Origin of the sequence: Kitasatospora sp. NPDC001527 (genome assembly GCF_040298605.1) — a bacterium.
Taxonomy (GTDB): domain Bacteria; phylum Actinomycetota; class Actinomycetes; order Streptomycetales; family Streptomycetaceae; genus Kitasatospora.
In genome coordinates this window covers 279,440-375,779 of the sequence record NZ_JBEPAM010000002.1, presented here as the reverse complement: position 1 = coordinate 375,779, position 96,340 = coordinate 279,440, and the positions used below count along the sequence as shown (strand labels likewise).

The 96,340-nt window shown below is 73.3% G+C and carries 90 protein-coding genes, 1 tRNA gene and 2 pseudogenes (1 of these 93 only partly in view); 52 read left to right on the top strand and 41 right to left on the bottom strand.

What is annotated here, in order from left to right; all coding sequences use genetic code 11:
* Positions 1–548 precede the first annotated feature (548 nt).
* The 5 genes from ABT238_RS03540 (at position 549) to ABT238_RS03520 (ending at position 6,841) form a co-directional block, all read left to right on the top strand.
* The gene (locus ABT238_RS03540) at positions 549–752 is read left to right on the top strand and encodes a cold-shock protein (protein WP_030289665.1); all 204 of its coding nucleotides are present in this window, start codon (positions 549–551) and stop codon (positions 750–752) included.
* Between the two features lie 314 nt (positions 753–1,066).
* Positions 1,067–2,689 (top strand): chaperonin GroEL, encoded by a 1,623-nt coding sequence (gene groL / locus ABT238_RS03535; RefSeq protein WP_350564623.1) that lies wholly within the window; start codon positions 1,067–1,069, stop codon positions 2,687–2,689.
* 129 nt (positions 2,690–2,818) lie between these two features.
* Positions 2,819–3,178: a DUF8819 family protein gene (locus ABT238_RS03530; RefSeq protein WP_350564621.1), complete on the top strand. Its 360-nt coding sequence runs from the start codon at positions 2,819–2,821 to the stop codon at positions 3,176–3,178.
* Between the two features lie 154 nt (positions 3,179–3,332).
* Complete coding sequence (locus tag ABT238_RS03525; RefSeq protein ID WP_350564619.1) at positions 3,333–4,079, top strand: ABC transporter ATP-binding protein; 747 nt, start codon at positions 3,333–3,335, stop codon at positions 4,077–4,079.
* Positions 4,079–6,841 (top strand): FtsX-like permease family protein, encoded by a 2,763-nt coding sequence (locus ABT238_RS03520; RefSeq protein ID WP_350755415.1) that lies wholly within the window; start codon positions 4,079–4,081, stop codon positions 6,839–6,841. Before ABT238_RS03525 ends, ABT238_RS03520 begins: the two co-directional genes overlap by 1 nt.
* A 41-nt stretch (positions 6,842–6,882) precedes the next feature.
* Here the strand turns inward: ABT238_RS03520 and ABT238_RS03515 are convergent, their stop codons facing one another.
* The gene (locus ABT238_RS03515; protein WP_350564615.1) at positions 6,883–7,533 is read right to left on the bottom strand and encodes an HD domain-containing protein; all 651 of its coding nucleotides are present in this window, start codon (positions 7,531–7,533) and stop codon (positions 6,883–6,885) included.
* Positions 7,534–7,614: 81 nt separating this feature from the next.
* On the opposite strand from ABT238_RS03515, the gene ABT238_RS03510 reads away from it, so the two are divergent.
* From ABT238_RS03510 to ABT238_RS03500, 3 genes are all read left to right on the top strand, one after another.
* Positions 7,615–8,007 carry a PadR family transcriptional regulator gene (locus ABT238_RS03510; RefSeq protein WP_350564614.1) on the top strand — a complete coding sequence of 131 codons (393 nt, stop codon included), beginning with the start codon at positions 7,615–7,617 and terminating at the stop codon, positions 8,005–8,007.
* A complete protein-coding gene (locus ABT238_RS03505; protein WP_350564612.1) occupies positions 8,004–8,969 on the top strand; it encodes a hypothetical protein in 966 nt (321 codons plus the stop codon). The genes ABT238_RS03510 and ABT238_RS03505 overlap by 4 nt, the downstream gene beginning before the upstream one ends.
* Positions 8,970–9,133: 164 nt before the next feature.
* The gene (locus tag ABT238_RS03500) at positions 9,134–9,820 is read left to right on the top strand and encodes a copper homeostasis protein CutC (RefSeq protein ID WP_350564610.1); all 687 of its coding nucleotides are present in this window, start codon (positions 9,134–9,136) and stop codon (positions 9,818–9,820) included.
* Positions 9,821–9,885: 65 nt separating this feature from the next.
* On the opposite strand, the gene ABT238_RS03495 is transcribed toward ABT238_RS03500, so the two are convergent.
* The 3 genes from ABT238_RS03495 to ABT238_RS03485 form a co-directional block, all read right to left on the bottom strand.
* Positions 9,886–11,937, bottom strand: coding sequence for a HelD family protein (locus tag ABT238_RS03495; RefSeq protein WP_350755414.1), 2,052 nt, complete (start codon positions 11,935–11,937; stop codon positions 9,886–9,888).
* 216 nt (positions 11,938–12,153) lie between these two features.
* Positions 12,154–13,791: a DNA repair helicase XPB gene (locus ABT238_RS03490; RefSeq protein WP_350564606.1), complete on the bottom strand. Its 1,638-nt coding sequence runs from the start codon at positions 13,789–13,791 to the stop codon at positions 12,154–12,156.
* Positions 13,792–13,906: 115 nt separating this feature from the next.
* Complete coding sequence (locus tag ABT238_RS03485) at positions 13,907–14,311, bottom strand: hypothetical protein (protein ID WP_350564604.1); 405 nt, start codon at positions 14,309–14,311, stop codon at positions 13,907–13,909.
* 129 nt (positions 14,312–14,440) lie between these two features.
* On the opposite strand from ABT238_RS03485, the gene ABT238_RS03480 reads away from it, so the two are divergent.
* On the top strand, positions 14,441–14,707 hold the full coding sequence (locus ABT238_RS03480; protein WP_350564602.1) for a hypothetical protein: 267 nt from the start codon (positions 14,441–14,443) through the stop codon (positions 14,705–14,707).
* 4 nt (positions 14,708–14,711) lie between these two features.
* On the opposite strand, the gene ABT238_RS03475 is transcribed toward ABT238_RS03480, so the two are convergent.
* Positions 14,712–17,219, bottom strand: coding sequence for a helicase-associated domain-containing protein (locus tag ABT238_RS03475; RefSeq protein WP_350755413.1), 2,508 nt, complete (start codon positions 17,217–17,219; stop codon positions 14,712–14,714).
* Between the two features lie 199 nt (positions 17,220–17,418).
* On the opposite strand from ABT238_RS03475, the gene ABT238_RS03470 reads away from it, so the two are divergent.
* Complete coding sequence (locus tag ABT238_RS03470; protein WP_350755412.1) at positions 17,419–18,474, top strand: hypothetical protein; 1,056 nt, start codon at positions 17,419–17,421, stop codon at positions 18,472–18,474.
* Positions 18,475–18,647: 173 nt separating this feature from the next.
* Complete coding sequence (locus ABT238_RS03465) at positions 18,648–19,022, top strand: VOC family protein (RefSeq protein ID WP_350755411.1); 375 nt, start codon at positions 18,648–18,650, stop codon at positions 19,020–19,022.
* Here the strand turns inward: ABT238_RS03465 and ABT238_RS03460 are convergent.
* The 5 genes from ABT238_RS03460 to ABT238_RS03440 form a co-directional block, all read right to left on the bottom strand.
* Entirely contained in the window at positions 19,019–19,648 is a 630-nt protein-coding gene (locus tag ABT238_RS03460; protein ID WP_350564595.1) for a potassium channel family protein, read from the bottom strand. The genes ABT238_RS03465 and ABT238_RS03460 overlap by 4 nt on opposite strands.
* 5 nt (positions 19,649–19,653) lie before the next feature.
* The gene (locus tag ABT238_RS03455) at positions 19,654–19,794 is read right to left on the bottom strand and encodes a hypothetical protein (RefSeq protein WP_350755410.1); all 141 of its coding nucleotides are present in this window, start codon (positions 19,792–19,794) and stop codon (positions 19,654–19,656) included.
* Positions 19,795–19,947: 153 nt separating this feature from the next.
* Positions 19,948–20,253 (bottom strand): Sec-independent protein translocase subunit TatA, encoded by a 306-nt coding sequence (gene tatA, locus ABT238_RS03450; protein ID WP_350564591.1) that lies wholly within the window; start codon positions 20,251–20,253, stop codon positions 19,948–19,950.
* A 349-nt stretch (positions 20,254–20,602) separates the two neighbouring features.
* The gene (locus ABT238_RS03445) at positions 20,603–21,241 is read right to left on the bottom strand and encodes a class I SAM-dependent methyltransferase (RefSeq protein ID WP_350564589.1); all 639 of its coding nucleotides are present in this window, start codon (positions 21,239–21,241) and stop codon (positions 20,603–20,605) included.
* Between the two features lie 216 nt (positions 21,242–21,457).
* Positions 21,458–23,005 carry an MFS transporter gene (locus ABT238_RS03440; protein ID WP_350755409.1) on the bottom strand — a complete coding sequence of 516 codons (1,548 nt, stop codon included), beginning with the start codon at positions 23,003–23,005 and terminating at the stop codon, positions 21,458–21,460.
* A 109-nt stretch (positions 23,006–23,114) separates the two neighbouring features.
* Here ABT238_RS03440 and ABT238_RS03435 point away from each other — a divergent pair, with 109 nt between their 5' ends.
* A complete protein-coding gene (locus ABT238_RS03435) occupies positions 23,115–23,729 on the top strand; it encodes a TetR/AcrR family transcriptional regulator (RefSeq protein WP_350564586.1) in 615 nt (204 codons plus the stop codon).
* 30 nt (positions 23,730–23,759) lie between these two features.
* Here the strand turns inward: ABT238_RS03435 and ABT238_RS03430 are convergent, their stop codons facing one another.
* Positions 23,760–24,077, bottom strand: coding sequence for a cupin domain-containing protein (locus tag ABT238_RS03430; protein ID WP_350564584.1), 318 nt, complete (start codon positions 24,075–24,077; stop codon positions 23,760–23,762).
* Positions 24,078–24,247: 170 nt separating this feature from the next.
* Here ABT238_RS03430 and ABT238_RS03425 point away from each other — a divergent pair, with 170 nt between their 5' ends.
* On the top strand, positions 24,248–24,514 hold the full coding sequence (locus ABT238_RS03425; RefSeq protein ID WP_350755408.1) for a hypothetical protein: 267 nt from the start codon (positions 24,248–24,250) through the stop codon (positions 24,512–24,514).
* Positions 24,515–24,577: 63 nt separating this feature from the next.
* On the opposite strand, the gene ABT238_RS03420 is transcribed toward ABT238_RS03425, so the two are convergent.
* Both ABT238_RS03420 and ABT238_RS03415 read right to left on the bottom strand, forming a co-directional pair.
* Positions 24,578–25,735, bottom strand: a complete 1,158-nt coding sequence (locus ABT238_RS03420; protein WP_350755407.1) for an acyl-CoA dehydrogenase family protein — start codon at positions 25,733–25,735, stop codon at positions 24,578–24,580.
* A gap of 218 nt (positions 25,736–25,953) precedes the next feature.
* On the bottom strand, positions 25,954–26,268 hold the full coding sequence (locus ABT238_RS03415) for a hypothetical protein (RefSeq protein WP_350755406.1): 315 nt from the start codon (positions 26,266–26,268) through the stop codon (positions 25,954–25,956).
* Between the two features lie 264 nt (positions 26,269–26,532).
* Between ABT238_RS03415 and ABT238_RS03410 the strand changes: the two genes are divergently transcribed.
* The 4 genes from ABT238_RS03410 (at position 26,533) to ABT238_RS03395 (ending at position 32,059) form a co-directional block, all read left to right on the top strand.
* Positions 26,533–27,252 (top strand): DedA family protein, encoded by a 720-nt coding sequence (locus tag ABT238_RS03410; protein WP_350564576.1) that lies wholly within the window; start codon positions 26,533–26,535, stop codon positions 27,250–27,252.
* Between the two features lie 127 nt (positions 27,253–27,379).
* Positions 27,380–29,215 (top strand): threonine/serine exporter family protein, encoded by a 1,836-nt coding sequence (locus ABT238_RS03405; RefSeq protein ID WP_350564574.1) that lies wholly within the window; start codon positions 27,380–27,382, stop codon positions 29,213–29,215.
* 69 nt (positions 29,216–29,284) lie between these two features.
* Positions 29,285–30,394 carry a hypothetical protein gene (locus ABT238_RS03400; protein ID WP_350564573.1) on the top strand — a complete coding sequence of 370 codons (1,110 nt, stop codon included), beginning with the start codon at positions 29,285–29,287 and terminating at the stop codon, positions 30,392–30,394.
* A 213-nt stretch (positions 30,395–30,607) separates the two neighbouring features.
* Positions 30,608–32,059 carry a C40 family peptidase gene (locus tag ABT238_RS03395; RefSeq protein WP_350755405.1) on the top strand — a complete coding sequence of 484 codons (1,452 nt, stop codon included), beginning with the start codon at positions 30,608–30,610 and terminating at the stop codon, positions 32,057–32,059.
* 36 nt (positions 32,060–32,095) lie between these two features.
* On the opposite strand, the gene ABT238_RS03390 is transcribed toward ABT238_RS03395, so the two are convergent.
* The gene (locus tag ABT238_RS03390; RefSeq protein WP_350564569.1) at positions 32,096–32,821 is read right to left on the bottom strand and encodes a dienelactone hydrolase family protein; all 726 of its coding nucleotides are present in this window, start codon (positions 32,819–32,821) and stop codon (positions 32,096–32,098) included.
* 134 nt (positions 32,822–32,955) lie between these two features.
* Here ABT238_RS03390 and ABT238_RS03385 point away from each other — a divergent pair, with 134 nt between their 5' ends.
* On the top strand, positions 32,956–34,269 hold the full coding sequence (locus tag ABT238_RS03385) for a GNAT family N-acetyltransferase (RefSeq protein WP_350755404.1): 1,314 nt from the start codon (positions 32,956–32,958) through the stop codon (positions 34,267–34,269).
* A 37-nt stretch (positions 34,270–34,306) separates the two neighbouring features.
* On the opposite strand, the gene ABT238_RS03380 is transcribed toward ABT238_RS03385, so the two are convergent.
* Positions 34,307–35,104 carry a TetR/AcrR family transcriptional regulator gene (locus ABT238_RS03380; RefSeq protein ID WP_350564566.1) on the bottom strand — a complete coding sequence of 266 codons (798 nt, stop codon included), beginning with the start codon at positions 35,102–35,104 and terminating at the stop codon, positions 34,307–34,309.
* 180 nt (positions 35,105–35,284) lie between these two features.
* On the opposite strand from ABT238_RS03380, the gene ABT238_RS03375 reads away from it, so the two are divergent.
* Entirely contained in the window at positions 35,285–35,827 is a 543-nt protein-coding gene (locus ABT238_RS03375; protein WP_350564565.1) for a GNAT family N-acetyltransferase, read from the top strand.
* Here ABT238_RS03375 and ABT238_RS03370 read toward each other — a convergent pair.
* Together ABT238_RS03370 and ABT238_RS03365 are read right to left on the bottom strand one after the other, a co-directional pair.
* Positions 35,812–36,299, bottom strand: a pseudogene (locus ABT238_RS03370) (macro domain-containing protein). The gene ABT238_RS03375 and the pseudogene ABT238_RS03370 sit on opposite strands and share 16 nt — an antisense overlap.
* A gap of 10 nt (positions 36,300–36,309) precedes the next feature.
* Positions 36,310–37,542, bottom strand: a complete 1,233-nt coding sequence (locus tag ABT238_RS03365) for an MFS transporter (protein WP_350755403.1) — start codon at positions 37,540–37,542, stop codon at positions 36,310–36,312.
* Positions 37,543–37,694: 152 nt separating this feature from the next.
* Here ABT238_RS03365 and ABT238_RS03360 point away from each other — a divergent pair, with 152 nt between their 5' ends.
* Positions 37,695–38,660 carry a LysR family transcriptional regulator gene (locus tag ABT238_RS03360; RefSeq protein WP_350755402.1) on the top strand — a complete coding sequence of 322 codons (966 nt, stop codon included), beginning with the start codon at positions 37,695–37,697 and terminating at the stop codon, positions 38,658–38,660.
* A 229-nt stretch (positions 38,661–38,889) separates the two neighbouring features.
* Here ABT238_RS03360 and ABT238_RS03355 read toward each other — a convergent pair whose 3' ends face one another.
* Positions 38,890–39,504 (bottom strand): YceI family protein, encoded by a 615-nt coding sequence (locus ABT238_RS03355; RefSeq protein WP_350564559.1) that lies wholly within the window; start codon positions 39,502–39,504, stop codon positions 38,890–38,892.
* Between the two features lie 172 nt (positions 39,505–39,676).
* Between ABT238_RS03355 and ABT238_RS03350 the strand changes: the two genes are divergently transcribed.
* From ABT238_RS03350 to ABT238_RS03335, 4 genes are all read left to right on the top strand, one after another.
* A complete protein-coding gene (locus tag ABT238_RS03350) occupies positions 39,677–40,828 on the top strand; it encodes a DNA polymerase III subunit beta family protein (protein ID WP_350755401.1) in 1,152 nt (383 codons plus the stop codon).
* An 87-nt stretch (positions 40,829–40,915) separates the two neighbouring features.
* Complete coding sequence (locus ABT238_RS03345; protein ID WP_350755400.1) at positions 40,916–41,329, top strand: helix-turn-helix domain-containing protein; 414 nt, start codon at positions 40,916–40,918, stop codon at positions 41,327–41,329.
* A 20-nt stretch (positions 41,330–41,349) separates the two neighbouring features.
* Positions 41,350–41,847: a hypothetical protein gene (locus ABT238_RS03340; protein ID WP_350564554.1), complete on the top strand. Its 498-nt coding sequence runs from the start codon at positions 41,350–41,352 to the stop codon at positions 41,845–41,847.
* A 113-nt stretch (positions 41,848–41,960) separates the two neighbouring features.
* A complete protein-coding gene (locus ABT238_RS03335; protein ID WP_350564661.1) occupies positions 41,961–42,311 on the top strand; it encodes a DUF2516 family protein in 351 nt (116 codons plus the stop codon).
* A gap of 129 nt (positions 42,312–42,440) precedes the next feature.
* Here ABT238_RS03335 and ABT238_RS03330 read toward each other — a convergent pair whose 3' ends face one another.
* The gene (locus ABT238_RS03330) at positions 42,441–43,946 is read right to left on the bottom strand and encodes a PP2C family protein-serine/threonine phosphatase (RefSeq protein WP_350564552.1); all 1,506 of its coding nucleotides are present in this window, start codon (positions 43,944–43,946) and stop codon (positions 42,441–42,443) included.
* Positions 43,947–44,185: 239 nt separating this feature from the next.
* On the opposite strand from ABT238_RS03330, the gene ABT238_RS03325 reads away from it, so the two are divergent.
* On the top strand, positions 44,186–44,737 hold the full coding sequence (locus ABT238_RS03325) for an O-acetyl-ADP-ribose deacetylase (RefSeq protein WP_350755399.1): 552 nt from the start codon (positions 44,186–44,188) through the stop codon (positions 44,735–44,737).
* A gap of 107 nt (positions 44,738–44,844) precedes the next feature.
* Here ABT238_RS03325 and ABT238_RS03320 read toward each other — a convergent pair whose 3' ends face one another.
* A complete protein-coding gene (locus ABT238_RS03320; RefSeq protein WP_350564548.1) occupies positions 44,845–45,678 on the bottom strand; it encodes a class I SAM-dependent methyltransferase in 834 nt (277 codons plus the stop codon).
* 268 nt (positions 45,679–45,946) lie between these two features.
* Between ABT238_RS03320 and mshA the strand changes: the two genes are divergently transcribed.
* Together mshA and ABT238_RS03310 are read left to right on the top strand one after the other, a co-directional pair.
* Positions 45,947–47,338, top strand: a complete 1,392-nt coding sequence (gene mshA, locus ABT238_RS03315) for a D-inositol-3-phosphate glycosyltransferase (RefSeq protein WP_502891390.1) — start codon at positions 45,947–45,949, stop codon at positions 47,336–47,338.
* A gap of 59 nt (positions 47,339–47,397) precedes the next feature.
* Entirely contained in the window at positions 47,398–47,937 is a 540-nt protein-coding gene (locus ABT238_RS03310) for a type III secretion system chaperone family protein (protein WP_350755397.1), read from the top strand.
* A 21-nt stretch (positions 47,938–47,958) separates the two neighbouring features.
* Here the strand turns inward: ABT238_RS03310 and ABT238_RS03305 are convergent, their stop codons facing one another.
* Entirely contained in the window at positions 47,959–49,311 is a 1,353-nt protein-coding gene (locus tag ABT238_RS03305) for an MDR family MFS transporter (RefSeq protein ID WP_350755395.1), read from the bottom strand.
* Between the two features lie 148 nt (positions 49,312–49,459).
* Here ABT238_RS03305 and ABT238_RS03300 point away from each other — a divergent pair, with 148 nt between their 5' ends.
* Both ABT238_RS03300 and ABT238_RS03295 read left to right on the top strand, forming a co-directional pair.
* Positions 49,460–50,218 carry a phosphoglyceromutase gene (locus ABT238_RS03300; RefSeq protein ID WP_350564545.1) on the top strand — a complete coding sequence of 253 codons (759 nt, stop codon included), beginning with the start codon at positions 49,460–49,462 and terminating at the stop codon, positions 50,216–50,218.
* Between the two features lie 229 nt (positions 50,219–50,447).
* The gene (locus tag ABT238_RS03295) at positions 50,448–51,035 is read left to right on the top strand and encodes a lytic polysaccharide monooxygenase (RefSeq protein WP_350564530.1); all 588 of its coding nucleotides are present in this window, start codon (positions 50,448–50,450) and stop codon (positions 51,033–51,035) included.
* A 137-nt stretch (positions 51,036–51,172) separates the two neighbouring features.
* Here the strand turns inward: ABT238_RS03295 and ABT238_RS03290 are convergent, their stop codons facing one another.
* Together ABT238_RS03290 and phoU are read right to left on the bottom strand one after the other, a co-directional pair.
* Positions 51,173–51,349, bottom strand: a complete 177-nt coding sequence (locus tag ABT238_RS03290) for a hypothetical protein (RefSeq protein WP_350564528.1) — start codon at positions 51,347–51,349, stop codon at positions 51,173–51,175.
* Positions 51,350–51,542: 193 nt separating this feature from the next.
* Entirely contained in the window at positions 51,543–52,226 is a 684-nt protein-coding gene (gene phoU / locus ABT238_RS03285; protein ID WP_350564527.1) for a phosphate signaling complex protein PhoU, read from the bottom strand.
* A 307-nt stretch (positions 52,227–52,533) separates the two neighbouring features.
* Between phoU and phoR the strand changes: the two genes are divergently transcribed.
* Both phoR and phoP read left to right on the top strand, forming a co-directional pair.
* Positions 52,534–53,814: a two-component system sensor histidine kinase PhoR gene (phoR, locus tag ABT238_RS03280; RefSeq protein ID WP_350564525.1), complete on the top strand. Its 1,281-nt coding sequence runs from the start codon at positions 52,534–52,536 to the stop codon at positions 53,812–53,814.
* A gap of 2 nt (positions 53,815–53,816) precedes the next feature.
* Positions 53,817–54,509 (top strand): two-component system response regulator PhoP, encoded by a 693-nt coding sequence (phoP, locus tag ABT238_RS03275; protein ID WP_030305055.1) that lies wholly within the window; start codon positions 53,817–53,819, stop codon positions 54,507–54,509.
* 89 nt (positions 54,510–54,598) lie between these two features.
* Here the strand turns inward: phoP and ABT238_RS03270 are convergent, their stop codons facing one another.
* Positions 54,599–55,237 carry a DUF461 domain-containing protein gene (locus ABT238_RS03270; protein WP_350755393.1) on the bottom strand — a complete coding sequence of 213 codons (639 nt, stop codon included), beginning with the start codon at positions 55,235–55,237 and terminating at the stop codon, positions 54,599–54,601.
* 417 nt (positions 55,238–55,654) lie between these two features.
* Here ABT238_RS03270 and ABT238_RS03265 point away from each other — a divergent pair, with 417 nt between their 5' ends.
* The 7 genes from ABT238_RS03265 to ABT238_RS03235 all read left to right on the top strand — a co-directional run bounded on the left by ABT238_RS03265 (position 55,655) and on the right by ABT238_RS03235 (position 62,836).
* Positions 55,655–56,137 (top strand): CarD family transcriptional regulator, encoded by a 483-nt coding sequence (locus ABT238_RS03265; protein WP_030244332.1) that lies wholly within the window; start codon positions 55,655–55,657, stop codon positions 56,135–56,137.
* A gap of 259 nt (positions 56,138–56,396) precedes the next feature.
* Entirely contained in the window at positions 56,397–57,155 is a 759-nt protein-coding gene (gene ispD / locus ABT238_RS03260) for a 2-C-methyl-D-erythritol 4-phosphate cytidylyltransferase (protein WP_350755424.1), read from the top strand.
* Complete coding sequence (gene ispF, locus ABT238_RS03255; protein WP_350564520.1) at positions 57,145–57,645, top strand: 2-C-methyl-D-erythritol 2,4-cyclodiphosphate synthase; 501 nt, start codon at positions 57,145–57,147, stop codon at positions 57,643–57,645. Before ispD ends, ispF begins: the two co-directional genes overlap by 11 nt.
* 144 nt (positions 57,646–57,789) lie before the next feature.
* The gene (locus ABT238_RS03250; RefSeq protein WP_350564519.1) at positions 57,790–58,185 is read left to right on the top strand and encodes a PPOX class F420-dependent oxidoreductase; all 396 of its coding nucleotides are present in this window, start codon (positions 57,790–57,792) and stop codon (positions 58,183–58,185) included.
* 117 nt (positions 58,186–58,302) lie between these two features.
* Positions 58,303–59,697 (top strand): cysteine--tRNA ligase, encoded by a 1,395-nt coding sequence (gene cysS, locus ABT238_RS03245; protein ID WP_350564517.1) that lies wholly within the window; start codon positions 58,303–58,305, stop codon positions 59,695–59,697.
* A 139-nt stretch (positions 59,698–59,836) separates the two neighbouring features.
* On the top strand, positions 59,837–60,832 hold the full coding sequence (gene rlmB, locus ABT238_RS03240; RefSeq protein ID WP_350564515.1) for a 23S rRNA (guanosine(2251)-2'-O)-methyltransferase RlmB: 996 nt from the start codon (positions 59,837–59,839) through the stop codon (positions 60,830–60,832).
* Positions 60,833–61,096: 264 nt separating this feature from the next.
* Positions 61,097–62,836, top strand: coding sequence for a DoxX family protein (locus ABT238_RS03235; RefSeq protein ID WP_350755391.1), 1,740 nt, complete (start codon positions 61,097–61,099; stop codon positions 62,834–62,836).
* A 109-nt stretch (positions 62,837–62,945) separates the two neighbouring features.
* On the opposite strand, the gene ABT238_RS03230 is transcribed toward ABT238_RS03235, so the two are convergent.
* From ABT238_RS03230 to ABT238_RS03220, 3 genes are all read right to left on the bottom strand, one after another.
* Positions 62,946–63,743 (bottom strand): nucleotidyltransferase family protein, encoded by a 798-nt coding sequence (locus ABT238_RS03230; protein WP_350564511.1) that lies wholly within the window; start codon positions 63,741–63,743, stop codon positions 62,946–62,948.
* Between the two features lie 84 nt (positions 63,744–63,827).
* Positions 63,828–64,271 (bottom strand): hypothetical protein, encoded by a 444-nt coding sequence (locus tag ABT238_RS03225; RefSeq protein WP_350755389.1) that lies wholly within the window; start codon positions 64,269–64,271, stop codon positions 63,828–63,830.
* Between the two features lie 183 nt (positions 64,272–64,454).
* Entirely contained in the window at positions 64,455–65,546 is a 1,092-nt protein-coding gene (locus ABT238_RS03220; RefSeq protein WP_350564507.1) for an ABC transporter ATP-binding protein, read from the bottom strand.
* A 287-nt stretch (positions 65,547–65,833) separates the two neighbouring features.
* On the opposite strand from ABT238_RS03220, the gene ABT238_RS03215 reads away from it, so the two are divergent.
* Positions 65,834–65,907: transfer RNA gene (locus tag ABT238_RS03215), tRNA-Thr, on the top strand.
* Positions 65,908–66,066: 159 nt separating this feature from the next.
* Here ABT238_RS03215 and ABT238_RS03210 read toward each other — a convergent pair.
* Together ABT238_RS03210 and ABT238_RS03205 are read right to left on the bottom strand one after the other, a co-directional pair.
* Positions 66,067–67,557, bottom strand: a pseudogene (locus ABT238_RS03210) (site-specific integrase); the annotation flags it as partial.
* The gene (locus ABT238_RS03205) at positions 67,554–68,177 is read right to left on the bottom strand and encodes a helix-turn-helix domain-containing protein (protein WP_350755387.1); all 624 of its coding nucleotides are present in this window, start codon (positions 68,175–68,177) and stop codon (positions 67,554–67,556) included. The gene ABT238_RS03205 and the pseudogene ABT238_RS03210, both read right to left, overlap by 4 nt.
* A 120-nt stretch (positions 68,178–68,297) precedes the next feature.
* Here ABT238_RS03205 and ABT238_RS03200 point away from each other — a divergent pair, with 120 nt between their 5' ends.
* Positions 68,298–68,519, top strand: a complete 222-nt coding sequence (locus tag ABT238_RS03200) for a hypothetical protein (protein WP_350755423.1) — start codon at positions 68,298–68,300, stop codon at positions 68,517–68,519.
* Positions 68,520–68,810: 291 nt separating this feature from the next.
* Positions 68,811–70,112, top strand: a complete 1,302-nt coding sequence (locus ABT238_RS03195; RefSeq protein ID WP_502891389.1) for a DUF3631 domain-containing protein — start codon at positions 68,811–68,813, stop codon at positions 70,110–70,112.
* Between the two features lie 407 nt (positions 70,113–70,519).
* On the opposite strand, the gene ABT238_RS03190 is transcribed toward ABT238_RS03195, so the two are convergent.
* Positions 70,520–70,729, bottom strand: a complete 210-nt coding sequence (locus ABT238_RS03190; RefSeq protein WP_350755385.1) for a hypothetical protein — start codon at positions 70,727–70,729, stop codon at positions 70,520–70,522.
* A 313-nt stretch (positions 70,730–71,042) separates the two neighbouring features.
* On the opposite strand from ABT238_RS03190, the gene ABT238_RS03185 reads away from it, so the two are divergent.
* Positions 71,043–73,670, top strand: coding sequence for a tetratricopeptide repeat protein (locus ABT238_RS03185; RefSeq protein WP_350755383.1), 2,628 nt, complete (start codon positions 71,043–71,045; stop codon positions 73,668–73,670).
* Between the two features lie 8 nt (positions 73,671–73,678).
* Here the strand turns inward: ABT238_RS03185 and ABT238_RS03180 are convergent, their stop codons facing one another.
* From ABT238_RS03180 to ABT238_RS03160, 5 genes are all read right to left on the bottom strand, one after another.
* Positions 73,679–74,473 (bottom strand): hypothetical protein, encoded by a 795-nt coding sequence (locus ABT238_RS03180; RefSeq protein WP_350755381.1) that lies wholly within the window; start codon positions 74,471–74,473, stop codon positions 73,679–73,681.
* A 28-nt stretch (positions 74,474–74,501) separates the two neighbouring features.
* Positions 74,502–75,398 (bottom strand): aldo/keto reductase, encoded by an 897-nt coding sequence (locus ABT238_RS03175; RefSeq protein ID WP_350755379.1) that lies wholly within the window; start codon positions 75,396–75,398, stop codon positions 74,502–74,504.
* Positions 75,395–76,582, bottom strand: a complete 1,188-nt coding sequence (locus ABT238_RS03170) for a cupin domain-containing protein (protein ID WP_350755377.1) — start codon at positions 76,580–76,582, stop codon at positions 75,395–75,397. Before ABT238_RS03170 ends, ABT238_RS03175 begins: the two co-directional genes overlap by 4 nt.
* A gap of 13 nt (positions 76,583–76,595) precedes the next feature.
* Positions 76,596–76,736: a hypothetical protein gene (locus ABT238_RS03165; RefSeq protein ID WP_199807964.1), complete on the bottom strand. Its 141-nt coding sequence runs from the start codon at positions 76,734–76,736 to the stop codon at positions 76,596–76,598.
* Positions 76,737–76,916: 180 nt separating this feature from the next.
* Entirely contained in the window at positions 76,917–77,411 is a 495-nt protein-coding gene (locus ABT238_RS03160; protein ID WP_350755374.1) for an ATP-binding protein, read from the bottom strand.
* A 203-nt stretch (positions 77,412–77,614) separates the two neighbouring features.
* On the opposite strand from ABT238_RS03160, the gene ABT238_RS03155 reads away from it, so the two are divergent.
* Positions 77,615–78,928, top strand: a complete 1,314-nt coding sequence (locus ABT238_RS03155; protein WP_350755372.1) for a helix-turn-helix transcriptional regulator — start codon at positions 77,615–77,617, stop codon at positions 78,926–78,928.
* Entirely contained in the window at positions 78,925–79,743 is an 819-nt protein-coding gene (locus ABT238_RS03150) for a class I SAM-dependent methyltransferase (RefSeq protein ID WP_350755370.1), read from the top strand. The genes ABT238_RS03155 and ABT238_RS03150 overlap by 4 nt, the downstream gene beginning before the upstream one ends.
* Before the next feature lie 232 nt (positions 79,744–79,975).
* On the opposite strand, the gene ABT238_RS03145 is transcribed toward ABT238_RS03150, so the two are convergent.
* From ABT238_RS03145 to ABT238_RS03135, 3 genes are all read right to left on the bottom strand, one after another.
* Positions 79,976–80,872 (bottom strand): hypothetical protein, encoded by an 897-nt coding sequence (locus ABT238_RS03145; protein ID WP_350755368.1) that lies wholly within the window; start codon positions 80,870–80,872, stop codon positions 79,976–79,978.
* A gap of 38 nt (positions 80,873–80,910) precedes the next feature.
* The gene (locus ABT238_RS03140; protein WP_350755366.1) at positions 80,911–82,131 is read right to left on the bottom strand and encodes an AAA family ATPase; all 1,221 of its coding nucleotides are present in this window, start codon (positions 82,129–82,131) and stop codon (positions 80,911–80,913) included.
* Positions 82,132–82,560: 429 nt separating this feature from the next.
* On the bottom strand, positions 82,561–83,349 hold the full coding sequence (locus ABT238_RS03135; RefSeq protein WP_350564505.1) for a site-specific integrase: 789 nt from the start codon (positions 83,347–83,349) through the stop codon (positions 82,561–82,563).
* A gap of 204 nt (positions 83,350–83,553) precedes the next feature.
* On the opposite strand from ABT238_RS03135, the gene ABT238_RS03130 reads away from it, so the two are divergent.
* The 3 genes from ABT238_RS03130 (at position 83,554) to ABT238_RS03120 (ending at position 85,816) form a co-directional block, all read left to right on the top strand.
* A complete protein-coding gene (locus tag ABT238_RS03130; protein ID WP_350755364.1) occupies positions 83,554–84,885 on the top strand; it encodes an MFS transporter in 1,332 nt (443 codons plus the stop codon).
* Between the two features lie 50 nt (positions 84,886–84,935).
* A complete protein-coding gene (locus tag ABT238_RS03125) occupies positions 84,936–85,172 on the top strand; it encodes a hypothetical protein (protein ID WP_350564502.1) in 237 nt (78 codons plus the stop codon).
* 92 nt (positions 85,173–85,264) lie between these two features.
* Entirely contained in the window at positions 85,265–85,816 is a 552-nt protein-coding gene (locus ABT238_RS03120; RefSeq protein ID WP_350564500.1) for a methylated-DNA--[protein]-cysteine S-methyltransferase, read from the top strand.
* Between the two features lie 19 nt (positions 85,817–85,835).
* Here the strand turns inward: ABT238_RS03120 and ABT238_RS03115 are convergent, their stop codons facing one another.
* A complete protein-coding gene (locus ABT238_RS03115) occupies positions 85,836–86,912 on the bottom strand; it encodes an ATP-grasp domain-containing protein (RefSeq protein ID WP_350564498.1) in 1,077 nt (358 codons plus the stop codon).
* A gap of 349 nt (positions 86,913–87,261) precedes the next feature.
* On the opposite strand from ABT238_RS03115, the gene ABT238_RS03110 reads away from it, so the two are divergent.
* Together ABT238_RS03110 and ABT238_RS03105 are read left to right on the top strand one after the other, a co-directional pair.
* Entirely contained in the window at positions 87,262–88,689 is a 1,428-nt protein-coding gene (locus tag ABT238_RS03110; protein WP_350755362.1) for a family 2B encapsulin nanocompartment shell protein, read from the top strand.
* A 59-nt stretch (positions 88,690–88,748) separates the two neighbouring features.
* Positions 88,749–89,798, top strand: coding sequence for a family 2 encapsulin nanocompartment cargo protein polyprenyl transferase (locus ABT238_RS03105; protein ID WP_350564494.1), 1,050 nt, complete (start codon positions 88,749–88,751; stop codon positions 89,796–89,798).
* 80 nt (positions 89,799–89,878) lie between these two features.
* On the opposite strand, the gene ABT238_RS03100 is transcribed toward ABT238_RS03105, so the two are convergent.
* Positions 89,879–90,919, bottom strand: coding sequence for an NAD-dependent epimerase/dehydratase family protein (locus ABT238_RS03100; protein ID WP_350755360.1), 1,041 nt, complete (start codon positions 90,917–90,919; stop codon positions 89,879–89,881).
* Between the two features lie 158 nt (positions 90,920–91,077).
* On the opposite strand from ABT238_RS03100, the gene ABT238_RS03095 reads away from it, so the two are divergent.
* The 3 genes from ABT238_RS03095 (at position 91,078) to ABT238_RS03085 (ending at position 94,658) form a co-directional block, all read left to right on the top strand.
* Entirely contained in the window at positions 91,078–92,472 is a 1,395-nt protein-coding gene (locus ABT238_RS03095; RefSeq protein ID WP_350564490.1) for a DUF1254 domain-containing protein, read from the top strand.
* Between the two features lie 53 nt (positions 92,473–92,525).
* Complete coding sequence (locus tag ABT238_RS03090) at positions 92,526–93,866, top strand: DUF1254 domain-containing protein (RefSeq protein WP_350755358.1); 1,341 nt, start codon at positions 92,526–92,528, stop codon at positions 93,864–93,866.
* 120 nt (positions 93,867–93,986) lie between these two features.
* The gene (locus ABT238_RS03085) at positions 93,987–94,658 is read left to right on the top strand and encodes a GAP family protein (protein WP_350564487.1); all 672 of its coding nucleotides are present in this window, start codon (positions 93,987–93,989) and stop codon (positions 94,656–94,658) included.
* 13 nt (positions 94,659–94,671) lie between these two features.
* On the opposite strand, the gene ABT238_RS03080 is transcribed toward ABT238_RS03085, so the two are convergent.
* Positions 94,672–96,340, bottom strand: the 3' portion of a protein-coding gene (locus ABT238_RS03080; RefSeq protein ID WP_350755356.1) for a sigma-70 family RNA polymerase sigma factor. 269 nt of this gene lie beyond the right edge of the window; the window shows 1,669 of its 1,938 coding nt (coding positions 270–1,938); its start codon lies beyond the right edge, outside the window; the stop codon is at positions 94,672–94,674.

Here is a 96,340-nt window from a genome sequence, read left to right as displayed (position 1 = left end):
GTCCGCGGCACGGAATTCCGTGCCGCGGACGACCGCCGTATTTTGGCGGGAATATTTTCGGTCCCGGTCGGAGTAAAGTGTCGCTCGGCCGGGAACAGGGGCCGCCCCTCCCTCTTGTCCGGTAACGAATCCACCGCACCGCCACCACCGGCCCGGCCGTCGCCGCCGTCCGCCCCGCGAGAGCGGGAGCGGGCCCGGGTCCGGGAAACATGTCAGGCCGGTGTCAGAATTCCGGCGCGGATTTTGGGTAATACGTCCGCTATGTCCGGTGGGAATTGCGGCTTTCCTGTCGATTGCGCCCGGCCTGTCCCCTGGAGAGCCGGGTGAATTCCCCGACATTGGCTCTGTTGCAGAGGGCGTCGATCCGGATACATTCAGCCGCGGTCGACGCAATCGCCCGTTCGCCGGATGCCGTTCGGTGACATCGGGAGGATTGCGGCGTGCACGGCCGCGCCCAGGGGGGGTTCCCCGGGCCGGCAGCCAACCAGACCCGCGCCCGCAGACCTGCGGGGGCGTGAAGGGCCAGCACAGCACTAGGGGAGTTCGGAATGGCTCAGGGCACCGTCAAGTGGTTCAACGCGGAGAAGGGCTACGGCTTCATCGCGGTCGACGGTGGTGCGGACGTCTTCGTCCACTACAGCGCGATCCAGATGGACGGCTACCGCACCCTTGAGGAGGGCCAGCGGGTCGAGTTCGAGATCTCTCAGGGGCAGAAGGGCCCGCAGGCGGACATGGTCCGCGCGGCGGTCTGACCTTTCCGACACCCAGGAGTTCGGCTCGGCCCATCGGCTGGTGCGCCTCTTGCTTCACGGCGGGCCCGTGCGACACCACGTCGCACGGGCCCGCCGTCGTGCCGCCGCGGCTCGCGGATCACCGATTGGGCTTGCACTCGCCCACCCAGAGTGCTAATCATTGGCGTTAGCACTCACAGCTTGAGAGTGACAAGCGGACCGGGTCGGTGAGGCCCCCGGGAGCGGTAGGGGAATGGACCCCCGCACACCAGGGCCGTCCGTCGCGGGCACCCCTTGGTCCGAGCAGTCGACCGTGTCCCGGAGGACCACTTCAGATGGCCAAGATCATCGCCTTTGATGAGGAAGCTCGCCGCGGCCTTGAGCGTGGCATGAACCAGCTCGCCGACGCAGTGAAGGTCACGCTCGGCCCCAAGGGTCGCAACGTCGTGCTGGAGAAGAAGTGGGGCGCCCCCACCATCACCAACGACGGTGTCTCCATCGCCAAGGAGATCGAGCTCGAGGACCCGTACGAGAAGATCGGCGCGGAGCTCGTCAAGGAGGTCGCCAAGAAGACCGACGACGTCGCGGGTGACGGCACCACCACCGCCACCGTGCTGGCCCAGGCGCTCGTCCGCGAGGGTCTGCGCAACGTCGCCGCCGGCGCCAACCCGATGGCCCTGAAGCGCGGCATCGAGAAGGCCGTCGCCGCCGTCTCGGACCAGCTGCTGGCCCAGGCCAAGGACGTGGAGACCAAGGAGCAGATCGCCTCCACCGCCTCCATCTCCGCCGCCGACACCCAGATCGGCGAGCTCATCGCCGAGGCCATGGACAAGGTCGGCAAGGAAGGCGTCATCACCGTCGAGGAGAGCAACACCTTCGGTCTGGAGCTCGAGCTCACCGAGGGCATGCGCTTCGACAAGGGCTACATCTCGGCCTACTTCGCCACCGACCTGGAGCGTATGGAGACCTCCTTCGAGGACCCGTACATCCTGATCGCCAACTCCAAGATCGGCTCGGTCAAGGACCTGCTGCCGCTGCTGGAGAAGGTCATGCAGAGCGGCAAGCCGCTCGTCATCATCGCCGAGGACGTCGAGGGCGAGGCCCTGTCGACCCTGGTCGTGAACAAGATCCGCGGCACCTTCAAGTCCGTCGCCGTCAAGGCCCCGGGCTTCGGTGACCGCCGCAAGGCCATGCTCCAGGACATCGCCATCCTCACCGGTGGCACCGTGATCTCCGAGGAGGTCGGCCTGAAGCTGGAGAACGCCGGCATCGACCTGCTGGGCACCGCCCGCAAGGTGGTCATCACCAAGGACGAGACCACCATCGTCGACGGCGGCGGCGACAGCGAGCAGGTCGCGGGCCGCGTGAACCAGATCCGCGCCGAGATCGAGAACAGCGACTCGGACTACGACCGCGAGAAGCTCCAGGAGCGCCTCGCCAAGCTGGCCGGCGGCGTGGCCGTCATCAAGGCCGGCGCGGCCACCGAGGTGGAGCTCAAGGAGCGCAAGCACCGCATCGAGGACGCCGTCCGCAACGCCAAGGCCGCCGTCGAGGAGGGCATCGTCGCCGGTGGTGGCGTCGCCCTGCTGCAGGCCGGTGTCGCCTTCGACAAGCTGGAGCTGGACGGCGACGAGGCCACCGGTGCCAACATCGTCAAGGTCGCGCTGGAGGCCCCGATCAAGCAGATCGCGACCAACGCCGGCCTCGAGGGCGGCGTCGTGGTGGAGAAGGTGCGCAACCTCCCCGCCGGTCACGGCCTGAACGCCGCCACCAACGAGTACGTCGACCTGGTCGCCGAGGGCATCATCGACCCGGCCAAGGTCACCCGCTCCGCGCTGCAGAACGCCGCCTCCATCGCGGCGCTGTTCCTCACCACCGAGGCCGTCATCGCCGACAAGCCGGAGAAGGCCGCCGCGGCCGCCGGCGGCGGCATGCCGGGCGGTGACATGGACTTCTGATCCTGACGGATCGGACGGTTCCTCGCTCGCACGGGCGGTTCCCCTCGGGGAGCCGCCCGTGCGGCGTTCGCGGACTTCCTCGGTTTCCGGACCTCCTCGGTTCCCGGACCTTCTTGCGAGACTGGACGGATGGCTACGACAGACGACATCGAGACGGCGCTGCACTCCGCGCGGGCGCTGATCCTGGCCGACCTGACCGCGCGGGACGCCGCCGACGCCGCCGTGGTCTCCCTGGTGGAGCGGGCCGTGACGCACCGCCGCTGGTGGCTGGAGCAGTGGCCGGACGGCACCGCGTACGTGCTGGGCCTGGTCGCCCAGGACGTCCAGGACGCGCTGCTGGAGACCCACGGGCGCTGGCCGCTGTGCGCGGACTGCGCGGCGGACGGGGATCCGCACGCGCTGGGCGTGGAGCCGGAGCTGGGGCCGGACCCGCACTGGGTGTGCGGCAAGCACGGTGCCGTGGTGGCCGCGGTGGGGGAGCTGACGTAGGCCGCCCCTCCTCCGCGGGATCCGCCGCCGTCGCGCCTCCGGGCGCGGCGGCGGCTTTTTCGCGCCAGTTGGAACCGATGGACGACATATGTAGTCTACCGACTTATACAGTCCATCTGAGCTTCGAGCTTCCACGGCAACGAGGGGGAAACCCATGTCCCAGCCAGATCCGACCCGGCCCGTCCTGGAACTGCGCGCCGTCACCCGGGTGCACGGGCAGGGCGCGGCCGAGGTGCACGCCCTGCGCGGCATCGACCTGGCCGTGCGCGCCGGCGAGTTCGTCGCCGTGATGGGGCCCTCCGGCTCCGGCAAGTCCACGCTGCTCACCCTGGCCGGCGGCCTCGACCGGCCCAGCGGCGGCCAGGTGCTGGTCGAGGGCGTCGAGCTGGGCGGGCTGAACCGCACCGCGCAGGCCGCCGTGCGCCGCCGCTCGGTCGGCTACGTCTTCCAGGACTACAACCTCGTCCCGGCGCTGACCGCCGCCGAGAACATCGCGCTGCCCCGGGAGCTGGACGGCGTCTCCGGGCGGAGGGCCCGCCGTGAGGCCCTGGCCGCGCTGACCGAACTCGGCATCGCCGACCTCGCCGACCGCTTCCCCGAGCAGCTCTCCGGCGGGCAGCAGCAGCGCGTCGCGATCGCCCGCGCCCTGGTCGGCGAGCGGCGCCTGGTCCTCGCCGACGAGCCCACCGGCGCCCTCGACTCCGCCACCGGCGAGGCCGTGCTGGGCGTGCTGCGGGCCCGCTGCGACGCGGGCGCCGCCGCCATGATGGTCACCCACGAGCCCCGGCACGCCGTCTGGGCCGACCGCGTGGTGTTCCTCAGCGACGGCCGGGTCGTCCAGGAGGCCACCGGGCAACAGGCCGCCCAGCTGCTGAGCGCCGGCCGGAACGGCGGCCGGTGATGAAGCTCTCCGCCCTGCGCGTCGCCCTGCGGATCGCCCGCCGCGACGCCCTGCGCGCCAAGGGCCGCAGTGCCCTGATCGCCGCCATGGTCGCGCTGCCGGTGCTCGGTGTCGCCGGCGCCGACGTCGTCCACCGCAGTGGACAGCTCACCCCCGGCGAGCGGGTCGAGCGGCTGATGGGCGGGTCCGACGCCCTGGTCACCGCCCACCGGCCGGGCCGCTCGGTCGACCAGGGGCCGTTCGCCGAGGACGGCGTGCAGGTGCTGCCGGAGAACCGGACCGATCCGGCCTCGGTGACGGCCGCCGCCGCGGCGGGTTCCCCCGCCGAGCTGGTCGCCGGGCTGCTGCCCAAGGGCGCGGTGCTGCTGCCGGCCACCCCCGGGCCGGCGGTCAGCACCTCCACCCGGGAGGGCCTGTTCACCGCCGCGACCGCCGAGGCCGACCTCACCGACCGGATCTGGCGGGGCCGGCTCGACCTGGTCGAGGGCCGGGCGCCGAGCGCCTCGCACGAGGCGGCCGTCACCCGGGCCTTCCTCGCCGAGGCCGGGCTGCGGATCGGTGACTCCACCACGGTCAAGGGCCTCGACACGGCGCCGTTCAAGCTGACCGGTGTGGTCGAGTACCCGGGGGACCTCGACAAGGTCGAGCTGGTGGCCCGGCCCGGCGAGCTGATCGCCCCGCTGGCCGCGGCGGCCCCGCCCACCGCGGGCGCCTCGTCCGGGCTGACCGCGGCCGGGGCGGACGAGGCCCGCCCCGAGCGCTGGCTGGTGCGGATGCCCGGCGGCGCCGCGCTGGACTGGCCCGCCGTCCGGACGCTCAACCGGTACGGCTTCACGGTGACCTCGCGCGCCGTCGCGCTCGACCCGCCGCCCGCGTCCGCCGTCACCTACGACCCCGACCTGTTCAGGCTCCCCGACGCGGACAAGCGGGTCGTCGTGCTGGCGACGGTCGTCGGGATGGCGCTGCTGGAGGTCGCCCTGCTGGCCGGTCCGGCCTTCGCGGTGGGCGCCCGGCGCTCGCGCCGCCAGCTCGCCCTGATCGGCGCCGCCGGCGGCAACCGGGGCCACGTCCGCGCGGTCGTGCTCGGTTCCGGGCTGGTGCTCGGCACCGTCGGTGCGGCCGTCGGCCTGGTGGCGGGCGTCGGCCTGGTCGCCGTGCTGCGGACCCGGGCCGAGGAGGCCGGCGGCAGCCGCTTCGGGCACTTCGCGATCGCGCCGCTCGACCTGCTGGCGATCGCCGCCGTCGGCGTGGTCACCGCGCTGCTGGCCGCCGTGGTGCCCGCGGTCCAGGCCGCCCGCCGGGACGTGGTGGCCGGGCTCACCGGCCGGGACGCCGTCGGCCCGCCGAGCCGCAGGCTCCCGCTGCTGGGCGGGCTCCTGGTCGTCGCGGGCGCGGGCCTGGCGCTCTACGGCGCCGGCGGCCCGGACGCCACCGGCCTGCCGGTGTTCAAGGGGCTCACCATGAAGGCGCTCACCGTGCTCGCCGGGGCGGTCACCGCCGAACTCGGCTTCCTGCTCTTCACCCCGCTGCTGGTCGCGCTGTTCGGCAGGCTCGCCGCCCGGCTGCCGCTCGGCCCCCGGCTGGCCCTGCGCGACTCGGCCCGCCACCGCGGCCGCACCGCGCCCGCCGTGGCCGCGGTGATGGCCGCCGTCGCCGGAGCCGTCGCCGTCGGCGTCTACACCACCGGCACCGAGGCCCAGGACCGGGTCGCCTACCGGCCGACCGCCCCGATGGGCGCCGTCGTGGTCGAGGCCCCGATGAAGCCGGACGACCCGCAGCTGCCGCGGCTGCGCGCCGCCGTCGAGCGGGGCCTGCCGGACGCGGGCACCCGCGCCGACGTCCACGGCATGCTCTACGTCTTCTGCGAGGGCTGCTCCAGCACGGTGCAGGTCGAGGGGACGGGCGGCCGGTTCCACGGGGGCGGCCCGGACAGCCGCGCGCTGGTCGGCGACGCGACGGTGCTGCGCAACCTGTTCGGGGTGAACGACCGGGCCGTCGAGGAGGCCCTGGCCGCGGGCCGGGCGATCGTCTTCGACCGCGACCGGCTGCACGACGGCCGGGCGGTGCTCACCATGCTGGGCGCGGCCGGCGGTGGTCCGGTCCGGCCCGGGGAGACCCCGCAGACGGGCACCAAGGAGATCGCGGTCGACGCGCTCCTGGTCAACAACCCGGAGGCCGCCCGGTACGGGGGGCTGCTGATGAGCCCGGACGCGGTGCGCAGGATCGGTCTCTCCACCGAGTCGATCGGCTCGGTGTGGCGGCCCGCGCACCCGCCCACCGCGAAGGCGCAGCAGCGGGTGGAGGCCGATCTGGCCCAGGTCGTCCCGCGGGCCGTGCTGCACGTGGAGCGCGGTTTCCAGCCGAAGGACGACGTGATCAGCCTCGCGCTCGCCGGGTTCGCCGTGGTGGTGGTGCTGGGCGCCGCGGCCGTGGCCACCGGTCTGGCCGCCGCCGACTCCCTGGGCGACCGGGCCACGCTGGCCGCGGTCGGCGCGCCGCCGCGGATCCACCGGGTGCAGGCCGGGCTGCAGAGCACGCTGATCGCGGGGCTCGGCGCGGCGATCGGCACGGTCAGCGGGTTCGTGCCCGCGGTGGCGCTGTTGCGCTCGCACGCCGGCGGGCAGATCGGTGCGCCGGCGGCCCCGTTCACCGCGCCGTGGGGGCTGCTGGTGACGATCACGGTGGTGCTGCCGGTGGTGGCGGGGCTGGGCGCCGCCGCGTTCACCCGGTCGCGGCTGCCGCTGGCGCGGCGGACGGGCTGACGCCGGGCGCTCCGGCCGCCGGCCGCGCGGGTCCCCCGGGCTCAGCCGGCGGCCTCCAGGCGGGCGAGTTCGGCGGCCAGGTTGGCCCGGGCGGCGGCGTCGAAGCGGGCGTGCGCGGTGGGCGTGCGGTAGAGCGCGGGGAGCGCGAGCAGCTGCCGGAGCACGGCCGCGCGCCCCGCGCGGAAGTCCGGCTCGGGTACGAAGGCGTACTCCTCCCGGACCGCCGCCGCGTATGCCGCGTAGGCCGCCGGCGGACCGCCGAGGACGGCGAGGTCGGCGTCGCACAGGACCTCGCCGTCGCGGTCCCCGGGCCCGGGGTGGTGGGTGACGGTGAGCCGGACCAGCCGGGCGACCTCCTCGACCCGGGCCGCGGGCAGCCCCGCGGCGGTGAGCGCCCGGACGGCGAGGACGGCGCTGCGTTCCTCGTTCTCCGAGCGGTCCGGGCGGTAGACGGCGTCGTGGAACCAGGCGGCCAGCCGGACGGCGTCCGGGTCGTCGGCGTGCCCGGCGAGCGCGTCGACGTGGCCCAGCACCGCGTCCAGGTGGTCGGTGGTGTGGTAGCGGCGCTGCGGCTCGGACCAGCGGCGCAGCAGCTCCCGGCCGGCCGGCGCGGGGTCGGTCCGCGTGCCGCAGCGGTGCAGCAGGGCCGTCCAGGCGGCGAGCAGTTCCTCGGAGCGCGGGGTGTCGGGCATGGGGCCATTCTGCTGGTCGGGGAGGCCCGGCCGGCCGATTCCCCTGGACTTGATATGTCGGCGACCTGTATATGTAGCTTCATGACAGAACGGGCCATGCAGGAACCGACGCTGCTCCTGCTCACCGCGCTGGCCGACGCCCCCAGGCACGGCTACGCGCTCATCCAGGAGATCGGCGAGATCTCCAACGGCCGGGTCAAGATGCGGACCGGCACGCTGTACGGCGCTCTCGACCGGCTGCTCCAGCAGGGCCTGATCGAGGTCGCCGCGGAGGAGATCGTCGACGGCCGGGCCCGGCGCACCTACGCGCTCACCGAGGGCGGGCGGGGGGCTCTGGCCACCGAGGCGGAGCGGCTGCGCGCCGTCGCCGAGGAGGCCCAGCGACGGCTGGCGGCCGTGCGTCCGGCAGCCGTCCGGCCCGCCGCGGGATCGGCCAAGCTCGCATTCATCAAGGTCAGGGGGGCCTTCGCATGACGACGCAGACTTTCCCCGGGATGGTGGCCGATCCGGTGGCGTTCCGCGCCGCGCTGCGGCTCTACCCGGCCCGCTACCGGCGCGAGCGCGGCGACGAACTGTCCGCCGTCTTCGCCGACAGCACGGACGGGGCCGGCCGGCTCGCCACCGTCCGGGAGGCCCTCGACCTCGGGACGTACGGGCTGCGGATGCGCACCGGTCTGACCTCCACCTCGCTCGCCGGGCGGCTGCTCGCGGTGGCCGCGCCGCTGATCGCCGGGGCGATCGCGGGGGCGGGTCTGGCCCGCGGCGTGTACGACGCCGTCCGCCCCGCGTGGCACTCGAACTGGGACCTGCCGGACCACCTCGTCCAGGTGCCCGCCTACCTCTGGTACGTCGGTCAGGTGATCGTGCCGCTCCTGCTGGTCGCCGCCGTCCTGGCGGGCCGGTGGCGGCTCGCCAGGACGGCGGCGCTCGCCGTGGCGGCCGTCGGCGCGCTGGGAGTGCTGCTGTCGGCCGTGGTCATGCCCAACGGCTGGCTGGCCGTCCTGCAGTCCTGCGAGGCGACTCCGCAGCTGTTCGCCGGCCTGTTGTTCGCGCTCGCGCCGCAGGACCTGCTGGAGCGGCCGGCCCGGCGCGAGCGGGTCCTGGTGGTGGCCGCGCTGGCCGGTGGCGGGCTGGTCCTGGTGGCGCAGGACTTCTACAGCTCCTTCGTGCTGATGGACGGCGTGGCGGCCGGGGCGCTGCTGTTCGTCCCGCTGGCCGTGCTGCTGTTCGCGGCGCGGGAGTGGCTGCTGCCGGCGGCGGCCGGACTCGCGGCGCTGGCGCTGACCTTCTCGTTCAACCTGTTCCGGCTCTGGCAGGCGGCCGGCGGTGTGTGGCGGCTGCTCCCGGCGGCGGCCGCGGCGCTGGCGGTGCTGCTGGCGGCCGGCTGGCTGCTGCGCCGGGGCGCCGGGGCGGGAGGTGGCCGGAGCCTCGCCTGAGGAGCGGGGACGGCCGGGGCCTCGCCGCCCCGCGAACGGCCGGACGACCGGGGTGTGGGACCCGGTCGCCCGGCCGTCGCGCGTTCCCGGGCGGGGGTGCGTTGTCCGGCCAACTGGCCGCACGGGGCTCGCCGGGGGCGGACCGATGTGGCAGGCTATCGGATATGTCTAGACCAATTTTCGAAGTCATCGCGCTGACGCCCCAGGACGCCCAGGCCGCCGAGTCGGGCGGCGCCGACCGGCTCGAACTGGTCACCGACATGGCCGCCGACGGGCTCACCCCCGCGGTCGAGGACTTCGCCAAGATCCGCGCCACCGTCGACATCCCGCTGCGCGTCATGCTCCGCATCCGGGACGGCTTCGCGCCCGGCGACCTGGACGAGCTGCGGGCCCGCGCCGCCGCGCTCCGGGCCGAGGGCGCCGACGAGTTCGTCTTCGGCTTCCTCGACGCCGAGGGCCGGGTCGACCTGGCCGCCACCGAGGCCGTCGCCGAGGCGGTGGCCGGCTGCCGCTGGACCTTCCACCGGGCGATCGACCACAGCGCCGACCGGGCCGCCGTCCGGGCCGCCGTCGGCGCGCTGCCCGGGCTGGACACCTTCCTCACCTCCGGCGCGGCCGGCGGCGTGGACGCCGGCCGGGACGTCCTGCGGGCCGAGCTGGCCCGGGCCGGCGAGCCCGGGTACACCCAGCGGATCCTGATCGGCGGCGGCCTGCGGGCCGAGCACCTGCCGCAGCTGCGGGCCGCCGGGTTCGACGCCTTCCACGTCGGCGGCGCGGTCCGGCCCGAGGGCTGGCGCTCGCCGGTGGACGCCGCCAAGGTCGCCGAGTGGCGGGCGCTGATCGACGGCTGACGCCCCGTGGTGCGGCCCGGAGCCGGGGCCGGCCCGCCGTTCGGCGACGGGCCGGCCCCGTCCGTTCAGCGCAGCTGCTCCGGCAGTGGCCGCGCGTGCAGCACCTCCAGGCCGGAGACCGCACGGGTCAGCGCCACGTACAGCCGGCGCAGGCCGGTCCGCTCGTCCGGCTCGCCCGCGACCACCGCGGCGGGCTCGTCCAGCACCACGTAGTCGTACTCCAGGCCCTTGGCCAGCGAGGCCGGGACGAGCGTCAGACGGGCCTCGGCGCTGGTCTCGGCGCCGGGGGAGAGGTGCGCCAGTCCGGCCGCCGCCAGCGCCTGCGCCAGCTGCGGGACACGCGCGTCGGCGGCGATCAGGCCGGTCGACCCCTCCCGCTCCAGTGCCCGGCGACAGGCCGCGATCACGGCCTCCGCCCACTCCTCCTCGACGATGTGACGCACCCTCAGGGATCCTGGGGCCTCGCGGACCGAACTGGCCGGGTTCAGGCCCGGGGCGATCGACGGCAGCAGCCGGGAGGCGTACGCGATGACCTCCTCCGGCACCCGGAAGCCCTTGGTCAGCTCCTCGACGTGGGCGGCCGGCTTGCCCAGGTGGTGCAGCGCCTCCGGCCAACTCGTCGTCGCCCAGGGGGTGGTGCCCTGGGCGAGGTCGCCCAGCACGGTCGCCGAGCCGGTGGTGCAGCGCCGGCCGACCGCCCGGTACTGCATCGGCGAGAGGTCCTGCGCCTCGTCCAGCACCACGTGGCCCAGCGAGGCGGTGCGCCGCACCAGGTCGGTCGCCTCGTCGACGAGGACGGCGTCGGCGGCGGTCCAGCGGGCGGTCTTCACCGAGCGGCCGCGCTTGGGCCACAGCACGGCGGCCTGCTCCTCGGCGCTCAGCACGCCGTCCGCGCAGGCGGCCAGGAACTCCGGCTCGGAGAGCAGCCGCAGCACCAGCTTGGCCGGGTCGACCGCCGGCCAGCAGGCCCTGACCACCGCCTTCACGGCGGTGTTGCGGGCCACCGCGTCCTGTACCCGGTCGTCCGGCGCCTCGCCGGCCTGCTCCATCTTCAGCAGCACGGTGTGCGCGATCCGCTGCGGCAGCGCCTCGGCGGCCGCTCCGTAGCGGATGTCGCGGCCCTTCAACTCCTCGATGATCTCCGTGAGTTCGTGGACCGGGACGCGCCAGCGGCGGGAACCGCGGATCACCACGCAGGGCTCGGTGGGCAGCGCGATGCCGGAGCGGACCGCGCGGCGCAGCACCTCGGCCATCCGGGCGTCGCCCTTCAGCCGGGCCGCCCGCGGCGAGTCCTCGCCGCGCACCTCGACGTGCCCGACCAGTTGTTGCACGGTGGCCTGCGCGACGTCCAGCTCGCCCAGCGCGGGCAGCACCTGCTCGATGTAGGAGAGGAAGGCGTTGTTCGGGCCGATCACCAGGGTGCCGGTGCGGGCCAGCCGCTCGCGGTGCGCGTACAGCAGGTACGCCACACGGTGCAGGCCGACGGCGGTCTTCCCGGTGCCGGGGGCGCCCTGCACGCAGAGGGTGCCGGAGATGTCGGCGCGGACGATCTCGTCCTGCTCCGGCTGGATGGTCGCCACGATGTCGCGCATCGGGCCGACGCGGGGCTTCTCGATCTCGGCGGCCAGCAGGGCGGAGGAGGTGTCGCCCTCGGCGGGGTCGGAGAGGTGCTCGTCCTCGTACGCGGTGAGCTCGCCGCCGGTGTAGCCGAAGCGGCGGCGGCGCTCGACGTCCAGTGGTTCGGTGCGGCTGGCCCGGTAGAACGGCTGGGAGACCGGCGCGCGCCAGTCGATCACCATCGGGTCGCCGTCGGCGTCGTGCACGTGGCGGCGGCCGATGTAGAAGCTCTCCCCGCCGGATCCCTCGCTCAACTCCTCGCTGATCGCGTGCAGGTAGTCGAGCCGGCCGAAGAACAGCGGGGTGTGCGAGAGGTCGGCCAGGGCGGCGATCCTGGCCTCGATCTGGTTCTGCAGCACCAGGGCGGTGACCCAGGTGCCGGTGACGTCACGGATGTCCAGGGACTCGACGTCCTCGCGCATCGCGCGCAGCGCGGCCCTGGACGCGGCCAGGTGGTCGCGTTCGCGCTGCAGGGGGTCGGTGAGGGGGGTGGCGGGCACAGCGAACCTTCCCGGCTGCCCCGGATGCGGGCGCAGCGGATCGTAGGAGCTCACGGTGGATACAGCCGGCCGGTTGCCGAACGGCCGACACCTCCCCCGGCTGCCTGCGCGCCTACAGCAGGTACCACGGTTCGGGAGGGGGCAGACGGACGATCCTAGTCGCGTCCGCCCCTCCGATCCACCCCTGCCACGCCCACCGCGCCCGCACCGCGCCCGCTACAGGACGTCGTCCGCGTCGATGATCCGGTAGGCGTAGCCCTGCTCGGCGAGGAAGCGCTGGCGGTGGGCGGCGAAGTCCTGGTCGACGGTGTCCCGGGCGACCACCGAGTAGAAGTGGGCGGCGTGCCCGTCCGCCTTGGGGCGCAGGACCCGGCCGAGGCGCTGGGCCTCCTCCTGCCGGGAGCCGAAGGTGCCGGAGACCTGGATGGCGACGGTCGCCTCCGGCAGGTCGATGGAGAAGTTGGCGACCTTGGAGACGACCAGGACGCTGATCTCCTTGTTGCGGAAGGCGTCGAACAGCTTCTCGCGCTGGGTGTTGCTGGTCTCGCCCTTGATCACCGGGGCGTCCAGGGCCTCGCCGAGCTCGTCCAGCTGGTCGATGTACTGGCCGATGATCAGCGTCTGGTCCTTCTCGTGCTTCCTGACCAGGGCCTCCACCACCCGGCGCTTGGTGGCCGTGGTCGCGCAGAAGCGGTACCGCTCCTCGGGCTCCGCGGTCGCGTAGGCGAGCCGCTCGGAGTCGGTGAGGGTGACCCGGACCTCGCAGCAGTCGGCGGGCGCGATGTAGCCCTGCGCCTCGATCTCCTTCCACGGCGCGTCGAAGCGCTTGGGGCCGATCAGGCTGAACACGTCGCCCTCGCGGCCGTCCTCGCGCACCAGGGTGGCGGTCAGGCCGAGCCGGCGGCGGGCCTGCAGGTCGGCGGTGAACTTGAACACCGGGGCCGGCAGCAGGTGGACCTCGTCGTAGACGACCAGGCCCCAGTTGCGGGCGTCGAAGAGCTCCAGGTGGGCGTAGACGCCCTTCCGCTTGGTGGTCATCACCTGGTAGGTGGCGATGGTGACCGGGCGGATCTCCTTCCTGGTGCCGCTGTACTCGCCGATCTCGTCCTCGGTGAGCGTGGTCCGCTTGACCAGCTCGTGCTTCCACTGGCGGGCCGAGACGGTGTTGGTGACCAGGATCAGGGTGGTCGACTTGGCGTGCGCCATCGCCGCCGCGCCGACCAGCGTCTTGCCGGCGCCGCAGGGCAGCACCACGACGCCCGAGCCGCCGTGCCAGAAGCCCTCCACCGCCTGCGCCTGGTAGGGGCGCAGGCTCCAGCCGTCCTCGGCCAGGTCGATCGGGTGCGCCTCGCCGTCCACGTAGCCGGCGAAGTCCTCGGCGGGCCAGCCGAGTTTCAGCAGCACCTGCTTGATCTGGCCGCGCTCGGAGGGGTGCACCACCACGGTGTCCGGGTCGACCCGGGCGCCCACCAGCGGCACGATCTTCCTGGACCGCAGCACCTCCTCCAGCACCGGCCGGTCGGTGGTGGTGAGCACCAGTCCGTGGGTCGGGTGCTTGAGCAGCCGCAGCCGCCCGTACCGGGCCATCGTGTCGGCCACGTCGACCAGCAGCGCGTGCGGCACCGGGTAGCGCGAGTACGTCACCAGGGCGTCCACGACCTGTTCGGCGTCGTGGCCCGCGGCCCGCGCGTTCCACAGCCCGAGCGGCGTCACCCGGTACGTGTGCACGTGCTCGGGCGCCCGCTCCAGCTCCGCGAACGGCGCGATGGCCCGGCGGCAGTCGGCGGCCTTGGGGTGGTCGATCTCCAGGAGAAGAGTTTTGTCGCTCTGGACGATGAGCGGTCCGTCGTTCACGCGGGGGTGCCCTCCACTGGCTGACAGGTCTGTCGGGTCTGCGGGTCCTTCGGGACGCCGACCCTCCAGTGTCGCCCATCCGGCCGGGTGGACGGGACCGCTCGGGGCGGCCGGGCTACTTCCACTCGTGGAAGCTGCCGGTGGACTTGCCGTCCGGGGCGACCTCGTACTCGAAGAGGCCGACGACGTGGTTGAGGCGGTCGAGCCGCGGTGAGGCGGTGTGGAAGAAGAGGGAGCCGCGCCAGCTGGTGCCGCCGCCCTCGGTGAAGTGGCCGATGCCGGTGCCGTGCCAGACGACGCTCTGGCCGTCGGCCGTCATGTCGACGCCCTGGCCCTCGCCGCGCAGGGTGCCGTCGGCCCGCAATTCGGACTCGTAGGTGCCGAAGCCGGTGACGGCGGTGCCGTAGTAGCTGCCGCTGCCCTCGAACGAGACCTCGACGACGACGTGGCCGTCCCCGGCGTCGAGGACGCGCCGGCCGGTGTCCTGGCCCTGGGTGTCGCCTATGAGATCGCCGAGCATGATGACTCCTTTCGTCACCCCCCGCATTCCGGACTACGCCGGTGTGGGCGGGTCGTCAACTGCCGGTACGCGCGGTGCGGACGGGGTGGCGGGGGGTGACCGGGGGAGGGCCGGCTCGTTGGGCAGGGCATGAACAAGTCGAAGCGCGTCCTCACCGCCCTCGCCCTCGCCGGTACGGCCTTCGCCGCGACCGCCACCACCGCCACCTCCGCGCACGCGATCGCGGGCATCGGGGAGGGACCGGGCGGGCTGCTGGCGTCGCCCGGGTTCCTGCTCGCCGACCTGGCCGGGGCCAACAGTGTGATGCCGGTCGGGCAGGGCGACCTCGCCGCCATGGCGGACAAGGCGATCAAGGAGAAGCAGGCCGAGCAGGCGGCCCAGCAGCAGGGCCACTGAGGCGTTACTCGTCCAGTTCGGCGACGCCGGTGATCCGGTGCAGCGCGAAGGTGCGCAGTTCGCCGTCGTGGTGGTCGAAGGCGGTGACGTAGCCGCCTTCGACCTTGACCGGGTCGATGATCCGCTGGCTGGCGAGGCCCTCCGCGTTGAGGTAGCCGATCCACATCCGCTCGCCGAGCAGCACCGCCGTCTGCAGCGCGGCGAGGGTCTCGGCGGCGGCGGTGCGCGGGAGTTGACGCCCGGTCGGGGCGGCCGGCTCGCGGCGGGCGGCGGTGGCGGCCCGGTCGCCGGCCCGGATCGCCTTGACGGCGGCGGCGAGCAGGGTGTCGTCCGGCGCGGGCGGGCCGTCCGGGACGGGCACCGGGGCCGCCCGCGGCGGGGTGCGGCGGCTGTCCGGGCGGGTGATCAGCACGTCGCCCTCGGCGGACTCGGCGGCCGGCGCGTAGCCCATGGCGCGCAGGCTCGCGAGCAGGACGTCGGGTGCGGCCTGGGCGGCCAGCACGGTGGGCGCGAGCAGCCGCAGCCGCAGGTCCACGGAGCGGCGGTCGGCCAGGATCTCGTTCAGCAGGGACGGGTCGTCGCAGCGCAGGTAGGACGAGGCGGCGCCGACCCGCAGCAGGCCGTGCCGGCGGGCGACGTCGTCGATCAGGTAGGCGAGCGGCTGCGGGACCGGCGTGCGGGAGTGCTGCTCCAGGAAGGCCCGCAGGTCGGCGGCGGTGCGTCCGGCGTCCAGGGCGCGGCGCACCGACCCGGGGGTGAACCGGTAGACGGTCGCGCCGCCCTTGGACTCGATGTCGGCGCAGAGCGCGAGCGCCTGGGCGAGCGGGGTGAGCAGCGGGCCGGGGGCGATCGCGGTGAGGTCCGGCTGCAGGATGACGTGGTCCAGCGGCTGCGGCAGCAGCGGGGCGAGCACGGCGGCCGGGTCGTGCTCGGCGGTGAGCAGGGCGCGGGCGGGGGCGGCGAGCGCGCCGCGGCCGGTGATGCCGAGGAGTTCGGCCTCGGCCAGGGTCCAGGCGACCAACTGGTCGCGCAGGTCGCCGGCGCCGTCGGGGGCGGCCGGTCCGCCGCGCAGCGGGCGCTGCCAGCGCAGCGTGGGTAGCAGTTCCCCGGCGGTGGCCGGCGTGCCGGGCGGGAGTTCGGCGAGCAGCGCGAGGGCGGCGCGGCGCACGGACGGGGCGAGGGTGCGGTCCAGCTCCGGGCCGAGTACGGCGCGCGGCTTGCCCTTGCCGTCGGGGGAGCCGGCGAGGGCCGGGACGCGGGTGGCGGCGAGCCAGCCGCGGGCCAGCACGGTCCACCGCTCGGCGGTGTCCAGCCGCAGCCACTCGTCGTAGCCAGGGGTCGGCGCCCAGTGTTCGTCGACCTCGCCGTCCGGGGCCAGCAGCCCGGCGGTGTAGGCGAGTTCGAGCCAGAAGGCGGCGACTGTCTCGGTGCTCTCCAGCGTCTGGGCGGTGCGCTTGAGGTCACGCACGCCGAGGCCGCCGGCGCGCAGGGTGGGCGGCGGGGTGAGGCCCCAGAGGTCGAGGAGTTCCTCGACGGTCCGCACGGCGGTGTGCGCCTGCCCGGCGGCGGCGCCGTCCACCACCTGCGGGTCGCGCGGGGCGGCGGCCGGCGCGGGCTCGGGCGGGAGCGGTTCGACGGTGCGGTGCGAGCGGCCGCCGCGCAGGTGCAGGGCGAGTTCGCGGGGCAGCACGACGCTGCCGGGGCTGCTGGGCAGCAGCAGGCCGCGGGCCAGCAGCCACTCGACCGGGCTCTGCGCGTCCTCGGCGGTGACCGGGCGGGTGGCGTCCGGGACGGTGCCGGTGGGCGGGCCCCAGACCAGTCGTTCGAGCAGCCGCAGGGCGGGTTCGGGGGCGGTGGCGAGCAGTTCCTCGCAGCGGGCGCGGTCGGAGAGCAGCGTGGTGAACGCGGCGACGGCGGTGACCGGGTCGGGCGTCGCGGGCTGTCCGGCGGAGGCGAGCAGCTGCTGCAGGCGGGCCGGGGACATGCCGGTGCTGGCCTCGGCGAAGGTCGGGCCGAGGCCGGTGCGGCCGGGGTTCGTGGCGGTCGGGGCGAGCGCCTCGCGGGCGGCGATGACCAGGCGCATCCGGTTGTCCGGGCCCCAGAGCAGGGCGCGGTCGCGCAGGGTGGCCAGGGCGCGGGGGAGCGCGGCGGCGACGGCGGAGCGGTCGGCGGCGCTCAGCGGGGTGGCGCCGGGGTGCGGCTTCACCCTGGCCGGGCCGGCCAGCAGGGTGCGGACGGCGGTGGGCGGGGAGCCGTCGGGGAGCGCGGCTAGGGCCTCGGCGGCCTGCAGGGTGAAGCGGTCCAGCCGCTCCAGCGCGCGCAGCGCCGAGGCGCGGGAGGAGAGCCGGGCGGTGAGCTGGGTGAGGTCGCCGGGCACGGGGTTGAGCAGGTCGGGGCGGGAGCGGAGCAGGGCGGCGAGGTCGTCGTCGGGCCGGGCGCGGAGTTCCTCGGCGAGGGTGCGGGGGCCGGCGGCGGACTTGGCCTGGCGTTGGGGGCCCTGCTGTGCGGTCATTCGACCTAGGTTAGTCGGGCGGCGGCGGGACGGGAGGGCCGCGGCGTCGGCGCAACGGCCGGTGCGGCGGGGCGCGCCCGGGGGCGCTCGGGCTCGCGTGGCGGGGCGGCGGGTGGGTACCGTCACGGTCGGCGGGGATGACGCCGCGTCCGGACGCGTGGCGGATCCGGTTCGGTACGGGCAAGGCGGGGTGTGCGGGATGTCGGACGGCGAGTGGTGGCGCAAGCAGGGGCCCTGGAGCGAGCCGCCGGGTGCCCAGGGGTCCGCGGGTCAGGGCGGGGGTGGCGACGGGGACAGCGTGTACGCGCAGGAGCCGGCGCCCGCCGATCCGCCGCGCCCCCCGGTGCCGCCGCGCCCCGCCGGACCGCCGTCCGCGCCGTCGTCCGCGCCTGATGGCGGGCCGGACGCCGCCCCGCCCGCCGGGTTCCTGCCGCGCCCCGCGCGCTCCGCGCCGTCCGCGCCGTCCGCGCCGTCCGGACAGGACGGCGGCTCGCCGTGGATCGCGAAGCCGGCCGAGGGCGCCCCCGTCGACCCCGAGGCGCTGCCGCCCGCGTACCGCGCCGTGAACGCGGGCGACTGGGACTACGTGAGCATCGACTTCGGGGACGGCCCGGCCGCCTCCAACCGGCCGATCCCCGAGCAGCGGACCGTCCCCGAGGACGAGACCGTGCCCGACGCGGGCGAGGAGGCCGCGAAGGGCGGCCGGGCGGGGCCCGCGACCGCCGAACCGCCCGGCGCCGCCACCCGGAAGGAGAAGCGCCGGGCTAGGAAGGTCATGGCGCGCAAGGGCCGGCCGGCCACGGACGGCGCCGCCCCGGCCGACGGCACCGCCGACGCCCCCGCGGCCCCCGGTGCCGCGGGCAAGGCCGCGAAGTCCGGGCCCGCTCCGCGCCGGCCCTCGCCGCTGCTGCTGCTCTCCGCCGCCGTGCTGATCGGCGGCGCCGTCACCGGGCAGCTGATCGCCATGCTGATCGGCTGGGCGCTCGGCTACCTCTCGCGCCACCTGTCCGACCTCACCCGCAAGGTGGCCGTCTTCGGGATCCCGCTGATGACGATCAGCGGCAGTTCGCTCTGGGTCTGGGGCCGCGCCCAGGGCCGCTGGGGCACGGCCCTGAACCCGGGCGAGCAGGCCAACCAGGTGGTGTGGGAGTCCGCGCCGGGCGTGCTGCGGGTGGCGGCCGCGGGGTCGGCCGTCTTCCTGCTGCTGATGTCGCTGCGCCGGCGCGGTGGCGGGGCGGCCGGCGCCGACGGATAACTCACCTGCGGCGCAGGGGAGAAGAGCGAAGAAGTCGCCTGCTGTTCATCGTCCGCCGTGCGGGCTCTGACGGTGCGGACCTCCGCCTCCTGGGCGGTGGTGGCCGGCGAGCCGGGCCTGGTCCCGGCGTAGTCGCCGGTGGTCCGCCGGTCCGGTCCGGCACAATCGGCGGCATGCTGAGAATCGGTTCGGTGGTGCTCGGAGTGGCGGACGTCCGCCGCGCGGCGGCGTTCTGGGGCGAGGCCCTCGGCTACGCCCCCCGCGACGGGGTGGCCGAGGAGGACTGGGTGGTGCTCGTCCCGGCGGACGGTGCGGCCGGCGTGCAGGTGGCGCTCGGCCGCAGCGTCACGCCGCCGCAGCGGCACCCACGCGTCCACCTGGACCTCTACGCGGCGGACGCGGCGGACCAGGAGGCCGAGGTGGAGCGGCTGACCGGCCTCGGCGCGCGGCGGGTCGACTGGGACCTCTATCCGCCGGACCCGGACTTCGTGGTCGTCGAGGACCCCGACGGGAACCGCTTCTGCGTGATCGACAGCAGCCGCTCCTAGCCGTCCTCGTGGTGGGGCTTGTGGCGGTGGCGGCGGCCGCGGCGGTGCTCGCGCCCGAGGTCCTCGCGGTGGGCGCGGGTCTCCATGTTGGTGCGGATGGTCCGGCTCAGGGCACCGGCGGCGGCCGCCAGGAAGACGAAGTTGTAGGTGATCTGCAGCAGCACCACCAGCCGCGGACCCTGACCGGCCGGGGTGATGTCGCCGTAGCCGATGGTCGCCATGGTGACGACCGTGAAGTACAGCGAGTCCAGCCGGGTCTCCAGCCCGACGAACTCACCCGGCCGGTCGGCCAGCACGTAGTAGGTGGCGGCGAAGACGGTCAGCGAGAGGCAGATCAGGAAGGCCAGCCAGACCACGTGGTGACGGCCCGTGCCGCGGAAGGTGTCGACGATCCGGGCCACCAGCAGCCCGGTCAGCCCGGTCAGCACCGCCCCGAACAGCACCCAGCTCAGCCCCGGGCGGTCGTCGCCCAGGGTGCGCAGCGGCAGGCTGAAGTAGCCGAGCATCAACAGGGTGAACGAGCCGATCAGCAGGCCCCAGGCCCGCAGGTCCGGTCGGCCCCCGGGCGGGACGGGCGGCGGGGGAGCCGAGGGGGGCGTCGGCGGGGACGGCTGGTGCGCGGCCACGCCGGTCAGCCCGCCCCGGCCGGGCCGGCGCCGGGCCGGTGAGGGAAGTCCGGCTGCCCGGGCGCGGCCACCACCCGGACCGCCGGCCGCAGGCAGCGCACCATCGTGTCGGACACCGCCTGCGCCGCCGTCTCGCGGGCCGCCATCCGTCACCTCCGTTCCACCCGTCGTGCACACCAGGAGACAACGGATCAAAACGGACGGCCAGTCGAGTGCGGGAGCGGGGCGGCCGAACAGCCGGACACGACGAAGCCCCCGCCGCGGGGCGGGGGCTTCGGCCGGACTCGCGCCGCCTGCTCTCAGGCGGTGGTGGTGGTCCGCGGCTGCTCGGTGGCCTTGGTCACATTGGTCGGGGTGACGGCCTGGCGGGGCTGCTCGGCGGCCGGCTGCGCCGGGGCGGCGGTGCTCTGAGCGGTACCCTGGGCGGCGGCGTCGGCGGCGGCGGGGGTGTCGTCCTCGCGCATCGCCTTCGTCTCCGCCTTGAGGATCCGCATCGACTTGCCGAGGCCGCGGGCCATCTCCGGCAGCTTCTTCGACCCGAACAGCAGGATCACGACAGCCAGCACCACGAGCACGTGCCAGGGCTCAAGACCGTTACGCAGCATCCCTGGCCACCGGTCCCTTCTCGTCTAGAGTCATACGTCACAGTCGGGCAAAGCGCCCGTCCTGGCCAGTATGCCTGCCCGTGACGGCGAACGTATACACCGGCCGGGAAACGCTGGTCAAAAACCAGATGTTGCCCGGGCGGCCGGCGCGCACGGCCGCGGGCCCCGCCCGGCACGCCCCCATCACCCGAGGTCGGACCGCCCGGCACCGCTCCGGCCCCCCGGCCGCCCCCGGTGCGAGCGGGCCCCGGAGGCCCGGGGACCGCACCTCCCACGGCCCTTTTCCGCCGCCGTTTTGGCCGGTTCCGGCCGCCGCGCGGGCCCCGGTTCCCCGGCCGTCCGGTCGCGGTCAGTCCCGGCGGGCGAGCAGGTAGCCGCGGCGGGTCTGCGCCTCCTGCGGGTACGCGTCGCGCTCCAGCCGGGCCGTCACGGTGAACCCGGCCGAGGCCAGCGGGCCGGCGACGGCCCCGGCCTCCCGGAAGTGGAAGTCCACGTCCACCCGGTGGCCCCACCACTCCTCCAGCCGCCGCACCTCGGTGCCGAGGTGGAACGCCACCAGCAGCACCCCGGACGGCCGCAGCACCCGCCGCATCTCCTCGAAGGCCGGGCGCAGTTCCTCCGGTTCGAGGTGGATCACCGAGTAGAGCGCCACCGCGGCGGCGAACTCACCGTCCGGGGCCGGCAGCTCCAGCAGGTCGCCGACCCGGAACTCCGCTCCCGGGTGGTCCTGCCGGGCGACCGCCACCATCGCGGGCGAGAGGTCCACCCCGACCGCCGCCACCCCCTGCCCGGCCAGCCATCCCGCCACGTGCCCCGGCCCGCACCCCAGGTCCGCCACCGTCCCCCCGGCCGCCTCCTCGGCCACCACCCCCAGCAGCGCCCGGTCCATCACCTTGTACGCCAACTCACCCCCCACCCGCTCCCGGTAGTCCTGCGCCACCGCGTCGTAGCTGCCCCGAACCCGCCCGTGCCGATCGTCGTTGGTCATCCGGGAAGCCTGGCACGGGCCTTCCCCCGGTGCGGCCCCGTGTACGTGGGCCGGCCGGCCGGGTCGGCCGGCGCGCCGCCGTTTGAGGTGCGAGGTGGGGGGAAGCCGCCGGGGCGGTGGGGGCCCTGACCCCTCGGCGGTAGCGGCGCGGCAGCCCCCGCCCGGGGGTGGGCGGGGGCTGCGATGACGCGCGTGCGGGGGGATCGGCGGTGGGGGTCAGGCGGCGGCCGGCTCGGGGGCGGGGGCCGGTGCGGCGGCCGGGAGGTGACGCATGAGGCGGTAGGCGAGGAGGGAGGCGCCGACCGTCAGGACGAGGCCGACGACGGCGGCGACGTGCAGGCCGTCGGTGAACGCGGTGCGGGCGGTGGCGAGGAGGTCGCCGCCGAGCCGGCCGGGCAGCTGGGCCGCGACGGTGACCGCGCCGCCGAGGGTGTCCTGCGCGGTGCGGGCGGCCTCGCCCTCCAGGCCGGCCGGGAGGGCGCCGTCCAGGTGGGAGCGGTAGACCGCGGCGCCGGCCGCGCCGAGCAGCGCGATGCCGAGGGAACTGCCGAGCTCGACGGCGGTCTCCGAGGTGGCGGAGGCGGCGCCGGCCCGCTCGACGGGGGCGGCGGAGACCACCATCTCGGCGGTGAGGGTCATGGTGCCGACGGTGCCGGCGGCCAGGACGCCCGCCGCGGTGAGGATGAACGCCAGCGGGGAGTCCGCGCCGACCCGGGTCATCATCGCGAAGCCGGCCGCGCCGACCAGGAAGCCGCCGGCCATCATCGCCGCCGGACGGACCCTGCCGGCGAGCGCCGAGCTCAGGCCGACGGCGGCGCCCACGCCGACGCTGGGGACCAGCGACCAGAGCGAGGCGGTGAGCGGGCTCATGCCCTTGACCAGCTGCAGGTACTGCGAGGTGAAGAGGGTGAAGCCCATCATCGCGAACATCGCCACGGTGTTGACGCTGATCGCCCCGCTGAAGGCGCGGATCCGGAACAGGCCGAGGTCGAGCAGCGGGTTGGCGGCGGTGCGCTGGCGCAGGTAGAACGCGCCGCCGAGCAGCAGGCCGGCCGGGACGGCGAGCGCGGCGAGCGGCTCCCAGCCGTCCACCGCGAGCGTCTTGACGCCGTAGACCAGCGGCAGGACGGCGGCCAGCGAGAGCGCGGCGCCGAGCAGGTCGAAGCTGCCGTGCTGCGGGGAGCGGTACTCGGGGAGCAGCACCGGGGCGGTGAGCAGGACCAGGGCCATCACCGGGACGGCGAGCAGGAAGGCCGAGCCCCACCAGAAGTGGTCGAGCAGCAGGCCGCCGGCGACGGGACCGAGGGTGGCGCCGGCGGTGAGGATGCCGCCCCAGGCGCCGAGCGCGACCTGGCGCTGCTTGGGGTCGTGGAACATGTTGCGGATCAGCGCGAGGGTCGAGGGCATCACGGTGGCCCCGGCGGCGCCCAGCAGGGCGCGGGCCGCGATCAGCTGGCCGGCGCTGTCCGCCGAGGCGGCGAGCAGCGAGGCACCGGCGAAGCCGGCGGCGCCGATCATCAGCAGCCGGCGGCGGCCGATCCGGTCGCCCAGCGCGCCCATGGTGATCAGCAGGCCGGCCAGCAGGAACGAGTACATGTCCATGATCCACAGCTGCTCGGTGCCGCTCGGCGCCAGCGTGGTGGAGATGTAGGGGACGGCGAAGAAGAGCACGCCCATGTCCATGGTGAGGACGAGGGTCGGGAGCAGCAGAACGGCCAGGCCGATCCATTCGCGACGGCCTGCGCGGCCGGTGGTTGCGGTCATGGGGGAGACAGTACGGACGTGTCAGACGCTTGTCTAGTACGAGCGTCTGAATCTATCGTGCAAGACATTCGTGCAAGACATCCGTCTTGATCGGACGTAGCATGCGGGCATGGGAAATCGTGAGGACCTCATGGCCGGCGCCAAGCGCTGCCTGATCGAGAAGGGCTACGGGCGCACCACTGCCCGGGACATCGCCACCGCCTCGGGCGTCAGCCTGGCGGCCATCGGCTACCACTTCGGCTCCAAGGAGGCGCTGCTCAACGCTGCGCTGATCGAGGCGACGGGGGAGTGGGGCCTCATGGTGGGGGCCGTGGTGGCGCGGGCCAACGAGGCGTCCGACGACCCGGAGGAGCGGTTCGTCGCCGTCTGGGACGGCGTGCGGCGGACCATCGCCGAGAACCGCGGCCTCTGGGCCTCGCAGTTCGAGGCGATGGTGCAGGTGGAGCGGGCACCGGAGCTGCGGGAGGCGCTGGCCGGGATCCAGAAGGACGGGCGGCTCGGGCTGGCGGCCCTGTTCCAGGGCCTCCCCGAGGTGCCGGACACCGAGGAGGAGCTGGCCCGCGGCACCTTCTACCAGGCGCTGCTGGTGGGCCTGGCCGGGCAGTGGCTGGCCACGCCCGAACTGGCGCCGGGCGGGCGGGACCTGCTGCGCGGGCTGGAGCTGGTCGGCGGCTCGGTGCTGAAGCCGAAGCCGGCGGCGGACTGGCACGGCCCGGCGGCCTGAACCCGGCCCGTACCCGTACCCGGCCGGGACTCAGGCGGTGACGGCCGTCAGCAGCACCACCGAGTCGACGTGGGCGAGCAGGCCGTGCCGCTCCTGCGGGACGGCCTGCAGCTCCCCCGCGGAGAGCTCCTCGCGCCGCCCGGCGATGGTGAGCGAGACCCGCCCGCGCAGCACCTGGACGCTGGCGGCCGCCGGGGCGTTGTGCTCGTCGAGCGAGGTGCCCGCGGTCAGCGCGATCACCGTCTGCCGCAGCACCCCGTCGTGCAGCACCAGATGGGCGCTGCGGCCGTGCGGGCTCTCGGCCGCCAGGGCCGCGTGCTCCGCGACGAGCTGTTCGAGATCGACCATCGCGCGTCCTCCTGCCGTCCGGGTGCCGTCCTGCTGCGCGGGCGCTCCTGCGGCCCAGCGTCCCGGACGCGCCCCGTGCCCGCACGCCGAGCCGCCCCGCACCCGCATGCCCGGCCGCGCGCGGATGCGCTCGGCGTGCGGCGGCGGCCGACTGCCTCCATCGTGGAGGCATGGCGACCAACGAGAGTTTTCTCAGCGGATTCCAGGTCAACCGCTCGCTGCTGGCCGGCGGCGCGTTGCTGACCGGCATCGGCGCGCTGTTCGGGACGGCGGGCGCGGTGATGGTGTGCGCGGCGCTGGCCACGGCCGGCCGCAAGTGGGTGCGCGGGCTGGACCGCCCGCCGTCCGCCATGGCCCAGCGGGCCCTGCACGAGGCCAAGGTGGCGTCGTCGGCCGGCTGGGACGCGTGGCGCGCCGAGCACCACTCGCCCAACTGACCGCGTGGGTGAACGGCGTACGGGCCGGCCCGTACGCCGCCTGCGGCAGCCCGCCGCGGCCCGTTACAGCCCGAGCGACTTGGCGACGATGCTGCGCATGACCTCGCTCGTACCACCGTAGATCCGGAACACCCGGTTGTCGGTGTAGAGCCGGGCGATCGGGTACTCCAGGATGTAGCCGTAACCGCCGTGCAGCTGCAGGCACTTGTCGATCACGCCGGACGCCGACTCGGTGCAGAACAGCTTGGCCGCGGCGGCGTCCGCCACCGTCAACCCGCCGTTCTGGTAGAGCTCCAGCGCGCGGTCGACCATCGACTGCTGCGCCACCACCTGGGCCTCGCAGTCGGCCAGCGTGAACTTGGTGTTCTGGAACTCGGCGACCGCCTTGCCGAACACCGTGCGGTCCTTCACGTACCGCACCGTGAACCGCACCGCCGCCGCGGAGGCCGCGTACGCGCCGACCGCGATCGCCAGCCGCTCCTGCACCAGGTTGTGGGTCAGGTACGCGAACGCCCGCCCCTCCTCGCCGAGCAGGTTCTCCACCGGCACCTTGACGTCCGAGAACGCCAGTTCGGCGGTGTCCGAGGTGCGCAGGCCGATCTTCTGCAGCTTGCGGCCGACGCTGTAGCCGGGGGAGGCGGTGTCCACGCAGAGGATGGAGAGCCCGGCCCGGCGGTTCTCCGGGTCGTACGGCGAGGTGCGGCAGACCACCAGGACGAGGTCGGCGAGGACGCCGCCGGTGATGAAGGTCTTGGCACCGTTGAGGACGTAGTGGGTGCCGTCCTCGGAGAGCCGCGCGGTGGTGGTGATGCCGGCGAGGTCGGAGCCGGCGCCCGGCTCGGTCATCGCGATCGCGGTCATCAGGTCGCCGGAGACGAAGCCGGGCAGCCAGCGCCGCTTCTGCTCCTCGGTCGCGTACTCCAGCAGATAGGGCAGCACCAGGCCGGTGTGCACCCCGGAGGAGCCGAAGCTGACGCCGGCCCGCGCCGTCTCCTCGGCGATCACCGCCTGGTACTTGAAACCGCTCTCGCCCGCGCCGTCGTACTCCTCGGGCACCTCGATGCCGAAGACCCCGAGCGCGCCGAGCCGGCGGTAGAAGTCCCGCGGCGGGTGGCCCTCGGCCTCCCAGCTCTCGTAGACGGGGACGACCTCGTTGGCGATGAAGTCCCGGATGGTCTCCCGGAAGGCCTCGTGGTCCTCGGTGAACACGGTGCGGCGCACGCTGGCGCCTCCCTTCGACGGTGCCTGACGTTCGGTGGAGCCCGACCGGGCGGGCCCGGGCGGCCCCGCCGATCGCCTCACCAGTCAATCCCGGGCGGCTGCGGCTGTCCAGGGTGGGGCCGGGCCGGACGCGACGCGGCCGGGTGCCGCCCCACCGGCGTGGGGCGGCACCCGGCCGGGACCGGAGGGGGTGCTCGGGGGCGGAGGGGGCGGGCCGTTCAGCCGCCGGCGGGCGGGACGATCGGGGCGGCGAGATTGCCGTTGCCCCGCAGCGCGCCGATGCCGCCCGCGTTGCCGGTCACGGCGAGGGTGTTGGTCTGGTTGCCCGCACCGGAGCCGGTGGCGGTCTGCTGGGTGCCGGTCACGTTGCCGAGGACGTTGCCGATCACGTTGCCGGAGCCGGTGCTGCTCACCACGCCGCTGCTGGAGTGATGGTCCGCGCCGGCGCCGTTGTCGGCGTGCGCGGTGCCGATGCCCGCGAGGAGGAGGGCCCCGAGGGCGGTGACGGCGGCGGCTGCGCGGATACGGGACACGGTGGTCTCCCAGGAGTGGAGTGCGAATGGTGGCGTCCGGCGGAGTGGCCGCTCCGCGGCGCCGTGGCCCGACGTCGCCCGGCCAGCATTCACCGGTGCCCCGGACGAACTCCACCGAAGGGGTGGGGATTCGCCCGATGGTGGGATCCGGATGATGGTCCGACTACTGCCTGGAGCAGGGGTGTTCGATGGCTCCTTGGTGAATGCTTTACTGTTTCATTGCCAAGAGTCGACCTTCCTACAGGCCCTCAGGAGTTCCGCCCCGTGACCAGCCTCGCCCTCGGCCCGTCCTGGCTCGATCCGACCCATCTGATCTCCACCTTCGGGCCGATCGGCATCCTGGCCATCGTCTTCGCCGAGTCCGGCCTGCTGATCGGCTTCTTCCTCCCCGGTGACTCGCTGCTCTTCACCACCGGCCTGCTGGTGGCCGGCGGCACCTACCTGCACCAGCCGCTCTGGCTGATCTGCGTGCTGATCGTGCTCGCGGCGGTGGCCGGCGACCAGGTCGGCTACCTGTTCGGACGGAAGGTCGGCCCCAGCCTGTTCCGGCGCCCCGACTCCCGGCTGTTCAAGCAGGAGAACGTGGAGAAGGCGGCGGCCTTCTTCGACCGGCACGGGCCGAAGGCGATCGTGCTGGCCCGCTTCGTGCCGATCGTCCGCACCTTCACCCCGATCGTCGCCGGGGTGAGCGGGATGAACTACCGCGTCTTCGTCCTCTTCAACGTGATCGGCGGCGTGCTGTGGGGCGCCGGTGTCACGGTGCTCGGCTACTTCCTCGGGCAGATCCCGTTCGTCCGGGACAACATCGAGGCGATCCTGGTCGGCATCGTGCTGGTCTCGGTGATCCCGGTCGCCGTCGAACTGCTCCGCGCCCGCCGCTCCGGCAGGGCCGTCCCCTCCGGTGCCGACGCCGCCGCGGGTCGGGCCGGAGACCGGCCGGCCGCCCCGGTCGCCGGAACCGGCGGCCGCCACCGCGCCGGGTAGGCGTCCGGAGGCGGCCGCGCCCGCCGCCGCGTACATGTGCGTCCGGCAGTTCGATCAGGCAAGGTGTATCCGGAGATCGAACGGCGGCCCGGGGGACCGGCACCGCCAGGGGCGGCAAGGAGCGGAAGTGCCGAAGCGGGGCCGACCGGGCGGCGGCAAGAGGGCCAGGGGCGGCCGGGGCGGCCGTCCGCAGCGGCAGGCCCGCCCGGCCGCCGGCGCGCGACCGGTCCACCCCTCCGAGGCGCCGCCCACCGAGGGGCTGCTCGGGCACCCCGCCCCGGTCTCCGAGCAGACCGTGGAGATCCCGCTCGCCCTGCCCGCCCCCGAGACCAAGGGCCTGCTGGCCCCGGAGCCCGAACCCGAGCCCGCGCCCGTGCCCGAGCCGGAACCCGCGCCCGCCGGGGAACCGCTCGCCCCGGTGTACCGCCGCCGCTCCGCGGCCGAGGACACCCTCACCCCCGAGGAGTGGCGGGCCGCCGGCTACACCCCGCCGACCGGCATCCCCCTCGGCGCCCTCAGCCCCGGCGCCCCCGGCGAGGCACCCTGGCCGGACCGGATGCGCACCCTGCTGCGCACCCCGATGTCCGAGCGCCCCGCCTTCGAGCGCAGCGCCCGCGAGCTGCATCCGGCCACCGCCTCCGCCGCCGCCCGCAACGTCCCGCGCATCCTCGACCTGACGCTGCGCATCGGCGAGCTGCTGCTGGCCAGCGGCGAGGCCGCCGAGGACGTCGAGGCGGCCATGCTCGGCATCGCGCACGCCTACCGGCTGGACCGCTGCGAACCGCAGGTCACCTTCACCCTGATCGGCATCTCGCACCAGCCCTCGCTGGTCGAACCGCCGATCACCGCCGACCGCGTGGTGCGCCGCCGCACCTCCGACTACACCCGGCTGAACGCCGTGTACGAGCTGGTCGCGGACATCACCGCGGAGAAGGTGAGCGTCAACGACGCCTACCGCCGGCTCGCGGTGATCCGCCGCAACCGGCACCCGTACGCGGCCTGGCTGCTCGCGCTGAACACCGGCCTGCTGGCCGGCGCGGCGACCTTCCTGGTCGGCGGGAAGATCGACGACAAGGCCTGGCTGGTCTTCCTCAGCGCCTTCGTCGCCGCCGTGCTCGGCGACCGGCTGGCCTCGCTGGTCGCCCGTCGCGGGCTGCCGGAGTTCTACCAGTTCGTGCTGGCCGCGATGCCGGCCGCCGCCTCCGGCATCGTGCTCTCCTTCAACGACCTGGGCCTGCGCGGCTCCGTGGTGATCACCGGTGGGCTGTTCGCGCTGCTGCCCGGACGCGCCCTGGTCGCCGCCGTGCAGGACGGCCTGACCGGCTTCTACATCACCGCCGCGGCCCGCCTGCTGGAGGTGATCTACCTGGTGGCGGGCATCGTCATCGGCGTGATGCTGATCCTCTACCTGGGCGTCGGCTTCGAGGCGAAGCTGCGCCCGGACGAGTCACTGGCCGGGATCAGCTACCCGCCGGTCCAGATGGTCGCCGCGATGGTGCTCACCCTCGCCTTCGCGATGCTGCTGCAGACCGACCGCCGCTCGCTCGCCCTGGTCACCCTGAACAGCGGCATCGGCTGGGCCAGCTACGGCGTGCTGGCCTACAACGCCGGGATCTCGCCGATCGTCGCGACCGGGGTGGCGGCCGGCCTGGTCGGCCTCTTCGGGCAGCTGATGGCGCGCTACCGCAACGGGTCCGCGCTGCCGTACGTCACCGCCGCGATCGGTCCGCTGATGCCCGGTTCGGCGCTCTACCTCGGCATGCTCTCGTTCGCCCAGGGCCACCCCAGCGGGGGCCTGGTGCAGATCACCCGGGCCGCCGCGATCGCGATGGCGCTGGCCATCGGCGTGAACCTGGGAGGCGAGATCGCCCGGCTCTTCATGAAGCTCCCGGTCGGGGTCGAGCGGCCCTCGCTCGCCCCGGTGATCCCCCGCCGGGCCGCCAAGCGCACCCGCGGCTTCTGACGCCGGGCGTTGGCCCGCGGGCCATGTCGCGGTAGGCCGCACGCAGCACCAGGAACGAAGGTAAGACCCATGACCACCTTGCTGGACGGCTACCGCGAGCACATCGTGGCCACGCACAAGCAACCGCTGTTCCTGCTGCTGGTCGGGTTCATCACCTCCTTCGTCTTCATCCGGTTCAGCGTGCGGATGATCAGGGCCCAGGTGCGCTGGTGGCCCGGCAACGTGACGCCCGGCGGGCTGCACATCCACCACATGGTCTTCGGCCTGGGGTTCCTGCTGGCCGGCGGCATCGGGGTGTTCGCGACCTACGGCGGGCACCCGTGGATCGACGTCTTCGGGCTGCTCTTCGGCATCGGCTGCGGCCTGGTGCTGGACGAGTTCGCGCTGATCCTGCACCTGGACGACGTCTACTGGAGCGAGCAGGGCCGCAAGTCGGTGGACGCGGTGATCTTCGGCATCCTCTTCACCGGCCTGCTGCTCGTCGGCTACGTCCCGCTCGGCGCCGAGCCCACCGGGGAGACCAGGTGGGGGCTGGTCACGGTGATCTCGGTGAACGCGCTGGCGATGGTCGTCACCCTGCTCAAGGGCAAGGTGTGGACCGGGCTGCTCGGCATCATGGTGCCCGGCCTCTCCTGGATCGGCGCGGTCCGGCTGGCCCGCCCGAGCAGCCCCTGGGCGCGCTGGCGGTACGCCGCGAGCCCGCGCCTGCGGGCCCGGGCGCTCCGGCGCGAGCGCCTTCTGCACCGGCGCGCGGACCGGGCCAGGACCTGGCTCTTCGACCTGATCGCCGGGGCGCCCGACAAGGTGCCGGCCCACCACCCGGCGGCCCACCGGGTGGCCGAGCGGATGGCCGCCCGGGCCACCGCCCACCTCGACGTGCACACCGCCCGGGCGCTGGCCCGGCGCTCCGCCCGGCTGGCCGACCGCCGCTCCGCGGCGGGCAGCGCGGAGCACCCGTCCGGGAGCCACCGGAGCACCGGTGGGGCCGGTGCGGCCGGGGGCGCGGCGGCGGACGGCGGGCCGGGCGACCGGGCGGGGCGGCAGGGCCGGGCCCAGCAGCGGCGCGGGGCGGTCCGGGCCGGCCGCAGCCGGACGTACGCGCTCGGCCGGGTCGGCCGCACGCCCCGGCCGGACCGGCACCGCTGGCTGCGGCCGCGCACCCGCCGGATGAGCCGCTAGACCGCCGCCGTCGGGGGCGCGGCCGGGGGCGGGCTTCGGTCGGATCATCCGATGGTCACCCGGTCGGAGGTGCGGGCTTGAGGTGTGAAGACGGCCCGGCTTGAGAACATGGCGGACAGTGACCGTCTTGTCATGGAATGGGGTGTTCCGTCGGGCCGCCGGCGGCGGGCACCGGACGCTCCCCTCCCTCGTGACCGTCCGAAGGGATGAAATATGGCGCGCAGACTCCTGCCGACCCTCCTGTTGTCCCTCACCGTCCTGCTCGGACTGCTCCCCGCCGCGGCGGCGGCCCCGGGGGAGCCGGGCCCGGCCGGCCCGCCCGCGGCCGATCCGTCCGCCGATCCCTCCGCGGATCCGTCCGCCGACCCGGCCGGGGCCGCCGGACCGGGGGAGCAGGCCTATCCGTCCACCGAGGAGATCGACCGGGCCCGGGCCGAGGCCGACCGCCGGGCCGGCACCGTCGCCGCCATCGAGGCCGGGCTCACCGCCGCCCGGGCCGAGGCCGACCGGGCCGCCCGGACCGCCGAACAGGCCGTCGAGGCCTACAACGGCGCCCAACTGGCCCTCACCCGGGCCCGCGCCGAGGAGTCCGCCGAGGCCGGCCGGGCGGCGGCGGCCGAGGCCGAGCGGTCCGCGGCCGCCGAGGACGCCGCCGCGCTGGCCGCCGAGACGTACCGGCAGGGCGCCGGCGCCGAACTCTCCGCGCTCAACGCCCTGCTCGGCGCGCACGGCCCGCGCGAGGCCGGGGACCGGGCCGCGGTGGTCGGGGTCGCCAGCGACCGCACCCGGCAGATCCTCGACGCGGCGGTCTCCACAGCCGCCCAGGCGGCCCGGGCCGCCGCCGCCGCGCGCGCCGCCACCGGGACCGCCGAACGCGCCGCCACCGAGGTCGGCGCCGCCCGGCAGCGCGCCGAGGCGCGGCTGACGGACCAGCAGAACCAGGTCACGGCCACCGGTCTGCGGCGCGAGCAGCTGCTCGCCGAGCTGGCCGCCGCCCGGAACACGACCGTCGAGCTGGAACGCCAGCGGCGCGAGGCGCTGGAGGCGATCGCCGCCCGGGAGGCCGAGGCCGCCGCCCGCGCGGCCGCCGAGAAGGCGGCGGCCGAGCGCGAGGCGGCGGAGCGGGCCGCGGCGGAACAGGCCGTCCGGGAGGCCGAGGCCAGGGCCGCCGCCGAACGGGCCGCCACCGAGGCCGCCCGGCGGGCCGGCGCAGAAGCCGCCGAAGCCGCCGTGGCCGTCCAGCGTGCGGCCGCCCCCGTCCCCGCCGCCGCACCCCCGCCGCCGGAGCGCCCCTGGTCGGCCGAGGGCGCGGCGGCGGCGATGGCCTTCGCCCGCTCCACCATCGGCCTGCCCTACGTCTGGGGCGGAGAGGGCCCGGGCGGCTACGACTGCTCGGGGCTGACCATGATGGCGTGGCGTCAGGGCGGCAAGCGGCTCAACCACTTCGCGGCCGACCAGTACGCCCAGTCCACCCCGGTCACCTACCGCCAGCTCCGCCCCGGTGACCTGGTCTTCTGGAGCACCACCGGCCGCGCCGCCGACATCCACCACGTCGGCCTCTACATCGGCGACGACCAGATGATCGAGGCGCCCCGGGCCGGCATGCCGATCAAGCAGGCCAGCCTCTGGATCATGGGCACCCCGAGCTTCTACGCCCGCCCCTGACCCCGCGTCCCCGACCCCCGCCCGGGTGGCGCCCGCTCACCGCGTCACGGGCACGCACTCGTCGAGCAGGGCGAGGACGTCGCGCCAGGCCCGCTCGGCCTGCCGCGGGTGGTGGCCGACGCCGGGGAGCACGGCGTGGTCGACCGGCGGGTGGTGGAAGGCGTGCTGCGCCCCGCCGTAGACCACCAGGCGCCAGTCGACGCCCGCGTCCTGCATCTCGGCCGCGAACGCGTCCCGGCGCTCGGGCGGCATGATCGGATCCTCCGACCCGACCCCGGCCCACACCGGGCAGCGGATCCGCGCGGCCTCGCCCGGCCGGCCCGTGGTCAGGGCGTTGACCGTCGCGATCGCCCGCAGGTCGGCCCCGTCGCGGCCGAGTTCCAGCGCGATCGCGCCCCCGGTGCCGTAGCCGACGGCGGCGATCCGGTCGGGGTCGGTCCGCGGCTCGCCGCGCAGCACGTCGAGCGCCGCGTGACCGATGTCCCGCAGCCGGTCGGGGTCGGCGAGCAGCGGCAGCGCCCGGGCCAGCATCTCCTGCGGGTCGGTGAACCAGCGCCCGCCGTGGAGGTCGAAGGCCAGGGCCACGTAGCCCAGTTCGGCGAGGGCTTCGGCCCGCCCGCGGTGGACGTCGTTGATGCCCGGCCCCTCGGGTCCGAGCAGGACCGCGGGCCGGCGGCCGGTGCCGGCGGGGAGGGCGAGGTGTCCGATCATTGTCAGTCCGTCGGCCGGGTACTCGACCGTGCGTGTGGTGACCGTCGTCATAGAGCGGACCGTAGCGCGGTCCGGGCCCGCCCGGACCGGACTTCACCGACGGCGGAACAGCCCGGGGCCGGGGCCTCCTCCGCACCCGGAATAAATCGGGTGACCGCGCCGATATCCCGCCGTACGGTGAGCGAATGGGCAATGAGACGAACGGCGGACCGCGTGATCCGGGCGGCGACCGCGTGAAGGAGCAGGGCGGCGTCGCCGGTGGGATCGAGATCCGCGCGGTCGGCGAGGACGAGGTCGAGGAGTGGGACCGGGCGCTGGCCGTCGGCTTCCTGCGCTCGCGCGTCGAGCGGGCGACGGAGTTCCGCCGCCGTCAGTGGGAGCCGGGCCGGATGATCGGGGCGTTCGACGACGGCCGGATCGTCGCCACCTTCCGCAGTTTCGACGCCGAACTGACCGTGCCCGGCGGCGCCGTGGTGAAGGCCGACGCGATCACCGCCGTCACCGTGACCGCCACCCACCGGCGGCGCGGTCTGCTCCGCCGGATGATGACCGGGGACCTCGCGGCCGCCCGGGAGCGCGGCGCCGCCGTCGCGATCCTGATCGCCGCCGAGTACAACATCTACGGCCGGTACGGCTTCGGCCCGGCCACCCGCGGCCACGGCTGGAACATCGACCTGCTCCGGGCCGGCGGCCTGCGGGCCGGCCTGCCCACCGTGCCCGGCGGGCGGATCGACCTGGTCTCCATGGAGGAGCTGCGCAAGACCGGCCCCGAGCTGTTCGACCGCTGGCGGGTCACCCAGCCCGGCGTGATCGACCGCGACGAGCTGACCTGGCAGCGCCACACCGGTGCGATCGAGGTCCCCGGCTTCGACTGGAAGGAGCCCTTCGCCGTCGTCCACCGGGACGCCGGGGGCACCCCCACCGGCCTGGCCGTTTACAAGGTCGACGACACCTGGGACGGCTCCTACCCGAACTGCACGCTCACCGTCCTCGACTTCTTCGCCCTCGACCGGCCGACGGCCACCGCGCTGTGGCGCTACCTCTGTTCGGTCGACTGGGTGCGCAAGGTCGTGGTGGACAACGTCGGCCCGGACGACCCGCTGCCGATGCTGCTGAACGAGCCGCGCGCCGCCACCCCGCACGCCGACAACGCCGACTTCATGTGGCTGCGGGTGCTGGACGTCGAGGCCGCCTTCAACGCCCGGACGTACGGCGCGCCCGGCCGCGTGGTGCTGGACGTCGAGGACCGCGACGGCTACGCCGCCGGCCGCTGGGCCATCGAGGTCGCCGCGGACGGCACCGGCCGCGCCGTGCGGACCACCGACGAGGCCGAGCTGGCGCTGGACGCCTCGGCGCTCGGCGCGCTCTACCTGGCCGGCGAGACGCTGCCCCGGCTCGCGGTGGCGGGCCTGGTCACCGAGCTGCGTCCGGGCGCGGTGGCCGCCGCGGACCTGCTGCTGCGCACGCCGCTGCTGTCCTGGAACATCGACGGCTTCTGACCGGCGCTCACCCCCCCGGCCCGCCCGGCCGGGGGCGTCACTTCACGGCGGTCTTGCCGATGGTGGGCAGGATGAAGTCCTGGATGAGGCCCTTGGCGTCGCGGACGATCGGCCGGAACACCCGGTAGCGCGACAGGTTGATCACCCGCGCCGCCATGGGGGTCGAGCGCCGGACGAACTCCCTGGTCCGCTCGGTGTCCTCGGTCCGGTCGAAGACCCAGTAGAGCACCACGACCATCAGGTGCAGCCACAGCACGTCGGGCAGCAGTTCGACCAGTTCGGCGTCCAGCTTCGGTGCCAGCTCGGAGCCCTGCAGCACCTCGCGGAACAGCTCGACCGCCGTCGCCCGGGCCGGGTGGGACTCGTTCGAGAACGGGCTCAGCGAGCTGTTCGGGTCGGCGGCGGTGCGGAAGAACTGCGCCGCGAACTCGTGGTACGGCGCCGCCGTGTCGAGCCAGGAGGTCAGCGCGATCTCCAGGCGCTCGGCGAAGTCCCGGGTGTGCGCCATCCGGGCCCTGGCGTCGGCCGCGTGGTCGTACGTCATGCGGTCGTAGAAGCCCTGGATCAGGAACTCCTTGGCCGAGAAGTAGTAGTAGGCGTTCCCGACCGAGACGCCGGCTTCGGTGGCGATGGCGCGCATGGTGGTCTTCTCGTAGCCGCGCTCCTGGAAGAGCCGCATCGCGGTCTCCAGGATCAGGGCCCGGGTCTGCTCGCTCTTGTCGGTCTTGGGCTGCGCGCGGCTGCCGCGCGCCTCGGCGGGGCCCGCGGCGCCCCCGTCCGTTCCGGTGCCGTCGTTCGCCGCGCTCGTGCCGTTCGTCGCTGCCAGGTCGTCCACGACCCCGAGCCTAGCCCGATCGGGTCAGTCCCAGGCGGTGTCGCTGCGTGCGGCACCGGATGGCCCCTGCGCATCCGGTACCGACTCGGCCCGCCCGCATTTTTCGAACACGTTCAAAGGCATGGGCTGACTCTAGGTCATGACTTGAACGCGTTCAAGTGAGGGTGGGATGCTGGACCCGTGAGCACCGTGATCCGTCCGGGCGGTACCCGGGACGCCGAGGCCGTGGCCGAACTGCATGCCGCCAGCTGGCGCACCGCGTACGCCGGGATCGTCCCCGACGACGCCCTCGGCGACGGGCTGGCCGCCGAGCGGCGCGAGATCTGGGAGCTGCGGCTGGCCGTCGACTACGGCGGCCCGGAGACCACCCCCGAGCTGCTGATCGCCGAACGGGACGGTGAGGTCGTCGGGTTCGCCTACCTCGTCCCGCACTGGGACGGCCGGGTGCTGCTCGACAACCTGCACGTCCGCCCCGGACTGACCGGCGGCGGCATCGGCCGGGACCTGCTGGCCGCCGCCCGCGCCCACACGGCCCACCGCCACCCCGGGACCGACCTCTACCTGGAGGTGCTGCAGGCCAACACCCGGGCGGTCGCCTTCTACGAGCGGGAGGGTGCCCACCGCACCGCCGTGCGCGAGGGCGTCTTCCCCGGTGGCCACACGCTGCCCGAGTACGAGTACACCTGGCCGGCTTCCGAACTCGCCCGTCAGTCGAAGTCGTAGACCGTCACCGGCACGCCCCGGCCGGTCAGCCGGGCCGTCACCAGCGGCTCGACCGACTCCCGGCGTCCGCCCGCCAGTCCGCACCCGATCCGCGGCATGTGCACGGACGCGCCCAGGCCGAGCGCGTGCCCGCCCAGCGTCGCCAGCGCGGTGTCGATCGCCTCGTAGCGCACCGGCGGTCCGGACGAGCGGGTGGTGCGGATGCCCCGCTGGCCGACCATGTTGGCCACCCAGAGGTCCTCCCCGACCCGCACCATCTGCACGGCGCCGAGCCCGAAGTCGTTCGACGCCCGCTCCCGGTGCCACCGCCGGTAGGCCGCCTCCGGCTCGGGCCGGCGCCGCGAGAGGGCCAGCACGAACCCCTTCCCCCATCCGCCGAGGTCGTTGCAGATGTGCGCGATCACCTTCACCCCCTTGCCCGGGGGGCCGTGGCATCGCCGCGGACGTAGCCGATGGTGTCCGATTCAGCCATGCACCGAACGCTAGTGCGCGACACCGACAACGCGTTCGGGCTCCTGCGCCGGCGGGCCCAGGTGGCGGCGGCCCGCGAGGGCGAGCAGCAGGGCGAGCACCGCCGCCCCCGCCGGGATCCCGTAGCCGGCGCCCGGCCCCGCGTGTTCGGCGACCGTGCCGGCCAGCGCCGAACCGCCCGAGATGCCGACCAGGATGCCGGACACCGCGATCGCCATGCCCTCGTTCAACTGCCGCTGCGGCAGCAGGTCCTGGAGCAGCGACATCCCGGTGACCATGGTGGGCGCGGTCCCCGTGCCGGCCGCGAACAGTGCCGCCCCGAGCAGCGCGAGCCCCGCGCCGCCCACCCCGGCGGCCAGTGGCATGAGCAGCAGCCCCGACATCGCCGCGACGCCCCACAGGAAGCGGGCCCGCGCCGTCCCGCGGGGCCGCAGCGCCCCGAACACCAGCCCGGCCACGCAGGATCCGGCCGCCACCAGGCCCAGCAGCGGGCCCGCGACCGGCCGGTGCCCCAGCGCCTGCGCGTAGGCGACGGTGGTCAGGTCGAGCGCGCCGAAGATCATGCCGGTGCTGAGGAAGGTCAGCGTCAGCACCCGCAGCCCCGGCACCCGCAGCGGCGAGCCGTGCCGTCCGGTGGCGGGGTGGTCGTCGAGCGGCGGCTCGGTGTGGCGCTGGGCCGCGAACAGCAGCGCGCCGGCCGCGCCGAGCCCGCCGGCGGTGAGCAGGCCGGCCTCCGGCGCGATCGTCGTGCACAGCACCATGCCGAGCACCGGTCCGGTCATGAAGCAGACCTCGTCCAGGGCCTGTTCGAAGGAGTTGGCGAGGTGCCGGTCCTCCGGCCGGTCCCGCAGCAGGTGCGCCCAGCGGGCCCGGGCCATGCCGCCGAGGTTCGGCGCCGCCGCGCAGGCCGCCCAGCAGAGGTAGAGCGTCCAGTCGGGCGCCCCGGTGCGGACGCAGAGCAGCAGGCCGATGAGCGGCACCACGTTGTAGAGCGCCGCCGGGACGGTGACCCGTGCCTGCCCGAACCGGTCGACCAGGCGCCCGATCACCGGCATGCCGACCGCCCCGGTGACCAGGCCGGCCGCCGCGACGGTGCCCGCCAGCGCGTACGAGCCGCGCCGTTCGGCGAGCAGGACCACCAGCGAGACGCCGGTCATCGACATCGAGAGCCGGCCGAGCAGCCCGGCCAGGGTGAAGGCGGTGGTGCCGGGGCGGGCGAACAGGCGGCGGTAGGGCGCGAGCATGGGACTCCGCGGGGAGGAGAAGGGGAGGAAGGCCCCCAGCCTCGGGCCGTCGGCGGTGCGCGGTCCAACACCTGTTCTGCCGCATTGACAACGGTCTGTTGTCGATCATCGCGGCAGGCCGCCCGGCCCGCGCGCGTTGCTAGCCTGCCGCCATGCCCCGTGACCTGCATCCCCGCCTGCTCCGCGGCTTCGTCGCGACCGCCGAGACGCTGCACTTCGGGCGGGCCGCCGAGCGCCTGCACGTGGCCCAGCAGGCGCTCAGCCGGGACGTCCGGACGCTGGAGCGGCTGCTCGGCGACGCGCTGTTCACCCGCACCACGCGCAGCGTCGAACTCACCGCCGCCGGCCACGGGTTGCTGCCCAGGGCACGCCGGCTGCTGGCGCTGCACGACGAGATCCTGGCCGGCGCCGCGCACCGTCCGTTGCTGCTCGACCTCAACAGCGACGTCACCGGACCGGACCTGGCGGGCGACCGGGTGTTCCGGCGGGCCCGCGCCGCCTGGCCGGAGGGTGAACTGCTGGCCCGCTTCCACGGCGGTCTGGCGGCCGCGGCTGGTGAACTGATCGCCCACCGGCTGGACGTCTCGTTCGGCCGCTTCGCCGGTCTGCCCTCCGGCGTGCGCGCCCAACTCGCGCAGCGACCCGTCCGGTTGGAGCCGGTGTCGGTGATGATGGCGGCCGGCCATCCGCTCGCCGGGCGGCCGGTCCTGCGGCTGGCCGAACTGGCCGGACATCCGGTGGACGTCTGCGCGGGCAACCCGGCCACCACCGAGTGGGCCGACCTCGGCCTGCGGCTGCTGAGGGAACACGGTCTGGCGCCGGCGCCGCCGCGCGTCCCGCCGGTGGGGGTGGACGAGACGGCCCGCTACCTCGTCCGGCACGGCGATCCGATGCTGACCACCGCCGGCGGCCCGACGCTGCCGGGCGCGGTGAACGTGCCGCTGGTCGAGCCGGTGCCGCTCAGTCTGGTGAGCCTGGTGCACCGCCCGGACCTGCGGCATCCCGGGCTGACCGCGCTGCTGTCGGCCGCTGCCGAACTCGGCGCGCGCGAGGCGTGGTTGCGGCGTCCGGCGGGCAGTTGGCTGCCGGAAGCGGACGCCGCGCTGCTGGTGCCCTGAGCGCTCCGCCGGGCGTGCCGGGCCCCGGGCGGAGGTGGTGCACGAACCTGTCCCGGATCAGGAATCCCCGGGCGCCGCACGGTTGTTGCGCCCATGGACGACCCCACCCCTGCCGCTCGGGGGTCGGCAGGGGTGGGGCGGGTGCGGGCGCGCGGTCGGTGGGGGAACCGACGGGTGCGCGCCCGCGGTCGGGGCGGGCCCGCCGGGCCCGGTTCCGTGGTCGGCCGGGTCAGGCCGCCTTCACGGCGGAGATGTCGAAGGTGAGCTTGACCTTCTCGCCGATCAGCACGCCGCCGGTCTCCAGCGCCGCGTTGTAGGTCAGGCCCCAGTCGGTGCGGTCCAGGACGGCCTTGCCCTCGAAGCCGACCCGGTCCACGCCGTAGGCGTCGACGGCGGTGCCGGTGAAGTCGAGGTCCAGGACGATCGGGCGGGTGACGTCCTTGATGGTCAGGTTGCCGGTCATCCGGTAGGAGTCGTCGCGCACGCGCTCGGCGGAGGTGCTGCGGAAGCTCATCTCGGGGAAGGTCTCCGCGGCGAAGAAGTCGCCGGTGCGCAGGTGCTCGTCGCGCTGGGCCTGGTTGGTGTCGATGCTGCCGACCTTGATCACCAGCTCGGCGCTGGAGTTGGTCGGCGTGGTGCCGTCGAGGTGCAGCTTGCCGTCGTACTCGGTGAAGCGGCCCTTGACGTTGGTGACCATCGCGTGGCGGACGGAGAAGCCGATCTCGCTGTGGGTGGCGTCGATGGTCCAGTCGCCGGAGAGGTGGCCGAGGTCCGGGCCCTCGGCGACGGCGACGGCGGTGGTGGTCGCGGCGGCGGTGTTCTTGGTGCGGTTGAAAAGGCCCATGGCTCCTCCTCGGGTTCGAAGCCATTTGTTTAGGCTTCAACTTGTTGGCTCCACTGTAGACCGGTTTCGTTCAAAGTTCAACCATGCTGGTCGGAGGCCCGCCGGTATCGTCGGAGCCGGTCCGGCCGCCCGGCTTGACCCTCGACCCGGTCGAGGCCCCAGAGTCCCCGGCATGGAGAGCGACCTGCGCAGCATCGGAGAGCTGGCCCGCGACAGCGGTCTGAGCGTGAGCGCCCTGCGCTTCTACGACGGCGCCGACGTGCTCGCCCCCGCGCGGGTCGACCCGCGCACCGGCTATCGCTGGTACGCGCCCGAACAGCTCGCCGACGCCCGGCTGCTCGCCCGGCTGCGCCGGGTGGGCCTGCCCCTGGCCGGCATCCGGGCCGTGCTCGGCGCGGCCCCCGGCAGCGGCGCCGCCCGGCGGGTGCTCGACGCGCACCAGTGCCGGCTGGAGGACGGCCTCGCCGACGCGCGCCGGGAGCTCTCCCTGATCCGACGGCTGATCGACCAGAGGGAGAACCCGATGACCACCGCCCCCGCCGAGCACCGCTTCACCGTTCCCGCCCGCGCGCTGGCCGAGGCCCTGGACGCGGTGCGGTTCGCCGTCGGCAGCGACCCCGGGATGCCGGTCCTGTCCGGCGTGCTGTTCGACCTGGACGGCGGCCTGCTGCGGCTGGTCGCCACCGACCGCTACCGGATGGCCCTCGCCGAGGTGCCCGCCGACGCCATCTCCTCCGACGCTGGCGCCTCCGACGCTGGCGCCTTCGACGCCTCCGACGCCGGTGCCTCCGCCGCCGCGATCGTGCCCACCGCGCTGGCCGACGCCCTGCGCGCGCTGCTCGGCTCCGCCGCCGGGGAGGTGGAACTGGTGCTCGGCGGCCCGGCGGTGCGCGCCGCGGTGGACGGCCACCGGATCGAGGGCGCCCCGCTCGACCACGACTACCCCGACTACCGCGCGCTCGTCCGGCTGGAGCCCGTCCAGCGGGTCGGCCTGCCCGCCGCCGACCTGCGCGCGGCACTCGCCTCCGCCCCGACCCGCAGCCTGCCGTCCGGCCCGGACGGCGCCGCCTGCGAGGTCGCCGTCCTGACCGTCGACGAGTCCGGCCGCCTCACCGTCGCCGCCCCCGGCGACGGCGCCCCGGCCCCGGATCCGGACGCCCTGCGCGTCGCGGTCAACCGCGACTTCCTGCTGGAGGCCCTCCCGGCCGGCGTGCCGGGCCAGCTCGTCCTCGAACTCGGCGGTCCCGTCGCCCCGCTCGCCGTCCGCACCCCCGGCCGGCCCGGTACCTTCACCGTCCTCATGCCGGTGCGCCTGCCGGCCTGACCCGGGCACGGCACGGCCGGCACCCGGGTGTTTGCTGCTGCTAGCGCCGCGCTTGCATCTGCAAGCGGCGTGGGGCAGGGTGGTCGCATGGCCTCACTGAACGTCGGCTCGCTCGGCGAGTACATCCGCGAACAGCGGCGCAACGCGCAGTACTCGCTGCGTCAGCTGGCGGAGGCCGCCGGCGTGTCCAACCCCTACCTCAGCCAGATCGAGCGAGGGTTGCGCAAGCCGAGCGCGGAGATCCTGCAGCAGATCGCCAAGGCGCTGCGGATCTCGGCGGAGACGCTCTACGTCCAGGCCGGGATCCTGGAGGAACGGCGCGGTGAGGGCTTGGAACTGCGGGCCTCGATCCTGGCCGATCCGCTGATCAACGAGCAGCAGAAGCAGGCGCTGCTCGCGGTCTACGACGCCTTCCTCAAGGAGAACGCCGCCGGGAAGCCGGCCGGCGCGGACGAGGGTGCGGGCGGGAGCGTGGACGCGCACGAGAGCAAGGCACCCTAGACCCCACGGGAGGACCGGCCGTGCCGATCACGGACGAGATCAAGAAGACCCTGACCGACCCGACCCCGCTGTACGCCCTCGCCGGCGCCGGGGAGCTCGCCTACGAGAAGCTGCGGGAGGTGCCGGGCCGGGTCGAGGCGCTCGCGGCCGACCGCAAGGGCACCCAGGAGAAGGCCGCCGCCCGGCTGGCCGAGGCACAGTCCAGGGTCGCCGGCACGGTCACCGCGCTGCCGGCCGACCTCAAGGTCCTGCAGGAGAAGGCCCAGACCTTCGCGCTCCAGCAGGTCGGCCGGGCCGTCGAGCTGGCGGTGAAGGCCAAGGAGACCTACGACGGGCTGGCCGAGCGCGGCAAGGTCGCGGTCGAGCGCGGGCGCGGCGCCGAGGACGGTGCCGGCGAGGCGGTCGCCGAGCGGGTCGACGCCGAGGCGGCCGAGGGCGAGCTGGTCGAGGGCGAGCTGGTCGAGGACGAGGCGCCCGCCGCCCCGAAGCGCGGCCGGTCCCGCAAGACCGCGCAGTAGCCGGGAAGGACCCCGGGGCGCATCCGGCGCCGCCGGGCCGTTGACCCCTTGGCGGACGCCCCGCCGTGCCAGGATGGGCGGACGGGGTGCCGCAGCGAGACGAGGAGGCCGTGATGGGCGGAGTGGCCCAGATCCTGTTCCTGGACTACCTGAATCCGTTCTGGTGGCTGGCCGTCGCCATCCTGGGCTACAAGCTGTTCGCGCTGATCGACGCCGCCACCAGGCCGGAGGACGCCTACCGGGCGGCCGACAAGAAGACCAAGGGCTTCTGGCTCGCGATCCTCGGCATCGCGTTCGGGCTGGACCTGCTGTTCGGCGCGAACTTCATGACCAGCTTCCTGACCCTGGCGGGCCTGGTCGCCGCGATCGTCTACGTGGTCGACGTCCGCCCGGCGATCCGGGCGCTGACCAACCGGGGCGGCGGCCGCGACCAGCGGAACATGGGGCCGTACGGGCCCTGGTGACGGCGGGACCAGCGAGCCCCGGCACCCGGCGGTTTCCACCGCACGGGCGCCGGGGCTCCGCCGTACCAGGGCGTGTCCGACCAGTCCCGCCGGGCGTGCGGCGATCCGCCGCGGACGGTCGGACGCGCCCTAGCCCAGCAGGTGCTGCGCCGGGTTGCGCTCCAGCAGCAGCACCGCGACGTCGTCCGTCAGGGCGCCGCCGTTCAGCTCCTCGACCTCGGCGATCGCGCTGTCGACCAGCCGGCCCCGGGTGAGCCCGGCGGACTGGTGGTCGCCGATGAGGTCGGCCAGGCCGTCCTGGCCGAGGCGGCGGGAGCCGGCGCCGATCCGGCCCTCGATCAGCCCGTCGGTGTAGAGCAGCAGCCGCCAGCCGGGGAGCAGCTCGAACCGGTGGGCCGGCCAGACGGCCAGGCCGTCGTCGCAGGGCAGCAGGCCGAGCGCGGGGCCGGCGTGCTCGGCGGGCAGGCCGATCGGGCTGTGGTCCTCGCCGAGCAGCAGCGGCGGCGGGTGGCCGGCCAGGTGGAGCCGGGCCCGTTCGGGGGTCTGCGGGGCGTCGGGGTCGCCCGGCTCGATGCTCAGCATGCAGAGCGTCGCGAAGATCTCGTCGCTGCGCCGTTCGTGTTCCAGCACGTGCTGCAGGGTGGTCAGCAGGGTCTCGCCGGTGAGGCCGGCGAAGACCAGGGTGCGCCACGCTATCCGCAGGGCCACGCCGAGCGCGGCCTCGTCGGGGCCGTGGCCGCAGACGTCGCCGATCACCACGTGGACGGTGCCGTCCTCGGTGCGGACCGCGTCGTAGAAGTCGCCGCCGAGCAGGGCGCGGCGCCGGCCCGGGCGGTAGCGGCGGGTGAAGGAGAGGTTGGCGCCGTCGAGCAGCGGGGTGGGCAGCAGATGGCGCTGCAGGCGGGCGTTCTCCTGGCCGCGCAGCTCGGCCTCGACCAGCCGGCGCTGCGACTCGTCGGCGCGCTTGCGCTCGACGGCGTAGCGCAGGGCGCGGGCCAGCAGCGGGCCGTCCGTCTCGTTCTTGACCAGGAAGTCCTGGGCGCCGGCGGCCACGGCGGCGGCGCCGAGTTCGGCGCCGGCGGCGTCGGTGAGGACCACGACGGCGGTGTGCGGGGCCCGGCGGAGCAGTTCGTGCAGGCCCTCCAGGCCGTCCGAGGGGTCCGAGGGGTGCGGCAGGTCGGCGGGGGCGGCGAGGTCGAGCAGGACGCAGCTGAAGTCGCCGCGGGCGGCGTCGGGGGTGCGCGGTCGGCCGCGCCGGGAGCCGGACGCGGCGGGGGCGAGCAGGGCGAAGGCCTGGTCGAGGCCGCGGGTCCAGTGGATCTCGATCGGGGCGCCGCTGTCGGCGACCGCGGCCTTGAGCAGCTGGGCGTCGGTGGCGTCGTCCTCGATCACCAGCAGCTTGAGCGGGGCGGCCGGCGCGGGGGACGGGCCCGCGGGGGCGGTGTTCGACCGGGGATGGGGTATCGGCGCGGGGGCCGTGGCCGGGCCGGCCGGGTGCCGGGCCGGTGCGGGGGAGCGGTCACGGGCGGACCGTTCGTGGCCGGACCGTTCGCGGGCCGTCCCGGAGCGGGCACCGTGCTGGGCGCCCGGCGGGTCCGCGGCAGCAGGTACCCGCCCGTCTCCCGTTGCGGGCATCGGCTGATCCTCCCTTTCCCCGCATGCGTAACGGCCGGCGTCCGTCCGCAGTGCCCGCGTGGCACCCTGCGTCGGGGAACTTCTCGCGACCATAACGTGATCTCCGGGGATTTCTCTGACCGACCGGCTCCGTTGTGGCTGGCGCCACGCCGGTGGCGGTGTGTTGGATGGGTGGGGCGGGTACGAGCGGGGGCCCGGTCCGACGCCGTCGGGGCGGGCATGGAGAGAGGTGTGCGGTGGTGACGCGGATCACTCTGGTCGAGGGTGACATCACGGCGCAGCAGGTGGACGTCGTGGTGAACGCGGCGAATTCCTCCCTGCTGGGCGGTGGTGGGGTGGACGGTGCGATCCACCGCCGGGGCGGGCCGCGGATCCTGGAGGAGTGCCGCGGGCTGCGGGCCTCGCGGTACGGGCGGGGGCTGCCCACCGGGCAGGCGGTGGCGACCACGGCCGGCGACCTGCCGGCCCACTGGGTGGTGCACACCGTGGGGCCGGTCTACCTGGCGGACGAGTACGAGGGGCGGGCGGAGCTGCTGGCCTCCTGCTATCGCGAGTCGCTCCGGGTGGCGGCGGAGCTGGGTGCGCGCACGGTGGCCTTCCCGGCCGTGTCGGCCGGGATCTTCGGGTGGCCGCCGGCGGATGCGGCCAGGATCGCGCTGGGCACCGTCGCGGCGGTGACGGCGGAGCCGGGCGGCGGACCGGAGGAGGTGCGGTTCGTGCTGTTCGGGTCGGAGATGTTCGAGGTGTTCGCGGGCGTCGGGCGGGAGCTGGGGCTGACCGGGCGGGAGTGAGTCCGCGGTCGGGTCCCATGGTGGCGTGACGAGGCGTCAACACGCCAGAGATATTCGATAACTCGTTCGAGTGAAACCAGGGACCCGGGCACGGACGCCCGGGCGGGCTACGGGGCCAGCGCCGTCCACGGCAGGGTGACCTCGCCCTGCCGCCACCGCCCCCGCGCGTCCACCAGCGGCCACGCCCCGGCCAGCGAGGTGCACGCCGCCACCCAGCGCTGCCGGGCGCCGAACGCCCCGTACGGCGCGGCCGCCGCCCAGGCGCGGTCGAAGTCGCGCAGGAACGCGTGCACCGGCCGCCCCGGCACGTTGTGGTGGATCAGCGCCTTCGGCAGCCGTTCGGCCAGGTCGGACGGCTGGCCGAGGCCGCCCAGCCGGGCCGCGAAGGTCACCGTCCGCGGCCCCTCCGGGCCGAGCGCCACCCAGACGTGCCGGCGGCCGATCTCGTCGCAGGTGCCCTCGACCAGCAGCCCGTCCGGGGCCAGCCGGTCGCACAGCCGCTCCCAGACCCCGGCCACCGCCGACTCGTCGTACTGCCGCAGCACGTTGGCGGCCCGGATCAGCTGGGCGGGCGCGCCGCCGTCCAGCGGCACCTCGAAGCCGCCGCGCCGGAAGGTCAGCAGCGGCGGCACCGCGTAGGGCAGCGCCGCGGCGACCCGGGCCGGCTCGATCTCGATCCCGACCACCCGGACGTCCGGGCGCACCGCCCGCAGCCGCCCGGACAGCTCGACGGCCGTCCACGGCGCGGCGCCGTACCCGAGGTCGACGGCGACCGGCGGGTGCCCGGCGGAGCGCAGCGCGGGCCCGAGCGTGTGGGCGATCCAGCGGTCCATCCGGCGCAGCCGGTTGGTGTTGGTGGTGCCGCGGGTGACGGTGCCCACCGGCCGCCCGGCCCGTCCGCGGGCGGGCGCGCTCGCGGTGTCGGGAGGGGAGGCGGCCATGGACCACAGGGTACGGGGCCCGGGCCGGGGGCCGGCGGCGCGGCCCATCTCATCCGGAGCCCCGGGAATGCCGGTCGGCGATCGCGTGGTTGGCAGACTGGTGGTGATGTGTGCCCGGACGGGCAGCCGGCCGGCGTGCCGCCACGGGCGCCGTGGCCGTGCGGCGTGCGGGCGAGCGGCGCACACACCGGACAGCAGGCAGAACAGCAGGCGGCAGGCAAGCAGGGCTGCCGAGGCGGGCAGTACACGAGGAGGCTCCAGCCAGGTGATCCAGCACCCCGTCCGTTCGGTACGCCGTGCCCAGCCGGCCGCGCCCGCGCGCGGCCGGCTCCAGTCGCTGGTCCAGGGCGGCCGGCGCCGCCCGCGCCGGATAGCCATGCTCAGCGTCCACACCTCCCCGCTGCACCAGCCGGGGACGGGCGACGCGGGCGGCATGAACGTCTACATCGTGGAGCTGGCCAAGCGGCTGGCCGAGCTCAACATCGAGGTCGAGGTGTTCACCCGGGCGATCTGCTCCGACGACGCGCCCACCGTGGAGCTGGCCCCGGGCGTGCTGGTCCGGCACGTCACGGCGGGCCCGTACGAGGGGCTGGTGAAGGAGGACCTGCCGGCCCAGCTGTGCGCCTTCACCCACGGCGTGCTCCGCACCGAGGCCGGCCACCGCCCCGGCCACTACGACCTGGTCCACTCGCACTACTGGCTCTCCGGCCAGGTCGGCTGGCTGGCCGCCCAGCGCTGGGGCGTGCCGCTGGTGCACACCATGCACACCATGGCCAAGGTGAAGAACGCGGCGCTGGCCGAGGGCGACACCCCCGAGCCGCCGGCCCGGGTGATCGGCGAGACCCAGGTGGTGGAGGCGGCCGACCGGCTGATCGCCAACACCACCGAGGAGGCCGCCGAGCTCGCCCGCTTCTACGCGGCGCGCCCGGAGCAGCTGGCCGTCGTCCACCCGGGCGTCAACCTGGACGTGTTCCGTCCCTCGGCGCCGGCCGGCGCGGGCACCGCGGAGGCCCGCCGGGCCGCCCGGGCCCGGCTGGGGCTGCCCGCCGACGCCGCGGTGCTGCTCTTCGCCGGCCGCATCCAGCCGCTGAAGGCCCCGGACGTGCTGCTGCGCGCCGTCGCCGAGCTGCTGGAGCGGCGCCCGGAGCTGCGCGAGCGGCTGGTGGTGCCGGTGGTCGGCGGCCCGTCCGGCACCGGGCTGGCCCGGCCGGAGAGCCTGCACAAGCTGGCCGCCCAGCTGGGCATCGGCGACGTGGTGCGGTTCCACCCGCCGGTGGGCCAGGCGCGGCTCGCCGAGTGGTACCGGGCCGCGACGGCGCTGGTGATGCCCTCGTACAGCGAGTCGTTCGGACTGGTCGCGCTGGAGGCGCAGGCCTGCGGCACCCCGGTGGTGGCGGCCGCGGTGGGCGGGCTGCCGGTCGCCGTCCGGGACGGCGAGACCGGCACCCTGGTGGGCGGCCACGACCCGGTGGCCTGGTCGCACGCGCTGGAGCCGTACGTCACCGACCCTGAGCTGGTGGCCCGGCGGGGCGCCGCGGCGGCCCGGCACGCGGCCGGGTTCGGCTGGGACACCGCCGCCGCGACCACCGCCGAGGTGTACGCCGGCAGCCTGGTCCGGTCGCTCGGCCGGCTGGCCGGGGCGCGTCAGCGGCGCGTCTGAGCCGGTCGCCGCGGATCCGCTACTGCGCGGGGGGCGTACCGCCGAGTAACGTCACCCCCATGGCAATCCGCACCAAGGACGAGGCCCTGACCCTCCTGCGCACCGCCCTGGACGAGGCCGGGGTGGCCTGGGAGCCGGCCCCCACCGATCCGTACACCCTGGTGGCGGCCCTCCCGGGCACCCGGAAGCTGAGCACCACCTGTGCCCTGCGGGTCGGCGACCACACCCTCTCGGTGAACGCCTTCGTGGTCCGCCGCCCGGACGAGAACCACGAGGCGGTCTACCGCTGGCTGCTGGAGCGCAACACCCGGCTCTACGGCGTGGCGTACGCGGTCGACGGGCTCGGGGACGTCTACCTGGCGGGCCGGCTGCCGCTGGAGGCGCTGACCCCGGACACCGTGGACCGGCTGCTGGGCACGGTGCTGGAGAACGCCGACGAGCCCTTCAACACCCTGCTGGAGCTGGGCTTCGCGACCGCGATCCGGCGGGAGTGGGAGTGGCGGACCAAGCGCGGCGAGTCGACCCGCAACCTGGCGGCCTTCGCCCACCTCGCCGCCCCGGCCCCGGACGCGGCGCCGGAGGCCCCGGCGGCCGAGTAGCCGGCCGGGGCCGCTTCCGGTTCAGCCGCCGGCCGGGGCCCGCTGCGGCTCGGCGGCCCGCGCGGTGTCCGGTGCCGCCGGCGCGGGCCGGGCGTCCGCCGGGGCCGCCGCGTCCGCCGAGGTGGCCACCGCCGCCGGCTTCGCCAGCGCCGCCCCCGGCCGCCGGCCGAGCAGGACGTACCCGCCGGCGGCGAGCGTGCCGAGCACCGCGCACGCCCCCCACATCACCCCGCTGCCGGCCCGCTCCAGCAGCACGCCGCCCGCAGCCGGGCCGAGGAACGAGGCGAGCGACCAGGACAGCGAGTAGACGCCCTGGTAGCGGCCGCGCGCCTCGGCCGGGGACAGCTCGGCGACCAGGCCCATCATGGTCGGCGCGTTCAGGATCTCGCCGAGCGTCCAGACCGCCACGGTGAACGCGTAGAACCAGGCCGAGGAGCCGGCCAGCGCGGTCAGCCCGAAGCCCCAGCCGATGAGCAGCGCGCTGGCGACCAGCAGGGCCGTCCGGTCCCGCCCCTCCATCCACCGGGTGACCGGGATCTGGAGCACCACGATGAGCAGGCCGTTGAGACCGATCACCAGGCCGTACTGGCTGGAGGTGATGCCGGCCCGGCCCATGTCCACGGCCAGCGTGGTCGAGCCCTGCTGGGCGACCAGGGCGAGCAGCAGGTTGAGCACCACCACCGCCATGAAGCGGCCGTCCCGGAACACCTCGGCCAGGCCGATCGCCGGCCGGGCCTTCGGTCCGCCCTGGGCCGCGGCGGGCGCCTGGGGCCGGGTCTCGGGGATGCGCACGAAGATGACCACCGCGCAGATCACCGTGGACAGCGCGTCCAGCAGGAAGAGCGTGAGGTAGCCGTGGGTGGCGATCAGTCCGGCGACCGCCGCGGAGAGGCCGAAGCCGATGTTGATCGCCCAGTAGTTCAGCGAGAAGGCGCGCACCCGGTCCTCGGCCGGCACGATGTCCGCGATGATCGCCGAGGTCGCGGGGCGGGTGGCGTTGTTGCAGAAGCCGACCAGGAAGGCGACCACCGCGATGGCCACCTGCCCGTCGCTGAAGCCGAGCAGCGCGGTGAACAGGGCGGTGCCGAGCTGGGCGGCGACCAGCGTCGGCCGCCGCCCGATCCGGTCCGCCAGCACGCCGGCGACGACGGAGGCGATCGCCGAGCCGAGGCCGAACAGCGAGGCGACCAGGCCCGCGTACGAGGCCGAGTAGCCCCGGTCGGTGGTCAAGTAGAGTGCGAGAAAAGTGACCACGAACGCGCCGAGCTTGTTGATCAGCGTGCTGCTCCACAGCCACCAGAACTGGCGCGGAAGCCCGCTCACCGCCTCGGCGACGGCTCTGGTGGCACGGGTGGGCAGGGGCGAGTCGGGCATGTGGGGGCTCCCGGGCAGGCGGATGTCCGCTGAGCCGTACGGGCAGGACCGCTCAGCAGGAGGGTAAGAGTCTCTGGCGCGGAGCACACCTTACCTGCCGGGCGAGGCCCCGACCAGGGGTTTTCCGGGCTCCACTAAGCTGGGGGCCATGGCTGACACGACGTACCGACTCATCCTGCTCCGCCACGGTGAGAGCGAGTGGAACCAGAAGAACCTGTTCACCGGTTGGGTCGACGTCGACCTCAACGAGAAGGGCGAGAAGGAGGCCGCGCGCGGTGGCGAGCTGCTCGCCGCCGAGGGCTTCCTCCCGGACGTGCTGCACACCTCGCTGCTGCGCCGGGCCATCCGCACCTCGCAGATCGCCCTGGACAAGGCCGACCGCCACTGGATCCCGGTCAGCCGCAGCTGGCGCCTGAACGAGCGGCACTACGGCGCGCTCCAGGGCAAGGACAAGGCCCAGACCCTGGCCGAGTTCGGCGAGGAGCAGTTCCAGCTCTGGCGCCGCTCCTACGACACCCCGCCGCCGGTGCTGGCCGACGACTCCGAGTACTCGCAGGCCGGTGACGCCCGCTACGCCGGGATCCCGAGCGAGCTGCGTCCGCGCACCGAGTGCCTCAAGGACGTCGTCGAGCGGATGCTCCCGTACTGGTACGACGCCATCGTCCCGGACCTCGCCGCCGGCCGGACCGTCCTGGTGACCGCCCACGGCAACAGCCTGCGCGCGCTGGTCAAGCACCTCGACGGCATCTCCGACGCCGAGATCGCCGGCCTCAACATCCCGACCGGCATCCCGCTGGTCTACGAGCTGGACGCCGACTTCAAGCCGACCGTCCCGGGCGGCCGCTACCTCGACCCGGAGGCCGCCGCCGCCGCGATCGAGGCGGTCAGGAACCAGGGCAAGAAGTAACCCGCACCGGCCGTCGAGGGCCCCGCTCCCCGTTCGGGGGCGGGGCCCTTCGCGTTCAACTCACCTGTGCATGGGGTGAGTTCGCCGTGTCGCAGAAATGGTTCAGACCATTGACGGCCCCGGTGGCGGCTCCTACGGTGTGAGCGCCGACCCGGCGCGGGCATGCCGGCCCCCACGCACGCGTGTCCGTGCCCGGCGCACTCTCCATCCACCCCCACGGAGGAGCATCATGCGCACACGTCATGTCGTCGGAGCCGTCGTGGCCGCCCTCGCGGTGCCGGTCGCGGTCGCCCTTCCGGCGCAGTCGCACGGCTACATCACCACCCCGCCCAGCCGGGCCGCGCTCTGCGGCGCGGGCACGGTGACCAACTGCGGCGCGATCCGCTGGGAGCCGCAGAGCGTCGAGGGGCCGAAGGGCTTCCCGGCCTCGGGACCGGCCGACGGCCTCATCTGTGCCGGAGGCAACAGCCGCTTCGCCGAGCTGGACGACCCGCGCGGCGGCGCCTGGCCGGCCACCGCCGTCTCCGCGGGCCAGCGGCTGACCTTCACCTGGCGGTTCACCGCCCGGCACGCCACCTCGGGCTTCCGGTACTACCTGACCAAGCCCGGCTACAGCGCCTCGCAGAAGGTCACCCGGGCCAACCTGGAGCTGACCCCGTTCCTGAACGTCCCCTACAACGGCACCCAGGTGCCCAGCACGCTCAGCCACACCGCGACCCTGCCCTCCGGCCGGACCGGCCACCAGGTGGTCGTCGCGGTCTGGGACGTCGCGGACACCGGCAACGCCTTCTACTCCTGCACGGACGTCACGTTCTGAGACCCGCCCCGCTGACCCCGCCGGCGCCCCGGCGGTGAGGAGACCGGGGTGCACGGCCGTCTCCCACGGCAGCCGTGCACCCCGGAGCTCCACGGTGGCACCGGGGGAGGGACGAACGGGTGGTCCCCGGCGGCCCCTCAGTGGCCGCAGCAGCCGCCGTCGACCCCGCCGCACTGGCAGGGGGCGCCGGACTGGCAGCCACAGCCGCAGCCCGGACCGCAGCCGCAGCCGGCCGCGAGGACGGGCAGCAGCTTCGGGGCGGGCGTTTCGATGGTCTCGGGAGCCGATGCCGGGCCGGTCGGGTGTGCCTTCATCGTGCTGACCCCTCCTTCTGGCGGGCACACCACGGTGCCCTACGGATTCGAGTGAAACCGCCGACCGGAGGGAGCGTCAACGGGCGCGCAGTGGTGGGGAGTACGGCTTCCCGTGCTCCTCCACCACCCCGGCCCGGGGTTTACCCACCCCCGGGAAGAAGGGCCGTCCCGGGGACGGCGGGCCGCCCGGAGGTCACTCCGCCTCGGCGGCGGCCTCGGTCGCCGCGACGAACTCCTCCACGTGCTCGCCGGTCACCAGGTACACCACGCGCTTGGCCACCGAGACCGCGTGGTCGGCGAAGCGCTCGTAGTAGCGGCCGACCAGGGTGACGTCCACCGCGGTCTCGATGCCGTGGTGCCAGCGCTCGTCGATGAGGTGCGCGAACAGCTCGCGGTGCAGCGCGTCGATCGCGTCGTCGTCCTGCTCCAGCTCCAGCGCCTTGTCGACGTCCTTGGTGGCGATCACCAGGCCGGCCTTGGCCACCAGCCGCTGGGCGAGCTGACCCATCTCCAGGACGGTCGCGTGCAGGTCGCCGGGGACGGCCGACGCCGGGTAGCGGAGCCGCGCCACCTTGGCGACGTGCCGGGCGAGGTCGCCGCAGCGCTCCAGGTCGGAGCTCATCCGCAGCGAGGTGACGACGATGCGCAGGTCGGTGGCGACCGGCTGCTGACGGGCGAGCAGGTCGATCGCCCGGTTCTCCAGCTCGTGGTGCAGGTCGTTGATCTTCTCGTCGGCGGCGATCACGCTCTCCGCCAGCGCCAGGTCCGCGTCGAGGAGTGCGGTGGTGGCCCGCCCGAGGGCCGAACCGACGAGCCGGGCCATCTCGACCAGGCTGTCGCCGATCGAGTCGAGTTCCTCGTGGTACGCGTCGCGCATGCTCTCTCCTCAGTAGCTGTGTCGGTGGCGGTGCCGACCGGTCATCCGGTACGACGGTCAGTAGGACGTACGGATGGCCGCTGCTGGTGGCGCGCATCGTACGCGCACACCCGGGGCGACGGGCGGCCGTTTGGCCGGGCCGCCCCTCCCACACGGGCTCCGGCGCCCACTGTGGGCCGTCCGGGCGACCACGCACGACCCGTTCGGTGAACCGACAGCTACCTGAAGGTGAATTCTCGGCAACGTGCGGCCGATCCCTTGATCGAGCCCGTGGGGAGCGCCCTCACCGTGCGCTTAGGCTGGCGGTATGGACGTGAACGTGGCCGCCGCCGCTGCCTGCGCCATAGCCGGGCTCGGCGTCGGCCTCACGGCCTCGATCGCCTTCCGTTGGAGCGAGCGCGAGCAGGCCAGGGGCAGGTACGGCGGAACCAACCGGAACCAGGGCCGTCACCAGGGCCTCCCGGCGCAGGAACCCCCGCTGCCCCCGGGGGTCGACACCGTTCTCTCCGTGCTGCGCTCCTGCGCGATCGTCCTCGGCGAGAGCGACGACGTGGTCAAGGCCAGCTCGGCGGCGTACGCGATGGGCCTGGTGCGCGGCGGCGCGGTCGCCGTCGACCAGCTGCTCGCGCTGGCCCGCTCCACCCGCCGGGACGGCGAGATCCGCCAGCTCGATCTGGAGCTGCCCCGCCCGGGCGCGGCGCGCGCCGCCGAACCGCTCGCGGTCTCGGCCCGGGTCGCCCCGCTGGGCTCCCGGCTGGTCCTGGTGCTGGTCGAGGACCAGACCGAGCGCCGCCGGGTGGAGGCCGTCCGCCGCGACTTCGTGGCCAACGTCAGCCACGAGCTCAAGACCCCGGTCGGCGCGCTCTCGCTGCTCTCCGAGGCGGTCGCGGACGCGGCCGACGACCCGGAGGCGGTGCAGCGCTTCGCGGGCCGGATGCAGATCGAGGCGACCAGGCTGGCCAGCCTGGTCCAGGAGATCATCGACCTCTCCCGGGTCCAGGACGACCGGCTGATGGTCGACCCGGAGCCGGTCGCGGTGGACGAGCTGATCGCCGAGGCGATCGACCGCTGCCGCCAGCAGGCCGCCGCCAAGCAGATCCTCATCGCGGCCGGCGGCATCGCCGGCCTCTACCTGCACGGCAACCGCGGCCAGCTCGCCGCCGCGCTCGGCAACCTCGTCGAGAACGCCGTCAACTACAGCCCGCCGCGGACCAGGGTCGCGATCGCCACCCGCCGGATCTCCAGCGCCGCCGCGCTGGGCGAGGCCGACGGCGAGCTCATCGAGATCTCGGTGACCGACCAGGGCATCGGCATCTCCGAGAAGGACCGCGAGCGGGTCTTCGAACGGTTCTACCGGGTCGACCCCGCACGCTCCCGGCAGACCGGCGGCACCGGCCTCGGCCTGTCCATCGTCAAGCACGTGGCCGCCTCGCACGGCGGCACCGTGTCGGTGTGGAGCGTCGAGGGCCAGGGCTCCACCTTCACCCTCCGCCTGCCCGCCGGGCAGGCCCCCGTGGACCGCCCCCGTGCGGGGGAGTCCGCGCATTCCCTGTCAGAAACAACCCCCCAGCTTGCCCCGGAGGCCTGATCGTGACCCGAGTACTGGTGGTCGAGGACGAGGAGTCGTTCAGCGACGCCCTCTCGTACATGCTCCGCAAGGAGGGCTTCGAGGTGGCCATCGCCGCCACCGGCCCCGACGCGCTGGAGCAGTTCGAACGCAACGGCGCCGACCTCGTCCTGCTCGACCTGATGCTGCCGGGGCTGCCCGGCACCGAGGTCTGCCGCCAGCTGCGGGTGCGCTCCAACGTGCCGGTGATCATGGTCACCGCCAAGGACAGCGAGATCGACAAGGTGGTCGGTCTGGAGATAGGCGCGGACGACTACGTCACCAAGCCCTACTCCACCCGTGAGCTGGTCGCCCGGATCCGCGCGGTGCTGCGCCGCCGCGGCGAGAACGAGGGCCCCGGCGACGGCGGCGGCCCCGGCGCGCTGGAGGCGGGCCCGGTCCGGATGGACGTCGACCGGCACGTGGTGACCGTGGACGGCGCCAAGGTCGACCTGCCGCTCAAGGAGTTCGACCTGCTGGAGATGCTGCTGCGCAACGCCGGCCGGGTGCTCACCCGGATGCAGCTGATCGACCGGGTCTGGGGCGCCGACTACGTCGGCGACACCAAGACGCTGGACGTCCACGTCAAGCGGCTGCGGGCGAAGATCGAGCCGGACCCGGGCGCCCCGCGCTACCTGGTCACGGTGCGCGGCCTCGGCTACAAGTTCGAGCCGTAAACCCGGGCTCCCGGCCCCACCGACGCGAACGCCCCTCCGGCACCGGCCGGAGGGGCGTTCGCGTCTCTGCGGTGCGACGGCGCCGGGCCTCAGTGGGCGGCCGGGACCGCCGGGGCCGAGGAGGTGGTGCCGGCGGCCGGGGCGTGGGCGCCCGCGGCCGGAGTGGTGGCACCCGCGGCCGGGGTGGCGGCCTTGGTCGGCGCGGCCGCCGGGGCGGTCGGGCCGAAGCCCTTGTACAGGTCCTTGTTCGGGCTGACCTGGGCCTGGGCGTCCAGCTTCTCGTGGTTCTTGAACGTGAAGGAGGTCGCCACGTAGCCGCCCACGGTCACGGTGGTGGAGGCGACCTTGGCGGTCGGGTTGCCCGGACCGCCGAGCAGCACCGCGCCGCCGGCCGGGACGGAGATGCTGGTCAGCGGGGCGCCCGTGGCGTCGGTGAAGGCGGCGGGGGCACCACCGGCGACGGTGACGGCCTGCAGCTCGAGCACCTCGGACCCGGTGTTGCTGATGTTCACCGTCACGTTGGCGGGGCCGGTGTGCTCGCCGGAGGACTCGTCCCCGGTGACCACGACGATGTTGTTCAGCAGGACGTTGGTGCCCAGGGTGGCGGACACGTTGTCCGGCTTGATCTGCAGGGTCTCCGGGGTGTTCCCGGCGGCGCAGGAGGACAACGAGGCGATGGCCAGGGCGGCGAGGGCGGCGATGCTGCCGCGTCGAAGGCTGCGGCTCACGGCGGCGGCTTCTCCTAAGTCACGTGTCGGAAGGTCAGGTCTCAGATTATCGACCTCGCTTATGCCGTCCTCACGGGGTGGTCCCTTCGTGTCGCGCGCCAGGTGCGGACGGGGCGTCCGGACGGCGGCACGTCCGCGTGTTCAGGTCAAGGGCCGACCAAGATCGGATCACGATCCGGAAACGACCCGATAAACGGTGAAAGCTCAAGATCAAATCACGGTTTCGGGAGTGTTGCCAGGGGTTTCGGCGAGCGGCGGAACCGCCTCCGACCTGCGGGAAGCCCTCCTCGAACACCGGTCGCAGCACGTCATGGGGGTCCTTGTCAAGCCCCGAGACCGGCCCTGACCTGCGAAAACGCCCTTCGGGTGCGCCGAAAAGCGTGTTATTCTGGAAAGCCACGGAAGGGGTCCTGTCACATGACGTTCAAGGTTGGCGACACGGTGGTCTACCCCCATCACGGGGCCGCGCTGATCGAGGCCATCGAAATTCGCCAGATCAAAGGTGTGGACAAGACCTACCTGGTGCTCAAGGTGCAGCAGGGAGACCTGACGCTCCGCGTGCCCGCCGAGAACGCGGAGTTCGTCGGCGTGCGCGATGTGGTCGGCCAGGAGGGTCTGGACCGGGTCTTCGAGGTGCTCCGCGCACCGTACACCGAAGAGCCGACCAACTGGTCCCGTCGCTACAAGGCGAACCTGGAGAAGCTCGCCTCGGGCGACGTCATCAAGGTCGCCGAGGTCGTGCGCGACCTGTGGCGCCGCGAGCGCGAGCGCGGTCTCTCCGCCGGCGAGAAGCGCATGCTCGCCAAGGCGCGCCAGATCCTCGTCAGCGAGCTCGCGCTGGCGGAGAACACCAACGAGGACAAGGCGGAGACGCTGCTCGACGAGGTGCTCGCCTCGTAGCGGCCGTCCGCTCCACAACGCTCACAGCGCCCGATGCCGGCGCGCCGCCCACCGGACCGACGGTCCGCGGGTGGTGCAGTGGCACTTCGGGCGCTGAGGCGTGTCCGGACGACGCCCCCGCACCCGAGCGGCCCGGTCGGCCTCGGGTCTGCATGACCGTTTCTGCTCATGTCGCGGGCGGAAGACGGTGGTGCTTCGGAAGGGGTCCGCGCCCGTCGTGCACGCCATGGCCATACCCACTTCGCCGAAGGAGTGAAACCTGAACGCCACAGCAGCAGTCGCAGCAGCAGTGGTGCCCGCCGCCGGCCGCGGTGAGCGCCTGGGGCCGGGGGCCCCCAAGGCCCTGCGTGAACTGGGCGGCGTGCCGCTCCTGGTGCACGCCGTCCGGGCGCTGACCCGCAGCCGCGCGGTCGGCCTGGTCGTGGTCGCCGCCCCCGCCGACGGGGTGGCCGGGGTGGTCGCCCTGCTCGACAGCCACGGCCTTGAGGGCAAGGACATCCGGGTGGTGGCCGGCGGGGCGACCCGCCAGGAGTCGGTCCGGCTGGGCCTGGCCGCCATCCCGGCCGAGGTCGGCATCGTGCTGGTGCACGACGCGGCCCGCCCGCTGGTCCCGGTCGAGGTGGTGGACGCGGTGGCCTCCGCCGTCCGGGCCGGGGCCGAGGCGGTGGTGCCGGCGGTGCCGCTGGCCGACACCGTCAAGCGGGTCGAGCCGGTGCCGGGCGGGCCCGAGCCGGTGCTCGACACGCCCGACCGGGCCACCCTGCGCGCGGTGCAGACCCCGCAGGGCTTCCGCCGGGAGACGCTGGCCGGGGTGCACGCCAAGGCGCTGGCCGAGGAGGGCGCGGCGGACGGGACCGGCCTGCCGCCGGTCACCGACGACGCGGGCCTGGTCGAGCGGTTCGGCGGCCGGGTGGTCGTGGTGCCCGGGCACGAGGAGGCGTTCAAGGTGACCCGTCCGCTGGACCTCGTTCTCGCCGAGGCCGTACTCGCCCGCCGGAGGGCCGCCGATGCCTACTGACCCGCACACCCCCGTCGTCCCCCGGATCGGGATCGGCACCGACGTGCACGCCTTCGAGGCCGGTCGCCCGCTGTGGGTGGCCGGGCTGGAGTGGCCGGGCGCCGAGGCCGGCCTGGCCGGGCACTCGGACGCCGACGTGGCCGCCCACGCCGCCTGCGACGCGCTGTTCTCGGCCGCCGGGATCGGCGACCTGGGCGCGCACTTCGGCACCGACCGGCCGGAGTGGGCCGGGGCGTCCGGGGTGACGCTGCTCGGCGAGGCGGCCCGGCTGGTGCGCGCGGCGGGCTTCGAGATCGGCAACGTCGCGATCCAGGTGATCGGGGTCCGGCCGAAGATCGGCAAGCGCCGGGCGGAGGCGCAGGCCGCGCTCGGCGCCGCGGTCGGCGCCCCGGTCTCGGTCTCCGGCACCACCACCGACGGGCTCGGGCTGACCGGGCGCGCCGAGGGGCTCGCGGCGATCGCCACCGCGCTGGTGTACGAGCGGCCCTGACCTCCGCGGAGGGCGGCCGGGAACAATCCCCGGCTGACGGGTGTTCACCGGGCGTTGCGCGGGCCCGAGTCGATAGTGTTCGGGTCGGGCCCGCGCGGGCTTCCCCCTCGGGCCGTACCAGCTGCCGACGAGATGAGGTTTCCGATGAGCGCCCAACTCTCCGACCAGGCCAAGGCCCTGCTCGACGCCAAGAGCTTCGCCGTGGTCTCCACGATCCAGCCCGACGGCAGCCCCCAGTCCTCCGTGGTCTGGGTGAAGCGCGACGGCGAGGACATCCTGTTCTCCACCGTCGAGGGGCGCCGCAAGCACCTCAACCTGGTGAAGGACCCGCGGGTCTCGCTGGTGGTCAACCCGCCGGAGAGCCCGTACACCTACCTGGAGGTGCGCGGCGAGGTCACCCTGACCCGCGAGGGCGGCCGGGAGCTGATCGACGAGCTGGCCCGCAAGTACCAGGACGCGGAGTCGTACGGCTACGACGGCCCGGACGACGTGCGGGTGGTCGTCCGGATCACCCCGCGGAAGGTGGTCGGCTCGATCTGAGCCACCGGCGCGGCGGGGGAGGCCCCGGGGCATCACCCGGCGGAAAAGGTTCCGTCGGGGGCCTTGACATTCCGGAATGTCGCGGGGCACCCCCTGCTGCCCACTACGCTTGACGCTGTGAGCATTCGACTGTACGACACCAGCACCCGACAGGTACGCGACTTCGTCCCGCTTGTCCCGGGTTGTGTCTCGATCTACCTGTGCGGCGCTACCGTCCAGTCGGCGCCACACATCGGGCACATCCGCTCCTATCTCAACTTCGACGTGATGCAGCGGTGGTTCGCCTACCGCGGCTACCAGGTGACCTTCGCCCGGAACGTCACCGACATCGACGACAAGATCATCGCCAAGGAGCGCGAGCTCGGCACGCCGTGGTGGCAGATCGCCTACGAGAACGAGCGCGCCTTCAACGACGGCTACAACGCGCTCGGCTGCCTGCCGCCGACCGTCGAACCGCGCGCGACCGGGCACATCCCCGAGATGGTCGAGATGATGCGCGGGCTCATCGAGAAGGGCCACGCCTACGCGGCCGACGGCAACGTCTACTTCGACGTGAAGTCGTACCCCGACTACCTCGCGCTCTCCAACCAGAAGCTGGAGAACCTCCAGCAGCCCTCCGGCGAGAACGAGACCGGCAAGCGCGACCCGCGCGACTTCGCGATGTGGAAGGCCGCCAAGCCGGGCGAGCCGAGCTGGGAGACCCCGTGGGGCCGCGGCCGTCCGGGCTGGCACCTGGAGTGCTCGGCGATGGCCCACAAGTACCTGGGCCCGGCCTTCGACGTCCACGGCGGCGGGCTCGACCTGATCTTTCCGCACCACGAGAACGAGATCGCCCAGTCCAAGGCCTACGGCGACGGCTTCGCCAACTTCTGGGTGCACAACGCCTGGGTCACCATGGCCGGCGAGAAGATGAGCAAGTCGCTGGGCAACTCGGTGCTGGTCTCCGAGATGGTCCGGCGCTGGCGGCCGATCGTGCTCCGCTACTACCTGGCGGCCCCGCACTACCGCTCGATGATCGAGTACAGCGAGGAGTCGCTGCGCGAGGCCGAGGCCGGTTTCGGCCGGATCGAGGGCTTCATCCAGCGCGCCGTGGAGCGCTGCGGGAAGGTCGACGCGGCGCCCGAGGTGCCGCCGGCCTTCGCCGAGGCGATGGACGACGACCTGGGCGTGCCGCAGGCGCTGGCCATCGTGCACACCGCCGTCCGCCAGGGCAACAGCGCCCTCACCGCGGACGACAAGGAGAGCGCGGTGGCGCGCTTGGCCGAGGTCCGTGCGATGCTCGGAGTACTGGGTCTGGACCCGCTCGACCCGCAGTGGACCGGGACGGAGCGCGGCGAGGACCTGCACGGCGTGGTCGACTCGCTGGTCCGCCTCGTCCTGGACCAGCGCCAGGCGGCACGGGCCCGCAAGGACTTCGCGACCGCGGACGCCATCCGCGACCAGCTCGGCCTGGCCGGGCTGGCGATCGAGGACACCCCGTCCGGCCCGCGCTGGACGATCAACAGCCAGTAACCCCCGGGCGACCGAGGGGTGAGGTGGGCCGTACCGGACCGGTGCGGCCCTCCCGCATGACGGAGCGCATGCCGTCGGGCGCCACCGGCACGGGCCGGTGCGGCCGGCCATGCCGCACAGACAGACAGGAAGTACAGCCATGGCCGGCAACAGCCAGCGCAGGAACCGCCGCAACCCCGGGTCGAAGAAGGGCGCGAGTGTCGGTACCGGCGGCCACAGCCGGAAGGCGCTCCAGGGCAAGGGCCCGACCCCGCCCGGCGAGGAGCGCAAGGGCCACCCGAAGCAGCGGGCCGCCAACGCCGCGCTCAAGCGCGAGCGGGACGCCAAGGCCCGGGCCGGCATGCGCCGGGCCGGTGGCGGCGGCCGGGGCGGCCGCGGCGGCGCCGGCTCCGCCGAGCTGGTCTTCGGCCGCAACTCGGTGGTCGAGGCCCTGCAGGGCGACGTGCCGGCCAACGCGCTGTACGTCCAGCAGTTCATCGACACCGACGACCGGGTCCGCGACGCCTTCCAGGCCGCCAACGACCGCGGCATCCCGCTGATGGAGGCCCCGCGCCCGCAGCTGGACCAGATGACCGGCGGGATGAACCACCAGGGCCTGGTGCTGCAGGTCCCGCCGTACGAGTACGCGCACCCCGAGGACCTGCTGGACGAGGCCGCGGACAGCGGCCGCGACGCGCTGATCGTCGCGCTGGACGGCGTCACCGACTCCCGCAACCTGGGCGCCGTGGTCCGTTCCGCCGCCGCCTTCGGCGCGCACGGCGTGGTCATCCCGGAGCGCCGGGCGGCCGGCATGACCGCCGGTGCCTGGAAGACCTCCTCGGGCGCGGCGGCCCGGCTGCCCGTCGCCCGGGCCACCAACCTGACCCGCGCCCTGGAGGCGTACCAGAAGGCCGGGCTGATGGTGATCGGCCTGGCGGCCGACGGCGAGGCCGAGATCGGCGACCTGGAGGCGCTGACCGGGCCGGTGGTGATCGTCGCGGGCAGCGAGGGCAAGGGCCTGTCCCGGCTGGTCTCGGAGACCTGCGACCTGCGGGTGCGGATCCCGATGTCGGGGCTGACCGAGTCGCTGAACGCGGGCGTCGCGGCCGGCGTCGTGCTCTACGAGGCGGCCCGGCTGCGCGCCAAGGTCGGCTGACCACCGCACCCTCCGGGGGCGGGTGAGGGCCCGAGCACAGCGCGGGTGCCCGGCGCAACGCGTTCTCCGCAACCGCCCGCCGTTCGCCCGCAAGTCAGGGGAAAGCGATCGGATCCGCCCGGATCCGATCGCTTTTCTCATGATCACTTCAAGGGGACTCCCGATATCCACTCGGGAGAGTGTCCTAACCGGGCGTCACCCGGTTAGACGGGCGTGGACACCAGAACACCTCGGCGCCCGCTCCTGGGCGGTGGCAGCCCCGGGATGGACGCGGGCCCCGGCCTCAACACCGTCAAGGTGCCGTCGGACCCGGCGCGCCTCAGCAGCACCCAGGCGAGCTTCCGGCTCAGGCTCGGCGCCCCGGTGGCGCCGTTGATCGACGCGCCGGCCGGACTGCTGTCCACCGGCGCCGCGTTCGGCGACCCCTACGGCGCCCAGGGCCTGATCCGCCGCCCGCTGGTCACCCCGCAGGTGGTCGTCCCCGCGGCCGACGTGCCCTCGCTCGTCGGCGGTCTCGCCGGGGCACCGCCGCGCCGCAAGGGGCGGGTCACCCCGGTCACCTGGACCGGCGAGGCGCGCCCGGGCGACGTCGCGGCCACCCAGCTGCTGGAGGCCGTCCGGCTGGGCGCCGTCCCGGCCGGCGTCGGCGGACGCGGCGGACGCTCCGGCGGCTCCCTGGCGGACGCGGACACCCAGCTGATCCCGCCGTACGGCGGCGCCCGGGCGGTGCCCCGCCAGCCGCGCGAGGGCGGCGGCACCGCCACCCAGGCCGGCGTCGGCCCGGTCGGCGCGCCGCAGGGCTGGACGCCCAGCGGCGAGCTGCCCGAGGTCTCGGCCGCCGGCGCCGAGGGCCGCCAGCCCTGGTACCCCGGCCGCCGGGTCGACCTCGGCCTGGTGCTGCTGCCGCTGCGCGCCGTGCTCGGCTCGCTCTCCGTCTACGCCGGGTTCAGCAAGCTCTGCGACCCGGTGTACTTCGACGGCGGCGAGCGTGGCTCGATGATGCGCTGGCTCTCCTCGCTGCACCCCTGGAAGGTCGCCGAGCCGCTGCTGTCCTTCGCCATGGCGCACCCGGTCGGCTCCGGCCTGGTGGTGTCGTTCGCCGAGATCGTGGTCGGCGTGCTGACCGTGCTCGGACTCTGGCAGCGGCTCGCGGCCGGCACGGCGATGGCGCTGTCCGCCGCGCTGCTGTTCACGGTGAGCTGGCGGGCCGTCCCGGTGTACGACACGCCCGACCTGATCTTCCTGGCGGCCTGGAGCCCGCTGCTGATCGCCGGGGCGCCGTTCGCCTCGCTGGACGGCCGGCTCGGCCTGGAGGCCTGGCGGCGCTACGGCGCCGGCGCCCCGGCCGCGCTGCGCCGCCGGGTGCTGCGGCGCGGCGCGGTGGTCGCCTCGGTGGTCATCGGCCTGACCCTGCTGCTCGGCTCGATGCTGGGCGCGGCGGTCCGCACCGGCGCCCGGCCGCAGCCGCCCGCGCCGCCCCGGCCGGCCACCGAGTACGGCACGCCGGTCTGGCCGAGCGGCGGACCGTCCGCGACCCCGAGCGCCAAGGCCCCGGCCGCCCCGGCGACCTCGCCGGCCCCGACCCGGCCGGCCGCGCCGAGCGCCGCGCCCACCACCGCGGCGCCGTCCGCCACCCCGTCCGCGTCGAAGCCGGGCACGGCCCCGGCCACCGCCACGCCGAGCGGCAGGGCGAAGGCCTCGGGCCGGCCGGAGACCGGGACGGCCCCCTCCGGGGCGCCGGCGGCCGGGCCGTCCAGCGCACCGGCCCCGGCCGGGTCGGCGCCCGCGCAGCGCGCCACCCCGGGCCCGGCGACCGGCACCGGTTCGGCGCCCAAGCCCGCGCCGAGCGCCGGGACCGGCGCCCCGAGCGGCTCCGGCAACGGCGCGGGCGGCTCCGGCTCGGGGCTGCTGGGCGGGGTGCTGGGCAGCGCTCCGCTGGCCGAGCTGTCCGGCGGCGGTGCCCGCCCGTCCGCCGCCCGCCCCGGGGCGGCGACGGCCACCTGACGGACCGGGCGATCGGCCCGGTGACGGCGATCGGCCGGGTGCTCCGTGGGGGAGCACCCGGCCGATCGCGTTGCCGCGGGGCCGGCTCGGGCCGTCGCGGGGGTGCGGGTCAGGACACCGCGGGGGCGCGGCCGGCGCCGGAGGCGAGCTCCTTGGCGGCCTCGGTGAGGTCCTTCGCGGTGTCGATGGCCCGCCAGTAGACGCCCTGCGGCAGCTGGTAGCCGGCCAGCCGCTTGCCGCGGGCCAGCTGCGGGAAGGTGGTCCGCTCGTGGTCGCCGACGTCCGGCAGCAGATCGGCGAACTCCGGGCTGAAGACGTAGAGGCCGGCGTTGATGAGGAACGGCGAGGGCGGGGCCTCGATGAAGTCCAGGACGTTGCCGAACTGGTCGGTCTCCACCGCGCCCCACGGGATCCGCGGCCGGGCCAGCGCGAGGGTGGCGACGGCGTCCCGCTCGTGGTGGAAGGCGGCCATGTCGCGCAGGCTGAACCTGGTCCAGATGTCGCCGTTGGTGGCGTACCAGGGCTCGTCGGGGCGGGGCAGCGCCTTCGCGGCGTACTTGAGCCCGCCGCCGCGGCCGAGCGGCTCGGCCTCGACCACGGTGCGGACCCGCAGCGGCAGGTCGGCCTTGTCGAGCCACTCCTCCAGCACGTCCGCGAGGTGGCCGCAGGAGATGACCACGTCGGTGACGCCCTCGGAGGCGAGCCAGGCCAGCTGGTGGCCGAGGATCGGGGTGCCCGTGCCGGGGATCTCGACCAGCGGCTTGGGGCGGTCGTCCGTGTAGGGGCGCAGCCGGGAGCCCTGGCCGCCGGCCAGGATGACGGCCTGGGTCACCGGCACCGGCACCGGGCCGAGGGCGGGTGCGGGGGTGTGCGGGGGAGTGGCCGTGGGGCCGGAGTCAGCGGTCATGGCTGAACAATAGGCGCACCCGCCCCGGCCGTTCCGCCGCCGGTCACCCGGCCGTCCGGGTGCCGGGTTCCACCCGCGTCGTCGTCAGCTCGCGGCGCCGGCGGCGAACGAGCCGTCGCAGACCGGGCGGGCGAAGGAGCGGGCCCGCTGGACGTCGCCCTGGTACTTGCGCACCGCCGCCTTGCCCAGCTCGGTGGCGAGCGAGGTGCAGTACGGGGTGAGCTCGGGCTGCTCGCGCATCGAGCGCTCCAGCAGGTCCAGCGCGCTGCCCGGGTTGTGGGCGCGCAGCTCGTCCAGGAGCGTGACGCGCAGCGCGTCCTGCGGGGCGAGGCCGTCCGGGGTCCGCCCGGTGCCCGCCGTCCGGCCGATCCCGGCGCCGTCCTCGCTGGAGGCCGCCACCACCTGCTGGTCCAGCGAGGTCGGCGGGGCCCACGGCACCCTGGTCACGGCGAGGGTGCCGGTGGTCACCAGGACGACGGGCAGGGCGAGGGCGATGGTCTGGCCGATGCGGCGAACTAGCTGCTTCACGCACAGGAGCGTAGCGGTGCGTGCGGGCATCCTTGCCCTCCGTTACCCCATCGGGTGACGCACTGTCCCGGTTCGTCCCGGTGTCGTGTTGACGGGCATCACCCGTCGGAGTGGCCGCGGACGGCGGGAGCCCCGCCGGACCGGGTGACGGTCCGACGGGGCTCCGGGGTGGAACGGGCGGCCTCAGCTGGAGAGGCGGGCGCCGGTGCTGGTGGCGAACACGTGGGTCTCGCCGGCGATCGGCACGACGTGGATGGTCTCGCCGCGGGCGGGGATCTGCCGGCCGTGCACGCGGACGACCAGTTCCTTGTCCTCGCCGTTGATCTTGGTGGTGCCGTACACGAAGCCGTCCGAGCCGAGCTCCTCGACCACGTTGACGGTGACGGCCACGCCCTCGATGCCGCCGCCCGAGACGACCTCGAAGTGCTCCGGGCGGATGCCGACGGTCACGGTCTTGTCGGTGCCGGCGCCGGCCAGGTCCTCGCGCGAGATGTTGACGACCGAGCCGCCGAACTTCACGCCGCCGTCGACCAGCGGCACCTCGACCAGGTTCATCGCGGGCGAGCCGATGAAGCCGGCCACGAAGAGGTTGGCGGGCTTGTCGTACATGTTGCGCGGGGTGTCGACCTGCTGCAGGATGCCGGCCTTGAGCACCGCGACCCGGTCGCCCATGGTGAGCGCCTCGGTCTGGTCGTGGGTGACGTAGACGGTGGTGATGCCCAGGCGGCGCTGCAGACCGGCGATCTGGGTGCGGGTCGAGACGCGGAGCTTGGCGTCCAGGTTGGACAGCGGCTCGTCCATCAGGAAGACCTGCGGCTCGCGGACGATCGCGCGGCCCATCGCGACGCGCTGGCGCTGACCGCCGGAGAGCGCCTTCGGCTTGCGGTCCAGGTACTCCGTCAGGTCGAGGATCTTGGCGGCCTCCTCGACCTTGGTGCGGATCTCGCTCTTGTTGACGCCGGCGATCTTGAGCGCGAAGCCCATGTTCTCCGCGACGGTCATGTGCGGGTAGAGCGCGTAGTTCTGGAACACCATCGCGATGTCCCGGTCCTTCGGCGGAAGGTGGGTCACGTCGCGGTCGCCGATCCGGATGGCGCCGCCGTTGACGTCCTCCAGGCCGGCCAGCATGCGGAGGCTGGTCGACTTGCCGCAGCCGGAGGGGCCGACCAGGACGAGGAACTCGCCGTCGGCGATGTCCAGGTCCAGCGCGTCGACCGAGGGCTTGGTCGCCCCGGGGTAGACACGGGTCGCCTTGTCGTACGTCACAGAAGCCATGGCTGTGCTCTCCTTCACCGGCAGGAACGTGCCGGACGATCCGAGTAAAGGTGGGTGGTACCGCTCGGGCCGGTCCCGCCGTCGTGGTCTGGACCACTGCGCGAACCGGCTCCGGGTGACGCTACCTGCGCGTCCGCCGCTTGTCAGCCCCCGGCCGTCCCGATTTAGGCATCGGTTCCATCACGCCCGCCCGGCCCCGCCGGCCCCCGGATATCCCCACACCGCCCGCGCCCCGCCCGGTAGACTGCCCCCGGTGCCGCCGTGACCTCGTCGCGGACGGTCACCATGCCTCCTTAGCTCAGCTGGCCAGAGCACCGCTCTTGTAAAGCGGGGGTCGTCGGTTCGAACCCGACAGGGGGCTCTGTGCGCCACCTCGGATGAGCTGCAGCTTTGGCCTTCTGGGGGCTTGATCACCGGCCTCGGACTTCTCGTCCGAGGCCGTTTGCGTGAGCGATGCGTGAGCGGATGGCCTGGTCCTCTTCGCGTTGGCCATGGACTGGGCATCCTTGCGCGGCCTGTTCGCCCGGGGGACAAGCTTGGCGGCTGCCTCAGCGATTGCCCTGTCGACCTGGGGGAGCAGGGTCGTGTAGGTGTCCGAGGTGATGCCGATCGAGGAGTGGCCGAGCATCTCCTTGATCGAGTGCAGGTCCGCGCCCGCCGCGTGAGCGAGCGTGGCTGCGCCGTGGCGGAGGTCGTGCAGGCGGATCGGCGGGAGGCCGGCCTCCTCGGCGAGTTCGCGGAACCGGTCGGTCACGGCGGTCGGGTGCAGCCACTCGCCGTTCTCCTTGGTGAAGACCCGGCCGGTCTCGACCCAGGCGTCGCCCCACCTCTCGCGGTCCGCTCGCTGCCGCTCGCGATGCGCCTCCAGGACGGACACCGTCTCGGAGTCGAGGGCGATGGTGCGGGCGCCCGCGTCGGTCTTGGGATCGTCCTCGTAGACCGCCCAGCCGTCCACGACGAGCTGCTTGGCCACGGTGAGGAGCTCGGCCTTCAGGTTGGTGTCGGCCCACCGCTGGCCGCACGCCTCGCCCCGCCGAAGCCCTCGGAAGGTGATCAGGTGGAACAGCGCGTAGAGGCGGTCCTCGGCGGCCTGGTCGAGGAACAGCCCCGTCTGCTCCGGGGTCCAGACCATCACTGGGGACGGCCGCTCGCCGGTGAGCTCCCAGTGCTCGATCCGCTCCTCCGTCCACACGAGCGGCTTCGGTCGCTTGGCGGCCTCCAGCTCTACGTGGGACGCCGGGTTGAAGGTGATGATCTGCCGTCGGATCGCGGAGTTAAGACCGGCCCTGAGCGTGGAGCGGATGCGCTGGCAGGTCGATGCGCTGACGGTCCGCCGGAACGGCTCCATGCCGGCGATGGCGGCCTTGAGAGCCTTGCGCTGCGCGCGGAACTCCTGGCCCTTCCAGGGGATCTGGGCGAGTTCGTCGATGGCGGCTCGCCGCTGGGCGTTCGCTTCGGCAATCTCGACGTTCGCTTCCTCGATGGCCGCGAACATCTCCTCCAGGTGCCGGACCCGAAGGCGGTCGAGCCGAATGTGGCCGATCCGCGGCTTGAGGTAGAGCCGGATGCTGCTCTCGTCCCGGCTGATCGCGGTCTGTCGGCCGCGCTTGCCCGCCAGCCACTGGTCGAGCCACTCGCCGACCGTCAGCCGGTTCTGGAGGTCCTGGCCGGAGGCGAGCCGGCGACGGGTCTCCTCGATGTCGGGCAGCGGCGCCTTCTCGTGGGCGACCTTCTCAAGCAGGTCGGCTATCTGCGCGAGGCCCTCGGGATCGTCCGCGTCCGGGATGTGCAGCAGCTCGCGAACCTGGTCGAGATCGGCCTGGGCGGTCTTCCGGGACTCATAGCCGGAGCGGTTGAAGGACCGTCGTGAGCCATCCTCGCGGTTGGGCAGCTCCTGGCGCACCGCGTAGGAACCGTGCTTGCGGCTGCTGAGCTTCGGGCAGGCCTTGCCGAGCGGCTTGCCGGTGTCGGCGTCCCGGCAGTAGCAGCGGTGGTAGGTGGAGCCCTTCACGGGGTTCCCTCCTTCATCTGGTCGTCCTTGTGGTCGGTGTCGAGGAATGCGAGGTGGCTGGGGAACGGAGGGGGAGTCAGCCCCAGCTCGCGCATGCGGTGCCGGATCGGCACGAGCTCCGAGCGAACGGCCTTCAGGAGGCGGCCGAACTTGGCTTCTGCGCCGTGTGGCCAGCCCTCCCTCGCGCCGGAAAACTGGAGCTGCCAGGCGTCGTGGTGCCCGGTCCGGATGCGGTGCTCGACGCCCGCGTACTCGCGAAACACGGCCGCGTCGCCGAAGTCCAGGTCCTCGCCGGTGAACCAGCTGAACGCCGTCCATGGGTCTCGGCTCTCGTGCGGGAGGCAGTCCACATTGGTGCTCCCGCTGAGTGGGAAGACCAGGGCGGCCGGCGGCGTGTCGACTGCCTTGGCGAGTACGAGCAACTCCGGGACGGTGAGGGTCAGCCGGCGCCCGGACTCCCAGTTCGCGATGACGTTGCGCGGGATGGGGTGGCCCAGCACGTCGCAGGCGTCGGCCAGGTCCTGCGCGGTCATGCCCAGCTCCTTCCGGCACCTACGAACCTCGGCGATCACGGTTCTCGTGATCTGCGCAGACCAAGATTCCACTTCATCGTGTGTCATATCGACACTTTATTGCGATGCAAGCTGTTCCTCGATCCCGGACTTGCCGGGCCACCGACCGGGGCTCGCCCCCTGTGAATGGAGACAGCTGTGCGAACTGAGACGGGCAACCAGGAGCTCATGGGCATGAGCCGGGCGGAGCTGCTCGCGTTGCCGGCCGCGATCGACCTGGACACCGCCAACCGCGCCATCGGCCTCGGCCGCAGCAAGGGTTACGAGCTGGCGAGGCGGGATGCCTACCCGTGCCGCGTGCTGCGGTTGGGCAAGAAGTACCGGGTGATCACTGCAGACCTCCTGCGGCTGCTGGGCATCGACGTCGCGCCGGACGGTGTGGCTGCGTGACGACAAGGCCGCAGGTCGGGCCAGGAGCTTGTCTGCCGTGAGAGGACTGCCGACGGAGCAGTGGATCTTCCGTCAGGGCGGTCGTATCGTCGCGTCGCCAGCCGGTCGCAAACCGGCGCAACGCACTCCACCCGCCTGCGAGTTGAGCCAAGTCGGCTCGGCAGGCCGGGAATGCGATGGCCCTCGGTGCTACGAACACCGAGGGCCGGGCGAAGTCCCCAGATCAGCGAATCAGTTCAACCGGTGGCAGCGCGACGGTCGAGGTCGTGCGCACCAGCGAGGAGCTTCACCGTGAACTCTACTTCCCGCCAGTCTGCGTCGGGAGACCCGGCTGAGGGCTGGCCCGCCGTTGCCATCCCCGGTCAACCCGGTCACTTCCGACCGGCGGGCGGTCAGAACGACGTACTGACCGACCGGACTGACCGGGAGCCCGGTGCCCTGACCGACCGGGTCACTACCGAGCCGGTCACTGACCCGGCCAGTCCGGTCAGCCCGCCCACCCCGGGCGCGGAACTGCTGTCCGAACTACGGTCAGCCATCGCCCGGTTCGTCATCCTGCCGTCCGCCCAGGCGCTGGACGCGGTGACCCTGTGGGTGGCCGCTACACACTTGCAACCCGCGTGGCAGCACGCCCCGCGTCTGGCGGTGATCGGCCCGGCCAAACGGTGCGGGAAGTCGCGGCTGCTCGATGTGATCACCGAGACGGTCCACGACCCGCTGATCACGGTCAACGCCACCCCGGCCGCAATCTTCCGGTCGATCACGGACAAGCCGCCGACCTTGCTGGTGGACGAGGCAGACACCCTGTTCGGCAGCATCAAGGCCGCGGAGAAGAACGAGGACCTGCGCGGCCTGCTCAACGCCGGTCACCAGCGCAACCGGCCCACCTTGCGAGTATCCGGGCCAGACCACAAGCCGATGAAGTTCCCCACCTTCGCCATGGCGGCCCTGGCCGGTATCGGAGACCTCCCGGACACGATCATGGACCGCTCGGTGGTCATCCGCATGCGCCGCCGCGCACCGGGGGAGCAGGTCGCCGCGTTCCGTTCCAAGCGCGACACCCCAGCCCTGCACAGCACCCGCAACGGCCTCCGAGCCTGGTTGGCGCCGCTGACCGACACAGCAGCCGACATGGAGCCACTGATGCCGGTCGAGGACCGTGCGGCCGACACCTGGGAGCCCCTGGTGTCGGTCGCCGACCTCGCCGGTGGCGACTGGCCCGCCCGTGCCCGAGCGGCCTGCCGTGCCATGACCGCGCACGAGTCCGGGCAAGACGAGGACGGTGGCCTGAAGACCAGGATCCTGGCCGACATCCGCCGCGTCTTCGCCGCAGGCGGCAACCCGGACGCCTTGTCCACCGAGCATCTCCTGACCGCCCTGAACGCCGACAGCGAGGCGCCCTGGGCCGAGTACGGCATCAACGGCCTGACGGCGCGCGGCCTGCAACTCCTGCTCAAGGACTACGGCATCGGCTCAGCGAACATCCGCTTCGACCGCGACACCCAGCGCAAGGGCTTCACCCGCAACAGCTTCCTCGACCCCTGGAACCGCTACTGCCCGGAACCCGTCGAGCAATCCGCCACCGGCACCTGACCCACCACCACTCGTACCACCCGTCCCCGCCCAGCTCAGGGCGGGGACGGGTCGCTTCTCTGCAACGAGTCCAACCGTCCCCAGGATGGCACCCGTACCGCTCTGACCAGCCGTGCAACGAGTGGGACGACTGCGGCGACGTCCCGCCCTCCAGGAGCGCTGCGGTGACAGGCCGCTAGGAGCGACCGGACCGATGCCGCAGGCGGAGCAAGTTGTGGGGTAAGTCATCCTTACCCCGGCCCGCCCCTCGGGACGGAGCAAGTTGTCGCGTACGACGGTCCTACGGTCCGCCGTACGCACGCGGGCTCCAGGGCGGCGGTGGCCCGTCCCTCGTCGGTGGCTGCACGAGGGCGCGCCGCCACCAGGGAGGAGATCACGAAGTGCGGTTCGGGGGTTGAGCCGGCGGATCACCGCCGCCTGGTCTTCCTCAGCACGCCGGCCAGGGTTTCGAGAGTGCGCCGTGCTGCACTTCGGCGATCGGGGCTCCGGGACCAGATCGTCGGCAGGATCACTCCGAGGTAGATCAGGACGAACACGAGAAGGCACAGGCGCGCCAGTGGATCGAGGGCGGTGGCAGCGAAGACGAGCCCTTTTGCGGTGGTGTAGGCGACTGGCATGAACAGCTCCCTTGTAGTCAGCAGCGCCGACAGTGCCGGGCTTGCTGAGCCCAAGCTCCCTGTCCAGGAGGGTGTCCAACAGCCTTCAGCGTGGAGTTGCTCGATCTGCCGTTGATCACGCTGGTGAGGCGCGTACGCTGCCGAGCGTGTCCAGACGCACGGTTTGGACACCAGGTCCGGGGGAGATGTGGCGGCAGCTGAGCGCAATGGCGCTGAATGTGACTTCCTCGATGCGGTTCGTCGGCTGAGCGATTTTTACAAGACTCACCTCGCTGAGCGTTGGCCACTGCGGTGGTTGGCCAGGGAACTCCGTGTGGCGCCAACCACGGTGTCCAACTGGTTGGAGGGGAAGTCCTTCCCGCAGCAGCGGGATCGCTTCATCAGGTTGATCGACATCTTGCGAGAGGCTGCCGACGATCGAGGTTTGAGTCGATCCGGTGGCGACTCAGGACTGCTGGACCAGGAAGTCTGGAAGAAGCTCTATGACGCGGTCGCTCGAGAACGGGCCGACGTTGTTCGAGAGAGCGTCGGGCGGGCCGCAGCGGTCGCCGGCTTGGAGGTACGGGAATCAAAGGCCAGGTACGAGGCTCTGGTTGACAAGCCGCGCCCGGTGGAGGAGTGGACGCCGAAGCAGCTCGGCGTTCATCCCGCCGTTCCCGGCTTACGGTCGGATCAAGCTGCCGGCAACTTCGTCCTGCCGGCCTACGTCGAGCGCGAGCACGACCAGGTCCTTCGGCAGCGGCTCGCCGTAGTGGCTTCCGGAGCGGAAACGGCACTCGTGGTAGTGAGAGGTGAGTCTTGTACGGGGAAGACTCGCACGGCTTTCGAAGCCGTCAGAGCCTGCCTGCCAACGTGGAATCTCGTCTTCCCCAAGACGCCGGCGAGTCTCCTCGCGATCCTGGAGGCCGGTGTGCTCACCTCGGGCACAGTGCTCTGGCTCAACGAGGCTCAGAATTACCTCACCGGCAACGCCGGGGAGGCTGTTGCTGCAGCTTTGCGTACGCAGCTGGAGCGCCCCGGGCCCGTTGCCATCGTCCTGACGCTGTGGCCCGCGTACCACCGGCAGCTGACAGCTACGCCACCACCAGGTCAGGATGCCTGTCCCCACGCGCGTGCGTTGATTGGCTCTCACCCGCCCATTCACGTCCCGGATACTTTTTCCACCCGGGCCATGCATGACCTGAGTGCTCGCTCTAAGCTGGACGCTTCTCTGGCCGCAGCCGAGATGGCGAGTCCGAGCGGGGCCATCACCCAGACCTTGGCAGCGGGCCCCGAACTGGTCGACTACTACGAGCAGGCAGGAACAGCACCGGCGTGCTTCGGCAAGGCGATCATCACGGCTGCAATGGATGCCCGCCGTCTCGGTGGTGGTCCCCTTGTCTCGGCCCGCTTCCTGGAACAGGCCGCCGTCGGATACCTCACACCGGATCAGCGCAAAGAGGCACGACCTGACTGGTTCGCAGCTGCCCTGGGCTACACCAGGTTCAAAGTCAAGGGAGTGGTAGCGGCTCTTGACAATGCACCGAATCCAAACGGCATGGGTGTGGTGCCGGACATGTTCTGTCTCGCGGACTATCTTGACCGCCACGGGCGCACGGTCCGCTACTACGACTGCCCGCCCGCCTCGTTCTGGAGCGCCGCGCAGCGCCACGCATTCACTGCGACGGAGCTACGGTCTTTCGGTACTGCTGCGCGAGCACGCGGTCGGTACCGGATAGCCGATGGCCTCTACCGGCAAGCTATCGATCGTGGTGACTCTTCCGTCCGAATGGATCTTGCGTGGCTGAGGCAAGAGATTGGGGATCGCGAGGAGGCGGAACGACTGCACCGTCAGACCGTCGGCGCCGGAAACATTGTGACGCTGGCGGACCTCGTGATGCTGCGAGAGGAGGCAGGCGACCGAGATGAAGCCGAGCAGCTGGCACTAAGGGCCGCTGCCATCGGCATGGAGGCCCCCATGCTCGAGCTCATGTGGGAACGCCTGGGGGATCCCGAGGAGGCCGAACGCTTGGCCCTGCAAGCTGCTGACCTTGGGAATCTGTCCCTGCTGGTAGACCTGGCGGGAGTCTGGGACCGGGGAGGGTATCGAGATGGTGCCGAGCGGCTTTACCGGCAGGCCGCCGCCGCAAGGCATCCCCTGGCGCTTGCCGAACTCGCACGGTTCCGGGTAGAGGCCGGGGACCTTGAAGAGGCTGAATGCCTAGCTGTTCAGGCGGCTGAGGCAGGATTCTCCGCTCCCCTACTGGAGTTTGCGCAACTGCTGGAACGGTCCGGAGACAGAGTAAAGGCGGAGCAGTTGGCCAGATACAGCGCCGACAGCGGAGATATGTACGCGCTCGTCGGCCTGGCAAGGATGCTTCGACGACTCGGGCACGAGCAGGAAGCGGAGACGCTAGCCGTGCACATCGCCGATGCGGGCCATGTTTCCGACCTGCTCGACTTCGTATGGCTCGGAGGTGAGTCTTGGGAGATAGTGGAGCAGCTGGCCAAAGAGGCTGCCGACGCTGGTGATTCCAAGGCGCTGACCAGCCTTGTGCGAACATGGGCCCGTACGGGTAACAAGGTGGGCTCGGAGCAATTGGCTAGAGAGGCTGCTGACGCTGGGAATATGGAAGCGCTCATCACACTTGCGCGGGCATGGGAGGGTGAAGGTGATGTGGAGGGCGCCCAGAAGCTGTATCGACAGGCCGCTGACGCTGGTGACTTATTTGCTCTGAAAGATCTCGCGAGGCTCCGAGAGGAGGTTGGAGATGAAGAAGGAGCAGAGCTGATTTATCGGCAAGGAGTCGACGCTGGCGATCGTAAGGCCATCGAAGGCCTCGCAAAGCTGTGGGAGAGAATCGGGGAGCGAGATCGTGCCACGCGACTTCTGCTGTCTGGAATGGAAGCAGATGGCTCGCTATCTGACCCGGCGTGGATTATGGATCACGATGTTGGCTGAGGAAAACGTCACCGCGGCTGTAGTAGGCGGTCAAGTCGGGCCCTGAGTGGCCGCTCCAGTTCTAGGTTGTCACCTCGGGTCGTGCTTTGCAGCAGCTCGGTGATGACTACGAGCTCTGCGAATCGTCCGGACGGGGTGTCGAGTATGTGCCCAAGGCGACGACGGACTTCCGCGCTGGTCTCGGGGACGAGGAGGCTGTAGCTGTGGAGGAGGGCTGCGTCGTAGCCTGCGGGCGCGACACCCCAGCCCTCCCAGTCGAGCACGGTGAACGTAGGGCTCGTGAGGTTGGCCCAGTGCAGGTCGCCGTGGGCCGTCGCCCAGGCGGGAACGGTGGTGTTGACGGGGATGCCCAGGTACTGGGGCATGGCGCGGTCCAGGTATTCCTGCCGAACTGCCACCCGGTCGCTGGGAACGGTGGCAATGGCGTCGAGGGCGGTGCTGAGGGAGTCCCACCAGGCGTCGTCCAGGTCGGGTGCTTCCCGAAGGATCGGTTCGTGGGTGGCGATGGTCGAGGCGGTGATCTTGTCGTAAAGCTCAGCCAGGTAGCCGTGGTCGCCCTCGGTCCAGGTATGCCGCTCCCGCAGGCGCGGCCTGGGTACCGCAAGAGGCATGAGTCGTTCTGCCTCCTGCGGTCCCTCCCAGAGCTTTCCGCCGGCCTTGTCAGCTGAGGCGGACACCAGTCGGAGCCAGCCCTCGCCGGATGCCGTGGCGACCGCGCGACCGAGGGTGCGTCCGCGCCAGCCCCACGCTTCGCGGGTGCCAATCGGCGTCGCGTTGAGCGCCGTTGCTGCTGTGGCGTGCATCCCGCGCATCCGCCTGGCGGTGTCCGGCTCAGGTTCCGAGTACATCAACGACCCTTTGAAGTACGTCCAGAGACAACGGCGGTCGGCCGACGGCTCCCGCGGCCCGTATCCAGTGTTCCGGGTTCCCCGTCGACAGGAGCACGCGCTTCACCCCTGGGGCTGAGGCAACGACGGCGAGGGCGGTCTCGACAGGGGGCCTGCCAGGGGTGATCAGCTCGGACAATTCCGGGGTCACCAGGCCGGGGATCTCACCGCCGTGGAGCGGGGCGGAGGCGAACACCTCCAGCCCCGCAGCCAGGGCATCGGCCAACGGGCCGTGACCACTGAGAGCCTGGGCGACGGGCGCGAGGTGGACGAGGGAGACCGGGAGCTGGATGGCCCACAGGTGATGATTCGGCCCGCCCGCCTTGGTCGCGAGTTCGAGTAGCGCGGGTACGTCGAAGAGACTGCTGCTGAAGCCGCGCCAGGTCGCTACTCCGTAGGCGCTGATGATCTGTTGGCTGCACGCCTCCTCCAGAGCCAGGAAGGCGTTGTAGAGCCTGCCGGTGATCTCGCCGTCCGGGCAGGCATGCTCGGGGTTGTGCACGAACACCAGGTCGGGTACCCGGCCGAGCATGAGCTTGGTGCGCGCGAGCTGCCAGGCGATGTAGTCCGGGGCGAGGCAGTGCCCGCGTTCGGCATCCGCTGCGGACAGGGCACCGGCTCGCACACCGATGTGCCCGGCTCTGGCCGGGACGAAGCCCACCTTCGTGGAGACGCACAGATCCGGGTAGGCAGCCAGAATCACGGCGAGAGACGCCTCCGCCCGGCCGCCTGCGTAGTTGGGCGCTGTGTCCACCCAGTCGGCACCTCGGGAGGCGGCCATCAGCGCGGCCTCGGCCACATCGAGGCAGCGGTAGGTGCCGAGGCCCAGTCGGGCAGTCATCGTGGGCCTCCGATCGCGGCGGCCTGGCCGTCGACCAGCTCCGTCACGACACCGGCCGCCTGGCCGAGATTGATGCCTGCGGCCTGAGCGAGATCGGCCAGCCGGTGAGGTTCCCCGTCGGCGAGGAGCGCGAGCATCGGCTCGGCCTTGGCGGCAAACGTCCACTCCTCGCCGCCGGCGGTCAGCCGGACGGTGTCGTCGGACACAGCCGTGAGCGCGGGCCGCGTGGTGACCAGGCGCACCTCCAGGTCGGCATCCGGCGGGGCTGCCGTGAGGTGGGGCAGCGACGGCGCGAGCCGGGCTCGCTCGGTGGCGTCGCGAGCGGAGGAGAAGCGGGCGAGCAGGTCGTCGCTCTCCAACTCGGTCGCTATGAGCTTGCCGATCGTGTCGAGGAACGCGCGCTGCTCTTCGGCTGCTCCGAAGCGCGGGACGTCCGCCCGGACGGCCTCGTGGGCGCGCAACATCTCCGACAGCCAGGTGATCAGATCGGCGCCGGTTGTGCTCTGCAGTCCGCACGTGACGTGCAGCGAGTGCCGGCCCTCGGAGGCGGCGACGGCGTGCCACCAGCCCCGAGGCAGATAGAGCACGTCGCCGGCGGTGAGAACCAGATCGGCGACGGGCTCTTCGGGCGGCGGCTCGGGTGTCTCGACGTCGCGGTGCATTGGCACCGTGCGCGTGGGGCCGTAGATGCGCCAGCGCTTGGCGCCGTCGAGCTGGACGACGACCACGTCGTGATCGTCCCAGTGGACGCCGAAGCCTTCGACGCCGGTCCAGGAGGCGTACAGGTTGACCTGCACGCCGGTGCGCAGCCAGCGCTCCAGCTGGCCGGCCAGGGACCCGATGCCGGGGTGGAGTTCGTCGACGGCATCCAGGACCAGCGTGGCACCCTCGGCGAGACGCTGGTGCAACTCGGAGGGCTGGAGCTGGTGCCAGACGGTGCTCCGCCGGGTGGTGATCGGCCGGGAGTAGGTGTGTGCGGGCACCTGCTCCCCGTTGGCGGCGAGGCGGAAGCGAGGGGGTTCGAACCGGTGATGGGTAAGGATGGCGTTGAGGTCATCCCAGCTCATCAGCCCGGCGAGCGACGCGGCTTCGCCGCGTGCGACCTTGAAGCTGCGGCCGAGCGTCTGGGTGAGGAAGTCATCCCCGCCCAGACGCTCAACCACCGAGAGGTGCTCGGCGGTCATCGTGATGCAGCCGTCAGTCGTTGGTGTCGGTTCGGCCGGTGGAGCCGCCGTCCGACGGCTGCTCGCCGCGCGAGCGAGCCGCGGCGACCTTCGTACGGGCGACAAGCAGGCCGTCGCCCTCCAGCTCAGTGCCGGTCGTCAGGTTCTCGGGCATGAAGCACTCCTTCGGTTTCATGGGGCGGGCCGACTGCCCAGCCCTGTCGTGGGTGCAGCGATGGATCCGTTGCCAGGGCAAGCCGTTGGCAAGGAACCTCAGGTGTTCTTGCCGCGTAGCTGTTGATCAGCGCGGCCACCCGCATCCCCCAAGCCCGCGTCGGGGCGGGAGGAAGTCTTGTCAGGCACTGGTCGGGACGACGTCCCGTGCCTTCGGGGCCGCGGCCCTCACCAGCGCGGTGAGTCGCTCGTCGCCCGAGACGGCGGCGGTGGTGCCGACCTCGAACCAGATCCGCTTGCCGGCGGGGTCCGGCTCGGCACCCCAGTTCGTCGCGAGCGCTGCCACCAGGAACAGCCCTCGCCCGTCGGTGGCGTCGAGATCGATCCCGCCGACAGCCGGAAGCCCGTGGCCGACGTCCGTCACCTCAACGCGCAGCCGTTCACCGTCCCAGGACACGCACACGACGCACGAGGCATGGGTGTGGGACACGGCGTTGGTGATCAGCTCGCTGGACAGCAACTCGACATCGCGGAGCGCGTCCTCCGCCAGCGGCAGGCCCCAACCGCGCACGGTCCGTATCACCCGCCGCCGGGCGTCCGGCACGGCCTCGGCACTGGGCAGCACGCGAAAGCCGAACGGGGCGGGGGCAGTGGCGTACCGGGTGGAGACGGACATGAGCGCGGACCTTTCACCGGGACGAGGTCGGCAGCGGGCCGATTCGCGCCGGGATTCACCCGGCAGGTACCTACAGAACCGCCTCCAACGCCGGCGAACCAGAGCAGAATTGAAGCGGCGATGAGGCATCCGTGCTGCGAACCCGGGCATGACCTGGCCGGTCATGGCTGCAGACGAACTGACGTACCTCTGGAGGACGCGGGATGGCATCCAGGAGGTCCCGGCTGATCCAGCGCAGGGAGGCGGTTGGCCACACCCAGGAGTCCCTGGCCGAAGCCCTCGACGTGGACCGTACGACCGTGGGGCGATGGGAGAGCGGCAGAGGAGCCCCGCAGCCCTGGATGCGACCGAAGCTCGCCCGCGTCCTGGAACTCTCGGTCGACCAGTTGGCCGACTTGCTGGCAGCACCCCCTGCAGCCGCCGAAGCAGTTCCACAGTCCAGCAGCGGCGGCGAGGCTTCGCCTCCTGTGCCTGCCCAGCGCATGGACCACGACAACGATCTCGTAGTGGCCGTGGCAGCCGACTCGGCAGAGTCCGCGCTCTTCCTCCGCTTCGCGAGCGCGTCCAACGTGGACGACACGCTGCTTGAACAGATCGACGCGGACATCGCGAGGCTGGCAGGGGACTACGTGAGCAAGCCGGTATCCGAGCTCTTCCACGACATCGGAACCCTCCGACGAGGGGTGTTCGACTTACTCCGAGGCCGCCAACACCCCCACCAGACAAGCCATCTCTACCTGCAGGCCGGGCGCCTCTGCGGCCTGGCCACCCACGTCGCCCTCGACCTCGGCCAGTACACAGCTGCGGCTACGCATTCGCGAACGGCCTGGCGCTGCGCGGAGTCAGCCGGCCACAACGGTCTCCGGGCCTGGATCCGATCCGTCCAGTCCCTGATCGCCTACTGGCAGCAGGACCACCGCCAGGCCGCCGAGCTGGCCAGAGCCGGACTGCCGTACGCGGACAGCGGGACGATCGCCGCCCGTCTGCTCAGCCTCGAAGCACGGGCCACCGCCGCGCTCGGCGACAGCGCGAGCGCGCTACGAGCCGTGGAGGCAGCTGAGGCGGCGCGAGGCACTGTGGCCGCCATGGATCTCCCCGGCGTGTTCACGTTCCCCGAGGCCAAGCAGTGGACCTATGCCGGCACCGCTCTCCTTGCCCTGGGCGGCCAGGCTCACGTGAACCGCGCCATCGAGGCGTCCTCCTGGGCCATCGCCCTGTACGAGTCCGCACCGCAGCAGGAACAGTCCTCCGGCGACCTGCTGGCCGCCCGCCTCGACCTCGCTAACGCCCACCTCGCCCACGGCGACCTCGACGGCGTGCAGGAGAAACTCTCGGCAGTGCTGGACGCCGCACCGGACCGGCGAACAGCGAGCATCTCCAGCCGCCTTCGGGCGCTGAGCACCCGTCTTGCCGAGCCCGCCTATGCAGGCTCCCCGATCGTCCTGGGTCTCCGTGAGAATGTCAGAGAAGCCTGCTCTCGACCCGCACTCACGAACCCTCCGGAGCTGCCACAGTGACGAGCAACACCGTACAGCAGGACGCCGCAGTCGCCGACAAGTCCATCCTCGCGAACAGCGCCTACGCCGACGGGCGCCACCTGGCCGCCCGCCAGTCGATCTACCAGTGGCAGCAGCCCCAATACGACTTGCCCGGGATCGTCGTCGAAGAACTGGCCGGCACAAGCGGGATCGTCCTCGATGTCGGGTGCGGCAACGGCAAGTTCGTCAGCCGCCTGCACAAGGACCGGCCGGACCTTCAGGTCGTCGGGATGGACATCTCAGCGGGCATCCTCGCTGAGGTTGAGAAGCCGGTCCTGGTGGCCGACGCCCAGGCCCTGCCCTTTGCCGACGGCAGCGCCGACGCCGTCCTGGCCCTGCACATGCTGTACCACGTCGGCGACATCGAGGCCACGATCAAGGAGCTGGCCCGTGCCCTCCGGCCTGGCGGCGTGCTCATCGCGTCGACCAACAGCGACACCGACAAGCAGGAACTGGACCGGCTCTGGGCCCGGGCCGCAGGCGACGTCCTCGGCATTCCCGAGGGGCCGGCACGGGTCTCCCTCAGCTCCCGCTTCTCCTTTGAGAAGGCCCCCGGCTACCTCGGCACGGCGTTCAAGGACATCCGGGTCCGGAACCTGCCCGGCACCATCGAACTCACCGACCCCGCACCGATCGTCGCCCACCTCGCCTCCTACGAAGCGTGGGCCGACCAATGCGGCGTCCCCTTCCAGGAAACAGTCAGACGGGTAGCCGAAATCGTTGCTGAGGCTATCAAATCCGAGGGTTCGTTCAAGATTTCTTGCTTTGGCGGCATACTGGCGTGTCGGTTGTAGGCCTGTAATCGCCAACCCTTTTTTGTCCGAAAGGACAGGTGCCGACCAGGTAGTCGGCATCTGCCTTTGCTGGTTGGACCGTCCCAGGCAGCGGACTGGGGTGCAACAGTGAGCGGATATCCCCGCTGGAACGTGCTCCTACGTCGTACGAGGCGCCAACACTGCCTACGACTGTACCGCGATCCCGAAGATCTCTGGTGTAGCCCCACCCCTCCGCTCGTTTGATTCCTAGTTAATGACCGGAGCCGAGGCCATGGGATGAGGCTAGTTTCTTGAGTCTTCCTTGAGTCGATATCGCCCAGGGGCTATCAAAATTCATGGTGGCTGCCACCTGTTTGACCAGGCTTGCGGCCAAATGCATCTTATCTACCCTATTTGGGCTTCGCGCCAAGATGTGGCTTGCCAGTATTGGACCGTACCACTTACCTTTAAATACCTCGTCCCAGCGACCTGTATCGTAGGCGGTATTTACATCATTTCGCCTCATGTGCCACGAATTGCATGATCCACCAGTCGCCTTTCTGGCGGCAGCGTGCGATTTAGCTTCAAACTGTGCAGTGATGATCTCGTCGGAGGGGCCATGTGGAACTGGATTGAGTGGTGACGGTCTTCCATAGTTGGATTCTTTGCTTACGCCGAGCATCTGGGACGCGTAGCACAGTCGAACCCAATCACACCAAAGGCGCGCAGCTAGCTCCTGCCAAGAGCCCTTATCTCCGAACTCTTCACGACACCAGTTGGGCGGCAAGCTGCAGGCAGCAGCTACCGCCCGCGCTACATCGCCTTCATGGAATACATGATTCTCAACATCATAGAAGTCCGTGTATAGGACGTGATCTGATGCAATCGACCGCCCTATTCGATCGTCCAGATCCTTATCCATGAAGAACGCTACCACAGTTTTCTTGCCCTTGAACTCATTTGCGAGTGCCGAGTTCTCCTTTAGGAACTCGAAGTATGAGGAAAGGCGAGTCTTCCCGCCGCCATCACCGGGAAGCTGATCTGCGGGCGATACTCGATAGCTTACATGCATGGCTGCAAGTGCGCGGTCGCAGTTCATCCCGTGGACAAAGCCGTCAACATTCACCCCCTCGACAAAGGCGAAGAATTCAATGCTCGACATTTGCATCTGTCGAATGTGCGCCTTGGGTGAGTATCGAAGTCTATTCAAAGTCGGAAGATCTTCTCGTCCTCGATGTTGGCCATGATCTCGGGTGAATGCGTGGCTGTGATGACTTGAGATGCCTCATCGATGGTTCGAATTGATTCGATGAGGACAAGCTGCCAGTCGATATGCATGGACAACTCTGGCTCGTCGATGATGATCGGATTCCCTGCCGCGGCCAGTGCCTCAATGAGGATGCGAATGAGCTGCTTTTCGCCAGATGATAGTCTCTCTAGGAATATGTCCTTATTGTCGGCAGAAATCGCCCTGATTCTACTATCTTGAAAGTCGATCTGCTTGGGGCCGGAGATGAGTCGACTCACGAGATCCTGAAGCTTTGTTCGGGGCTCTAGTGCGCGCTCAATCTGTTCTTCGACTTCGTTGATATCAAGAACCACGCGCTTGAATGCAGCATCTTCTTCGAACCGCTTCAGGAACTCGCCCTTGTCTCGGATGAGGCGAGCTGAACCCCTTCGTTGCATGAAGCTTGCGACTCTTGAGAATGCGCGGTCTGGGTCAAATTCCTGGGAATCTAGATGCCTAGATTCCTCAGGTGAAATGACTCCAGAAAGAATCCTGCCGAGTCCTTCTTCTTGTGCTCTCCTGACGGCGCCCAGCACCTCGGCAGAATACGTCGACCAGAGTCGCTGGATGGAGTCGGCAAAATACTCGTCGAAAGTCCTATCCCCTGACTCCATGGACGAGGCATCTCGAGAGTCGCTCAATCGAGAAGTTGGAAGATATCGATGTGAAAAGTCTAGGAGGAGGCGGAAATTCTTGCCGGAAAGCTTATCTTGCTTTACTCCTCCTTTGGATACGTCGGTAGTCCAAGAGAACGCTTCCTGCAGCATTCTCTCTGCCCTGGGTGATGGCCTAAAGGCTAGTCGCCCGCGCGATCCTACGGGCATTATTCTCCTCATTGCCTGCTCGAGCGATTCTTCCTCTGGGGCAGAGAATGAGCGCGTGAAGATCATATTTTCTTCGGGAGCCGAGATCTCGACCTTGGCGCTCGTGAAGGGGGCGCCCACCAAAGAAGAAACCTCCTCGGTCAGGGAGGCATGCAAGATCTTTAGAAGCGTTGTCTTCCCGCTTCCATTTAGGCCGAAGAAGATATTTACATCTGGATTGAGCTCCTGTCGGTAGGTTTGTGTTCTACCTCCCAGGCCCTCAACCTCGACACTCTTTACAAACCATCGTCCTGGCACTGACATCGTGAAGGTCACCTCGTCTCAAGAGGGTCATGATGCCACCTTCGCACCGGGTCTGACTGGGTTTTAGTAGAACTTGGTGCGTTCGTCTCGGTAAATCGCGAGGAACCTGCATATGGATCGACTGACAGGTGCATTGCAGATACCCAGCGACCGCTCCTGGCGGAGTGGCGTGTGCCTGCTCAAGTACCGGTGTGCTTGCTCTTGCGTGAGCGATGCGTGAGCGGACGGGGTGGTTCGAACGGTTTCATGGCGGATCACGGAACCTGCCGCGTGGCGCTGACCTGCAGGTTCAGCGCCACGCGGCATCAGACGTCACGTCCCGTCATGATCCGGGTTCGTCTTGTAAAGCGTAGGTCGTCGGTTCGAATCCGACAGGGGGCTCCGCGCAGGACCTCTTCACGGGCCCTTCCGCCGAGACGGCGGAAGGGCCTTCGTCGTTCCTCAGGGCCGCGGCGGGCGGAGCCGGCGCAGGGTGTGGGCGGGGGCGTGGGCGGTGAGGAGTTCGGCGGCGCGGCGGTAGGAGAGCCGGGCGCGGTGGGTGTGCGGGCAGCGGTCGCGGGCGGGGGTGCCGGCGGGGGCGCGGCGGGTGGTGAGGAACAGCGGGCCGGCGGTGCGGCCGGCGAGGAGGAGGGGGAGCAGGCGGGCGGTGGCGGCCTGCCAGCCGAGCGGCGGGGCCGGTGGGCGGGTGCGGCGGCGGGCGAGGTCGAGGTCGTCGACGTCCAGGGCGAGCACGGTCTCGACGGGGGCGCCGCTCTCGTGGAGGAGGCGCCAGAGCACCTGTTCGCGCAGCGGGGCGCGGAGGGCGAACAGGGTGCGGAGCTCCTCGGCGGTGAGCGGTGCGGGGCCGGTCCCGGGGGCGGGCAGGGGGCGCGGGCGCAGGCCGTCGGCGGGGTCGGTGCGGATCCAGCCCTGGGCGCGCCACCACGCGAGGGCGGCGCGCAGGGTGGAGAGCTCGCGGTTGAGGGTGCGCGGGTCGGTTCCGTGGGAGCGGTGCTCGACGGCGGCCCGCAGGCGGGCGGCGGCGTCGGGGTGGTCGAGCAGGGCGAGCGGCAGGACGGGCGGCCGGGCGCGGCGCCGCTCGGGGCCGGTGGGGGCGGGCCGGCCGGCGAGCGCCCAGGCCCAGGTGCCCAGGGCGATCCGGTAGACGCGGCGGGAGCCGTCCCCGAGCCCGGAGGCGGCCAGGTAACGCTCGACGGCGACCGCGTACTCGACCGGGGGGAGGAGGGTCATCCGGGCCTGCTTTCCGCAGTAAACGACGAGGATCGGGGACGGGGAAAGAATAGTCCGAAGCGCAGTAAAGAGCAGGTGGAGGGGGGTGATCGGGGGTATTTACTGCGACAGTGGGTGGTTCCGGGAAGATTGATGGGAAAAGGCTCAGGTTTTTCGGCGGAAAGCCTTGTCCGGGGTTTCCGTCCGTGGGCAGACTGGGCGACCGTGACAGGGGAGACGGAGCGGATTCAGGCCCGCCGTCGACGGCTGGGCAGCCGTCTGACCGTGCTGGGTGAACGCGATTTCAGGTGGTTCTTCGTCGGGTACGCGACCTCGCTGGTCGGCTCCACCATGGCGCCGGTCGCGGTGGCGTTCGCGGTGCTGGACGGCGGGGGCGGCGGGACGGAGGTCGGCTGGGTGATGGCGGCCCGGGTGCTGCCGATCGTGCTGGTGATGGTGGCCGGCGGGGTGGTCGCGGACCGGCTGGGCAGCCGACGGGTGATGCTGGCGGCGGACGTGCTGCGCTGCGCGGTGCAGGGCGTCTTCGCGGCGCTGCTGGCCACCGGGCACGCCTCGGTCCCGGTGATGGTGGCGCTGGTCTCCGTCTGGGGGCTGGGGGAGGGGGTGTTCCTGCCGTCACTGGGTGCGCTGGTGCCGTCCCTGGTGCGCCGGGAGGAACGGCTCCCGGATGCCAACACCCTGCTGGGGCTGGCGCGTTCGGTCTCCACGGTGGCCGGTCCCGCGCTCGCCGGGGTGATCACGGCGGGCTTCGGCCCGCAGGCGGTGCTGCTGATCGACGCCGTGACGTACGGGGTCGGCGCGCTCGCGCTGGCCCGGCTGTCGACGGCCGCGCCGGCCGGCCCGGGCGCGGGCGGCGGCGAGGGCTCGCTGCTGGCCGACCTCCGGGACGGCTGGGGCGAGTTCCGCTCCCGGCGGTGGCTCTGGGTGACCACCGTGCAGATGGCGCTGTTCAACTTCCTGGTCTGGGCGCCGTTCCTGGTGCTGGGGCCGCTGACCGCGCAGCGCGAGCTGGGCGGGGCGCGGGCCTGGGGGCTGCTGATGGGCGTGTACGGGGTCGGCGCGGTGCTGGGCGGGCTGCTGATGCTCGGACGCCGGCCGGCCCGTCCGCTCGCGGTGGCGACGCTGGCGGGCCTCGGCTGGGCGCTGCCCTCGGCGGCGCTCGCGGCCGGCCTGCCGCTGGGCTGGACGGTGGCGGCGGCGCTGGTGGCCGGGGCCGGGTCGGCGGTCTGCGGCTCGCTGTACGACTCGACGCTGCAGAGCTGGGTGCCGGCCGAGGTACTGGCGCGGGTGACGGCGTTCGGCGGCCTGGGCGCGTTCGCGCTGGGGCCGCTGGGCCTGGCGGCGGCCGGTCCGCTGGCCGACCGGGTCGGCGTGGCGGCCGTGCTGGGCTTCGGCGCGGGGTGGCAGCTGCTGGCCGGGGCGGCGGTGCTGGCCGTGCGCGAGGTGCGCGACCGGCGCTGGGAGCAGCCGGACGGGGGAGCGGAGCCGGGTGGCGCGGCGGCGGAGCCGGCCCCGACCGCGGCGGGTGCCGGCTGAGCGGGGCGGTCGTACGGTGGAGAGTGGGGGGCGAACGGAGGAGGCAGGACATGCCCGGTTCTCTCACCATCAGCCACCACGAGGCGGCCGCGACCCTGGACCACACGGACGCGGTGCGGCTCGCCGCCCTCCTGGACGAGCTCGCGCACCTGCTGGGGATCCCGGGGCCGAACCGGATCAACGACACCCAGCTCGCCGCCCTGTGCGAGGGGCGGGCCCCCGACCGGGCCGACCTGGCCCGCTGGTCCAGGGGACTCGCCGAGGAGCTGCGGGGTCGGCGCCCCTGACCCCGGCCGCCGCGGAGCACCCGCCGGACCCGCCGTACGATGACGCGCGGGGCGGGTGGTCCGCGTGCCCCGCGGAGGATGTGGGGGAAGACGTGGCGGAGCGTACGGCGGCGCCGATGACCTGGCTGACGGTGGACACCCCGCTGCCGAGCGGCCCGCTGCACGTCGGGGTGACCGCGCAGGGCGTGGCGGCCGTCGGCTACCTCGGCCGGGAGGGCGAACTCCCGCGCTGCGCCGACCCGTCGAAGATCGCCGCGGTCACCGGCCGGGTCGGCGAGTACCTGGCCGGCCGGCGCCGGCGGCTGGACCTGCCGATCGACTGGAGCCTGAGCACCGGCCCGCACCGGGCGGTGCTGCAGACCCTGCTGCGCGAGGTGCCGTTCGGGCGGACCATCACCTACGGCGAACTCGCCGCCCGCAGCGGGGTGTTCGGCGAGGTCGAGGAGCCCGGGCTGGCGGCCAGGACGGTCGGGCAGATGATGGCCGCCAACCCCGTCGCGCTGCTGGTGCCCTGCCACCGGGTGGTGGCGGCGGACGGGATCGGCGGCTTCGGCGGCGGCCGGGTCGGGATCGACGTCAAGCGCTGGCTGCTCACCCTGGAGGGCGTGCTGGAGCCCACGCTGGACTGGAACGGCCCCCTGTAGTCACGGAGGTGACGGCGGGTCAGTGCACCAGCTCGACCGCCGGCCGGGCGGCCGGGGGCAGTTGGCGCGGCAGCACCGGCTGGATGCCCGAGACGAGGGTGTACTCGATGCCGGCCGGGTCCCCGGTCCACTCGGTGTCCGGGCGTTCGCCGAGCGCCAGCTGCACCGCGTTCCAGGGCAGGTTGAGCCCGCACAGGCGCAGCTGGTGCAGCCCGCCGGAGGGCCGGGTGTTGACGTCGATGACCACCGGCTCGCCGTCCAGGTGCCGGAACTGCACGTTGGAGAGGTAGGCCATCCCGGTCGCCTCGACCAGGCGGCGGGCGGGTTCGAGGTAGCGGGGGGCGGTGGTGAAGCTGCGGCGGCGCCGGTGCTTGCTGCGCCCGACGGCGGCGAGCAGGGTGCCGTCCAGGTCGGCGAGGCAGTCGACGGAGATCTCGGGGCCGTCGAGGAAGGGCATGACCAGCAGCTCGGTGGCGGCGTCCGGGTCCTCGCGGGCCGCCCGGTCGAGGGCGGCGGCCACCTGGTCGACCTGGACGCGGCTGTCCCAGCCGGCCAGCCGGTGGAGCCCGAACGGCTCGCGGGTGAGCACCCGGAAGCCCTCGCCGCCGGCGCCGGCGGCGGGCTTGAGGCAGGCGGTGTGGCCGGCCGACTCGATCCGGTCGACGGCGGCGACCAGCTCCCCGGCGGTGCGCACCGGCCACCACGGCGGGGTGGGCAGTCCGGCGCCGGCCATCGCCGCGTAGCCGTCGGCCTTGCTGGCGAAGGCGGCGATCGCGGTGGCGGGCGGGCAGGCCAGCGCGGTGCCGACGGCCTCGAACTCCTGGCGGTGCAGGGAGATCGCGAGCTGGTGCAGCCGGGGCACGAAGACGTCGACGCGGTGGCGGGCGCAGTGGTCGAGGGCGTAGGCGACGTAGGCGTCGGGGGTGAGGTCGGCGGGTTCCAGGGCGGCCGTGTCGGCGGCGGCGAGGACGGGGGAGTCGGGATCGGCGTGGGTCGCGTGGACCCGGACCGGGCGCGGGGCGGCGCGCAGCTGTTCGATGAAGAACACGTTCTCGGCGTACGTGCGGTTGAGCCAGACGGTGACGGGGGCACTCACGGGGCCTCCCAGGGCAGGGGTGAACGAGGGGAAGGGCTGTCTCGCGGCCGCGCTCGTCCAGTGGCCCGTGGCCCTTTGAGGTGGCACCTTAGCGGCCCCCTGCGCGGGCGTGAACGCGGGGTGGGTCCGTCGCGCACGGGCCGGGGAAGTGAACCGGACGGTTGCATTCCGGAAAGAATTAGATCACTTGATCGAATGAATATCGATCAGACATTCCATTCGTCCTATTTTTTCGGTTATCCCGACCACTCGAAAGAGTGATTGCGGCGACCCTCTGAATGGGCCCACCATGATTGTTGCAAGTTGCAAGGCGACACTTCATCGGGTACGGGTACGCGAAGGGCTCCCTATGTCGACCGAAACCAACGTCGGTATTCCTGCACCGGGTGGTGAAGCACAGGCCCGGGACCAGCAGAGTCTTGCCACCGCCGCCGCGCGGAACCTCGCGACGACGACCAAGTCCGCGCCGCAGATGCAGGAGATCAGCCCCCGTTGGCTGCTCAGGACCCTCCCCTGGGTCCAGGTCTCGGGCGGCACCTACCGCGTCAACCGCCGGCTGCGCCACGCCGTCGGCCGGGGCCGGGTGAGCTTCGACCGCACCGGCGGCGAGGCCCGGATCCTGGCGCCGACCCTGCGCGAGGTGCCGGTGCTGCGGGGCTTCCAGGACGACGCCGTGCTGGAGGAGCTGGCCGGGCGCTTCGTCCAACGCGAGGTCTCCGCGGGTGAGGTCCTGGTCTCGGCCGGGGCACCGATCGACGAGGTCTTCATCGTCGCCTACGGCAAGCTCAGCCGGATCGGAACCGGCAAGTACGGCGAGGAGGCCGTGGTCGGCAGCCTGGCCGACGGCGACCACCTCGGCGACGAGGTGCTCCGGCAGGAGAGCGCCAACTGGCCGTACACCGTGCGGGCGGACACCGCCGGCACCGTGCTGTCCCTGCGCTGGTCCGCCTTCCAGGAGCTCGCCGACCGCTCCGAGGCGCTCCAGCTGCAGGTCATGGAGTACCTGGCCGGGTTCCAGCAGCCGCAGAACAAGCACGGCGAGGCGGCCATCGACCTCTCCGCCGGCCACCACGGCGAGTACGAGCTCCCCGGCGCCTTCGTGGACTACGAGCTCAAGCCGCGCGAGTACGAGCTGAGCGTCGCCCAGACGATCCTCAAGGTGCACACCCGGGTCGCCGACCTCTACAGCCAGCCGATGAACCAGACCGAGCACCAGCTGCGGCTGACCATCGAGGCCCTGCGCGAGCGCCAGGAGCACGAGCTGGTCAACAACGCGGACTTCGGCCTGCTCGCCAACGCCGACTACGACCAGCGCGTCCAGACCCACTCCGGCCCGCCGACCCCGGACGACATGGACGAGCTGCTGAGCCGCCGCCGCAGCACCAAGCTCTTCCTGGCCCACCCCCGGGCCATCGCCGCGTTCGGCCGGGAGTGCAACCGGCGCGGCCTCTACCCCGACACCGTCGAGGTGCAGGGCCGGCGGGTGTTCGGCTGGCGCGGGGTGCCCGTCTTCCCGTGCAACAAGATCCCGATCGTCAACGGCAGCACCACCTCGATCCTCGCCATGCGCACCGGCGAGGACAACCAGGGTGTCATCGGTCTGCACCAGACCGGAATTCCCGATGAAGTCGAGCCGAGCCTTTCGGTGCGGTTCATGGGAATCAACGAGAAGGCCGTCATTTCCTATCTGGTGAGCGCCTACTACTCCGCCGCGATCCTGGTGCCGGACGCCGTCGGCGTGCTGGAGAACGTCAACATCGCGCACCACCAGGGCTGACCACGGCAGGGCCGGCCCTGCCCCGGGCCGGCCCGTCGTACCACCAAGGGGGAGGACCCATGGGAATGTTCACGCTGGAGCGCGACCATCGCGAGGGCCACGAGGCGCAGGACGTCCTGGCGCGCGCCCGCACCCTGGTCGACCCGGTGCTCCGGGCCGCCGTGGACTCGCTGCCCGGCACCATGCGCCGGGTCGCGGGCTACCACTTCGGCTGGTGGGAGGCGGACGGGTCGCCGTCGACCGCCTCCTCCGGGAAGGCCATCCGGCCCGCCCTGGTGCTCGCCGCCACCCAGGCGCTGGGCGGCGACCCCGCCGCGGCCACCGCCGCCGCGGCCGCCGTCGAGCTGGTGCACAACTTCACCCTGCTGCACGACGACATCATCGACCGGGACGAGACCCGGCGGCACCGCCCCACCGCCTGGCTGGTGTTCGGCACCACCGAGGCCATCCTGGCCGGGGACGCCATGCACGCGCTGGCGCTGCGGCTGCTCGCCGAGGACGGCCACCCGGCCTCGGGCGGGGCCGTGCGACGGCTGGCCGACTGCGTGGTGGAGCTGTGCGAGGGCCAGCAGATCGACTGCGCCTTCGAGCAGCGCAGCGACGTCTCGCTGACCGAATGCCTGGCGATGGCCGAGGCCAAGACCGGCGCGCTGCTCGGCGCCGCCTGCGCGATGGGCGCCCAGTACGCGGGCGGCTCGGAGACGGCCGCCAAGGCGATGGACGGCTTCGGCCGGGAGATCGGCCTGGCCTTCCAGCTGATCGACGACCTGATCGGCATCTGGGGCGACCCGGCTGTCACCGGCAAGCCGGTCGGCGCGGACCTCCTGGTCCGCAAGAAGTCGCTGCCGGTGGTCGCGGCCCTGGGCTCGGCGACGCCCGACGGGGCCCGGCTGGCCGAGCTGTACGCGCTGGACCGGCCGCTCACCGGCGAGGAGCTGGCGAGCTGCGCGGCCGCCGTCGAGGGCGCCGGCGGGCGGGCCTGGGCGCAGGGCGAGTCCTGCGACCGGATGGCGGCGGCGATGACCCAGCTGGCGCTCGCGGTGCCCGAACCGTCGGCCGCCGACGAACTGCTCGCGCTCGCCGAGCTGGTCACCCGCCGCACCCACTGAGCGCGGCCACTGAGCCGGCGCCACCGGGCCGCACCCGCCGGGGCCGGAGGGCGTCCGGCCGTGGGCCGGCCCCGCGCGGGTCAGTCCACCGGGGCCGACGCGTCCAGCAGCCGTCGCTCCTTGGCCGGCTCGATGCCGTGCAGGATGCGGCCGCGCTTGCGCCCGTCGGCCTCCGTGTCCTCGGCCGGGCCGCGCTGCCGCAGCCACTCCCAGGTGTCCCGGGCGGTCTCGGCGAACGGCCGGCACCGCAGCCCGGCCGCCTCGGCCCGCCGGGTGTCGACCAGCCAGGTGCCCGCCGCCTCCGGCGCGTCGGGCATCCACAGCGGCAGCTCGCTCCAAGGCTGGACGCTGTCCGGGCCCTCGGCCGTCAGCGCCTCGTCCGCGACCCAGACCAGCTCGGCGTCCCCGCCCCCGGCCGCCGTCGCACAACCCGTCAGGAACTCCCCGTAGGTGAGCTGCCCGGGCGGTGCCGTGGTGAGGAAGCGGCCGGTGGTGCCCGCCGTCAGCAGGTCCAGCCCGAAGACCGCGAAGTCCCGGACGTCGATCAGCTGCATCGGCCGCCCCGGCTTCCCGGGCGCCAGCACCCGCCCGCCCCGGGCCGTCCGCTCCAGCCACCACGGAAGCCGGCCGCCCTGCTCGTACGGGCCGATCAGCAGTCCGCTGTTGAGGACCAGCGCGCGCTCGGCGCCGAAGTACTCCAGGACGGCGCGCTCGCAGCCGGCCTTGAGCGCGGCGCTGAACTCCTGCCCGGGCGGGGTGTCGGCCGGGCAGGGGTGCAGCGCCGAGGTCTCGTCGACCACCTGGGCGGGCCAGTCGGCGAAGGCGTGCACGGAGGAGATCAGCGTGTAGTGGCCGGCCCGGTCGCGCAGCAGCCGGGCGGAGTGCGCGGCCTGGGCGGGCTGCTGGGCCGAGGTGTCCACCACGGCGTCCCAGGACCGCCCCTCGGCCAGCCGCGCCAGGTCGTCGGCCGAGTCGCGGTCGCCGCGGACCGCCTCCACGCCGGGCAGGTCGGCGGCCGTACGACCTCGGTTGAAGGTGGTGACCCGGTGGCCGCGGGCGAGGGCCTCGGAGGCGAACGCCCGCCCCAGGAAGGACGAGCCGCCGAGCAGAAGGATCTTCATACCGGCAAGGCTGTCCCAGCCCCTTCCCCGGCATGCCGCCGTTCGCCGTGGGCGTGAGAACGGTGCCCGCCCGGGCGGCCCCGGGGCCCGCGGCGGCCGAGATGCCGACCCCCTGAGGCCCGCATAGCATCCGATTTATACCGATATGTCCATCCGACATGCCCGTCGTACAGCCGCCGGGCCCGCACCGGGGCCACGGCGCAGGGAAGAGCGGCACCATGGTCAACCCGGCACTCGTGGACCCGGACACCATCCGCGCGACCGCCGCCGAGGCGTGGATCCACGGCTACCCGATCCTGCAGAACTACCGCACCCTGTACAGCCAGGCGCTGGACGAAGCGGACCCGCGCCACGTCGGCGGCTTCGGCGTCTTCCGGCACTACCCGCGCCCCGCCACCCCGGACGACACCGACGTCGTCACCCCCAACAACGACACCCCGTACTCCTGGGCCTGGCTCGACCTGCGGGCCGAACCCTGGGTGCTCTCCGTCCCCGCCACCGACCGCTACTACGTCCTGCCGGTGCACGAACTCGACACCGCCTACGCCGGGTTCGTCGGCTCCCGGACCACCGGCCAGGAGGCCGGCGACCACCTGGTGGCCGGCCCCGACTGGCACGGCGAGCCGCCGCCCGGCATCCGGAGCGTCATCCGCACGGACTCCCGGCTGGCCGGCATCCTCGGCCGCACCCACCTCGGCGGGACGTCCCCCGAGGCGGTCGCGGAGCTCACCGCCCTCCAGCGGCAGTACCGGCTGCGCCCGCTGCACGCGTACACCGGCGCGCCGGCGCCCGAGCCCGCGCCGCAGCCGCTCTGGCCGGTCTGGCGCGACGAGGTGCTCGACACCGTCGAGTTCTTCGTCCTCCTGGACTTCCTGCTCGGCTTCCTGCCCGCCGGTGCCGCCCCGCCCGCCGAGGCCGCGCTGCGCGGCCGGCTGACCGACCTCGGCATCGACGGCCGGGGCGACTTCGAGCCGGCCGCCCTGCCCCTCGCGGTCCGCGCCGAGATGGAGCGCGGCATCGCCGACGCCAAGGCCGAACTGGCCGGGGCCGCCGCCCGCACCGAGTCCTCCGTCGGGCTCTACGGCACCCGCGAACAGCTCGGCACCCGGTACCTCGACCGCGCGGTCGGCGCGCTCACCGGCCTGTACGGGCTGCCCGTCGAGGAGGCCTGGTACGGCGGCTGGCAGGCCGACAGCGAGGGCCACCGCCCGCCCGACGCCAGCGAGCGCGACTACCTGCTGCGGTTCCCGCCGGACGCGCTGCCGCCCGCCCGGCACTTCTGGTCCGTGACCATGTACGCGCTGCCCGGGCTCCACCTCGTCGACAACACCCTGGACCGCTACTCCGTCGGCGACCGCACCCCCGGCCTGGTCCGCGACCCGGACGGCGGGCTGACCCTCCACCTGCGGCACAAGCGGCCCCCCGCCGCCGACCACTCCGCCAACTGGCTGCCCGCCCCGGACGGCCCGTTCGCCCTCGTCATCCGCCTGTACGGGCCGGACGCGTCCGTGCTCGACGGCCGCTGGACGCCGCCCCCGCTCACCCCGCGCTGAGCCCGAGCGCCGCCCGCACCAGCCCCGCCCCCGGCACCCGGGAAGGACGCCCCATGAACCAGCCCGAGCTGGAGGCCCTGGCCGCCGACGCCTACGTCTACGGCTACCCGCTCGTCGCCGGCCTCACGACGGTCGACCGCTTCGTGCACGGCGGCCTGGGCGTCCTGCCCGCCACCCCCTTCAACCGCTTCGCCCACGCCACCCGGCTGGCGGGCCCGGAGGACGACTTCGGCACCGTCAACAACGACGTCCTCTACTCGGTCGCCCAGCTCGACCTCTCCGAGGGACCGCAACTGCTGCACGTGCCCGACACCGCCGGCGCCTACCACGTGCTGCAGTTCGTCGACGCCTGGACCGACAACTTCGCCTACCTCGGCAGCCGGGCCACCGGGAGCGCGGTCCGGACCTGGCTGGTCGTCCCGCCCGACTGGCACGGCACCCCGGCCGACCCCGGGCACGTGATCGCCTCGCCGACCACCCTCGCCACCCTGGTCGGCCGCTTCGCCTGCGCCGGGCCGGACGACGTCCCGCGGGTGCGCGCCCTCCAGGAGGGGCTCGTGCTCGAACCGCTGGAGGCGGGCGGAGTCGCCGCCGGGCTCCCCGACCCGGACCCGGACGTGCCCGAGCGGCTCGCCTTCTTCGAACGGCTCCGGGTCTGGACGGCCGCCTACCCGCCCGCCCCGCCCGACCGCGCCTACCAGCAGCGGTTCGCGCCGCTCGGCCTCCTCGACACCGGCCCCTCGCCGTACCGCGCCGCCGCCCCCGACTGGACGCTCGCCCTGGCCACCGGACTCGCCGCCGGGCGCGAACGGGTCGAGGACGCCACCCGGCCGCCCGAGGACCACCCGCCCGGCGAGTGGCGCGCCGCCGTCCACCTGTTCGACCACAACACCGCCTTCCTCGGCCCCGGCACCCTGGACGACCCCGAGTGGCGGATCCCCGACCGCCGGGCCGCCTACCTCAGCCGCGCCGCCGCCGTCCGGGCCGGCCTCTGGGGCTGCCACGCCTACGAGGCCCTGCACGCCGCCACCACCGACGACGCCGACGGCCGGCCCCTCGACGGCACCCGGCCCTACACCCTGCGCTTCCCGTCGGACGGGCTGCCGCCCGCCGAGGAGTTCTGGTCGCTCACCGTGTACGGCGTGCCGGACCACCGCCTGGTCGCCAACCCGGCCGGCCGCCATGCGATCGGCAGCCGCACCCCCGGCCTGGTCCACGACCCGGACGGCGGCCTCACCCTGCGTCTGAGCCACGAGCCGCCCCCCGACCCGGCCGGGGCGGCGAACTGGCTGCCCACCCCCGCCGGCCCGTTCCGCCCGGTGATGCGCCTCTACCGCCCGGGACCCGCCGCCCTGGACGGCACCTACCGCCTCCCGCCGCTGCGCCGGGCGTAGGCCCTCGCCCTCGGCGCCCGGACCCCTTCGGCGCCCGGACCCGCTCGGTGGCCGGACCGGCCCCCGCACGCCGCAGCACCGCCCGGGCCCGCCGCCGGCCACGGCCAGGAAGGAGACGCGATGGGCGACGCCGTCGGCCGGATGCTGGCTCCCGCCGCGGGCATCGCGATCAGCCCGATGGCGCTGATCGCGACCGTCCTGCTGCTCGCCACACCCAGGGGCCGGGCCAACGGGGCGGCGTTCGCCGCCGGCTGGACGGCCGCGCTCACGGCGGTGGTGGCCGCCGTGGTGCCGCTCGGCGCACGGCTCGCCGCCGGCACGGCGGCCCCGGACTGGTCCTGGTGGTGCGAGCTGGCCGCGGGCGGTCTGCTCCTGCTGCTCGGCGCGCGCCAGTGGTGGGAGCGCCCGCGCCAGGGCCGGGTGCACGCTCCGCCGGCCTGGATGCGGACGGCCGACCGGTCCACCCCCGCCCGGTCGGCCGCGCTCGGGGCGACCCTGCTGGCGGCCGATCCGAAGAACCTGCTGCTGGCCGTCGCCGCCGCCCTCGCGATCGGGACCGGCGGTGCCCCGGCCCCCGGCAAGGCGGGCGCCGCCGCACTGCTGGTGCTGATCGGCTCACTCGGCACCCTGCTGCCGCTGGCCGTCCACCTGCGCGGCGGCGGCCGCGCGGCACGCCGGCTGGAGGAGTGGAAGGCCTGGGCGGCCACCCACAACACCGCGGTTCTGCTGACCCTCCTGCTCGTCCTCGGCACCGCCCAGCTCGGCGCCGCCCTCTCGGGCCTGACCACCTGACGCCGGGTGCCGCTCAGTGCGGTGCGGGGCTCGCGGGGCCCTCGGCGGTGCCGGACGGGCTCGGGCCCGGGGAGGCCGGAGCCGTCGGCCCGGTGCTCGGTGTGGCGCTCGGCGTCGGGGAGGCGCTCGGCGTCGTGCCCGGAGTGCCCGGGGTGCCCGGGGTGCCCGTCGCGCTCGGGGCGGTCGTGGGCGTCGGGGTGGCGGACGGGGCCGGGGCGCCGCCGGTGGGGGTGCCGCTCGGGGCGGGGGTCGGTCCGGCCGTGGACGGGCCGACCGGGGACGGGCCGACCGGGGACGGCGTGGCGCCGCCGCGGTGCTGCGGCCCGCCCTCCAGGGTGACCACCGCCTGGGAGGGCGGCAGCGCGATCCGGGCGGTCCAGCGGGTCGCGGGGGCGAGGTCCTCGTCGACGTTGGCGATCACGGTGATCCGCTGCCCGGGCGCGAGGGTGCCCGCGTCGCGGCTGAGCCGCAGCCAGGGCGCGTCCACGACGGCGTGCCAGTGGATGTCGGTGCCGCCGGAGTTGGTGAGGGTGAGCACCGTGCGGCTGCCGTACTCGCCCGCCTCGACGGTCAGCAGGCCGGACGGCGACGCGCCCGCCCCCGGTGTGCCGACGGGGGCGGTCGGTGCCGCGATCAGGGCGGGGCTGCCGAGCGGCGCCGCACCGTACGCCGGGACCGGGACCAGCGGTCCCTGGATCCCTGGCTGCAACGTTTCTGCAGTGAGCGGCCGTGCTCCGGCCAGCTCCATCCCGGCCACCGCCGGACCGGATCCGCGGTGGGCCCCGCCGAGCGCCCCGATCGCGGCACCGACCGCCCCGGCGGTCCCCACGGGCCCGCCCGGACCACCCGGACCGTCCGGGCCACCCGCGGGGTCGGCGTCCCGGCCTCCGGCCGGACGGTCCTCCTCGACCCGGACCGAGGAGACCGCCGCCGTCCCGGGCCCGCCGCCGCCCCGGTGCCCGGCCCACAGTGCGACGACCGGCGCGGCCAGGACGGCGGCCAGCACCCCGGTGGTCACCACCCGCCGCCGCACCATCGGCCCCCGTCCGGCCTCCGGCGCCCGGTGCCGGGGGAACCCGCCCTGGTCGAAGCGGAGCCCGGGCTCGGTCACCGGCCCCGGCGCTCCCGCCCGCCGTCCGGCACGCTCCCGAGCCGCCGGGGGCGGGTGCGGGAGCGGCGGGCGCGTGCCGGGCAGGTACGCGACGGGCCGGGCCGGGAGCCGGGCGCCCCCGGGCGGCGCGGCGATCACCGGCAGCCCGGACAGCCCCGCCGCACCGTCCCGCGGCACCTCGTCCGCGATCCGCTCCGCCGTGCCCCGGCAGGTCGGGCAGTCCACCACGTGCCGCACCAGCTCCCGGCGCAGCGCGGGCCCGAGCACCCAGTCCCGCCAGCTCTCCGCTCCGGCGCCGCCGAGCCGGTCCAGCTCGGGACAGTTCCCGGCGCCGAGCACCAGCAGGGCGGCCCTGGTCCGGTCGACCTCGGCCCGCGCGGAGGCGAGCAGCACCCGGACCGCCTCGAAGGGCTGCCCCAGCACGGCGGCCACCTCGATCGGGGTGAGCCGGTGCCGGACGGACAGCTCCAGGGCCTCGCGCTGCTCGGGGTCGGTGCCGGCCGCCTCGGGCCAGGTCAGCGAGGCCAGTTCGCGCCGCCGCCGGACCGCCTCCGCCCCGTCGCCCCCCGCC

Excerpts from the sequence above, each read along its gene's own strand:
- ABT238_RS03500 (WP_350564610.1), top strand. The coding sequence starts at position 9,134 with ATGTCTAGACCAATTTTCGAAGTCATCGCGCTGACGCCCCAGGACGCC.
- ABT238_RS03100 (WP_350755360.1), bottom strand. The coding sequence starts at position 90,919 with ATGAAGATCCTTCTGCTCGGCGGCTCGTCCTTCCTGGGGCGGGCGTTC.
- ABT238_RS03175 (WP_350755379.1), bottom strand. The coding sequence starts at position 75,398 with ATGACTGCCCGACTGGGCCTCGGCACCTACCGCTGCCTCGATGTGGCC.
- ABT238_RS03295 (WP_350564530.1), top strand. The coding sequence starts at position 50,448 with ATGCGCACACGTCATGTCGTCGGAGCCGTCGTGGCCGCCCTCGCGGTG.
- ABT238_RS03385 (WP_350755404.1), top strand. The coding sequence starts at position 32,956 with ATGGGCAATGAGACGAACGGCGGACCGCGTGATCCGGGCGGCGACCGC.
- ABT238_RS03095 (WP_350564490.1), top strand. The coding sequence starts at position 91,078 with ATGCCCGTCGTACAGCCGCCGGGCCCGCACCGGGGCCACGGCGCAGGG.
- ABT238_RS03455 (WP_350755410.1), bottom strand. The coding sequence starts at position 19,794 with ATGGCGGCCCGCGAGACGGCGGCGCAGGCGGTGTCCGACACGATGGTG.
- ABT238_RS03430 (WP_350564584.1), bottom strand. The coding sequence starts at position 24,077 with ATGGTCGATCTCGAACAGCTCGTCGCGGAGCACGCGGCCCTGGCGGCC.
- ABT238_RS03520 (WP_350755415.1), top strand. The coding sequence starts at position 4,079 with ATGAAGCTCTCCGCCCTGCGCGTCGCCCTGCGGATCGCCCGCCGCGAC.
- ABT238_RS03165 (WP_199807964.1), bottom strand. The coding sequence starts at position 76,736 with ATGCCCGAGAACCTGACGACCGGCACTGAGCTGGAGGGCGACGGCCTG.
- ABT238_RS03475 (WP_350755413.1), bottom strand. The coding sequence starts at position 17,219 with ATGACCGCACAGCAGGGCCCCCAACGCCAGGCCAAGTCCGCCGCCGGC.
- ABT238_RS03300 (WP_350564545.1), top strand. The coding sequence starts at position 49,460 with ATGGCTGACACGACGTACCGACTCATCCTGCTCCGCCACGGTGAGAGC.
- ABT238_RS03480 (WP_350564602.1), top strand. The coding sequence starts at position 14,441 with ATGAACAAGTCGAAGCGCGTCCTCACCGCCCTCGCCCTCGCCGGTACG.
- ABT238_RS03125 (WP_350564502.1), top strand. The coding sequence starts at position 84,936 with ATGCCCGGTTCTCTCACCATCAGCCACCACGAGGCGGCCGCGACCCTG.
- ABT238_RS03110 (WP_350755362.1), top strand. The coding sequence starts at position 87,262 with ATGTCGACCGAAACCAACGTCGGTATTCCTGCACCGGGTGGTGAAGCA.
- ABT238_RS03105 (WP_350564494.1), top strand. The coding sequence starts at position 88,749 with ATGGGAATGTTCACGCTGGAGCGCGACCATCGCGAGGGCCACGAGGCG.
- ABT238_RS03235 (WP_350755391.1), top strand. The coding sequence starts at position 61,097 with ATGGACGCGGGCCCCGGCCTCAACACCGTCAAGGTGCCGTCGGACCCG.
- ABT238_RS03330 (WP_350564552.1), bottom strand. The coding sequence starts at position 43,946 with ATGCCCGCAACGGGAGACGGGCGGGTACCTGCTGCCGCGGACCCGCCG.
- ABT238_RS03445 (WP_350564589.1), bottom strand. The coding sequence starts at position 21,241 with ATGACCAACGACGATCGGCACGGGCGGGTTCGGGGCAGCTACGACGCG.
- ABT238_RS03170 (WP_350755377.1), bottom strand. The coding sequence starts at position 76,582 with ATGACCGCCGAGCACCTCTCGGTGGTTGAGCGTCTGGGCGGGGATGAC.
- ABT238_RS03515 (WP_350564615.1), bottom strand. The coding sequence starts at position 7,533 with ATGCCCGACACCCCGCGCTCCGAGGAACTGCTCGCCGCCTGGACGGCC.
- ABT238_RS03310 (WP_350755397.1), top strand. The coding sequence starts at position 47,398 with ATGGCAATCCGCACCAAGGACGAGGCCCTGACCCTCCTGCGCACCGCC.
- ABT238_RS03200 (WP_350755423.1), top strand. The coding sequence starts at position 68,298 with ATGGGCATGAGCCGGGCGGAGCTGCTCGCGTTGCCGGCCGCGATCGAC.
- ABT238_RS03085 (WP_350564487.1), top strand. The coding sequence starts at position 93,987 with ATGGGCGACGCCGTCGGCCGGATGCTGGCTCCCGCCGCGGGCATCGCG.
- ABT238_RS03470 (WP_350755412.1), top strand. The coding sequence starts at position 17,419 with ATGTCGGACGGCGAGTGGTGGCGCAAGCAGGGGCCCTGGAGCGAGCCG.
- ABT238_RS03135 (WP_350564505.1), bottom strand. The coding sequence starts at position 83,349 with ATGACCCTCCTCCCCCCGGTCGAGTACGCGGTCGCCGTCGAGCGTTAC.
- ABT238_RS03525 (WP_350564619.1), top strand. The coding sequence starts at position 3,333 with ATGTCCCAGCCAGATCCGACCCGGCCCGTCCTGGAACTGCGCGCCGTC.
- ABT238_RS03400 (WP_350564573.1), top strand. The coding sequence starts at position 29,285 with ATGACCACCTTGCTGGACGGCTACCGCGAGCACATCGTGGCCACGCAC.
- phoR (WP_350564525.1), top strand. The coding sequence starts at position 52,534 with ATGGACGTGAACGTGGCCGCCGCCGCTGCCTGCGCCATAGCCGGGCTC.
- ABT238_RS03090 (WP_350755358.1), top strand. The coding sequence starts at position 92,526 with ATGAACCAGCCCGAGCTGGAGGCCCTGGCCGCCGACGCCTACGTCTAC.
- tatA (WP_350564591.1), bottom strand. The coding sequence starts at position 20,253 with ATGCTGCGTAACGGTCTTGAGCCCTGGCACGTGCTCGTGGTGCTGGCT.
- ABT238_RS03510 (WP_350564614.1), top strand. The coding sequence starts at position 7,615 with ATGACAGAACGGGCCATGCAGGAACCGACGCTGCTCCTGCTCACCGCG.
- rlmB (WP_350564515.1), top strand. The coding sequence starts at position 59,837 with ATGGCCGGCAACAGCCAGCGCAGGAACCGCCGCAACCCCGGGTCGAAG.
- ABT238_RS03360 (WP_350755402.1), top strand. The coding sequence starts at position 37,695 with ATGCCCCGTGACCTGCATCCCCGCCTGCTCCGCGGCTTCGTCGCGACC.
- ABT238_RS03145 (WP_350755368.1), bottom strand. The coding sequence starts at position 80,872 with ATGCAAATGTCGAGCATTGAATTCTTCGCCTTTGTCGAGGGGGTGAAT.
- ABT238_RS03180 (WP_350755381.1), bottom strand. The coding sequence starts at position 74,473 with ATGCACGCCACAGCAGCAACGGCGCTCAACGCGACGCCGATTGGCACC.
- ABT238_RS03230 (WP_350564511.1), bottom strand. The coding sequence starts at position 63,743 with ATGACCGCTGACTCCGGCCCCACGGCCACTCCCCCGCACACCCCCGCA.
- ABT238_RS03320 (WP_350564548.1), bottom strand. The coding sequence starts at position 45,678 with ATGGCCGCCTCCCCTCCCGACACCGCGAGCGCGCCCGCCCGCGGACGG.
- ABT238_RS03160 (WP_350755374.1), bottom strand. The coding sequence starts at position 77,411 with ATGTCCGTCTCCACCCGGTACGCCACTGCCCCCGCCCCGTTCGGCTTT.
- ABT238_RS03345 (WP_350755400.1), top strand. The coding sequence starts at position 40,916 with ATGGCCTCACTGAACGTCGGCTCGCTCGGCGAGTACATCCGCGAACAG.
- groL (WP_350564623.1), top strand. The coding sequence starts at position 1,067 with ATGGCCAAGATCATCGCCTTTGATGAGGAAGCTCGCCGCGGCCTTGAG.
- phoU (WP_350564527.1), bottom strand. The coding sequence starts at position 52,226 with ATGCGCGACGCGTACCACGAGGAACTCGACTCGATCGGCGACAGCCTG.
- ABT238_RS03350 (WP_350755401.1), top strand. The coding sequence starts at position 39,677 with ATGGAGAGCGACCTGCGCAGCATCGGAGAGCTGGCCCGCGACAGCGGT.
- ABT238_RS03530 (WP_350564621.1), top strand. The coding sequence starts at position 2,819 with ATGGCTACGACAGACGACATCGAGACGGCGCTGCACTCCGCGCGGGCG.
- ABT238_RS03205 (WP_350755387.1), bottom strand. The coding sequence starts at position 68,177 with ATGACACACGATGAAGTGGAATCTTGGTCTGCGCAGATCACGAGAACC.
- ABT238_RS03335 (WP_350564661.1), top strand. The coding sequence starts at position 41,961 with ATGGGCGGAGTGGCCCAGATCCTGTTCCTGGACTACCTGAATCCGTTC.
- ABT238_RS03365 (WP_350755403.1), bottom strand. The coding sequence starts at position 37,542 with ATGCTCGCGCCCTACCGCCGCCTGTTCGCCCGCCCCGGCACCACCGCC.
- ABT238_RS03485 (WP_350564604.1), bottom strand. The coding sequence starts at position 14,311 with ATGCTCGGCGATCTCATAGGCGACACCCAGGGCCAGGACACCGGCCGG.
- ispF (WP_350564520.1), top strand. The coding sequence starts at position 57,145 with ATGCCTACTGACCCGCACACCCCCGTCGTCCCCCGGATCGGGATCGGC.
- ABT238_RS03220 (WP_350564507.1), bottom strand. The coding sequence starts at position 65,546 with ATGGCTTCTGTGACGTACGACAAGGCGACCCGTGTCTACCCCGGGGCG.
- ABT238_RS03425 (WP_350755408.1), top strand. The coding sequence starts at position 24,248 with ATGGCGACCAACGAGAGTTTTCTCAGCGGATTCCAGGTCAACCGCTCG.
- ABT238_RS03305 (WP_350755395.1), bottom strand. The coding sequence starts at position 49,311 with ATGCCCGACTCGCCCCTGCCCACCCGTGCCACCAGAGCCGTCGCCGAG.
- ABT238_RS03395 (WP_350755405.1), top strand. The coding sequence starts at position 30,608 with ATGGCGCGCAGACTCCTGCCGACCCTCCTGTTGTCCCTCACCGTCCTG.
- ABT238_RS03155 (WP_350755372.1), top strand. The coding sequence starts at position 77,615 with ATGGCATCCAGGAGGTCCCGGCTGATCCAGCGCAGGGAGGCGGTTGGC.
- ABT238_RS03390 (WP_350564569.1), bottom strand. The coding sequence starts at position 32,821 with ATGACGACGGTCACCACACGCACGGTCGAGTACCCGGCCGACGGACTG.
- ABT238_RS03540 (WP_030289665.1), top strand. The coding sequence starts at position 549 with ATGGCTCAGGGCACCGTCAAGTGGTTCAACGCGGAGAAGGGCTACGGC.
- ABT238_RS03190 (WP_350755385.1), bottom strand. The coding sequence starts at position 70,729 with ATGCCAGTCGCCTACACCACCGCAAAAGGGCTCGTCTTCGCTGCCACC.
- ABT238_RS03505 (WP_350564612.1), top strand. The coding sequence starts at position 8,004 with ATGACGACGCAGACTTTCCCCGGGATGGTGGCCGATCCGGTGGCGTTC.
- ABT238_RS03265 (WP_030244332.1), top strand. The coding sequence starts at position 55,655 with ATGACGTTCAAGGTTGGCGACACGGTGGTCTACCCCCATCACGGGGCC.
- ABT238_RS03355 (WP_350564559.1), bottom strand. The coding sequence starts at position 39,504 with ATGGGCCTTTTCAACCGCACCAAGAACACCGCCGCCGCGACCACCACC.
- ABT238_RS03435 (WP_350564586.1), top strand. The coding sequence starts at position 23,115 with ATGGGAAATCGTGAGGACCTCATGGCCGGCGCCAAGCGCTGCCTGATC.
- ABT238_RS03465 (WP_350755411.1), top strand. The coding sequence starts at position 18,648 with ATGCTGAGAATCGGTTCGGTGGTGCTCGGAGTGGCGGACGTCCGCCGC.
- ABT238_RS03290 (WP_350564528.1), bottom strand. The coding sequence starts at position 51,349 with ATGAAGGCACACCCGACCGGCCCGGCATCGGCTCCCGAGACCATCGAA.
- ABT238_RS03250 (WP_350564519.1), top strand. The coding sequence starts at position 57,790 with ATGAGCGCCCAACTCTCCGACCAGGCCAAGGCCCTGCTCGACGCCAAG.
- ABT238_RS03440 (WP_350755409.1), bottom strand. The coding sequence starts at position 23,005 with ATGACCGCAACCACCGGCCGCGCAGGCCGTCGCGAATGGATCGGCCTG.